The organism is Pseudomonas sp. Tun-23181, from assembly GCF_057415455.1.
Genome location: NZ_CM171630.1, coordinates 2,356,088 through 2,468,083, shown reverse-complemented (window position 1 = coordinate 2,468,083; position 111,996 = coordinate 2,356,088). Strand labels below are relative to the sequence as shown.

At 65.7% G+C, this 111,996-nt stretch carries 99 protein-coding genes, 1 tRNA gene and 2 pseudogenes (2 of these 102 only partly in view); 52 read left to right on the top strand and 50 right to left on the bottom strand.

Features of this window, described 5'->3' with window-relative positions:
- The 6 genes in view from ACDI39_RS11805 to ACDI39_RS11780 are tightly spaced (at most 59 nt apart) and all read left to right on the top strand, a layout consistent with a single transcriptional unit that may run on beyond the window.
- Positions 1 to 46 carry the 3' end of an acyl-CoA dehydrogenase family protein gene (locus ACDI39_RS11805; RefSeq protein WP_225788003.1) on the top strand. 842 nt of this gene lie to the left of the window's left edge, so 46 of the gene's 888 nt are visible here — the last part of the coding sequence; its start codon lies beyond the left edge, outside the window; it ends in the stop codon at positions 44 to 46.
- Positions 47 to 97: 51 nt separating this feature from the next.
- On the top strand, positions 98 to 1,177 hold the full coding sequence (locus ACDI39_RS11800; protein WP_253099617.1) for a serine hydrolase domain-containing protein: 1,080 nt from the start codon (positions 98 to 100) through the stop codon (positions 1,175 to 1,177).
- Entirely contained in the window at positions 1,174 to 1,473 is a 300-nt protein-coding gene (locus ACDI39_RS11795; RefSeq protein WP_225788004.1) for an amidase, read from the top strand. Before ACDI39_RS11800 ends, ACDI39_RS11795 begins: the two co-directional genes overlap by 4 nt.
- 44 nt (positions 1,474 to 1,517) lie before the next feature.
- Positions 1,518 to 2,099, top strand: a complete 582-nt coding sequence (locus ACDI39_RS11790; protein ID WP_225788005.1) for a YceI family protein — start codon at positions 1,518 to 1,520, stop codon at positions 2,097 to 2,099.
- 1 nt (position 2,100) lies between these two features.
- On the top strand, positions 2,101 to 3,258 hold the full coding sequence (locus ACDI39_RS11785; RefSeq protein ID WP_225788006.1) for a phospholipase D-like domain-containing protein: 1,158 nt from the start codon (positions 2,101 to 2,103) through the stop codon (positions 3,256 to 3,258).
- A gap of 59 nt (positions 3,259 to 3,317) precedes the next feature.
- Positions 3,318 to 3,896 carry a DJ-1/PfpI family protein gene (locus tag ACDI39_RS11780; protein WP_225788007.1) on the top strand — a complete coding sequence of 193 codons (579 nt, stop codon included), beginning with the start codon at positions 3,318 to 3,320 and terminating at the stop codon, positions 3,894 to 3,896.
- Between the two features lie 86 nt (positions 3,897 to 3,982).
- On the opposite strand, the gene ACDI39_RS11775 is transcribed toward ACDI39_RS11780, so the two are convergent.
- Positions 3,983 to 4,381 carry a nuclear transport factor 2 family protein gene (locus ACDI39_RS11775; protein ID WP_225788008.1) on the bottom strand — a complete coding sequence of 133 codons (399 nt, stop codon included), beginning with the start codon at positions 4,379 to 4,381 and terminating at the stop codon, positions 3,983 to 3,985.
- A 115-nt stretch (positions 4,382 to 4,496) separates the two neighbouring features.
- Between ACDI39_RS11775 and ACDI39_RS11770 the strand changes: the two genes are divergently transcribed.
- Positions 4,497 to 5,087, top strand: a complete 591-nt coding sequence (locus ACDI39_RS11770) for a GNAT family acetyltransferase (RefSeq protein WP_225788009.1) — start codon at positions 4,497 to 4,499, stop codon at positions 5,085 to 5,087.
- Positions 5,084 to 5,956, top strand: a complete 873-nt coding sequence (locus ACDI39_RS11765; RefSeq protein WP_253080358.1) for a carbon-nitrogen hydrolase family protein — start codon at positions 5,084 to 5,086, stop codon at positions 5,954 to 5,956. Before ACDI39_RS11770 ends, ACDI39_RS11765 begins: the two co-directional genes overlap by 4 nt.
- Before the next feature lie 78 nt (positions 5,957 to 6,034).
- On the opposite strand, the gene ACDI39_RS11760 is transcribed toward ACDI39_RS11765, so the two are convergent.
- Positions 6,035 to 7,558 (bottom strand): fumarate hydratase, encoded by a 1,524-nt coding sequence (locus ACDI39_RS11760; RefSeq protein ID WP_225788011.1) that lies wholly within the window; start codon positions 7,556 to 7,558, stop codon positions 6,035 to 6,037.
- Between the two features lie 252 nt (positions 7,559 to 7,810).
- Between ACDI39_RS11760 and ACDI39_RS11755 the strand changes: the two genes are divergently transcribed.
- The gene (locus tag ACDI39_RS11755; RefSeq protein ID WP_225788012.1) at positions 7,811 to 8,743 is read left to right on the top strand and encodes an iron-sulfur-binding ferredoxin reductase; all 933 of its coding nucleotides are present in this window, start codon (positions 7,811 to 7,813) and stop codon (positions 8,741 to 8,743) included.
- Positions 8,744 to 8,891: 148 nt separating this feature from the next.
- Here the strand turns inward: ACDI39_RS11755 and pyk are convergent, their stop codons facing one another.
- Complete coding sequence (gene pyk, locus ACDI39_RS11750) at positions 8,892 to 10,343, bottom strand: pyruvate kinase (RefSeq protein WP_486538723.1); 1,452 nt, start codon at positions 10,341 to 10,343, stop codon at positions 8,892 to 8,894.
- Between the two features lie 224 nt (positions 10,344 to 10,567).
- Here pyk and ACDI39_RS11745 point away from each other — a divergent pair, with 224 nt between their 5' ends.
- The 3 genes from ACDI39_RS11745 (at position 10,568) to sbcB (ending at position 12,904) form a co-directional block, all read left to right on the top strand.
- Entirely contained in the window at positions 10,568 to 10,954 is a 387-nt protein-coding gene (locus ACDI39_RS11745) for a tetratricopeptide repeat protein (protein ID WP_225788014.1), read from the top strand.
- Positions 10,955 to 11,067: 113 nt separating this feature from the next.
- Positions 11,068 to 11,427 (top strand): PilZ domain-containing protein, encoded by a 360-nt coding sequence (locus tag ACDI39_RS11740; RefSeq protein ID WP_225788015.1) that lies wholly within the window; start codon positions 11,068 to 11,070, stop codon positions 11,425 to 11,427.
- A 46-nt stretch (positions 11,428 to 11,473) separates the two neighbouring features.
- Positions 11,474 to 12,904: an exodeoxyribonuclease I gene (gene sbcB / locus ACDI39_RS11735; RefSeq protein ID WP_225788016.1), complete on the top strand. Its 1,431-nt coding sequence runs from the start codon at positions 11,474 to 11,476 to the stop codon at positions 12,902 to 12,904.
- Positions 12,905 to 12,979: 75 nt separating this feature from the next.
- Here the strand turns inward: sbcB and mvaT are convergent, their stop codons facing one another.
- Positions 12,980 to 13,357 (bottom strand): histone-like nucleoid-structuring protein MvaT, encoded by a 378-nt coding sequence (gene mvaT, locus ACDI39_RS11730; RefSeq protein WP_225788017.1) that lies wholly within the window; start codon positions 13,355 to 13,357, stop codon positions 12,980 to 12,982.
- A gap of 301 nt (positions 13,358 to 13,658) precedes the next feature.
- Here mvaT and purU point away from each other — a divergent pair, with 301 nt between their 5' ends.
- Positions 13,659 to 14,510: a formyltetrahydrofolate deformylase gene (gene purU / locus ACDI39_RS11725; protein WP_225788018.1), complete on the top strand. Its 852-nt coding sequence runs from the start codon at positions 13,659 to 13,661 to the stop codon at positions 14,508 to 14,510.
- A 179-nt stretch (positions 14,511 to 14,689) separates the two neighbouring features.
- On the opposite strand, the gene gpgF is transcribed toward purU, so the two are convergent.
- The 5 genes and pseudogenes from gpgF to ACDI39_RS11700 form a co-directional block, all read right to left on the bottom strand.
- On the bottom strand, positions 14,690 to 15,682 hold the full coding sequence (gene gpgF / locus ACDI39_RS11720; protein ID WP_225788019.1) for a glucosaminyl phosphatidylglycerol flippase: 993 nt from the start codon (positions 15,680 to 15,682) through the stop codon (positions 14,690 to 14,692).
- On the bottom strand, positions 15,679 to 16,440 hold the full coding sequence (gene gpgD, locus ACDI39_RS11715; protein WP_225788020.1) for an N-acetylglucosaminyl phosphatidylglycerol deacetylase: 762 nt from the start codon (positions 16,438 to 16,440) through the stop codon (positions 15,679 to 15,681). Before gpgD ends, gpgF begins: the two co-directional genes overlap by 4 nt.
- On the bottom strand, positions 16,433 to 17,554 hold the full coding sequence (gpgS, locus tag ACDI39_RS11710) for an N-acetylglucosaminyl phosphatidylglycerol synthase (RefSeq protein ID WP_253091127.1): 1,122 nt from the start codon (positions 17,552 to 17,554) through the stop codon (positions 16,433 to 16,435). The genes gpgD and gpgS overlap by 8 nt, the downstream gene beginning before the upstream one ends.
- A gap of 177 nt (positions 17,555 to 17,731) precedes the next feature.
- Entirely contained in the window at positions 17,732 to 18,496 is a 765-nt protein-coding gene (locus tag ACDI39_RS11705; protein WP_410046035.1) for a methyl-accepting chemotaxis protein, read from the bottom strand.
- Between the two features lie 141 nt (positions 18,497 to 18,637).
- Positions 18,638 to 19,462 (bottom strand): annotated as a pseudogene (locus tag ACDI39_RS11700) (cache domain-containing protein); the annotation flags it as partial.
- A 312-nt stretch (positions 19,463 to 19,774) separates the two neighbouring features.
- Between ACDI39_RS11700 and ACDI39_RS11695 the strand changes: the two are divergent.
- A complete protein-coding gene (locus ACDI39_RS11695; RefSeq protein WP_486538718.1) occupies positions 19,775 to 21,250 on the top strand; it encodes a helicase HerA-like domain-containing protein in 1,476 nt (491 codons plus the stop codon).
- Between the two features lie 118 nt (positions 21,251 to 21,368).
- Here the strand turns inward: ACDI39_RS11695 and ACDI39_RS11690 are convergent, their stop codons facing one another.
- Both ACDI39_RS11690 and ACDI39_RS11685 read right to left on the bottom strand, forming a co-directional pair.
- Entirely contained in the window at positions 21,369 to 22,841 is a 1,473-nt protein-coding gene (locus ACDI39_RS11690) for an inorganic phosphate transporter (protein WP_225788024.1), read from the bottom strand.
- 345 nt (positions 22,842 to 23,186) lie between these two features.
- The gene (locus tag ACDI39_RS11685; RefSeq protein ID WP_225788025.1) at positions 23,187 to 23,387 is read right to left on the bottom strand and encodes a hypothetical protein; all 201 of its coding nucleotides are present in this window, start codon (positions 23,385 to 23,387) and stop codon (positions 23,187 to 23,189) included.
- 563 nt (positions 23,388 to 23,950) lie between these two features.
- Here ACDI39_RS11685 and pcaR point away from each other — a divergent pair.
- From pcaR to pcaC, 9 genes are all read left to right on the top strand, one after another.
- On the top strand, positions 23,951 to 24,826 hold the full coding sequence (gene pcaR, locus ACDI39_RS11680) for a pca regulon transcriptional regulator PcaR (protein WP_486538715.1): 876 nt from the start codon (positions 23,951 to 23,953) through the stop codon (positions 24,824 to 24,826).
- A 343-nt stretch (positions 24,827 to 25,169) separates the two neighbouring features.
- On the top strand, positions 25,170 to 26,516 hold the full coding sequence (gene pcaK / locus ACDI39_RS11675; protein ID WP_225788027.1) for a 4-hydroxybenzoate transporter PcaK: 1,347 nt from the start codon (positions 25,170 to 25,172) through the stop codon (positions 26,514 to 26,516).
- Positions 26,517 to 26,697: 181 nt separating this feature from the next.
- Positions 26,698 to 27,558, top strand: a complete 861-nt coding sequence (locus ACDI39_RS11670) for a CoA transferase subunit A (RefSeq protein WP_225788028.1) — start codon at positions 26,698 to 26,700, stop codon at positions 27,556 to 27,558.
- On the top strand, positions 27,555 to 28,334 hold the full coding sequence (locus tag ACDI39_RS11665; RefSeq protein ID WP_253080366.1) for a CoA-transferase subunit beta: 780 nt from the start codon (positions 27,555 to 27,557) through the stop codon (positions 28,332 to 28,334). The genes ACDI39_RS11670 and ACDI39_RS11665 overlap by 4 nt, the downstream gene beginning before the upstream one ends.
- On the top strand, positions 28,331 to 29,536 hold the full coding sequence (gene pcaF, locus ACDI39_RS11660; RefSeq protein ID WP_225788186.1) for a 3-oxoadipyl-CoA thiolase: 1,206 nt from the start codon (positions 28,331 to 28,333) through the stop codon (positions 29,534 to 29,536). The genes ACDI39_RS11665 and pcaF overlap by 4 nt, the downstream gene beginning before the upstream one ends.
- A gap of 163 nt (positions 29,537 to 29,699) precedes the next feature.
- A complete protein-coding gene (locus ACDI39_RS11655; RefSeq protein ID WP_225788030.1) occupies positions 29,700 to 30,989 on the top strand; it encodes an MFS family transporter in 1,290 nt (429 codons plus the stop codon).
- A gap of 9 nt (positions 30,990 to 30,998) precedes the next feature.
- A complete protein-coding gene (locus tag ACDI39_RS11650) occupies positions 30,999 to 32,351 on the top strand; it encodes a 3-carboxy-cis,cis-muconate cycloisomerase (protein ID WP_225788031.1) in 1,353 nt (450 codons plus the stop codon).
- Positions 32,352 to 32,362: 11 nt separating this feature from the next.
- Positions 32,363 to 33,154 carry a 3-oxoadipate enol-lactonase gene (gene pcaD, locus ACDI39_RS11645; protein ID WP_225788032.1) on the top strand — a complete coding sequence of 264 codons (792 nt, stop codon included), beginning with the start codon at positions 32,363 to 32,365 and terminating at the stop codon, positions 33,152 to 33,154.
- Positions 33,155 to 33,164: 10 nt separating this feature from the next.
- Positions 33,165 to 33,557 carry a 4-carboxymuconolactone decarboxylase gene (gene pcaC, locus ACDI39_RS11640; protein ID WP_225788033.1) on the top strand — a complete coding sequence of 131 codons (393 nt, stop codon included), beginning with the start codon at positions 33,165 to 33,167 and terminating at the stop codon, positions 33,555 to 33,557.
- A 33-nt stretch (positions 33,558 to 33,590) separates the two neighbouring features.
- Here pcaC and ACDI39_RS11635 read toward each other — a convergent pair whose 3' ends face one another.
- From ACDI39_RS11635 to ACDI39_RS11610, 6 genes are all read right to left on the bottom strand, one after another.
- A complete protein-coding gene (locus ACDI39_RS11635; RefSeq protein WP_225788034.1) occupies positions 33,591 to 34,115 on the bottom strand; it encodes an Mpo1 family 2-hydroxy fatty acid dioxygenase in 525 nt (174 codons plus the stop codon).
- Positions 34,116 to 34,219: 104 nt separating this feature from the next.
- Positions 34,220 to 35,188, bottom strand: a complete 969-nt coding sequence (locus tag ACDI39_RS11630) for a LysR family transcriptional regulator (RefSeq protein ID WP_225788035.1) — start codon at positions 35,186 to 35,188, stop codon at positions 34,220 to 34,222.
- A 207-nt stretch (positions 35,189 to 35,395) separates the two neighbouring features.
- On the bottom strand, positions 35,396 to 36,649 hold the full coding sequence (locus ACDI39_RS11625) for an OprD family porin (protein WP_225788036.1): 1,254 nt from the start codon (positions 36,647 to 36,649) through the stop codon (positions 35,396 to 35,398).
- 291 nt (positions 36,650 to 36,940) lie between these two features.
- Positions 36,941 to 38,395 (bottom strand): AdeC/AdeK/OprM family multidrug efflux complex outer membrane factor, encoded by a 1,455-nt coding sequence (locus ACDI39_RS11620; RefSeq protein WP_253080370.1) that lies wholly within the window; start codon positions 38,393 to 38,395, stop codon positions 36,941 to 36,943.
- On the bottom strand, positions 38,392 to 41,544 hold the full coding sequence (gene ttgB, locus ACDI39_RS11615; RefSeq protein WP_225788038.1) for a multidrug efflux RND transporter permease subunit TtgB: 3,153 nt from the start codon (positions 41,542 to 41,544) through the stop codon (positions 38,392 to 38,394). Before ttgB ends, ACDI39_RS11620 begins: the two co-directional genes overlap by 4 nt.
- A 3-nt stretch (positions 41,545 to 41,547) precedes the next feature.
- Positions 41,548 to 42,702: an efflux RND transporter periplasmic adaptor subunit gene (locus ACDI39_RS11610; RefSeq protein ID WP_225788039.1), complete on the bottom strand. Its 1,155-nt coding sequence runs from the start codon at positions 42,700 to 42,702 to the stop codon at positions 41,548 to 41,550.
- A gap of 256 nt (positions 42,703 to 42,958) precedes the next feature.
- Between ACDI39_RS11610 and ACDI39_RS11605 the strand changes: the two genes are divergently transcribed.
- Complete coding sequence (locus ACDI39_RS11605; protein ID WP_225788040.1) at positions 42,959 to 43,591, top strand: TetR family transcriptional regulator; 633 nt, start codon at positions 42,959 to 42,961, stop codon at positions 43,589 to 43,591.
- Positions 43,592 to 43,673: 82 nt separating this feature from the next.
- Here ACDI39_RS11605 and ACDI39_RS11600 read toward each other — a convergent pair whose 3' ends face one another.
- On the bottom strand, positions 43,674 to 45,125 hold the full coding sequence (locus ACDI39_RS11600; protein ID WP_225788041.1) for an MDR family MFS transporter: 1,452 nt from the start codon (positions 45,123 to 45,125) through the stop codon (positions 43,674 to 43,676).
- A 397-nt stretch (positions 45,126 to 45,522) separates the two neighbouring features.
- Here ACDI39_RS11600 and ACDI39_RS11595 point away from each other — a divergent pair, with 397 nt between their 5' ends.
- Positions 45,523 to 46,392 carry an isocitrate lyase/PEP mutase family protein gene (locus ACDI39_RS11595; RefSeq protein WP_253080371.1) on the top strand — a complete coding sequence of 290 codons (870 nt, stop codon included), beginning with the start codon at positions 45,523 to 45,525 and terminating at the stop codon, positions 46,390 to 46,392.
- Between the two features lie 19 nt (positions 46,393 to 46,411).
- On the opposite strand, the gene ACDI39_RS11590 is transcribed toward ACDI39_RS11595, so the two are convergent.
- Together ACDI39_RS11590 and ACDI39_RS11585 are read right to left on the bottom strand one after the other, a co-directional pair.
- Positions 46,412 to 46,585 (bottom strand): hypothetical protein, encoded by a 174-nt coding sequence (locus ACDI39_RS11590; protein WP_225788043.1) that lies wholly within the window; start codon positions 46,583 to 46,585, stop codon positions 46,412 to 46,414.
- A 58-nt stretch (positions 46,586 to 46,643) separates the two neighbouring features.
- A complete protein-coding gene (locus ACDI39_RS11585) occupies positions 46,644 to 47,519 on the bottom strand; it encodes a LysR substrate-binding domain-containing protein (protein WP_225788044.1) in 876 nt (291 codons plus the stop codon).
- Between the two features lie 113 nt (positions 47,520 to 47,632).
- Between ACDI39_RS11585 and ACDI39_RS11580 the strand changes: the two genes are divergently transcribed.
- Positions 47,633 to 49,270, top strand: a complete 1,638-nt coding sequence (locus ACDI39_RS11580) for a 5-guanidino-2-oxopentanoate decarboxylase (protein ID WP_486538707.1) — start codon at positions 47,633 to 47,635, stop codon at positions 49,268 to 49,270.
- A gap of 65 nt (positions 49,271 to 49,335) precedes the next feature.
- Here ACDI39_RS11580 and ACDI39_RS11575 read toward each other — a convergent pair whose 3' ends face one another.
- Positions 49,336 to 50,256 carry an AraC family transcriptional regulator gene (locus ACDI39_RS11575; protein WP_253080372.1) on the bottom strand — a complete coding sequence of 307 codons (921 nt, stop codon included), beginning with the start codon at positions 50,254 to 50,256 and terminating at the stop codon, positions 49,336 to 49,338.
- Between the two features lie 201 nt (positions 50,257 to 50,457).
- Here ACDI39_RS11575 and ACDI39_RS11570 point away from each other — a divergent pair, with 201 nt between their 5' ends.
- Positions 50,458 to 50,751 carry a putative quinol monooxygenase gene (locus ACDI39_RS11570; RefSeq protein ID WP_225788047.1) on the top strand — a complete coding sequence of 98 codons (294 nt, stop codon included), beginning with the start codon at positions 50,458 to 50,460 and terminating at the stop codon, positions 50,749 to 50,751.
- An 89-nt stretch (positions 50,752 to 50,840) separates the two neighbouring features.
- Positions 50,841 to 51,074, top strand: a complete 234-nt coding sequence (locus tag ACDI39_RS11565; protein ID WP_225788048.1) for a hypothetical protein — start codon at positions 50,841 to 50,843, stop codon at positions 51,072 to 51,074.
- Here the strand turns inward: ACDI39_RS11565 and ACDI39_RS11560 are convergent, their stop codons facing one another.
- The 7 genes from ACDI39_RS11560 to bglX all read right to left on the bottom strand — a co-directional run bounded on the left by ACDI39_RS11560 (position 51,075) and on the right by bglX (position 60,750).
- Positions 51,075 to 51,680, bottom strand: coding sequence for a flavin reductase family protein (locus ACDI39_RS11560; RefSeq protein WP_225788049.1), 606 nt, complete (start codon positions 51,678 to 51,680; stop codon positions 51,075 to 51,077).
- A gap of 119 nt (positions 51,681 to 51,799) precedes the next feature.
- Positions 51,800 to 52,126, bottom strand: coding sequence for a hypothetical protein (locus tag ACDI39_RS11555; protein WP_225788050.1), 327 nt, complete (start codon positions 52,124 to 52,126; stop codon positions 51,800 to 51,802).
- Between the two features lie 251 nt (positions 52,127 to 52,377).
- Entirely contained in the window at positions 52,378 to 53,523 is a 1,146-nt protein-coding gene (locus ACDI39_RS11550) for a Fic family protein (RefSeq protein WP_225788051.1), read from the bottom strand.
- A gap of 148 nt (positions 53,524 to 53,671) precedes the next feature.
- On the bottom strand, positions 53,672 to 54,991 hold the full coding sequence (locus tag ACDI39_RS11545) for an MFS transporter (protein ID WP_225788052.1): 1,320 nt from the start codon (positions 54,989 to 54,991) through the stop codon (positions 53,672 to 53,674).
- Positions 54,992 to 55,280: 289 nt separating this feature from the next.
- Positions 55,281 to 56,615, bottom strand: coding sequence for a sigma-54-dependent transcriptional regulator (locus ACDI39_RS11540; protein ID WP_486538703.1), 1,335 nt, complete (start codon positions 56,613 to 56,615; stop codon positions 55,281 to 55,283).
- Positions 56,609 to 58,366: a sensor histidine kinase gene (locus tag ACDI39_RS11535; RefSeq protein WP_225788054.1), complete on the bottom strand. Its 1,758-nt coding sequence runs from the start codon at positions 58,364 to 58,366 to the stop codon at positions 56,609 to 56,611. The genes ACDI39_RS11540 and ACDI39_RS11535 overlap by 7 nt, the downstream gene beginning before the upstream one ends.
- Before the next feature lie 92 nt (positions 58,367 to 58,458).
- Entirely contained in the window at positions 58,459 to 60,750 is a 2,292-nt protein-coding gene (gene bglX / locus ACDI39_RS11530) for a beta-glucosidase BglX (RefSeq protein WP_486538701.1), read from the bottom strand.
- A 222-nt stretch (positions 60,751 to 60,972) separates the two neighbouring features.
- Here bglX and ACDI39_RS11525 point away from each other — a divergent pair, with 222 nt between their 5' ends.
- Both ACDI39_RS11525 and ACDI39_RS11520 read left to right on the top strand, forming a co-directional pair.
- A complete protein-coding gene (locus tag ACDI39_RS11525) occupies positions 60,973 to 61,590 on the top strand; it encodes a TPM domain-containing protein (RefSeq protein WP_225788056.1) in 618 nt (205 codons plus the stop codon).
- Between the two features lie 124 nt (positions 61,591 to 61,714).
- Entirely contained in the window at positions 61,715 to 62,935 is a 1,221-nt protein-coding gene (locus ACDI39_RS11520; RefSeq protein WP_225788057.1) for a class I SAM-dependent methyltransferase, read from the top strand.
- 188 nt (positions 62,936 to 63,123) lie between these two features.
- On the opposite strand, the gene ACDI39_RS11515 is transcribed toward ACDI39_RS11520, so the two are convergent.
- Positions 63,124 to 64,140 carry a DUF4917 family protein gene (locus ACDI39_RS11515; RefSeq protein WP_486538698.1) on the bottom strand — a complete coding sequence of 339 codons (1,017 nt, stop codon included), beginning with the start codon at positions 64,138 to 64,140 and terminating at the stop codon, positions 63,124 to 63,126.
- 168 nt (positions 64,141 to 64,308) lie between these two features.
- Between ACDI39_RS11515 and ACDI39_RS11510 the strand changes: the two genes are divergently transcribed.
- From ACDI39_RS11510 to ACDI39_RS11495, 4 genes are all read left to right on the top strand, one after another.
- Positions 64,309 to 64,848, top strand: a complete 540-nt coding sequence (locus ACDI39_RS11510) for an RNA polymerase sigma factor (protein ID WP_225788059.1) — start codon at positions 64,309 to 64,311, stop codon at positions 64,846 to 64,848.
- Positions 64,841 to 65,803 (top strand): FecR family protein, encoded by a 963-nt coding sequence (locus ACDI39_RS11505; protein ID WP_225788060.1) that lies wholly within the window; start codon positions 64,841 to 64,843, stop codon positions 65,801 to 65,803. The genes ACDI39_RS11510 and ACDI39_RS11505 overlap by 8 nt, the downstream gene beginning before the upstream one ends.
- Before the next feature lie 81 nt (positions 65,804 to 65,884).
- Positions 65,885 to 68,266: a TonB-dependent receptor gene (locus ACDI39_RS11500; RefSeq protein ID WP_253091133.1), complete on the top strand. Its 2,382-nt coding sequence runs from the start codon at positions 65,885 to 65,887 to the stop codon at positions 68,264 to 68,266.
- A 43-nt stretch (positions 68,267 to 68,309) separates the two neighbouring features.
- The gene (locus ACDI39_RS11495; protein WP_225788062.1) at positions 68,310 to 69,887 is read left to right on the top strand and encodes an alpha/beta hydrolase; all 1,578 of its coding nucleotides are present in this window, start codon (positions 68,310 to 68,312) and stop codon (positions 69,885 to 69,887) included.
- Positions 69,888 to 69,913: 26 nt separating this feature from the next.
- On the opposite strand, the gene ACDI39_RS11490 is transcribed toward ACDI39_RS11495, so the two are convergent.
- From ACDI39_RS11490 to ACDI39_RS11470, 5 genes and pseudogenes are all read right to left on the bottom strand, one after another.
- Entirely contained in the window at positions 69,914 to 71,614 is a 1,701-nt protein-coding gene (locus ACDI39_RS11490; RefSeq protein ID WP_225788063.1) for a SulP family inorganic anion transporter, read from the bottom strand.
- Between the two features lie 205 nt (positions 71,615 to 71,819).
- Positions 71,820 to 71,893, bottom strand: a tRNA-Gly gene (locus ACDI39_RS11485).
- A 114-nt stretch (positions 71,894 to 72,007) separates the two neighbouring features.
- Positions 72,008 to 72,892, bottom strand: coding sequence for an alpha/beta fold hydrolase (locus ACDI39_RS11480; RefSeq protein ID WP_225788064.1), 885 nt, complete (start codon positions 72,890 to 72,892; stop codon positions 72,008 to 72,010).
- Between the two features lie 395 nt (positions 72,893 to 73,287).
- A pseudogene (locus ACDI39_RS11475) lies at positions 73,288 to 73,977 on the bottom strand (pseudouridine synthase); the annotation flags it as partial.
- Between the two features lie 29 nt (positions 73,978 to 74,006).
- Positions 74,007 to 74,216, bottom strand: a complete 210-nt coding sequence (locus ACDI39_RS11470; RefSeq protein ID WP_225788066.1) for a cysteine-rich CWC family protein — start codon at positions 74,214 to 74,216, stop codon at positions 74,007 to 74,009.
- A 217-nt stretch (positions 74,217 to 74,433) separates the two neighbouring features.
- On the opposite strand from ACDI39_RS11470, the gene ACDI39_RS11465 reads away from it, so the two are divergent.
- Positions 74,434 to 74,871 carry a hypothetical protein gene (locus ACDI39_RS11465; RefSeq protein WP_225788067.1) on the top strand — a complete coding sequence of 146 codons (438 nt, stop codon included), beginning with the start codon at positions 74,434 to 74,436 and terminating at the stop codon, positions 74,869 to 74,871.
- Between the two features lie 99 nt (positions 74,872 to 74,970).
- On the opposite strand, the gene ACDI39_RS11460 is transcribed toward ACDI39_RS11465, so the two are convergent.
- The gene (locus ACDI39_RS11460; RefSeq protein WP_225788068.1) at positions 74,971 to 76,077 is read right to left on the bottom strand and encodes an enoyl-CoA hydratase/isomerase family protein; all 1,107 of its coding nucleotides are present in this window, start codon (positions 76,075 to 76,077) and stop codon (positions 74,971 to 74,973) included.
- Positions 76,078 to 76,203: 126 nt separating this feature from the next.
- On the opposite strand from ACDI39_RS11460, the gene ung reads away from it, so the two are divergent.
- Positions 76,204 to 76,896 carry a uracil-DNA glycosylase gene (ung, locus tag ACDI39_RS11455; RefSeq protein WP_253091137.1) on the top strand — a complete coding sequence of 231 codons (693 nt, stop codon included), beginning with the start codon at positions 76,204 to 76,206 and terminating at the stop codon, positions 76,894 to 76,896.
- A 78-nt stretch (positions 76,897 to 76,974) separates the two neighbouring features.
- Here ung and ACDI39_RS11450 read toward each other — a convergent pair whose 3' ends face one another.
- From ACDI39_RS11450 to ACDI39_RS11430, 5 genes are all read right to left on the bottom strand, one after another.
- Positions 76,975 to 78,000 (bottom strand): AbrB family transcriptional regulator, encoded by a 1,026-nt coding sequence (locus tag ACDI39_RS11450; protein WP_225788070.1) that lies wholly within the window; start codon positions 77,998 to 78,000, stop codon positions 76,975 to 76,977.
- On the bottom strand, positions 77,993 to 79,507 hold the full coding sequence (locus tag ACDI39_RS11445) for a tripartite tricarboxylate transporter permease (RefSeq protein ID WP_253099614.1): 1,515 nt from the start codon (positions 79,505 to 79,507) through the stop codon (positions 77,993 to 77,995). The genes ACDI39_RS11450 and ACDI39_RS11445 overlap by 8 nt, the downstream gene beginning before the upstream one ends.
- 3 nt (positions 79,508 to 79,510) lie before the next feature.
- Positions 79,511 to 79,969, bottom strand: a complete 459-nt coding sequence (locus ACDI39_RS11440) for a tripartite tricarboxylate transporter TctB family protein (protein ID WP_225788072.1) — start codon at positions 79,967 to 79,969, stop codon at positions 79,511 to 79,513.
- A 237-nt stretch (positions 79,970 to 80,206) separates the two neighbouring features.
- The gene (locus ACDI39_RS11435; RefSeq protein WP_253080387.1) at positions 80,207 to 81,187 is read right to left on the bottom strand and encodes a Bug family tripartite tricarboxylate transporter substrate binding protein; all 981 of its coding nucleotides are present in this window, start codon (positions 81,185 to 81,187) and stop codon (positions 80,207 to 80,209) included.
- Positions 81,188 to 81,221: 34 nt separating this feature from the next.
- On the bottom strand, positions 81,222 to 82,511 hold the full coding sequence (locus tag ACDI39_RS11430; protein ID WP_225788074.1) for an OprD family porin: 1,290 nt from the start codon (positions 82,509 to 82,511) through the stop codon (positions 81,222 to 81,224).
- A 201-nt stretch (positions 82,512 to 82,712) separates the two neighbouring features.
- On the opposite strand from ACDI39_RS11430, the gene ACDI39_RS11425 reads away from it, so the two are divergent.
- A complete protein-coding gene (locus ACDI39_RS11425; protein WP_225788075.1) occupies positions 82,713 to 83,384 on the top strand; it encodes a response regulator in 672 nt (223 codons plus the stop codon).
- Positions 83,377 to 84,756: a sensor histidine kinase gene (locus tag ACDI39_RS11420; RefSeq protein WP_253080388.1), complete on the top strand. Its 1,380-nt coding sequence runs from the start codon at positions 83,377 to 83,379 to the stop codon at positions 84,754 to 84,756. Before ACDI39_RS11425 ends, ACDI39_RS11420 begins: the two co-directional genes overlap by 8 nt.
- A 36-nt stretch (positions 84,757 to 84,792) precedes the next feature.
- Here ACDI39_RS11420 and ACDI39_RS11415 read toward each other — a convergent pair whose 3' ends face one another.
- Together ACDI39_RS11415 and ygfZ are read right to left on the bottom strand one after the other, a co-directional pair.
- Positions 84,793 to 85,599, bottom strand: coding sequence for an HDOD domain-containing protein (locus ACDI39_RS11415; protein WP_253080389.1), 807 nt, complete (start codon positions 85,597 to 85,599; stop codon positions 84,793 to 84,795).
- Between the two features lie 55 nt (positions 85,600 to 85,654).
- Positions 85,655 to 86,596 (bottom strand): CAF17-like 4Fe-4S cluster assembly/insertion protein YgfZ, encoded by a 942-nt coding sequence (ygfZ, locus tag ACDI39_RS11410; RefSeq protein ID WP_225788078.1) that lies wholly within the window; start codon positions 86,594 to 86,596, stop codon positions 85,655 to 85,657.
- Between the two features lie 133 nt (positions 86,597 to 86,729).
- On the opposite strand from ygfZ, the gene ACDI39_RS11405 reads away from it, so the two are divergent.
- A complete protein-coding gene (locus ACDI39_RS11405; RefSeq protein ID WP_225788079.1) occupies positions 86,730 to 86,984 on the top strand; it encodes an FAD assembly factor SdhE in 255 nt (84 codons plus the stop codon).
- Positions 86,968 to 87,426, top strand: a complete 459-nt coding sequence (locus tag ACDI39_RS11400) for a protein YgfX (RefSeq protein WP_225788080.1) — start codon at positions 86,968 to 86,970, stop codon at positions 87,424 to 87,426. The genes ACDI39_RS11405 and ACDI39_RS11400 overlap by 17 nt, the downstream gene beginning before the upstream one ends.
- Before the next feature lie 210 nt (positions 87,427 to 87,636).
- Here ACDI39_RS11400 and nadB read toward each other — a convergent pair whose 3' ends face one another.
- Entirely contained in the window at positions 87,637 to 89,241 is a 1,605-nt protein-coding gene (gene nadB, locus ACDI39_RS11395) for an L-aspartate oxidase (RefSeq protein WP_253081792.1), read from the bottom strand.
- Positions 89,242 to 89,676: 435 nt separating this feature from the next.
- Here nadB and rpoE point away from each other — a divergent pair, with 435 nt between their 5' ends.
- From rpoE to pdxJ, 10 genes are all read left to right on the top strand, one after another.
- Positions 89,677 to 90,258: an RNA polymerase sigma factor RpoE/AlgU gene (rpoE, locus tag ACDI39_RS11390; RefSeq protein ID WP_003252049.1), complete on the top strand. Its 582-nt coding sequence runs from the start codon at positions 89,677 to 89,679 to the stop codon at positions 90,256 to 90,258.
- Between the two features lie 31 nt (positions 90,259 to 90,289).
- Entirely contained in the window at positions 90,290 to 90,880 is a 591-nt protein-coding gene (locus ACDI39_RS11385; protein ID WP_225788082.1) for a sigma-E factor negative regulatory protein, read from the top strand.
- A 12-nt stretch (positions 90,881 to 90,892) separates the two neighbouring features.
- Positions 90,893 to 91,858 (top strand): MucB/RseB C-terminal domain-containing protein, encoded by a 966-nt coding sequence (locus tag ACDI39_RS11380; protein WP_225788083.1) that lies wholly within the window; start codon positions 90,893 to 90,895, stop codon positions 91,856 to 91,858.
- A gap of 201 nt (positions 91,859 to 92,059) precedes the next feature.
- Positions 92,060 to 93,460: a DegQ family serine endoprotease gene (locus ACDI39_RS11375; protein WP_486538983.1), complete on the top strand. Its 1,401-nt coding sequence runs from the start codon at positions 92,060 to 92,062 to the stop codon at positions 93,458 to 93,460.
- 455 nt (positions 93,461 to 93,915) lie between these two features.
- Complete coding sequence (lepA, locus tag ACDI39_RS11370; protein WP_225788085.1) at positions 93,916 to 95,715, top strand: translation elongation factor 4; 1,800 nt, start codon at positions 93,916 to 93,918, stop codon at positions 95,713 to 95,715.
- 5 nt (positions 95,716 to 95,720) lie between these two features.
- Positions 95,721 to 96,575 carry a signal peptidase I gene (gene lepB, locus ACDI39_RS11365; RefSeq protein ID WP_225788086.1) on the top strand — a complete coding sequence of 285 codons (855 nt, stop codon included), beginning with the start codon at positions 95,721 to 95,723 and terminating at the stop codon, positions 96,573 to 96,575.
- Positions 96,576 to 96,738: 163 nt separating this feature from the next.
- A complete protein-coding gene (gene rnc, locus ACDI39_RS11360) occupies positions 96,739 to 97,428 on the top strand; it encodes a ribonuclease III (protein WP_225788087.1) in 690 nt (229 codons plus the stop codon).
- The gene (gene era / locus ACDI39_RS11355) at positions 97,421 to 98,323 is read left to right on the top strand and encodes a GTPase Era (protein WP_225788088.1); all 903 of its coding nucleotides are present in this window, start codon (positions 97,421 to 97,423) and stop codon (positions 98,321 to 98,323) included. Before rnc ends, era begins: the two co-directional genes overlap by 8 nt.
- 51 nt (positions 98,324 to 98,374) lie before the next feature.
- Positions 98,375 to 99,058, top strand: a complete 684-nt coding sequence (gene recO / locus ACDI39_RS11350; RefSeq protein WP_486538686.1) for a DNA repair protein RecO — start codon at positions 98,375 to 98,377, stop codon at positions 99,056 to 99,058.
- Between the two features lie 61 nt (positions 99,059 to 99,119).
- Positions 99,120 to 99,845, top strand: a complete 726-nt coding sequence (gene pdxJ / locus ACDI39_RS11345) for a pyridoxine 5'-phosphate synthase (RefSeq protein WP_262923725.1) — start codon at positions 99,120 to 99,122, stop codon at positions 99,843 to 99,845.
- Between the two features lie 38 nt (positions 99,846 to 99,883).
- Here the strand turns inward: pdxJ and cmoB are convergent, their stop codons facing one another.
- The 7 genes from cmoB to ACDI39_RS11310 form a co-directional block, all read right to left on the bottom strand.
- Positions 99,884 to 100,840 carry a tRNA 5-methoxyuridine(34)/uridine 5-oxyacetic acid(34) synthase CmoB gene (gene cmoB, locus ACDI39_RS11340; protein ID WP_225788091.1) on the bottom strand — a complete coding sequence of 319 codons (957 nt, stop codon included), beginning with the start codon at positions 100,838 to 100,840 and terminating at the stop codon, positions 99,884 to 99,886.
- Complete coding sequence (gene cmoA / locus ACDI39_RS11335) at positions 100,837 to 101,580, bottom strand: carboxy-S-adenosyl-L-methionine synthase CmoA (protein ID WP_225788092.1); 744 nt, start codon at positions 101,578 to 101,580, stop codon at positions 100,837 to 100,839. The genes cmoB and cmoA overlap by 4 nt, the downstream gene beginning before the upstream one ends.
- An 89-nt stretch (positions 101,581 to 101,669) precedes the next feature.
- The gene (locus tag ACDI39_RS11330) at positions 101,670 to 102,062 is read right to left on the bottom strand and encodes a protease inhibitor I42 family protein (protein WP_225788093.1); all 393 of its coding nucleotides are present in this window, start codon (positions 102,060 to 102,062) and stop codon (positions 101,670 to 101,672) included.
- A 119-nt stretch (positions 102,063 to 102,181) separates the two neighbouring features.
- On the bottom strand, positions 102,182 to 104,602 hold the full coding sequence (gene lon / locus ACDI39_RS11325) for an endopeptidase La (protein WP_225788094.1): 2,421 nt from the start codon (positions 104,600 to 104,602) through the stop codon (positions 102,182 to 102,184).
- 143 nt (positions 104,603 to 104,745) lie between these two features.
- On the bottom strand, positions 104,746 to 107,157 hold the full coding sequence (locus ACDI39_RS11320) for a glucose/quinate/shikimate family membrane-bound PQQ-dependent dehydrogenase (RefSeq protein ID WP_253091437.1): 2,412 nt from the start codon (positions 107,155 to 107,157) through the stop codon (positions 104,746 to 104,748).
- A gap of 30 nt (positions 107,158 to 107,187) precedes the next feature.
- Positions 107,188 to 108,534 carry a carbohydrate porin gene (locus tag ACDI39_RS11315; protein WP_410045344.1) on the bottom strand — a complete coding sequence of 449 codons (1,347 nt, stop codon included), beginning with the start codon at positions 108,532 to 108,534 and terminating at the stop codon, positions 107,188 to 107,190.
- Positions 108,535 to 108,849: 315 nt separating this feature from the next.
- Positions 108,850 to 110,904: a TonB-dependent receptor gene (locus ACDI39_RS11310; protein WP_225788097.1), complete on the bottom strand. Its 2,055-nt coding sequence runs from the start codon at positions 110,902 to 110,904 to the stop codon at positions 108,850 to 108,852.
- 320 nt (positions 110,905 to 111,224) lie between these two features.
- Between ACDI39_RS11310 and ACDI39_RS11305 the strand changes: the two genes are divergently transcribed.
- A complete protein-coding gene (locus tag ACDI39_RS11305; protein ID WP_225788098.1) occupies positions 111,225 to 111,446 on the top strand; it encodes a VF530 family protein in 222 nt (73 codons plus the stop codon).
- Positions 111,447 to 111,996 carry the 5' portion of a Pr6Pr family membrane protein gene (locus ACDI39_RS11300; RefSeq protein WP_253081254.1) on the top strand. 101 nt of this gene lie beyond the right edge of the window, so the window shows 550 of its 651 coding nt (coding positions 1–550); its start codon is at positions 111,447 to 111,449; the stop codon falls past the right edge of the window. It begins immediately after the preceding gene.

Below are 111,996 nucleotides of genomic sequence, written 5' to 3'. Positions count from 1 at the left end.
CGACAAGCGCCTGGAAAAGGCCTGGGCCGCCGCTGGATTGTCATGAAACCCTGGCAGGCTCGCCCGATCCGCGACGAGAGGGCCGGCCATGGGTACGCTGAAGGGGCTGTTGGGCATCCTGGGGATGGTCGCCATGCCGGCCTGGGCCGAGGCATGGCCGGACCCGGACTGGCACACCGAGCCCAATGCGCTCGACTGGCAGGCCGTCGACGCCTATGCCTTCCCGGCGCGCCATGCGACCGAGCGCACGGGTGTGCGCAGCGACGCGCTGCTGATCATTCGCGATGGGCGCATCCTGCATGAGCGCTACGCCGCGCCAAGCGGTGTCGATACCCCGCACCTGACCTGGTCGATCAGCAAGAGCGTGCTGGCCACTCTGCTCGGCGTGGCCCAGGGCGAAGGGCGCTTCGCCCTCGAGGACCCGGCGGCCCGTTACTACCCGCCACTGCAAGCCCACCCGCGCTTGCGCCTGGTCGACTTGCTGCACTGGACCAGCGGCCTGGCCTGGCAGGAGGATTACGAATACGCGCCGCTCAAGTCCTCGGTGGTGGCCATGCTCTATACCCGTGGCCGCGCCGACATGGCCGCTTTTGCCGCTGCGATGCCCGCCGACGCGACGCCGGGCGCACGCTTTCTCTATTCCAGCGGCGACAGCAACCTGCTGGCCGCCGCCCTGCGGGGCATGCTCGAGCCTGGGCAATACGAGGACTACCCCTGGCAGGCGCTGTTCACGCCGCTGGGCATCGACAGTGCCGTCTGGGAGCGCGATGGCGCCGGCACCTACGTGGGGTCTTCCTACCTCTACCTGAGCGCCCGCGACCTGGCCAGGATCGGCCTGCTGATGCTGCGCGAGGGGCGCTGGCGCGATCGCCAGCTACTGCCGGCGGGTTGGGTGGCGTTCAACCGACGCCTGTTCGAGCACGCCGAGGCAGCCCCCGGCGAGGCCAACCCCGGCGGCCACTGGTGGCTCAACCAGCCGTTGCCGGGCCACTCTGCACCCTGGCCGGACGCACCGCTGGATACCTATGCGGCGCTTGGGCATTGGGGCCAGGCGCTCTACCTGCTGCCTTCGCAGAAGCTGGTGATCGTCCGTTACGGCGACGACCGTGATGGCAGCTACCGGCACAACGAGCTGCTCAAGCGGGTGCTGACTGCCCTGGCTGCGGAGGGCGCATGAAGCACCTGGTGTGGCTGGTGCCGATGTCGTTGCTGCTGGTCTGGGCCTGGCATGAGCGCCAGGCGTTGGCGGACTTCCCGGGGATTCTTTCGGCCTATTCGGCCAAGGAGTACTGCTCGTGCCGGTTCGTCATGGGCTTCGACGCGGCGTATTGCCAGGGCTACGTGAAGCAGTACCTGCCGTTGGGCCGGCTGGAGGAAGACCCTGCGCGGCGACGGGTGTTCGCCGAGGGCCTGGGGCGCAGTAGCGTGGCCGCCTGGCAGGGGGCGCGCGCGGGCTGCCGCTTGCTGCCATGAAGAGGGGCGGGTAAGGTTGACGGCCTTGTTTCAAAGGACTTCACATGTTCAAGTTGCTCCGTCTCCTGCCCGCCCTCCTGTTGGCCCTGTGCTTGCCCGCCCACGCCAATTGGCACCTGGACGGCGAGTCATCGCGCCTGTCCTTCGTCACCAGCAAGAACGGCGATACCGCCGAGGTGCATCGCTTCCTGGTGTTGCACGGCAAGGTCGACCGCAAGGGCCTGGCGCAACTGCGCATCGAGATGGACTCGGTCAGTGGCGGCGTTCCGCTGCGTGACGAACGCATGCGCAACGAGCTGTTCGAGGTCGCCCGTTTCCCGGAGGCCCAGGTGCAGGCGCAGATCGACCTGGGGCCGATCAATGACCTTGCCAACGGCGCCCAGGTGGAGCTGCGCCTGCCGGTGACCGTGACCCTGCATGGCGAGTCGCGCAGCTACAACGTCCTGTTGCTGGCCACTCGACTGGACGAGCGGCGCTTCCAGGTGGTGACCCTGGAGCCGCTGCTGCTGCGCGCCGAGGACTTCGGCCTGATGCCGGGCCTGGCGACCTTGCGCAAGCTCGCCGGGCTTTCTTCCATCAGCCCATCGGTACCGGTGAGTGCGGTGCTGATCTTCGCCGCTCGCTGACATGTCGGGGCCGGTCTTCCCTTGGCGGGGTGGCAACCAGTTCGAGCTGTTGATCGACGGCCCCAGGTTCTTTCCGCGCATGCTCATGGCGATCGTGCGTGCTGAATTCCAGGTCGACCTGGAGCTCTATCTCGTGGAAGCCGGCGCCTGCGCCGAGGCGGTGGTCGAGGCCCTCGAGCAGGCCGCTGGCCGGGGTGTGCGGGTGCGCTGCCTGTTCGACGACTACGGTGCGCTGGCCTTCCCCTCGGCCCTGCGCCAGCGCCTGCAGACGGCGGGTGTCGAGCTGCGGCTGTACAACCGCCTGCGCTGGCTGCGAGGGTTGCGCAACTTCTATCGCGACCATCGCAAGCTGCTGCTGGTGGACGAGCGCTGGGCCGTGGTCGGCGGCACCGGTGTCACCGACGCGTTCTGGAAGCCGGGGGACGAAACCAGCGAGTGGCATGAGGTGATGGTGCAGATGCAGGGGCCGATCGTGACTGACTGGCAACTGTTGTTCGATCGCCAGTGGCACGCCAACAACCGGCGCACCGCCTGGCGCCCACCGGAAGGCTTCGGGTTGCCGCGCTTGCCTCGCGTACCGGCCCAGGGGCAGGGCCTGGGCCGGGTGGCCTATGCCGATGCCCGTCAGCACCGAGACATCCTGCATGCGCTGGTACGGGCCCTGAACAGTGGCCAGCGTCGCATCTGGCTGGCCACGCCGTACTTCCTGCCGACCTTCAGCGTGCGCCGCTCCTTGCGCCGGGCTGCACAGAAGGGCATCGATGTGCGCCTGCTGCTCACCGGCCCGCGCACCGATCATCCGGCGATACGCTACGCCGGTCATCGCTACTATCCGCGGTTGCTGCGCGCCGGCGTGCGGATCTTCGAGTACCAGCCCTGCTTCCTGCACCTGAAGATGGTGCTGGTGGACGACTGGGTCAGCGTCGGTTCGTGCAATTTCGACCACTGGAACCTGCGTTTCAACCTCGAGGCCAATGTCGAGGCCATCGACCCACCGTTGACCGCCGCCGTGGCGGCCAGTTTCGAGCGCGACTTCGCCCTGAGCCAGGAGGTCGACCTGGCGCGCTGGCAGGCCCGGCCGCTCTGGTGGCGGGTGCAGCAGCGGCTGTGGGGATTGCTCGATCGCCTGGTGGTCAACCTGCTGGATCGCCGCGACTAAGACGGCGAAGCGGACTATCGTGCAGGGATTGTTCTCATGCTACGGAAGGAGTGGCGGCGATGACGGCGAAGAAGATTCTCATGCTGGTGGGCGACTACGTCGAGGACTACGAGGTGATGGTGCCCTTCCAGGCCTTGAAGATGGTCGGCCACACGGTGCACGCGGTGTGCCCGGAGAAACTGGCGGGGCAGACCGTGCGCACGGCGATCCACGATTTCGAAGGTGACCAGACCTACAGCGAGAAGCCAGGGCACGCTTTCGCCCTGAACCAGGACTTCGTGCAGGTGCGGGCCGAGGGCTATGACGCGCTGCTGATCCCAGGGGGCCGGGCGCCTGAGTACCTGCGCCTGGATGAGCGGGTGCTGGGTTTGGTCAAGGCCTTCGACCAGGCCGGCAAGCCCATCGCTGCGGTGTGCCATGGGGCCCAGTTGCTGGCGGCGGCCGGTGTGCTGGATGGGCGCGAGTGCAGTGCGTATCCGGCGTGTGCGCCCGAGGTGAGGTTGGCGGGAGGGCGATATGTGGACATCGCCATGGACCAGGCGCACGTGGACGGGAACCTGGTGACCGCACCGGCCTGGCCAGCGCATCCGGCGTGGTTGGCGGCATTTCTCAAATTGCTCGGGACGCGGATTGCCTGACGTAGAGGAGGGGGCCATTCGCATCATCCGAGGTTTACCCGGGCTTGTGCGAAGCGCCCCCAAAACTGTACTGCCAACCCCAGCCCTCAGCCCACCTGCTCGACCCAGTCATTGAGGTTGTAGTAGTTGGTCACCCGGGCGATCTTCCCGCAATGGATGTAGAAGAACGCCCCAGCCGGCAGCACGTAGGTCTGCCCATTGGCCGGTGGCAGCCCTTCGTCATCGGCCAGGTACTCTCCGTGCACGGTGAACTCGGCGGCCGCGCGGCTGCCGTCGGCGTTCTGCATCACCACGATGTCGGCCAGGCGTTCCCGGTAGCAGCGGTTCATCTTGTCCATGAAGGCTGCGAAGGCCGCCTTGCCCATCTGCCGCTCGCCCTGGTTGATGTCATGGATCACGTCCTCGCTGAGCAGGGCGAGGAAGGCCGGCATGTCCCCGGCATTGAAGGCGGCGTAGTAGGCGTTGACGAGCTCGGTAGCGGTCATGGCAATGTTCCTGTCGTGTACGGGAAAGGGAATGGCGTGGAACGGATGATAGGGTTTCCCCTCAAGCCCGGCTTAGCCGAGCGCGTCATCCACATCGACAAAACGACCGCTACGCATGGAAATCCGCCTGTTGCACGGCGCTGCCATCGCGCCTTACATCGATGACCTCGCTCGCCTGCGCCTGACGGTGTTCCGCGAGTTCCCCTACCTCTACGACGGCTCGCCGGAATACGAGGCCGACTACCTGTCCACCTATGCCCGTTCCGGGCGCAGCCTGGTGGTGCTGGCCCTGGACGGCGGCAAGGTGGTCGGCGCCTCGACCGGCCTGCCCCTGGTCGACGAGACGCTCGAGTTCCAGCAGCCGTTCCTGGCCCAGGGCCGGGACCCGGCGAGCGTCTACTACTTCGGCGAGTCGGTGTTGCTGCCGGCCTACCGGGGCCAGGGCCTGGGCGTGCGCTTCTTCATCGAGCGCGAATCCTACGCCCACAAGCTCGCTGAATTCGACTACTGCGCCTTCTGCGCTGTCGAGCGCCCGGCCGGCCATCCCCGGCGCCCACTGGACTACAAGCCGTTGCATGGCTTCTGGCGCAACCGTGGCTTCCTGCACGATCCGTCGCTGCGCACCACCTATGCCTGGCGCGACCTCGACGAGCAGACCGAATCGGCCAAGATCATGTCCTTCTGGCTCAAGGAACTGCCGGTATGATCCGCCTCGCGGCGTGCCAGTACGCCATCGAACTGTACGAGAGCTGGGACGCCTATGCCGAGCACTTGCACGGCTTGTGCGCCGAGGCGGTCGAGGCTGGTGGGCAGTTGCTGCTATTGCCTGAATATGCCGGCCTGGTGCTCAGCGGCCAGTTGCCGGTACAACAGCGCAGCGACCTGAAGGCGTCGATCGCCGGCATCCAGCCGCTGGTCGCGCCGTGGTTGGCGCTGTGCGAAAGCCTTGCCCGTCGCTGGGGCATCTACCTGCAGCCTGGCAGCGTGCCCGTGCTCGACGCCGATGGCCGTTACCGCAACCGTGCCTGGCTGTTCGGTCCGGACGGGGTGCTGGGCCATCAGGACAAACTGATCATGACCCGCTTCGAACGGGAGCAGTGGGGGATCGCCGCAGGCGAAGGGCTCAAGGTGTTCGACACGGCCCTGGGGCGCCTGGGCATCCTGATCTGCTATGACAACGAGTTCCCCCTGCTGGCCCGGCGCCTGGCCGAAGGCGGTGCGGACCTGATCCTCACCCCCAGTTGCACCGACACCGAGGCGGGGTATCACCGCGTGCGTATCGGCGCCCAGGCGCGCGCCCTGGAGAACCAGATCGCCGTGTTGCAGAGCCCTACGGTGGGCATGGCGCCTTGGTCGCCGGCGCTGGATGAGAACATCGGGCGGGCAGGGCTGTTCGTGCCGCCGGACCATGGTATGCCGGCCAATGGCGTGATCGCCGAGAGCGCCGAATTGTGCCCTGGCGGTAGCCGTTGGTTGGTCTGTGAGGTGGATCTGGAGGAGGTGCGACGGGTACGGCGGGAAGGGCAGGTGTTCACCCGGCGGGACTGGCCGGAGCAGTTCGAGCGGGTTCTGTAGGGCTGGGTTGGCCGCTGCGCGGGTCTGGCAGAGCCTTGAAGCTTGGGGCTGCAAGGCAGCCCCAAACGGTCGGGCGTTTTACTTCACTTCGACCGCCAGGCTCTCGGCGATCTTGCTCTGCCACAGGGCAGGGCCGGTGATGTGCACCGACTCACCGTTGCTGTCCACCGCGACGGTGACCGGCATGTCCTTGACCTCGAACTCGTAGATCGCCTCCATGCCCAGCTCGGCGAACGCCAGGACCTGGGACTTGCGGATCGCCTGGGCTACCAGGTAGGCGGCGCCGCCGACGGCCATCAGGTACACGGCCTTGTTGTCCTTGATCGCCTCGATGGCGGTCGGGCCACGCTCGGACTTGCCGATCATGCCCAGCAGGCCGGTCTGCTCGAGGATCTGGCGGGTGAACTTGTCCATGCGGGTGGCGGTGGTCGGGCCGGCAGGACCTACCACTTCGTCACCGACCGGATCGACCGGGCCTACGTAGTAGATGAAACGGCCCTTGAGGTCCACCGGCAACGCTTCGCCACGGTTGAGCATCTCGACCATGCGCTTGTGCGCGGCGTCGCGGCCGGTGAGCATCTTGCCGTTGAGCAGCAGGGTCTCGCCCGGCTTCCAGCTGGCGACTTCTTCCGGGGTGATGCTGTCGAGGTCGACGCGGCGGGCGCTCGGGCCGGCTTCCCAGACGATTTCCGGGTAGGCGTCCAGCGACGGCGCTTCCAGCTCGGCCGGGCCCGTGCCGTCGAGCACGAAGTGGGCGTGGCGGGTGGCGGCGCAGTTGGGGATCATGCACACCGGCAGGGAGGCGGCATGGGTCGGGTAGTCCATGATCTTGACGTCGAGCACGGTGGTCAGGCCGCCCAGGCCCTGGGCGCCGATGCCCAGCTGGTTGACCTTCTCGAACAGCTCCAGGCGCAGTTCCTCGATGCGGTTCTGCGGGCCGCGGGCCTTGAGTTCATGGATGTCGATGGACTCCATCAGGACTTCCTTGGCCATCACCGCGGCCTTCTCGGCGGTACCGCCGATGCCGATGCCCAGCATGCCAGGCGGGCACCAGCCGGCGCCCATGGTCGGGACGGTCTTCAGGACCCAGTCGACGATCGAGTCGGACGGGTTGAGCATGGCCATCTTCGACTTGTTCTCCGAGCCGCCGCCCTTGGCGGCGACGTCGACCTCGACCTTGTCGCCGGGGACGATGGAGTAGTGGATCACCGCCGGAGTGTTGTCCTTGGTGTTCTTGCGGGCACCGGCCGGGTCGGCCAGGATCGAGGCGCGCAGGACGTTCTCAGGCAGGTTGTAGGCGCGGCGCACACCCTCGTTGATCATGTCGTCGACGCTCATGGTGGCGCCGTCCCAGCGTACGTCCATGCCCACGCGGACGAACACGGTGACGATGCCGGTGTCCTGGCAGATCGGGCGGTGGCCGGTGGCGCACATGCGCGAGTTGATCAGGATCTGGGCGATGGAGTCGCGCGCGGCGGGCGACTCTTCACGCAGGTAGGCTTCGTGCATCGCCTGGATGAAATCGACGGGGTGGTAGTACGAGATGAATTGCAGGGCGTCGGCAACGCTCTGAATCAGGTCGTCTTGCTTGATCACGGTCATGCAGCGCGCTCCTCTTAAAGACGGGAACATTCATAAAGGCTTTCCGACACCGCCGACCTGCGCGTCGAAATGCCTTGCAAGGCGCGCCGGCAGGCTGGCCGACGCAAAAGGGCGCGGCAGTATAGCGCGCATCCGCCCCCGGCACACCTGCGTGTGGTCTGGACCAAGGTCGGCAACCGACGGGCACCCTTTTTGCTGATTTACCCGCGAAGCCCTAGAGTGGGCGATGTGATTCGTGGAGACATACCGACCATGCCTGAACTCTGCGTCGGCGAGCGCTGCTGGACAGTGCCGGCCGCCAGCAACCTGCTCGATGCCCTCAATGCCGCAGGTTGTGGCGTGCCCTACAGCTGCCGCGCCGGCAGTTGCCATGCCTGCCTGGTGCGTTGCCTGGAGGGGCAGCCCGAGGACGCCATGCCCGAGGCGCTGGGCCTTGCGCAGCGCGAGCAGGGCTGGCGCCTGGCCTGCCAGTGCCGGGTGAGCGCCGACTTGCGGGTGGCGGTGTTCGATCCGTCGAGCGATGGCTTGCCTGCGCGCGTCTGCGCCCTGGCGTGGTTCGGCGACGTGCTGCGCTTGCGCCTTAGGCCCGAGCGGCCATTGCGCTACCAGGCAGGGCAGCACCTGGTGCTGTGGCTGGACGGCGTGGCGCGGCCGTATTCACTGGCGAGCCTGCCGGGGGAAGATGACTTCCTGGAGTTCCACCTGGATTGCCGGCGCCCTGGCGCCTTCTGCGACAAGGCCAGGCGGCTGGCCGAGGGCGATGAGCTGCGCCTGGGCGAGCTGCGGGGCGGCGCCTTGCACTACGACCCGGACTGGCAGGAGCGACCCTTGTGGCTGCTGGCCGCGGGAACAGGGCTTGCGCCGTTGTGGGGCATCCTGCGGGAAGCGTTGCGCCAGGGGCACCAGGGTGGGATCCGGGTGCTGCATGTGACCCATGACCGCGCCGGACAGTACCTGGCCGGGCCGTTGGCGGACCTGGCCGATCGATATCCCAGGGTGAGTGTCGAGTGGGGGTTGGCCGATCAGTTGGAGCAAGCGCTGGCGGGGTTGCGCCTGTCATCGCGGCAGACGGTGGCGCTGGCGTGCGGGGCGCCGGGGAGTGTCGAGCGCTTCGCACGGCGGCTGTTCATTGCCGGGTTGCCGAGGAACCAGCTGTTTGCCGATGTGTTTCTCGAGCATGCCTGAGGGCTTGTGGGGCTCCTTTCGCGGGCAAGCCCGCTCCCACAGGGGCCGAGTCGATCACGAATGATGCGGTTGGCAGGGCCATGTGGGAGCGGGCTTGCCCGCGAAGGGGCGCGAAACGGCCCCAGGATTACGGCGTTGGAGAATCGACTCAGATCAGCGGATCACCCACATGCAGGATCTTCATGCCATTGGTCCCGCCGATGGTGTGGTAGCTGTCGCCCTTGGTCAGGATCACCCAGTCACCCTGTTGCACCAGGCCGCGCTTGAGCAGTTCGTCGACCGCGGCCTGGCTGACTTTCTCCGGCGGCAGCGAGGCGGGGTCGAAGGCGATCGGGTAGACGCCACGGAACAGCGAGGTACGGGCCTGGGTGCCGCAGTGCGGCGACATGGCGAAGATCGGCACGTGCGAGCGCAGGCGCGACATGATCAGCGGGGTGTAGCCACTTTCGGTGAGGGCGATGATCGCCTTGACGCCGGGGAAGTGGTTGGCGGTGTACATCGCCGCCAGGGCGATGCTTTCGTCGCAGCGCTCGAAGGTGGTATGCAGGCGATGGCTGGACTTCTGGCTGGTCGGGTGCTTCTCGGCGCCCTGGCAGATACGCGCCATGGCCTGGACCGCTTCGATCGGGTAGGCGCCGGCGGCGCTCTCGGCCGACAGCATCACCGCGTCGGTGTTGTCCAGCACGGCGTTGGCCACGTCGGACACTTCGGCACGGGTCGGCATCGGGTTCTGGATCATCGACTCCATCATCTGGGTCGCGACGATCACCGCCTTGTTGTTGCGGCGGGCGTGCTGGATGATCTTCTTCTGGATGGCGATCAGCTCGGCGTCGCCGATTTCCACGCCCAGGTCGCCACGGGCGACCATCACGGCGTCGGAGGCGGCGATCAGGCCATCGAGGGTCTCGTCGTCGGCCACGGCTTCGGCGCGCTCGATCTTGGCCACCAGCCAGGCGGTGCCGCCGGCTTCGTCGCGCAGCTTGCGGGCGTATTCCATGTCGCTGGCGTCACGCGGGAAGGACACGGCCAGGTAGTCCAGGTCCATTTCCGCCGCCAGCTTGATGTCGGCCTTGTCCTTGTCGGTCAGGGCCGGGGCGGTCAGGCCGCCACCCTTGCGGTTGATGCCCTTGTGGTCGGACAGCGGGCCACCGACGATCACCACGCAGTGCAGGGCATCGGCAGTGGCGGTCTCGACACGCATGACCACGCGGCCGTCATCGAGCAGCAGTTCGTCGCCGACGCCGCAGTCCTTGACCAGGTCGGGGTAGTCGATGCCGACGATGTCCTGGGTGCCTTCGGTCAGCGGGTGGGCGGTGGAGAAGGTGAACGTGTCGCCGATCTTCAGTTCGATGCGCTTGTTGCTGAACTTGGCGATGCGGATCTTCGGACCCTGCAGGTCGCCCAGCAGCGCGACGTGACGCCCGTGCTTGGCGGCGATGTCGCGGATCAGGCGGGCGCGGGCCTTGTGCTCGTCCGGGGTGCCGTGGGAGAAGTTCAGGCGTGCCACGTCCAGGCCAGCGAGGATCAGTTGTTCGATCACTTCCGGCGAGTTGCTGGCGGGGCCGAGGGTGGCGACGATTTTGGTACGGCGGATGGTCATGCACAGACTCCTATAGTGAAGCGCAGCGAAAGGCTACCCCGGAATCTCGCTGTAGTCATTGTTCCATTGCACTACCTGGCAGCGCTTGGGCTTGGCGGTTGAACGGAGGCTCCAAGCTGCAAGCCTCTAGCTGATTCGCGCCGCATAACCGCTTGCAGCTTGCCGCTTGAAGCTGAAGAAATGCCAAACCAAGCCGATACACTGCGTAATAAAGGAGATCCCCCATGCGAGCCCTGATCGTTTTGGCCGTGGCGGCCAGTGTCGTCGGTTGCACCCGTTGGTCGATGGACCATCATCTGAACAATGCCTACCGTGCCTACGACCGCGGCGATTGCCAGCGGGTGATGCTGGAGCTGTCGCAGGTCGACCGTACCAGCCGTGCCCGGCCGTTCATTCACCCGGAAGTCTCGCTGCTGCGGGGCCAGTGCCTGGAGCGCCAGAAACTCTACGTCGATGCGGCGCAGACCTACCAGTACCTGATCCAGCGCTACCCGCAGAACGAGTACGCCTACCGCGCCCGGGCGCGGCTGCAGACACTCGAGCAACTCGGTCACTATCGGCCTGGCGAGGCGGCGGTGGCGACGCCGGTCACCCGTGCACCTTGGCGCTAACACCAAGGTGTTGTTGATTTCATGGAATTGGACAGGCGCCCTGGGCTAATCTGTCAGGCAGATGTAACGATCACCGCCAGTACCTTGTCTTCCTGGCATCAGGTACGGACAGCATGTTTATCGAACGCCATATAGAACGTCACCAGTTGCCTTGTGTCCTCAAGGTGTACAACCGATTCACCGACCAGCAGATCGGCTACCTCGGCAATGCCTCGGAGGACGGGTTGATGCTGATCAGCCAGTTGCCGGTGCTGGTCGGGCCGGATTTCGAGCTGCAGTTGCGCCTGCCGCTGGCAGGCGGCGGGTGGCAATACGTCAACCTGACTGCCAGTTGCCTATGGTGTCGCGAGGACCAGACGCCGGGGCACTACGATTCAGGCTTCATGCTGTTGCAGGCACCCCGCGAGTACGAGGAGTTCGTGCGTTCCTTGCGCAGCTACTTCAGTTTCCGGCCCATGAACGCTTCCGCCTGAGGCTGTCTCCGGTAGACTCTGGTCGACCTTGTTACAGGACGACCCCGTGAGCACCAGCATCTTCTGGCACGATTACGAAACCACCGGTATCGATCCGCGCCGCGACCGGCCCCTGCAGGTCGCAGGCGTGCGCACTGACCTCGAACTCAACGAAATCGAGGCACCGATCAGCCTTTATTGCCGGCCCAGCGACGATATCCTGCCGCACCCGGCGGCTTGCCTGGTGACCGGCATCACCCCCGAGCAACTGGCAGGCAACGGGCTGTGCGAAGCCGAGTTCATGACAAAAGTGCATGAGCAACTGGCGCGCCCCGGAACCTGTGGCGCGGGTTACAACACCCTGCGCTTCGACGATGAAGTCACCCGCTACAGCCTTTACCGCAACTTCTTCGATCCCTATGCCCGCGAATGGCAGGGTGGCAACAGCCGCTGGGACCTGATCGACGTGGTGCGCACCGCCTATGCCTTGCGCCCGGAAGGGATCGTCTGGCCGCAGCAGGATGGTCGTACCAGCCTGCGCCTGGAGCTGCTCAGCCAGGCCAACGGCATCGACCATGGCCAGGCCCACGAGGCACTTTCCGACGTGCGGGCGACCATCGCCCTGGCCCGCTTGATCCGCCAGCAGCAGCCTCGGTTGTACGACTGGTTGTTCCAGTTGCGCAGCAAGCACAAAGTGATGGAACAGGTACGCCTGCTGCAGCCGCTGGTACATGTTTCGGGGCGTTTTTCAGCAGAGCGTAACTATCTTGGCGTGGTGCTGCCGCTGGCCTGGCATCCGCGTAATCGCAATGCACTGATTGTGTGCGACCTGCACCTGGAAACACTGCCGTTATTGCAGGAAAGCGCAGAAACATTACGTCAGCGTTTGTACACGCGCCGCGATGAATTATCCGAGGGACAACTACCTGTACCTTTGAAGTTGGTGCAGGTCAATCGTTGCCCGGTGCTCGCGCCGTTGTCGGTATTACGCCCTGCTGACCAGCAGCGTTTGGGCCTGGATATGGCACTGCTGCAACGCCGTGGCGAACAACTGGCCAATCAACAAAACGTTTGGCAGGAAAAACTGGCGCACATTTACAACGCTGATGATTTCACCCCCAGCGAGGATCCGGAACAACAACTGTACGACGGGTTTATCGGCGATCGGGACCGGCGCCTGTGCGAACAAGTCCGTCGCCTGGAGCCTGCACAATTGGGCCAGGGGCACTGGATGTTCGATGATCCGCGGCTGCCGGAGCTGTTGTTCCGTTATCGCGCACGAAACTTCGCCGAGACCTTGAATACCGAGGAACGACAACGGTGGCAATCATTCTGCCAGCAACGCTTGAGCGATCCGTGCCTGGGGGCGCCGAATACCGTCGGTGACTTCGAACAGGCCTGGCAGAGCAGTTGGGCCACGGCGGACGAGGCCGGGCGGCGGGTGCTGGAGGCCTGGCAGGCGCATCTCCGGCAGTTGAAGGTGCAGTATCAGTTATAGAATGCGTGCCCCATGAAAAACGCCGGCAATGTGCCGGCGTTTTTCATGGGGGTATAAAAGGACAATACCCGGGGATCAGTCCAGCAGGGTGGCCCAGCTTTCGACCTCGTCGCTGCCCCACTTGGCTTTCCACTCTTTCAGCGTCTTGTGGTTGCCGCCCTTGGTTTCGATCACTTCACCATTGTGCGGGTTCTTGTATTGCTTGACCTTGCGAGCACGCTTGGTGCCGGTGGTTTTTACGGCACCACGTGGCGCCTTGCTCAGTTTGGAATCGGGATCGAGCAGGGCGATCACGTCGCGCAGGGACTTGGAATATTCGCCCATCAGTGCGCGCAGTTTGCCTTCGAACTCCAGCTCTTTCTTCAGCTTGTCATCTTGCGACAGGTTGGCCAGGCGGGCCTGAAGTTCCTTGATGGCTTCTTCGGTAGCGCGGTACTCGTTGATCAGGGACATGGAGTGTTCCTTAATGCGTGTTCAGGGAGACAGACAGTAGGGGGCAATAATAGACAGGCGATACTCTCAAGTAAACAATTAAAATAGCAATAAACTGTTAATTGTCCGACGACAACGTATCTGTTTGGTTAAGAAAAATTTACATATGCGGTGATGAAATCGTCGTTTTCCTACGGACGCCGTGCATTCTCACCATCGACTCAAGCCGCTCGGCATTCGCTGCGGTTGTGCCGATCATTACTGCGTTTTTCCTGGCAGGCCGCTAGAATATGCGCCTTTGCGAAGTTCTGGAGTCTCATTCATGCGCACCTATCGACTGGTGATTGCCTGCCCCGACCGTGTCGGTATCGTGGCGAAAGTCAGTAATTTCCTGGCCTTGTACAATGGCTGGATCAACGAAGCCAGCCACCACTCCGACGAGCAGAGCGGCTGGTTCTTCATGCGCCATGAGATCCGCGCCGAATCCCTGCCGTTCGATATCGAGGCCTTCCGCGAGGCCTTCGCGCCGATCGCCGAAGAGTTCTCCATGACCTGGCGGATCACCGATTCGGCACAGAAGAAGCGCGTGGTGTTGATGGCTAGCCGCGAATCCCACTGCCTGGCCGACCTGTTGCACCGCTGGCACACCGACGAGCTGGACTGCGAGATCCCGTGCGTGATCTCCAACCACGACGACTTGCGCAGCATGGTCGAGTGGCATGGCATCCCGTTCTTCCATGTCCCGGTCGATCCGAAGGACAAGGCGCCAGCGTTCGCCGAAGTGTCGCGTCTGGTCGAGGCGCATGCGGCTGATGTCGTGGTGTTGGCGCGCTACATGCAGATCCTGCCGCCGCAGCTGTGCCAGGCCTATGCCGAGAAGGTGATCAACATCCACCACAGCTTCCTGCCGTCCTTCGTCGGCGCCAAGCCCTATCACCAGGCCGCCCTGCGTGGGGTCAAGCTGATCGGCGCGACCTGCCACTACGTCACCGAGGAGCTGGATGCCGGGCCGATCATCGAGCAGGACGTGGTCCGTGTCAGCCATGCCGACAGCATCGAGGACATGGTGCGTTTCGGTCGTGACGTGGAGAAGATGGTCCTGGCCCGTGGCCTGCGCTATCACCTGGAAGACCGCGTGCTGGTACACGGCAACAAGACCGTGGTGTTCGACTGAGCCTTGGGGCTGCAAAGCGCCCCCTGACGAGTATTGGATAATGGTCGACCCACGCGACAGGGCGGCAGCCGAGACACCGCCGACGTTGGGCGAGGGCTGCCTGGCCCGCTTCGATCTCGACGCCCTGGGCGACGATGCCGGCACCGATTTCGCCGGTGCCGCCGAACTCTGGCGCCAGCTCAATCTGCCTGGCGACGCCAGCGCTCCAGCAGTGGACGCGCCAGCAGGCAGACGAACACCGGCCCACCGGCGATCAGGTAGAAGTAATAGGTGACGGCGCGCCAGATCAGGATCGCCGCCGCCGCCGTCGAACTGCCCACCAGCGGCGCCAGCAGGCTCGCCGAGGTCAGCTCGGCGGCCCCGGCGCCACCAGGCAGCAGGCTGAACTGGCCGGCGCTGAGCGACAGCATCTGCACCAGGAAGCTCGGTATCCACGACAGCTCTACGCCCAACCCCCTCAACACCAGGTACAGCACGCTGTAGCGCAGGCTCCAGTGCGCGCAGGTCAGGGTGAACACCAGGGCCAGGGTGCGCTTGGGCAGACGCCAGGTGTCGGCCAGGGCATGGCTGAAATGCAGCAGCTTGCGCGCCCAGCGCCGCCGCCGCAGGCGTGACATGCCCAGCCGGCGCAGTAGGCGGCCGTTGAGGCGCATCACCCGGCGCCGGTAGCGCAGCAGCCCGAGCACCCCAGCCAGCACCACGCACAGCAGCGACGCGCTGCCGAGCAGCATGCTTTCCTGGCTGTGCCCCAGGCTGTGGAACAGGGCGTAGCCGGCGATCGCCAGCATGGCGCAAAAGAAGAACACCAGGTCGTTCAACTGGTCCATGGCGAAGACCGCGCCGCTGCGCGCCGGGCCGATGCGTTCGCGGGCCAGCAGGGCCATGAGGGTGAGGGGCCCGCCGCTACCGCCTGGGGTGGTGCAGATGGCGAACTCGGTGGCCATGACTACACCCAGGCTGCGCACTCGCCCGAGCCGCGTACCTTGCTGGCCGAGCAGCAGGCGCAGACGCAGGGCGTTGATGACCCAGCACAGCAAGATCATGCCCAGCAGCATCAGCATCAGGCCGGGGGCGAAGGTTTTCAGCCGGGGCAGCAGGTCGCTGCCACCGAGCAGGGCCGGGACCAGCACCGCCAACAGCAGTGCCAGGCCCAGCCAGCCCAGGCGGTTCATGCCCTGGCCTGGCGGTCCAGCCAGGCGGACTTGGTCAGTGGCTCGCGGCCTTGCGCCCGTAGCGCCAGCAGGGTGTGCAGCCAGTAGTCGCGGGACGCGCGATGACGCATGTCCACCGGGTGCAGGCCCAGGCGCAGGGTGCTGGCCTGGCGCCAGCGCCGGCATTGCCAGTCGCAGAGCATCCTCGACAAGCCGCGGCGCCAGGGGCTGCGGGCACTCCACACCAGGCCCGGCGCCTCGATGGCAGTGAATGTCGGCAGGCGGTACAGGTGCTGCGGTGTGCTGGTATAGCGCAAGGGCAGGCGGCGCAGGGCCTGGCGTGTGCCTTCGCTCATCAGCCAGGCGGGCGCGACGAAGCCTGCCACCGGCCAACCCTGGCGGCCGAACAGCGCCAGGCCGGCCTCCAGGCGCTGCAAGGCCTCGCCTTCGTCGAGTCCGTAGAATTCACCTTCATGGGTGTAGATCCGGCGCATGAAGTACTCCCCGGGGCTGCGTGGCGGCGGGCCGTCGTCGGCATGGTAGTAGCCATGCAGGGCCAGTTCGTCGCCTTGTGCCAGGCGGCGTTCGAGCAGGCGGCAGAAGGTCGGCGAGCGGCCCAGGGCGTTGCGGTGGTGGAAGTCCGGGACCACCAGCCAGGTCATGGGCACATTGCCGAGGGCGTCGATGGCTTGGACGAAGGGCTGGTAGTCGGGCCAGGTCTCAGGCGCGACGTCGTGCAGCACCAGCATCAGGCTGCGTGGCGAGGTGGCCTCAGGCATGGGCGCGGACCTGCGGCAGGTGGCCAAGGACCGCCTGGTAGTGCTCCAGCAGGCCGTTGACCACGGTGTCCCAGGAGTAGTGCTGCTCCACGTGGCGGCGGGCCTGGGCGCCGAGCTGGCGCACGCCGGCCTCGAAGGTCTCGCGCACGGCCTGCGCCATGGCCTGGCCGTCGTTGGGGCGGCACAGCCGGCCGCACTGCTCGTTGACGATCTCGCCGAAGGCGCCGGCGCGCACGGCCACCACGGGCGTGGCGCTGGCCATGGCTTCGAGGATCACCAGGCCGAAGGTCTCCTGGTCGCCGGCATGCACCAGCAGATCGGCGCTGGCGAACAGCCGCGCGACCTCCTCGGGCGGGCAGAACGCGTCGATCACGCTGACGTTGTCCGGCACATTGGTTGGCATGTTCGAGCCCGCCAGCAGCAGGTGGTAGTGGCGCCCCAGGTGGCGCATGCAGTCGAGCAGCACCGGCAGGTTCTTCTCTCGCGAGCCGCGGCCGGCGAACACCAGCAGGCGGGTGGTGTCGGGAATGCCCAGTTCGGTACGCAGGTGTGGGTCGCGATGCTCGGGGTTGAAGGTGGCCAGGTCGACGCCCAGGCGTTGCACGTGCACATCCCTGACCCCCAGCCGGCGCAGCTTGTCGGCCATCACCTGGCTCGGTGCCAGGACCCGGTCGAAATTGCCGTACAGCTTGCTGACGTAGGCCTCGACATTGGGCGTGAACCAGTTGCCCATGCGGTTGCTGACCAGCAGCGGCAGGTCGGAATGGTAGAAACCGATCACCGGCACGTCGAGCTTGCGCCGTGCTTCCAGGGCCGCCCAGGCGGTGAGGTAGGGGTCGCCCACTTCGATCAGGTCGGGCTGCAGGCGGCGCAGCACGTTGCACCAGGGGGCCAGGCGTACCGGGAAGCGGTAGCCGTTGCCAAAAGGCAGGGGAGGCGCCGGCACCTGGTAGATGCCATCGGCGTGGCTGGCGCTGGGGCCGGGGATCAAGAGGCTGTGGCGGACGCCGGTCTTGGCGTCGAGTCGGCGGTGTTTGGCATCAAGATAGGTACGTACGCCGCCGCTGGCCGGGGCGTAGAACATGGTGATGTCAGCGATGTGCACGATCAGCATCCCTCCGGGATCGTCTTCGGGTCTGTCATCCGGCCGCTATGGGCCGGCGATGACGCGCCTAAAGGTTGACCTTCCTGAAGGATAGTTTGTTCGATCGGGGACGGCTGTGAGCAGCAAGCTTCAAGCGGCAAGAAAAAGCAGGAGTGTGCACACCCCTGCTTTTGCTTTTGCTTGCCGCTAGATCCTGAAGCTGCCGACCAGGTGCTTGAGGCGGGTGGCCTGCTGTTCGAGGTCGGCGCAGGCGCGCAGGGTGGCCTGCAGGTTCTCGACGCCTTCCTGGTTGAGCATGTTGATCTCGTTGATATCCATGTTGATCGAGTCGACCACGGCGGTCTGCTCCTCGGTGGCGGTGGCCACCGACTGGTTCATGCCGTCGATCTCGCCGATGCGCTGGGTCACGCTGCCCAGGCGCTCGCCGGCCTGGTTGGCGATCGCCATGCTGTCGTGGCTGTGGCGCTGGCTCTGGTCCATGGTCTCGACCGACTCGCGGGCACCGACCTGCAGCTCCTCGATCATGCTCTGCACCTGCTGCGCCGACTCCTGGGTGCGGTGGGCGAGGTTGCGCACCTCGTCGGCGACCACGGCGAAACCACGGCCGGCCTCGCCGGCACGTGCCGCCTCGATCGCCGCATTGAGCGCCAGCAGGTTGGTCTGCTGGGAAATGCTGGTGATCACCTCGAGGATCTGGCCGATATTCACCGTCTTGTTGTTGAGCGTCTCGATGTGGGCGCTGGAGGTGACGATCAGGTCCGACAGGCGGTTCATCGCTTCGATGTTGCGTTCCACCACCTGCTGGCCTTCCTCGGCCAGCAGGCGCGCCGAGGTGGCGTGTTGCGAGGCCTGGGCGGCGTTGCCGGCGATCTCCTGGGCCGCGGCGCCCAGCTCGTTGATGGCCGCGGCGACGCTGTTGGTGCGGTTGGACTGCTCGTCGGAATTGGCCATCGACGAGTTGGAGGCGCTGATCACCCGCAGGGCCACTTCGTTGACCTGCTCGGTGGCCGAGGACACTTCGCGGATCGAGCTGTGGATGCGTTCGACGAAGCGGTTGAAGGCACTGCCGAGGATGCCGAACTCGTCATGCTGGTGGATCTGCAGGCGCTTGGTCAGGTCGCCTTCGCCTTGGGCGATGTCTTCCATGGCCCGGGTCATGGCGTGCAGCGGTTGCATCAATACACGGATCAGCAGGCCGAGCAGGGCGATGATGATGACCACCGCGACCAGGGTAGCGATCACCGCCGAGGTGCGGAAGCTGCTGAGCATGGAGAAGGCCTTGTCCTTGTCCACCGACAGGCCGATGTACCAGTTGGCCGAAGGCAGGCCTTTGATCGGGGTGAAGGTCAGCAGGCGGTCCTGGCCGTCGGAGCGGACCTCGGTCAGGTCGTTGGAGAGTTTCGGCGTGTTCTGCGGGAACAGGTCCGACAGCGATTTCATCACCAGCGCCTTGTCCGGGTGGACCAGGATCTTGCCTTGGTCGTTGACCAGGAAGGCGTAGCCCATGCCGCCGAAGTCCAGCGAGTTGATGATCTCCACCAGGCCATCGAGGGTCAGGTCGCCGCCAACCACGCCGACGCTGCTGGACACCTTGCTGAGGATGCCGATGACCATCTTGTTGGTGGTCAGGTCGATGTAGGGTTCGGTGAGGATCGCGCCGCTGGCGTTCATGCCGTCCTTGTACCAGGGGCGTACGCGCGGGTCGTAGCCGTCGGGCATCGGCGCGTCGGGACGCACGCTGAAGCCGCCGTCGACCTTGCCCAGGTAGACCGTGAGGAAGCTTGAGATCAGGGCATTCTGGCCCATCAGGGTTTCGGCGTTGGCGGGATCCTGGGCAATGTTCTGGGCCAGGTTCTCCACCAGCTTGATACGGCCTTCGAACAGGTTGCGGATGTTGGTCGAGGTGGACTCGCCCATTTCAGCCAGATAGTTCTCCAGGTCCTCGCGAATCGCATTACGCTGGAGGTAATCGTTGTAAAGGGTGAACAGGCTGAACGCGAGTATCACGATCAGCGAGGCCGCCAAGAGGATCTTGTGGCTGAAGCGAAGGCTTTTGTTCATGGCGTATCGGGTCCGCTAAGGTTTTATCGGGTCGTTCGCACGAAGGCAGCTTGGAAAACAGTGCAACAATCACCGGGGTCCTTTTCGGGTTGTTCCTGTCTTTCAGGGGGAAATCACGATGGGATATCGGCCGATAGGCGGCAAAGCTTGAGGAGAGGTAGAAAGAAGATGTCAGATTCTTCGCAAATAGTTGTAGGAGCAGGCCCGGACGGCCAGCCTGTGGGCCAGCCCATGCGCCTGGCCAACCGCCATGGCCTGGTGGCCGGTGCCACCGGTACAGGCAAGACGGTGACCCTGCAGCACCTGGCCGAGATCTTCAGCGATGCAGGTGTGGCGGTGTTCGCCGCCGACGTCAAGGGTGACCTGTGTGGCCTCGGTGCCGCCGGCACGCCACAGGGCAAGGTGGCCGAGCGCATCGCCGGGATGCCCTGGCTGGCGCATCGCCCGCAGGCTTATCCGGTCACCTTGTGGGATATCGCCGGCGAGTCCGGCCATCCGTTGCGCACCACGCTCAGCGAAATGGGCCCGCTGTTACTGGGCAATTTGCTCGAGTTGAGCGACAGCCAGCAGGCCGCGCTGTATGCCGCCTTCAAGGTGGCCGACCGCGAGGGCCTGCTGTTGCTGGACCTGAAGGACCTCAAGGCCTTGCTGGCGCACCTGAAGGACAACCCCCAATTGCTGGGCGAAGACAGCGCACTGATGACCAGCGCTTCCACCCAGGCCTTGCTGCGCCGCTTGGCGACCCTGGAGCAGCAGGGCGCCGAGGCGCTGTTCGGCGAGCCGGCCCTACAACTGGAAGACCTGTTGCGTCCGGACAGCGACGGCCGTGGGCGCATCCACCTGCTCGATGCCAGCCGCCTGGTGCACGAGGCGCCGAAGGTGTATGCCACGTTCCTGCTGTGGTTGCTGGCGGAGCTGTTCGAACAGTTGCCCGAGCGGGGCGATGCCGACAAGCCGGTGCTGGCGCTGTTCTTCGACGAGGCGCACCTGCTGTTCAACGACACCCCCAAGGCATTGCAAGACCGCCTCGAGCAGGTCGTGCGGCTGATTCGTTCCAAGGGGGTAGGCGTGTACTTCGTCACCCAGTCGCCGGGCGACCTGCCGGATGCGGTATTGGCGCAGTTGGGCTTGCGCATCCAGCATGGCCTGCGCGCCTTCACCGCCAAGGAGCAGAAGTCGCTCCGGGCCGTGGCCGATGGTTTCCGCCCCAATCCGGCGTTCGATACCTTGAGCGTGTTGACCGAACTCGGTATCGGCGAGGCGCTGGTGGGCACCTTGCAGGACAAGGGAACGCCGGAACAGGTCCAGCGGGTACTGGTGGCGCCGCCGCAGTCGCGGATCGGGCCATTGAGCGCGGCCGAACGCAGTGCCTTGGTCGCCGCCTCGCCGTTGGCCGGGCGTTACGACAAGCCGATCGATCGCGAGTCGGCTTATGAAATGCTCATGGCACGCAAGGGCGAACCGGTGGAGCCGGTGCCGCAGCCCAAGGCTGACGAGGACAGTTTCGCCGACAAGGCGGGAGAGTTTTTGCAAAGCGCGGTGGGGCAGGCGATCAAGTCGGCGGTGCGGCAGGCGGCCAACCAGCTGGGCAGGCAATTGGTGCGGGGGCTGATGGGGTCGCTGCTGGGGGGCAAACGACGTTGAGCTAACCCCCCATCGCCGGCTTGCCGGCGATGGGGCGCGAAGCCGCCCCAAATGACAATTGAAAGTCTTAACTGACCGGCATTGCCCTTGGGGCGCCTTTCCTGCGCCAGCGATCGGTTCAGCTGATCGACTTCGACGCCAGCCAGAACAAGCCCGCGGCCAGGCCCATGGAGGCCGGCAGGGTCAGTACCCAGGCCAGCAGGATGGTCTTCACCGTGCCGCCTTGCAGGCCGCTCTTGTTGGCCACCATGGTACCGGCCACGCCCGAGGACAGTACGTGGGTGGTCGATACCGGCAGGCTGAACACGTTGGCCATGCCGATGGCGCAAGCGGCGGTGATCTGTGCCGACATGCCCTGGGCATAGGTCATGCCCTGCTTGCCGATCTTCTCGCCGACGGTCAGTACCACGCGCTTCCAACCCACCATGGTACCCAGGCCCAGCGCCAGGGCGACGGCCACGATCACCCAGAACGGGGCATATTCGGTGGTGGCGGTCAGGTCCTTGCGCAGCTTGTCCAGGTCGGCCTTTTCACGGGCATCCAGGCCAGGCAGCTTGCCGACCTTCTTCGCCGTGTCGTCCAGGCAGAGCAGGTAGCGACGTACCTCGACACGCTTCTCCGCGCTCAGGGCACGGTAGTCGGTCACGCCTGCCAGCGACGATTGCAGGGCGGCAATGGTCGGCTCGGTCTGCTGCGGGTTGCAGCTGAACTGCTCCGGCAGGTCGCTCGGGATGGCCTTGCCCAGTGCCAGGTACTCGCCCAGGGTGGCGGCATTGCGCTGGTAGAACTGGCTCAGGTGCAAGGTGGCATCGCGGGTACGCTCGATCTGGTAGGTGGTGCTGTTCAGGTCGAGGACGAATTTCGCCGGGACGATACCGATCAGCACCAGCATGATCAGGCCGATACCTTTCTGGCCGTCGTTGGAGCCATGCACGAAGCTCACGCCCATGGCCGAGATCACCAGCACCAGGCGGTTCCAGAAGGGCGGGTGCTTCTTGTCGTCGAGCTTGCGGCGCTGCTCCGGGGTCTTGTGCATTTTCGACAGCGGGCGCCACCACTTCAGGCCGATCAGCACCAGGGCCGCCACGGCGAAGCCGGCCATGGGCGAGACCACCAGCGACAGGGCGATGTCGATCGCCTTCTGCCAGTTGACGCCGTCGCCCAGCGGGATCTCGTTGATCAGGGCGTTGGCCAGGCCCACGCCGAGGATCGAGCCGATCAGGGTATGGGAGCTGGACGCGGGGATGCCGAAATACCAGGTGCCCAGGTTCCAGGTGATGGCCGCGGCCAGCAAGGAGAAGACCATGGCCAGGCCGTGCCCGGTGTTCACATTGATCAGCAGCTCGACCGGTAGCAGGTGGACGATGGCATAGGCCACCCCGACACCGCCCAGCAGAACCCCGAGAAAGTTGAACACGCCGGAGAAGAATACGGCCAGGTGTGGTGGCATGGCTTTGGTATAGATGACGGTAGCTACCGCGTTGGCGGTGTCATGAAAGCCATTGATGAACTCGAATGCGAGCACGAAGGTCAGGGCGAGCAGCAGGCTCACCAGTACCCAGGCATCCAATCCGCTGAATAAATCGATCATGAAGGTTTTCTGGCGGTCTTAGGGGGGCGCGATTATGCCAGAAAACCTTGGCAATCGATGCACCTGCGACTGACCGATGGCGTCTTCGAAGCAGAGGGCGAAGTGGGCGAGGTGGGGCGCCAACAAAGGTTAGCGGCGCTTAATATGCTTGAAAGTCGTTGAAAATCATCGAAAAAGTGAAAACTTGGCGAGCTGGCAAAAAATCAAACGGCCGTATGAAATTTGTGTAATTCCATTTCATCCATGGCGTTACGGTAAAGATCGGCCCGCACCAGAGGCAGGAGGCCGCTGGTGCCGAGGCCCAGTGCGAGCTGGCCACTACAGGCCACTGGAACGGGAGGGGGCTCAGGACTGCTCGCTGCGCAGTTCCTTTTCCATTTTTTCCAGTTCCTGGGCAAAGACCTGATCCTGGACGGTGGCGCGCTTGCGCCACGGTTTGCGTTCCGGTTCCGGTTGCGCGGCATAGGTGGTGACTTCGCCACCGTAGACTTCTTGGTAACGTTCAGCCTGGCGCTCGAGTTCCGCGCGCAGTTCTTCTTTCGTCACAGTAATACCCGACTCTGTTGAAGTTTTTGCCCTGGCCACGTCATGCGAAGTTACGCATGCGGCTGCGTCGCCAGAGCGAACAGGCTGTTGCAGCGACAGTATCCATGCGGTGCATGGCTCGTAAAATGGAAATAGGCCTTGAGCCTTGCACCTGGCTTGCTGGCGGTAACTCGATGGGGCGACGGGGTGGGCCGCGCCGAATGATCGGACCGGGCCAGCGGGTTCGATTATAGCAATCGGCAAGTCAATGGCTACCGTTCTTTATCGATAACGGGCAAACAGTTGGAAGTTGCTCTTGTGACCGTCGGCATGTTCCGTTTCTGCCTCATGAAGTTGGAGGCGCAGGTCTGCCGAAAGTTCGTTCGAAATAGAAGGGGAATGAAAAACGGCCTCGCGGGTAGCGAGGCCGTGCCTGGGGACTTCTACGGTGGGTACCTGACCAGTCTCTCCAAAGAAGCCACATGTGGCAGGAGAAAGGTATAAGCAAAAGTGTCGGCGGTCAATTGCGATTATCGGCCGTTGGTTCGATAATCGCACGAACGACGGATTTTTTGAGGTTAGCCATGAGCGAAGACACCCAGGCCACGGATCGCGAAAACCAGGAACCTGCGCGCCCCACCGCCCCCGCGTTGGCCCCGCCGATCGTGGCGTCGCCGGCCAAGCGTATCCAGGCGTTCACTGGCGACCCGGACTTCATGACCTCCCTGGCCCGGGGCCTGGCGGTCATCCAGGCGTTCCAGGAGCGCAAGCGCCACCTGACCATCGCCCAGATCAGCCATCGCACCGAGATCCCCCGGGCGGCGGTACGTCGGTGCCTGCATACATTGATCAAGCTGGGCTATGCCACCACTGACGGGCGGACCTACTCGCTGTTGCCCAAGGTGCTGACCCTCGGCCACGCCTACCTGTCGTCCACGCCCCTGGCGGTGTCTGCGCAGCCGTACCTGGACCGTATCAGCGATCAATTGCACGAAGCGGCCAACATGGCGACCCTCGAGGGGGACGACATTCTCTACATTGCCCGTTCGGCCACGGTGGAGCGGTTGATCTCGGTCGATTTGTCGGTGGGGGGGCGCCTGCCGGCCTACTGCACGTCCATGGGACGGATCCTGCTGGCCGCGCTGGACGACGCCAGCCTGCGGGAATACCTGGAGCGTGCCGACCTCAAGGCCCGTACCAGCCGCACCCTGCATGACACCGACTCGCTGTTCGCCTGCATCCAGCAGGTACGCGCCCAGGGCTGGTGCGTGGTCGATCAGGAACTGGAGCAGGGCTTGCGTTCGATCGCCGTACCGATCTACGACGCCTCGGGGCAGGTGCTGGCTGCGCTCAATGTCAGCACCCACGTCGGCCGGGTCAGCCGCAGTGAACTGGAGCAGCGCTTCCTGCCGATCCTGTTGGCGGCTAGCCGCGACCTGTGCCATCAGCTTTTTGGTTGATAGGCAGTGTTGAAGCATCTGGGGCTGCAGAGCAGCCCCATGGGTAACGCATTTCGAACAGATCCCCGTGTTTCCTGTTCGATAAACGCACAGTCTCGCCTCCAGCGAATTGCGCAGGCCCCAGGCGCTGATTAATGTCTCTCGCAGCGGTCGGCCCTGCCGACCGGACAATAACAACACCCGAGGCGCATCCATGACCACTGCCCCCTCGCTGCCGCGGCCGCACCCGCTTGCAGCATGGCCATCTTCCGGCTGATCGCCAGCCGTTCCACGTCCCATCGCCGTTCCCTGCGCCGTTCTCGCGTGCAGTGGCCTGCCTGCGCCCATTTTCCGGACAAGAACAATGAACAACCCGCAAACCGCTGTCGGAAATTGCCTCGACGTCCAGTCGTTCATCAACGGCCAGCCACTGTCCCGCTACCAGTGGCGGGTAGTGATCCTGTGTTTCCTGATCGTTTTCCTCGATGGCCTGGACACCGCTGCCATGGGCTTCATCGCCCCGGCCCTGTCCCAGGAATGGGGGATCGACCGCGCCAGCCTGGGCCCGGTGATGAGCGCCGCGCTGATCGGCATGGTATTCGGCGCCCTGGGTTCCGGGCCGTTGGCCGACCGCTTCGGGCGCAAGGGCGTGCTGGTGGGGGCGGTACTGGTTTTCGGCGGCTTCAGCCTGGCCTCGGCCTACGCCAGCAATGTCGACCAACTGCTGGTGCTGCGCTTCCTGACCGGCCTGGGGCTGGGCGCCGGCATGCCCAATGCCACCACGCTGCTGTCCGAATACACCCCTGAGCGGCTCAAGTCGCTGCTGGTGACCAGCATGTTCTGCGGTTTCAACCTGGGGATGGCCGGTGGGGGCTTCATTTCCGCCAAGCTGATCCCAGCCTATGGGTGGCACAGCCTGCTGGTGATCGGTGGCGTGCTGCCGTTGCTGCTGGCCCTGGTGCTGATGGCCTGGCTGCCGGAGTCGGCGCGCTTTTTGGTGGTACGCAACCGGGGCAATGACCGGGTACGCAAGACCCTGGCGCCTATCGCGCCAGGCGTGGTGGCCCAGGCTGCCAGTTTCAGCGTGCCGGAGCAGAAGGTGGTGGCGGCGCGCAATGTCTTTGCGGTGATCTTCTCCGGTAGCTATGGCCTGGGCACCGTGCTGCTGTGGTTGACCTACTTCATGGGCCTGGTGATCGTCTACCTGCTGACCAGCTGGCTGCCGACCCTGATGCGCGACAGCGGCGCCAGCCTGGAGCAGGCGGCGTTCATCGGGGCGCTGTTCCAGTTCGGCGGGGTACTCAGCGCGGTGGCGGTGGGCTGGGCCATGGACCGCTTCGACCCGCACAAGGTCATCGGCATCTTCTACTTGCTGGCCGGGGTGTTCGCCTACGCGGTGGGGCAGAGCCTGGGCAACATCACCTTGCTTGCCACCCTGGTGCTGATCGCCGGTATGTGCGTGAACGGTGCGCAATCGGCCATGCCATCGCTGGCGGCGCGGTTCTACCCGACCCAAGGGCGAGCCACCGGGGTGTCCTGGATGCTCGGCATTGGCCGTTTCGGCGCGATCCTGGGGGCTTGGAGCGGTGCGACGCTGCTGGGGTTGGGGTGGAATTTCGAGCAGGTGCTGACGGCGCTGCTGGTACCGGCGGCGCTGGCGACGGTGGGGGTGATCGTGAAAGGGAGGGTGAGTCACGCTGACGCGACCTGATTTCAGGGGCATCAGCCATCAGCTATCCGCGCCCTACGGGCTTCTGTCGATCGCGCGAATACTAAATAGTAGAGCAACAAATTGTTCGATAATCGAACTAAAGTGCGATTATCGGATTGTAAGCGACCCGCCAGCCTCCTTAATCTGAGCTCAACGTAGCACCCTGACCAGGAGTCTCCACATGGCTGCAATCCTCCCGCTTCACGACGCCGTGAAGCAATTCATCCAGGATGGCGATACCGTCGCCCTCGAAGGCTTCACCCACCTGATCCCGACCGCCGCCGGCCACGAGATCATTCGCCAGGGCAAGCGGGAGTTGACCCTGGTGCGCATGACCCCGGACCTGATCTACGACCAGCTGATCGGTGCCGGTTGCGCCCGCAAGTTGATCTTCTCCTGGGGCGGCAACCCAGGTGTCGGCTCGCTGCACCGCCTGCGCGATGCGGTGGAGAAACACTGGCCCCACGCGATCGAGATCGAGGAGCACAGTCACGCCGACCTGGCCAACGCCTACGTCGCCGGTGCCTCGGGCCTGCCGTTCGCAGTGCTGCGCGCCTACGCCGGCTCCGACCTGCCGAAGGTCAACCCCCTGATCAAGAGCGTCACCTGCCCGTTCACTGGCGAAGTGCTCGCCGCCGTGCCGTCGGTACGGCCAGACGTCACCGTGATCCACGCGCAGAAGGCCGACCGCAAGGGCAACGTGCTGCTGTGGGGCATCCTGGGCGTGCAGAAGGAAGCTGCTCTTGCAGCCAAGCGCTGCATCGTCACCGTCGAGGAGATCGTCGACGACCTGCAGGCGCCGATGAACGCCTGCGTCCTGCCGACCTGGGCGATCAGCGCGGTCTGCCTGGTGCCCGGTGGCGCCCATCCGTCCTACGCCCATGGCTACTACGAGCGCGACAACCGCTTCTACCAGGCCTGGGACCCGATCGCCCGCAACCGTGAGTCGTTCACCGCCTGGATCGATACCTACATCCGTGGCACCGCCGACTTCAACGAATTCAAGGCCAAGCTGGCCAGCACCGCGGAGGCTGCGCAATGAGCTATTCCACTTCCGAAATGATGACCGTCGCCGCTGCCCGTCGCCTGCGCAACGGCGCTGTCTGCTTCGTCGGCATCGGCCTGCCGTCCAAGGCCGCCAACCTGGCGCGCCTGACCTCGTCGCCGGATGTGGTGCTGATCTACGAATCCGGCCCGATCGGTGCCAAGCCCAGTGTGCTGCCGCTGTCCATCGGCGATGGCGAGCTGGCCGAGACCGCCGACACCGTGGTACCCACCGGCGAGATCTTCCGCTACTGGCTGCAGGGCGGGCGTATCGATGTCGGTTTCCTCGGCGCGGCCCAGGTCGACCGCTTCGGCAACATCAACACCACGGTGGTCGGTGACTACCACGCACCGAAGACCCGCCTGCCGGGCGCCGGCGGTGCGCCGGAGATCGCCGGTTCCGCCAAGCAGGTGCTGATCATCCTCAAGCAGTCGCAGCGGGCCTTCGTCGACAAGCTGGACTTCATCACCTCGGTCGGCCACGGCGAGGGCGGCGATTCGCGCAAGCGCCTGGGCCTGCCGGGTGACGGCCCGGTCGGCATCATCACCGACCTGTGCATCATGGAGCCGGAAGCCGGTACCCACGAGTTCGTGGTCACTTCGATCCACCCGGGTGTGACCCGCGAGCAGATCGTCGCCGCCACCGGCTGGCCGATCCGTTTCGCCGAGAACGTGCAGACCACCGCCGAACCTTCCGAGGTCGAGCTGTCGGCCCTGCGTGACCTGGAAGCCCGTACCGCCGCCGCCCACGGCCAGAAGGCAGGAGAAGCCTGATGCGCGACGTCTTCATCTGCGATGCCATTCGCACCCCCATCGGCCGCTTCGGCGGCGCCCTGGCCGGCGTGCGCGCCGACGACCTGGCCGCAGTGCCGCTCAAGGCGCTGGTCGAACGCAACCCGCAGGTCGATTGGTCGCAGCTCGACGAAGTATTCCTCGGCTGCGCCAACCAGGCCGGCGAGGACAACCGCAACGTGGCACGCATGGCCCTGCTGCTGGCCGGGCTGCCGCAGAGCGTCCCGGGCGTGACCCTCAATCGTTTGTGCGCCTCGGGCATGGATGCCGTCGGCACCGCCTTTCGCGCCATCGCCAGCGGCGAGATGGAGCTGGCCATCGCGGGCGGCGTCGAGTCGATGTCGCGGGCGCCGTTCGTCATGGGCAAGGCCGAGAATGCCTGGTCGCGCAACATGAAGCTCGAGGACACCACCATCGGCTGGCGCTTCGTCAACCCACTGATGAAGGCCCAGTACGGCGTGGATGCCATGCCCGAGACCGCCGACAACGTGGCCGATGACTACCAGGTGTCCCGTGCCGACCAGGACGCCTTCGCCCTGCGCAGCCAGCAGAAGGCCGCCGCGGCCCAGGCGGCAGGCTTCTTCGCCGAAGAGATCGTCCCGGTGCGTATCGTCCACCGCAAGGGCGAGACCGTCGTCGAGCAGGACGAGCACCTGCGCCCGGAAACCACCCTGGAAGCCCTGGCCAGGCTCAAGCCGGTCAACGGCCCGGACAAGACCGTCACCGCCGGCAATGCCTCGGGTGTCAACGACGGTGCCGCCGCGCTGATCCTGGCCTGCGCCGAGGCGGTGAAACAGCATGGGCTGACCCCGCGCGCGCGCGTGCTGGGCATGGCCAGTGGTGGCGTGGCGCCTCGGGTGATGGGCATCGGCCCGGTGCCGGCGGTGCGCAAGCTGACCGAGCGTCTTGGCCTGGCGGTGTCGGACTTCGATGTCATCGAACTCAACGAAGCCTTCGCCAGCCAGGGCCTGGCGGTGCTGCGCGAGCTGGGCGTGGCGGACGACGCGCCGCAGGTCAACCCCAATGGCGGCGCCATCGCCCTCGGCCACCCGCTGGGCATGAGCGGCGCCCGGCTGGTGCTGACGGCGCTGCATCAACTGGAGAAGAGCGGCGGGCGCAAGGGCCTGGCGACCATGTGCGTGGGCGTTGGCCAAGGGCTGGCGCTGGCCATCGAGCGGGTCTGACCGCGTGGTGTCGGGCCCGCTCCGATACCTGTCTGGGAGCTGCAAGGCAGCCCCCAGATTCAGCGCTCTGCCAGGCCCCACGGGTACTGCCTAGGTGATAGCGGAACGAGAGTGTTACTAAGTGTGTCTAGACTAGGCAGTGACCCTCCAGGAGTGAAACGCCATGACCTCAGCCTATTACACCGGCGAAGAGCGCAGTAAGCGGATCTTCGCCATCGTCGGTGCCTCTTCGGGCAACCTGGTGGAATGGTTCGACTTCTATGTCTACGCCTTCTGCGCGATCTACTTCGCCCCGGCCTTCTTCCCCTCCGACGACCCCACCGTGCAACTGCTCAATACCGCCGGCGTGTTCGCCGCCGGGTTCCTGATGCGGCCCATCGGTGGCTGGATCTTCGGCCGCCTGGCCGACCGCCACGGGCGCAAGAATTCGTTGATGATCTCGGTGCTGATGATGTGCGCCGGTTCGCTGCTCATCGCTTGCCTGCCGACCTATGCCAGCATCGGTACCTGGGCGCCGGCCCTGCTGCTGTTCGCGCGGCTGGTGCAGGGGCTGTCGGTGGGGGGCGAGTATGGCACCACCGCGACCTACATGAGCGAGGTGGCCTTGCGCGGGCAGCGCGGTTTCTTCGCCTCGTTCCAGTACGTGACCCTGATCGGTGGCCAGTTGCTGGCGGTGCTGGTGGTGGTGATCCTGCAGCAAATGCTCAGCGAGGACGAACTGCGTGCCTGGGGTTGGCGCATTCCCTTCGTGGTCGGCGCCGTCGCCGCGCTGATCTCGCTGATGCTGCGCCGTTCGCTGAAGGAAACCAGCAGCGCCGAAACCCGACAGGACAAGGACGCCGGGTCCATCGGCGGGCTGTTTCGCAACCACGCCGCGGCCTTCGTCACGGTGCTCGGCTACACGGCCGGTGGTTCGCTGATCTTCTACACCTTCACCACCTACATGCAGAAGTACCTGGTCAATACGGCCGGCATGCATGCCAAGAATGCCAGCTTCGTGATGACCGGTGCGCTGTTCCTGTACATGTGCATGCAGCCCTTCTTCGGCATGCTCTCCGACCGTATCGGCCGGCGTAATTCCATGCTGCTGTTCGGCGCCCTGGGTACGTTGTTCACCGTGCCGCTGCTGATGGCGCTGAAGACCGTGACCAGCCCGATCATGGCCTTCGTGCTGGTGACCCTGGCGTTGTGCATCGTCAGTTTCTATACCTCCATCAGCGGCCTGGTGAAGGCCGAGATGTTCCCGCCGCAGGTGCGTGCCCTGGGAGTGGGGCTGGCTTATGCCGTGGCCAACGCAGTGTTCGGCGGCTCGGCCGAATATGTGGCCCTGGGCTTGAAAACCCTGGGCATGGAGAACACCTTCTACTGGTACGTGACGGCCATGATGGCCGTGGCCTTCCTGTTCAGCCTGCGCCTGCCGAAGCAGGCGGCGTACCTGCACCACGATCATTGAGGACGCTTCATGAGCAACCAGCTGTTCGACGCCTACTTCACCGCGCCGGCCATGCGCGAGATCTTCTCCGACCGTGGCCGCCTGCAGGGCATGCTCGACTTCGAGGCAGCCCTGGCCCGCGCCGAAGCGGCCGTCGGGCTGGTGCCGCACAGCGCGGTGGCGGCCATCGAGGCCGCCTGCCAGGCGGAGCGCTACGACCCTCGTGCCCTGGCCGAGGCCATCGCCATCGCCGGCAACTCGGCGATCCCGCTGGTCAAGGCGTTGGGCAAGGTGGTCGCCAGTGGCGTGCCCGAGGCCGAGCGCTACGTGCACCTGGGGGCCACCAGCCAGGACGCCATGGACACGGGGCTGGTCCTGCAACTGCGTAACGCCCTGGCATTGATCGAAGCGGACCTGGCCAGGCTGGCCGACAGCCTGGCCCGCCAGGCCCTGCAGCACGCCGACACGCCGTTGGTGGGGCGCACCTGGTTGCAGCATGCCACGCCAGTGACCCTGGGCATGAAGCTGGCCGGCATGCTGGGGGCGGTGACCCGTCATCGCCAACGCCTGCAGGCGCTGCGCCCGCGCTTGCTGTGCCTGCAGTTCGGCGGTGCTTCCGGCACGCTCGCGGCATTGGGCAGCAAGGCCTTGCCGGTGGCCGAGGCATTGGCCGGGCAACTGGCGCTGGCCCTGCCCGAGCAGCCCTGGCACACCCAGCGTGACCGCCTGGTGGAGTTCGCCACGGTGCTGGGGATGGTCGCCGGCAGCCTGGGCAAGTTCGGCCGTGACGTCAGCCTCTTGATGCAGACCGAGGCGGGGGAGCTGTTCGAGCCGGCGGCACCGGGCAAGGGCGGTTCCTCGACCATGCCGCACAAGCGCAACCCGGTGGGGGCGGCGGTGCTGATCGGTGCCGCCACCCGTGTGCCGGGCCTCGTCGCCACCTTGCTGACGGCCATGCCCCAGGAGCACGAGCGCAGCCTGGGCCTGTGGCATGCCGAGTGGGAAACCCTGCCGGAAATCTGCTGCCTGGTCTCTGGCGCCCTGCACCAGGCCCAGTCGATCGTCGAGGGCATGGAGGTGGATGCCGCGCGCATGCGCCGCAACCTCGACCTTACCCAGGGCCTGGTGCTGGCCGAGGCGGTTAGCATCGTCCTGGCCCAACGCCTGGGGCGCGACCATGCCCATCACTTGCTGGAACAATGCTGCCAGCGTGCCGTGGCCGAACAGCGCCACCTGCGCGCCGTGCTCGGCGACGATGCGCAGGTCACTGCGCAGTTGTCTGCCGAAGCGCTCGACCGTTTGCTCGACCCTGCCCATTACCTCGGCCAGGCCCGCGTCTGGGTGGCACGCGCCGTGGCTGAACACCAACGTTTCACTGCCTGAAGGAGACCGCTGTGGCGCATTTGCAACTGGCCGATGGCGTACTGCATTACCAACTCGACGGCCCGGCGCATGCCCCGGTGCTGGTGTTGTCCAACTCGCTGGGGACCGACCTGCACATGTGGGATACCCAGATCCCGGCCTGGAGCGAGCATTTTCGCGTGTTGCGCTACGACACCCGTGGCCATGGCGGTTCGCTGGTGACCGAGGGGCCGTACAGCATCGAGCAACTGGGGCGCGACGTGTTGGCCCTGCTCGATGCTCTGGACATCCACAAGGCGCATTTCGTCGGGCTGTCGATGGGCGGGCTGATCGGCCAGTGGCTGGGCATCAACGCCAGCAGCCGCCTGCTGAGCCTGACCCTGTGCAATACCGCCGCGAGGATCGCCAACGACGAGGTGTGGAACACCCGTATCGACACCGTGCTCAAGGGCGGGCGCCAGGCCATGGTCGACCTGCGCGATGCCTCCATCGCCCGTTGGTTCACGCCCGGTTTCGCCCAGGCCGAGCCGGAGCAGGCCCAGCGCATCTGCCACATGCTGGCGCAGACCGCCCCCGAAGGCTACGCGGCCAACTGCGCCGCGGTGCGTGATGCCGACTATCGCGAGCAACTGAACCGTATCCAGGTACCGACCTTGGTCGTTGCCGGTACCGAGGACGTGGTCACCACGCCAGAGCATGGCCGTTTCATGCAGGCGGGGATCCTCGGCGCCGAGTATGCCGAGTTCCCGGCCGCGCACCTGTCCAACGTCGAGATCGGCGCGCCGTTCAGCCGCCGTGTGCTCGACTTCCTGCTGGCTCGCTGAGGATCGCGGCATGGACGAGAAACAACGCTACGAAGCCGGCATGCAGGTGCGCCGTGCCGTGCTTGGCGATGCCCACGTGGACCGCAGCCTGGAGAAGCTCAACGACTTCAACGGCGAGTTCCAGGAGATGATCACCCGCCACGCCTGGGGCGATATCTGGACCCGCCCGGGCCTGGCGCGGCATACCCGCAGCCTGATCACCATCGCCATGCTGATCGGCATGAACCGCAACGAGGAACTCAAGTTGCACCTGCGTGCCGCGGCCAACAATGGCGTGACCCGGGACGAGATCAAGGAAGTGATCATGCAGAGCGCGATCTACTGCGGGATACCGGCGGCCAACGCGACCTTCCACCTGGCCGAGTCGGTGTGGGATGAGCTAGGGGTCGAATCGCGGGCCTGATCCAGGATCCAGGGGGCTGCCTTGCAGCCCCAGTCACACGGCGGCTTTCTTCTGACGCACCGCCACCGGCCCGGCATTGGCCTCCACGGCCCGCTTGAGTGCCGGGCACAATCCCAGCATGAACGCCAACTCCGCCACCACGAACAGCGGCCCGATGATCAGCCCGCTGACATCGTCGACGAACGCCGGCTTGCGACCTTCGTAATAGTGCCCGACGAACTGGATGATCCAGCCCACCACGAACGCGCCCAGCCCGGCGCTTAGCCACAGCCCGGTAGCCTGCACCGCCAGCGCCTGCCCGGCCCACAGGCACAGCCCTAGCAGCGCGCCCATGACCAGCCCGAAGCGCAGGTCCAGGCGCAGGTAGAACCATACCGACGCCGCGGCCACCAGCAATGCCGGGGAGAGCCAGACACCGGCCAGTGCCCAGCCGGGCCGTGACAGGAGGATCGTCACCGCCAGCACGATCAGCGGGATGCCGACGAAATGGGTGGCGATGTTGCGTGGGTCGCGGTGATAGGCCGCGTATTGGCTCAGGTGATCGACGAGGCTTTTCATTGTCGTTCCTCCTTGGCGCCCTGGCAGGAGCGCGACGAATCGTTATGCATGAGCATAGCGCGAGGCCTGGCCTCCCGGAACCGTGCGGCGTTGATGCGCAGGCATCAGCGCGGCGAATGATCGTGGCGCGGCTGCCGGTTGCCCTGGCGAGCGGAACTGCCTGTCGAGGAAGACTGGGTGTCGAGCTGGAGCAGGGTCTCGATCATCGCACGTGCCGCCGGCGACAGGCGATAGCCGCTGCGGCTGACCACCCCGCAGCGCACGCTCAATACCTCCAGCCCCGGTGGCAGGTTGCGCCAGTGCAGGCGCACCAGGCGCCCAGTGGCCAGGTCTTCGGCCACCGCCTCCTCGCTGGCGCTGCCGATGGCATCGCTGGCCAGCACCACGCTGCGCAGCACCGCCAGGTGCTCGGTCTGCAGGTGCGGGGTGAAGTCGTTACGCCCGCTGAGGTTGGCCAGGCGCTTGCGCACGCCAGGCACGAGCAGGGCGCTGGCCAGCGGGTAAGCGAACAGGTCGTTGGTCGACAGGCTGTCCTTGGCCAGCAGTGGGTGCCCAGGGCGGCAGAAAAACAGGCCGGGGCGGGGCGTGAGCGGTTCGGTGTGGAAGTTCGGGTCGGCCTCGAACGGGCGGATGTCGTCGACGAAGAACTCGATCTGCTCGCGGCGCAGGGCCTGGCCCAGGCGTTCGGCGTTGTCCACCAGCAGCGCGGTGCGGATCCCGGGATGCGCCGCGATGAAGTGCTGCAGGGCCTCGGGCACCAGGCGCACGGCCAGGGCCGGGCCGCTGCCGAAGTGCAGCTCGCCGGCGTCGAGCTTGGTCATCTGCAGCACCTCGTTGCTCAACTGCGCTGCGCCCTGCACCAGGCGCCGGGCGTGCTGCAGGACCACCTGGCCTTCGGGCGTGGGCTGCAGGTTCTTGCTGCCACGGTCCACCAGTGCGCAACCCAGCACCTGCTCCAGGCCCTGGATGGCGCGGCTGAAGGCCGGCTGGGTGATGCCCATGGCATCGGCGGCACGGACGAAGCTGCGGTATTCGGTGAGGGCAATGAAGTAGCGCAGCTGGCGGAGGTCCATGGTGAGGCTCTACGGCGGGTGGTCAGGGTTCGTTTTTAGCCTTGGCTTTATATAGCGTCAACATATTGGTTGGCTGTTTATTATTCGTTTTTGTTATTTTCATAGAAACCCGTTCGCGGGCAAGCCCCACAGGGCCTTGCAGGCATACCCTCGATGCTGGTCAGCCAAGCGGATTGGGGCTGCAAAGCAGCCCTGATTGCTCCGATATCACAACAGCCCAAGCGGATAGCTGACGATCAGCCGGTTCTCGTCGAAGGCGTTGCTGCTGAAGTCGCGTCGCATGGTGGAGTTGCGCCATTTCAGCGACAGGTCCTTGAAGGGGCCGGCCTGTATGACGTAGGCCAGTTCCGTCTCCCGTGCCCATTCCTTGCCGTCGCTGATGCCGCCGATGTGTACGTTGTCGCCCTTGATGTAGCGATTCATCAAGGTCAGGCCGGGGAGACCGAGGGTGACGAAGTTGAAATCGTGGCGCAGCTGCCAAGAGCGTTCCTTGGCATTGTCGAAGCTCGAGTTGTAGCTGTCGTTGGCCAGGGTGCCGCCGCTGGTGCCGTTGACCCGCAGCCAGGCGTCATCGCCGCTGACCTTCTGCAAGCCCAGGTACAGGGTGTGCCCGCCATGGCGGGCCGAGAGCATGGCCGAGGCGGTACGGTTGTCCAGCGCACCGGCGCGTTCGGCGCCGTCTTCGCTGCCGATGAAGTAGCCGAGGTTGGCGCCCAGGGTCCAGTCACCCAGGGGCTGGCTGTGCACCAGGTTGATGTATTGCTGGCGGTAGATGTCCTTGAGCCGGGCGTCCCACAGGCCGACCAGGGTGCGCTTGTCGTTGAACGTGTACTCGCCGCCGGCGAAGTCGAAGCGGTCGGAGGTGAAGGCGGCGCGACCGTTGAGCGACATGTCTTCCATGCTGGCATCGTTGCGCGGGCTGTTGCCACGGAACTGGCCGGCGTACAGGGTCAGGCCGTCGATTTCCCGGGACGTGAGTTGGCCGCCACGGAAGGTCTGCGGCAGTGAGCGGCCGTCATCGGCACGCAGGATCGGCAGCACCGGCATCCACTCGCCGATCTTCAGTTCGGTCTGCGACAGCTTGGCCTTGAAGGCAACGCCCAGGCGGCCGAAATCGTCGGCCGGGCGGCCGTCGTCATGCACCGGCAGCAGATGGGTGCCGGCGGTGCCCCTGCCGCCATCGAGCTTGACCGAGTACAGCCCCAGCACATCGACACCGAAGCCGAGGGTGCCCTGGGTGAAGCCGGAGCGGGCGTCGAGGATGAAGCTCTGGGTCCATTCCTCGGCCTTGCCCTGGGGATTGGCCGGGTCGACGAAGTTGCGGTTGAGGTAGAAATTGCGCAGGTTGAGCGTCGCCGTGGCGTCTTCCAGGAAACCGCTTTCGGCGGCCAGGGCGGGCAGGGCGCAGGAGATAGCCAATAGGCCGGGCAACAACTGGCGTGCGGGTTGCAAAGTGCTCATCGGTGGTGGATCTCTTGTTTTTATCTGGGCGAGCCGGTGCACTGCGGTGCGGGTCGCAGGTTCGGCGCTGGTTCTTGATGAACTTGTGCAACGTTGCCTGGGCGATGGTGCGGGGCGGGGAGGGGCGAGGCAATTCGTTGCAAGCGGAAAGGGGCGATTATCGAACGAAATGTTCGGGCTGGTTAATTTTCGCCGTTCCCCTTGGCCCTATCGTCGGCAAAGCAGCTCCAAGGTGTCATTTGACACAAAAAAGCCCACCGCAAGGGTGGGCTCGATGTCGCTGCTGGACGATCAGCCTTTGGGTGTATCCACCGAGGCCTGCTGGTTGGCCTGGCCGGTGCGCTCGTACCAGCCGCCGCCGAGGGCCTTGTACAGGTTGACCTCGCTGACCAGTTGCGAGAGCCGGTCGCTGATCAGCGCCTGCTGGGCGCTGAACAGGTTGCGCTGGGCGTCGAGGAAGGTCAGGTTGCTGTCGATGCCGATGCGGTAGCGGCGCTCGGCCAGGCGGTAGTAGTCCTGGTTGGCCGATACCAGGTCGCGCTGCGCCTGCAGCTGCTCCTCGAAGGTCTTGCGTGCGGCCAGGCCATCGGAGACTTCCTGGAAGGCGGTCTGGATGGTCTTTTCGTACTTGGCGACGTTGATGTCCTTCTGGATCTTCGAGTAGTCCAGGCTCGCCTTCAGGCTGCCGGCGGTGAAGATCGGCAGGTTGATCTGCGGCTGGAACAGCCAGGTGCCGGAGCCGCCCTTGAACAGCCCGTCCATGTCCGGGCTCAGGGTGCCGGCATTGGCGGTCAGGCTGATGCTCGGGAAGAACGCCGCGCGGGCCGCGCCGATATTGGCGTTGGCCGCCTTGAGCAGATGCTCGGCTTCCTGGATGTCCGGGCGGCGCTGCAGCAGGTCCGACGGCAGGCCGGCGGGGATCTTGGCCAGTTGGTCGGCGTCGAGCTTGAGCGGGGCCGGCAGGTCGGCCGGCACGCCGGTGCCCAGCAGCACGGTCAGGCTGTTGAGGTCCTGGGCGACCAGGCGTTGGTACTGCGACAGCTTGACCCGCGCGCCTTCCACGGCGGTGCGTGCCTGGCTCAGGTCGAGCGCGGAGGCCACGCCGACCTCGTTGCTGCGGCGGGTCAGGTTGTAGCTTTCCTCGTAGGTCTTGAGGGTTTCCTCGGTCAGCTTGAGCAGGGCCTGGTCGGCCTGCCAGGTGTAGTAGGCGTTGGCCACGCTGGCCACCAGGCTGATCTGCGTGGAGCGGCGTGCCTGCTCGCTGGACAGGTAGGTTTCCAGGGCCTGCTGGGTCAGGCTGCGCACCCGGCCGAACAGGTCCAGCTCATAGGCGCTGACGCCGAGGGTGGCCGAATACTGGCTGGTGATGCCCGATTCGCCAGTCTGCGACATGTTCGCCGGAACCCGCTGGCGGCTGCCGCTGCCATTGGCCGAGACCGCCGGGAACAGGTCGGCCCGCTGGATGCGGTACTGCGCCCGGTAGGCGTCGATGTTCAGCGCCGCGACACGCAGGTCGCGGTTGTTCACCAGGGCGGTCTGGATCAGCTGCTGCAGCGCCGGGTCGTGGAAGAACTGGCGCCAGCCCTGTTCGGCGGCGGCCACCTCGGCCGACTCGGTCGGCGAGTACGCAGGGCCTTGCGGCCACTGCGCGGCCACCGGCGATTCCGGGGCCTGGTAGTCGGGGATCAGCGAGCAACCGCCGAGGATGAAGGCGGTTACCGCCAGGGACAGCAAGGACTTGGTCATTGCCCAGCCTCATAACGTGGAGTTTCAGGGGTGGCGTCGGCCTCCGGCTTCTTGCTGCCGAACAGCGACGACACGGCGACGAAGAACAGCGGTACCCAGAAGATGGCCAGCACGGTCGCACTGGTCATGCCGCCGATCACCCCGGTGCCGATGGCGTGCTGGCTGCCCGAGCCCGCGCCGCTGGCGATGGTCAACGGTACCACGCCGAGGATGAACGCCAGCGAGGTCATGATGATCGGGCGCAGACGCATGCGGCAGGCCTCGATGGTCGCGTCGTACAGGCTGTTGCCCTGCTCGTGCAGCTCCTTGGCGAACTCGACGATCAGGATCGCGTTCTTCGCCGCCAGGCCAATGGTGGTCAGCAGGCCGACCAGGAAGTACACGTCGTTGGACAGCCCGCGCATGCTGGTGGCGATCAGCGCACCGATGATACCCAGGGGCACCACCAGGACCACGGCGATCGGGATCGACCAGCTTTCGTACAGCGCTGCCAGGCAGAGGAACACGAACAGGACCGAGAGGGCGAACAGCGCCGGCATCTGCGAGCCGGAGAGTTTTTCCTCGTAGGACATGCCGGTCCAGGAGTAGCCGATGCCCGAGGGCAGTTCGCCCGCGATGCGCTCGACCTCGGCCATGGCCTCACCGGTACTGTAGCCTGGGGCCGGGGCACCGAGGATCTCGACCGCCTCGACGCCGTTGTAGCGCGACAGCTTCGGCGAGCCGTAGGTCCATTGGCCGCTGGCGAAGGCCGAGAACGGCACCATCTCGCCATTGCCGTTGCGCACGTACCACTTCTGCAGGTCTTCCGGGCTCATCCGGGCGCTCGACTCGCCCTGGATGTACACCTTCTTGACCCGGCCGCGGTCGATGAAGTCGTTGACGTAGCTGCCGCCGAGGGCGATCGACAGGGTGTTGTTGATGTCGGCGATGGTCACGCCCAAGGCACTGGCGCGCTCGTCGTCGACGGTCAGCAGGTACTGCGGCTCGTCGTTCAGGCCGTTGGGGCGTACCGCGGTGAGGATCTTGCTCTGCGCGGCCTTGGCGAGGAACTCGTTGCGCGCTTCCATGAGCTTCTCGTGGCCGACGCCGGCGCGGTCCTGGAGGAACACGTCGAAGCCGGTGGCGTTACCCAGTTCGAGTACCGCCGGCGGGGCGAAGGCGAACACCATCGCATCGCGGAAGCTGAAGAAGTGCTGTTGGGCGCGGGTGGCCAGGTTGAACACGCTGTTTTCCGCCGAGCGCTCGTCCCAGGGCTTGAGCATGATGAACGCCATGCCCGAGCTCTGGCCACGGCCGGCGAAGTTGAAGCCGGTCACGGTGAACACCGACGACACGGTGTCGGCTTCGTCCGTGAGCAGGTATTCACGCATCTGGTCGACCACCACCTGGGTACGTTCGGCGCTGGAGCCGGCCGGGGTCTGTACCTGGGCGAACAGTACGCCCTGGTCTTCTTCCGGGAGGAACGCGGTGGGGATGCGCATGAACAACCAGATCATGCCGACGACGATCAGCGCATAGGCCAGCAGGAACGGCACCTTGTTGCGCAGGATGGTGCCCACGCTGCGTTCGTAGCCGCGCACGCTGCGGTCGAAGTTGCGGTTGAACCAGCCGAAGAAGCCGCGCTTGGCCACATGGTGCTCGCCCTTGGGGATGGCCTTGAGCATGGTGGCGCACAGCGCCGGGGTGAAGATCAGCGCCACCAGCACCGACAGGCCCATGGCCGAGACGATGGTGATGGAGAACTGCCGGTAGATCACGCCGGTGGAGCCGCCGAAGAACGCCATCGGCAGCAGTACCGCCGAGAGCACCAGGGCGATACCGACCAGCGCACCCTGTATCTGCCCCATGGAGCGCTTGGTCGCCTCCTTCGGCGGCAGGCCTTCCTCGGCCATCACCCGCTCGACGTTCTCCACCACGACGATGGCGTCGTCCACCAGCAGGCCGATGGCCAGGATCATGGCGAACATGGTCAGGGTGTTGATGTTGAAGCCGGCCGCGGCAAGGATGCCGAAGGTGCCCAGCAATACCACCGGTACGGTCATGGTGGTGATGATGGTGGCGCGGAAGTTCTGCAGGAACAGGTACATCACCAGGAACACCAGCACCACGGCCTCGACCAGGGTGTGGATCACGCCGCTGATCGATTCGGTGACCACTGGGGTGGTGTCGTACGGGAACACGGCCTTCACCCCTGGCGGGAAGAAGGGCTCGAGGTCGCTGATGGTCTGGCGCAGCGCCTTGGCGGTTTCCAGGGCGTTGGCGCCGGTGGCCAGCTTGACCGCCAGGCCCGACGCCGGCATGCCGTTGTACTGGGCGCTGATGGCGTAGTTCTCGCCACCCAGGCCGACCTTGGCGACATCGCCCAGGCGCACCTGGGAGCCGTCGCGGTTGACCTTGAGCAGGATCTTCTCGAACTGCTCGGCGGTCTGCAGGCGGGTCTTGCCGATGATGGTGGCGTTGAGCTGGGTACCCGGCATGGCCGGCAGGCCGCCGAGCTGGCCGGAGGACACCTGCACGTTCTGCGCGGCGACGGCGGTGCGCACGTCCACCGGGGTCAGCTGGTACTTGTTCAGCTTGGCCGGGTCGAGCCAGATACGCATGGCGTACTGGGCACCGAACACCTGGAAGTCACCCACGCCGGCGGTCCGCGAGATCGGGTCCTGCATGTTGGAGACGATGTAGTTGGCCAGGTCGTCCTTGGTCATGCTGCCGTCTTCGGACACCAGGCCGATCACCAGCAGGAAGTTCTTCACTGCCTTGGTCACGCGGATACCTTGCTGCTGCACTTCCTGCGGCAGCAGTGGGGTGGCCAGGTTCAGCTTGTTCTGTACCTGGACCTGCGCGGTGTCGGGGTTGGTACCCTGCTCGAAGGTGGCGGTGATGGTCATGCTGCCGTCGGAGTTGCTCTCCGAGGACACATAACGCAAGTTGTCGATACCGTTGAGCTGCTGCTCGATCACCTGCACCACGGTGTCCTGCACGGTCTGCGCCGAGGCGCCCGGGTAGGTCACGGCGATGGCGATGGCCGGCGGCGCGATGTTGGGATACTGGCTGATCGGCAGGCGCAGGATCGACAACGCGCCCACCAGCATGATCACCAATGCGATCACCCAGGCGAAGATCGGGCGATCGATAAAGAACTTCGACATGTCTTACTCCCCTTTGCCGCCTGCGCTTGCCGCATTGGCCTGGGCTGGATTGACCGCTTTCTTGACGTTGGTGGCCTCGCTGACCTTGACCTCGACGCCCGGGCGGACGAACTGCAGGCCTTCGGTGATCAGGCGGTCGCCCGGGTTGAGGCCTTCCTCGATGAGCCAGTCGTTACCCAGGGTGCGGTTGGCCTTGAGGTTACGCAGCTCGACCTTGTTCTCCTGGTTGACCACCAGCGCGGTCGGGTTGCCCTTGAGGTCCCGGGTCACGCCCTGCTGCGGGGCCAGGATGGCGTTGGCGTTGACCCCAGCCTGCAGGCGGGCATGCACGAACATGCCGGGCAGCAGGGTGTGCTCGGGGTTGGGGAAGATCGCCCGCAGGGTCACTGAGCCGGTGGTCTCGTCGACCGCGACTTCGGAGAACTCCAGGCGGCCTTCCTGGCCGAACAGGCTGCCGTCTTCCAGCACCAGCTGGACCTTGGCGGCATTCTCGCCGGCCTTCTGCAACTGGCCGCTTTCCAGGTCGCGGCGCAGCTTGAGCAGCTCGGCGGTGGACTGGGTGACGTCGACGTAGATCGGGTCGAGCTGCTGGATGGTGGCCATGGCGTTGCTCTGGCCGTTGTTCACCAGCGCGCCTTCGGTGACCGACGAGCGACCGATGCGGCCGCTGATCGGGGCCAGGACCTTGGTGTAGCGCAGGTCGATCTGGGCGCTCTTGAGCGAGGCTTCAGCCTGCAATCGTTTGGCATTGGCGTCGTCGTATTCCTGCTTGGAGACAGCCTGCTCGTCGATCAGCTGCTTGTAGCGCTCGGCCAGCGAGCGGGTGGCTTGCAGGTTGGCCTGGGCATTGGCCAGGTTGGCTTCGTAGATGGCCGGGTCGATCTGGTACAGCTGTTGGCCGGCCTTGACGTCGCTGCCTTCCTTGAACAGGCGCTTGAGAATGATGCCGTTGACCTGTGGACGAACCTCGGCGACCCGGTAGGCGCTGGTGCGTCCCGGCAGTTCGCTGGTCAGGGTGTAGGCCTGTGGCTGGAGGGTAACGACGCCGACCAGAGGAGCCTGCGCCGCGGGCGCTGCTTCTTCTTTGTTACAGCCACTTAGCAAGGTTGCCAGGGCGACGGCGGAAACCAGGGCGGTGACGGCTGGCTTGAATTGCATGAGGATCCTCGGGTCGCTAGAGCTGGGAGACGCTCAAGAATAGTGGAAGTGTCCTATCGGAAAAATACTTATCCAGTGGATAAATAGCTTACTAACGAATATACTTACATTCATGCTTGTTTGTAAATACCGCAGAGGGGTGTGAATCCCCCCGCGGACTGGACACATACACCGGGTGAGGCCCTGAAAGAGGCGACCCCGGCCTGATGACCGCACGCCATGCGAGCGTGCGGGCCGTGATAGAGGTTGAGCTGCCATGGTCCGTCGAACCAAAGAGGAAGCCCAGGAAACCCGCGCCCAGATCATCGAGGCGGCGGAAAAGGCCTTCTACAAGCGCGGGGTTGCGCGAACCACCCTGGCCGACATCGCCGAGCTGGCGGGCGTGACCCGCGGGGCGATCTACTGGCATTTCAGCAACAAGGCCGACCTGATCCAGGCATTGCTCGACAGCCTGCACGAGACCCATGACCACCTGGCCCGCGCCAGCGAGAGCGAGGACGAGGTCGACCCGCTCGGCTGCATGCGCACGCTGTTGCTGCAGGTGCTCAACGAGCTGGCGCTCGACGCGCGCACCCGGCGTATCAATGAAATCCTGCATCACAAGTGCGAGTTCACCGACGACATGTGTGAAATCCGCCAGCAGCGCCAGGGAGCGGTCCTGGATTGCCATGAGGGCATCACCCTGGCCATGACCAATGCCGTGCGCCGCGAGCAATTGCCCGCCGACCTGGACGTGCAACGTGCGGCCATCGCCCTGTTCGCCTATGTCGATGGCTTGATCGGGCGTTGGTTGCTGTTGCCGGACAGCTTCGACCTGTTGGGCGATGCTGAAAAATGGGTCGACACGGGGCTGGATATGCTGCGCTTGAGTCCCTCTCTGCGCAAATGACACTTTGTGAAGGATTGTGATGAAGTGTTTCCCCTCTGTATTAAGGGGAGGTTAATGCGGCGCCCGAGCGGCCCCAGCATCCTCAATGCCCCCGCAGTTGGCGGTCGGGCATCGCCAGTGCAGCCCCCAGCCCGATCAGCGATACCCCGGCGCTGGCCAGCAGCAGATGACGAAACGTCTCCAGCAACCGTGCCTGGGTCACCGGGTCCGCTTCACCCGCCTTCAGGCTGCCCAGCAGCGGATTGCCCAACAACTCGAAACCACCCTGGTGCAGCAGCGCCAGCAGCAGGCTGGACATGCACGCCACCCCCATGGCACCGCCGAGGGAGCGGAACAAGTTGGTGGTGCTGGTGGAAACGCCGATGTCCTTCATCTCGACCGCGCTCTGCGCGCCCACCAGCGAGGTGGGGAACTGCAGGCCGCAGGCGATGCCGGCCAGCGACATGAATACGGCGCTGAGCACGCCCGCTTGCGGCGGCGTCAGGGCCATGGCGGCGATGGCCACGGGCATCAGCACGGCGCCGGCGAGGATCTGCGGCCGGTAGCGGCCGGTGAGGCTGGTCATGCGCCCACCACAGAAGGCGCCCAAGGGCAGGCCCATGGCCAGCGGCAGCAGGTGTAGGGCGGCGCTGTCGGCGCCGGCGCCGGTGATGCCCTGGTAGCGCAGGGGCATGAGCATGGTCAGGGCGATCGACTGGAAGCTGGCGAAGAACACCGTGCACCAGCACAGGACCGCCGCGCGGTTGCCGAACAGTTGCAGGGGCAGGAGCGGCTCGGCGCAGCGCCGCTCATGCCCGACGAACAGCAGCAGCCCCAGCAGGGCCGTGGCGAACAGCGCCAGTACCGGTGGCGCCAGCCAGGCATGGCCCTGGCCGACCAGGGTGATGCCCAGCAGCAGGCTGCCCAGCCCGAGGATCAGCAGCAGCGCGCCGAGATAGTCCACCTGCGCGTCGCGCCGTTGGCCGGGCATGTTGCCCAGGGCACGGTGGATCGCCCATAGGGCGAACAGGCCCAGCGGCAGGTTGATCCAGAACACCCAGCGCCATGACAGGTATTCGGTCAGCCAGCCGCCGAGCACCGGCCCGGCCACGCTGGCCAGGGCGTACATGCTGCTGAAGTAGCCCTGGTAGCGACCGCGTTCCCGAGGCGGGACGAAGTCGCCGATGATCGCCTGGCTCACCGACACCATGCCGCCGGCCCCGATGCCCTGGACCACCCGTGCCAGCACCAGTTGCTGCATGTCCTGGGCCAGGGCGCAGGCTACCGAGGCCAGGGTGAACACGGCGGTGCCGGTGAGGATCATGCGTCGGCGTCCGTAGAGGTCGCCGAGCTTGCCATAGATCGGCACGGCCACGGTCATGGCCACCATGTAGCCGGAGATGACCCAGGCCAGCAGGCCGACATCGTTGAACTGCGCGCAGATCGCGGGCATGGACACGGCGACGATGGTCTGGTCCAGGGCGCCGAGGAAGATCGCCAGCATCAGGGCGGTGAGGACGCTGCGCAGCACGGCAGGGGGGAGGGCGGCGGTCACGGGCATACCTTGTCGGGGAATGGGGTGTATCAGGGCGGTTCGAGTCGTGGTATCTCATCAGGGTCGCTTCGCGCCCCCTGAATAGCTCACCTCGCTATCGCGCCAACCGCCGGATTGTAACCTGAGTTAGGTAGCTTCCTATGTACTACGTGCATCCCCTATGCAAGATCGGCATTGGCGCATTCATCCAGTGCTGCATGGCTGCGTGATATCGTGACCTGGCCGCAGTCGCTGAAATCCGCGGTCTGCACCAGCATGGTGCAACGCATTGCCGCAGGATTTCCCAGCGCTGTTTCCCACACCTTCTATTCCTCTGCCTGCATGTCGAGCATGACCGCCCAGATGGCGACGGTTGGAACAGGTCAGGTTCAATTTTCACCTTACAAGCGGAGTGATCATGTCCAAGGCTTCCCACCACGATCTGCGTTTTGCCTTCCGCGAACTGCTGGCTTCAGGTTCGTGCTTTCACACCGCGTCGGTGTTCGACCCCATGTCGGCCCGCATCGCCGCCGACCTGGGCTTCGAGGTCGGCATCCTCGGTGGTTCGGTGGCCTCGCTGCAGGTGCTGGCCGCGCCCGATTTCGCCCTGATCACCCTGAGCGAGTTCGTCGAGCAGGCCACTCGCATCGGCCGAGTGGCCCAGTTGCCGGTGATCGCCGATGCCGACCACGGCTACGGCAACGCCCTCAACGTGATGCGCACGGTGATCGAGCTGGAGCGCGCCGGTGTGGCCGCGCTGACCATCGAGGATACCCTGCTGCCGGCGCAGTTCGGCCGCAAGTCCACCGACCTGATCCCGGTGGAGGAAGGGGTCGGCAAGATCCGCGCGGCCCTCGAGGCGCGGGTCGACTCGGCGCTGTCGATCATCGCCCGGACCAACGCCGGCGTGCTGAGCACCGAGGAAATCATCGTCCGCACCCAGAGCTACCAGAAGGCCGGGGCCGATGGTATCTGCATGGTGGGTGTGAGGGATTTCGACCATCTGGAGCAGATCGCCGAGCACCTGACGGTGCCGCTGATGCTGGTCAGCTACGGCAACCCGAACCTGCGTGACGACGAGCGCCTGGCGCGCCTGGGCGTGCGGGTGGTGGTCGACGGCCATGCCGCCTACTTCGCCGCGATCAAGGCCACCTACGACTGCCTGCGTCTGCAACGCGGGCAGCAGAACAAGTCCGAGAGCCTCAGCGCCACCGAGCTGTCGCATACCTACACCCAGCCCGAGGACTACATTCGCTGGGCCAAGGAGTACATGAGCGTCGAGGAGTGATCGGCGCGGTGCAGTCGGTTCAGCGCACGGCGCTCAAGGTCGCGGTGTGCGGCACGCAATGCTCCTGGGCGCAGCTTGCCGCGGCGTTGGGTTGGTTGCGCAGCAATTCGACTCGCCAGCAGGCCGAACCATAGAGCCCCGCGACGGCGATCACGATGAGGGCAAGGGTCCAGCGTCTGGATCTGATGCTCATGGTGCGTACCTCCTGTTGCTGCAACAGGTGATACCTACAAGCATAGGTCAACCTGGGATCACTGCCTGGCGCGATCCTCGAGCCAATCCATCAGCTCGACCAGCCCCGGCGGCAGCGGCTTGGCAGGGCAGACCAGGTAGTAGCCCTTGCCGGTTGCCACCTTCAGCCCGAAAGGCATGCACAGCCGGCCGCTGAGCAGGTCGTCGCCAATCAGCGCCCAGTCGCCGATCGCCACGCCGGTACCCTGGGCAGCCATGGCCATCGCCATGTCCAGGGTCTGGAAATGCTGCCTGGGCCCCTGCGGCTCGAACGCCGCTCCCGCCGCCTGTAGCCACAGCCGCCAGTCATGCTCGTCCGACGAGGGGTGCAGCAGCATGTGCCGGGACAGGTCCTCCAGGCACGCCAACGACGCGGCGCCCTGCAGCAACGACGGGGCGCAGACCGGCGTCAGTTGCTCGTCGAATAGCTTGCGCACCTGCAGGCCCGGGCTCGGTGGCCCGCCATAGACTACGGCGGCATCGAAGCCTTCGCGGCGCAGGTCCACGCCGTGCTGCACGGTGGTGGTCAGCTCCACCGGCACGTCCGGGCGCAGGGCCTGCCATTCCATCAGCCGTGGCAGCAGCCAGCGCATCACGCAGGTGGGCGCCTTGAGCTGCAGGACGGCGCTGCGCCCGCCGACTTCGCGCACGCCCTGCTCGATGAGGGCGAACACCTGCTGCACCCGGGGCAACCAGTCCTGGCCCTCGCGGGTCAGTGCCAGGCCACGGGCCTGGCGCTGGAACAGGGCATAGCCCAGGTGTTCCTCGAGCCCGGCGATCTGCCGGCTGACCGCGCCCTGGGTGATGTGCAGCTGCTGCGCCGCGCGAGTGAAATTGCAATGTTGGGCGGTGACCAGAAAGGTGTGCAGGGCCGGTAGAGGAGGCAGACGTTTCATTGCGCTGAGCCATGATCACAAGACATGACTAGTATGTGTTTTTTTGCATTGTGGCGATAGCCATGCCTTGGTTCCATGGTCACTGATCTCAACAAGAATCAGGTAAAAGACAGATGGCAACCTGTGGCGAAGTACTGGTCGAACTCCTCGAAGGCTATGGCGTGGAGCATGTCTTCGGCATTCCTGGCGTGCATACCGTGGAGCTGTATCGCGGCCTGGCGGGATCGTCGATCCGGCACATCACCCCACGCCACGAGCAGGGGGCCGGGTTCATGGCCGACGGCTATGCGCGCACCCGTGGCAAGCCGGGGGTGTGTTTCATCATCACCGGCCCTGGCATGACCAACATCACCACGGCCATGGGCCAAGCCTATGCCGACTCGATCCCGATGCTGGTGATTTCCAGCGTGCAGGCCCGCGACCAACTCGGCGGCGGTCGCGGCAAGTTGCACGAGCTGCCCAGCCAGGCAGGGTTGGTCGCCGGTGTGGCGGCGTTCTCCCATACCTTGATGAGTGCCGACGACCTGCCCCAGGTGCTGGCCCGTGCCTTTGCCGTGTTCGACGGTGCCCGGCCAAGGCCGGTGCATATCGAGATCCCCCTGGATGTGCTGGTCGAGCCGGCCGGCCACCTGCTGCCGGGTCGCCCCGTGCGCACCGGCCGGGCGGGCGCGGCGCCACGGGGTGTGGCGCTCATGGCCGAACGCCTGGCCTCGGCGCGGCGGCCGTTGATCCTCGCCGGTGGCGGCGCCCTGGCGGCGGGCACGGCCCTGGCCCGCCTGGCGGAGCACTTGCAGGCACCGGTGGCCCTGACCATCAATGCCAAGGGCTTGCTGCCGTCCGGGCATCCGTTGCAGATCGGTTCGACCCAGTCGCTGCCGGCCACTCGCGCGCTGGTCGCCGAGGCCGACGTGGTGCTGGCCATCGGCACCGAGCTTGCCGAGACCGACTACGACGTGACCTTCAAAGGCGGCTTCGAGATTCCCGGCAGCCTGCTGCGCATAGACATCGACCCGGACCAGACCGTGCGCAACTACCTGCCGGAGCTGGCGCTGGTGGCAGATGCCGAGCAGGCGGCCGAGGCCTTGCTCGATGCCTTGCAGACTCAGATGCAACCGGTGCGTGACCCCGCCTGGGGCGCCGTGCGTGCCGCTCGCCTGCGCCAGGACTTGTCGACCACTTGGGACCCGCCGACCCTGAGCCAGACACGCCTGCTCACCAGCGTGCTGGAAACCCTGCCCGACGCCATCCTGGTGGGCGACTCGACCCAGCCGGTGTACACCGGCAACCTGACCTTGGACATGGACCAGCCACGGCGCTGGTTCAACGCCTCGACCGGCTACGGCACCCTTGGCTACGCCCTGCCGGCGGCCATGGGCGCCTGGCTCGGCAGCGGCGGGCAGGTGGACGAGCGTTCACCGGCCATCTGCCTGATCGGCGATGGCGGCTTGCAGTTCACCCTGCCTGAACTGGCCAGCGCGGTGGAGGCCCAGGTGCCGTTGATCGTGCTGCTGTGGAACAACCAGGGTTACGAGGAAATCAAGAAATACATGGTCAACCGGGCCATCGAACCGGTGGGCGTGGACATCCATACGCCGGACTTCATCGGTGTCGCCCGGGCCCTGGGCGCCGCGGCGCAGCAGGTGGAGGACGTGGCCCAGTTGCAGGCCGCGCTGCGCCAGGCCGTGGAGCGCCAGGGGCCGACCTTGATCCAGGTCGACCAAGCCCAGTGGCAGGCGGCGGTGGGGGGCTGACAGGTACGGCGAAGCGGCTGCATCGGGGCCGCTGCGCGCCCCATCATGGCAGCGCAACCCGGCCTTCAATCGGCAGCGGTACGCAGCCGCGCCACGTCACGGATCGGCGGTGCGCCATACAGCCTGCTGTACTCCCGGCTGAACTGAGACGGGCTTTCGTAGCCCACCCGGTACCCCGCCACCGCGGCTTCGAGCCCCTCATTGAGCATCAACCGCCGCGCTTCCTGCAGGCGCAACTGCTTCTGGTACTGCAGGGGGCTCATCGAGGTCACTGCCTTGAACCGATGGTGCAAGGTCGAGGTACTGAGGTTGACCTCGCGCGCCAGATCTTCGATGCGCAGCGGTCGCTGGAAGTGCTGGTTGAGCCAGGCGATGGCCTGGCTGACCCGGTGGGTCTGGCTGTTGGCCAGGGCGATCTCGTACAGGCGGTAGCCCTGTGGCCCGCGTAGCAGGCGATAGAGGATTTCCCGGCGGATCAGTGGCGCCAGCATGGGGATGTCCCGGGGGGCGTCGAGCAGGCGCACCAGACGTAGCAAGGCATCGAGCAACTGCGGATCGGTCTTTTCCACATACAGGCCACGGCCAGAAGGAAGGTTGGGCACCAGCATCGGCCCGCTTTCGGCGATCAGTTGGCTGATCTGTGCCGGGTCGATGTCCAGGCGCAGGCCCAGGCTGGGCGTCTCGGGGCTGGCGTCCAGGCGCACCCGGCTGATCGGCAGGGTTACCGACACCACCATGTAGTGCAATGGGTCGTAGGTGTATTGCTCGTCGCCCAGGAACAGGCTCTTGCTGCCCTGGGCCAGGACACACAGGGCAGGTTGCGCCAGGCTCGGCACCGAACGCACGTTTTCCCGGTAGGCCACCAGGTACAGGTCGTCGACCGCCGAGGCCGTGCCGTAGGGCTCGCCGGCATGGCGCAGGATCAGGTCGGCCAGCTCCTGGCGTTGTAGCTCCAGGGACGGGGCGGGGGGCGTGGGCGTGGTCATGGCGGGTTTCCTCTACTGACCGACGCAGGATAGGTTCGGGCAAGGGTGGGCGCTAGTCGAAAGCTGCTCCTCGCTTGCCTGATCCTGCACGGTTGCAGGATCAGGCAAGCGACCGGCAGTAATGGCCTAACGGCGCGCGCGGGCGAGGGCCTAACCTTGCCAGCCTGGCCTTTCCGTCCGTCTGCTTCAAGGAGAACGTTCATGACCCAGCCTCAACCGGTCACTCACCTGGCTTTCATCCGGGCCAGCAGCGGTCGTTCGGCGGAGTTGGGCGCGCGCCTGCGTGACCTGCTCGAACCCTCGTTGCAGACGCCCGGCTGCCTGAGTTTCACCGTGCAGCGCTCCCAGGCCGATACGGACCTCTGGCTGCTCAGTGGCAGCTGGCGCGACCAGCAGGCCATGAGCGGCTACTTCGCCTCGCCGACCCTGGACCTGTTCGGCGAGCTGGTGCAGGCGCAGGTGGTCGCGAGCCTCGACCTGCATACCTTTGCATGATGCCTGGGCCCGAATAGGCAGCACCGATTGTGCCCGGCACTCGCCAGGTTAGAATGCCGCCCTTCGATCAACACGTGGATACAGGCACGATGGCACGTAGAGAATTCCCCCGCTTCGAAGCGGTTTCGGCAATGGTTCCGGCAGAGGGCGGCGGCTACCACGCCGCGATCGCCGTGAAGGCCCTGGGCATGGGCGGCGCGCCGCGTTTCCACAAGGTGCTGGACGGGCAACTGTTCAAGACGGCGATGGCCGCCGACGAAGCCGCCTGCGCCGAGCTCGGGCGCCTGCAAGGCGTCAGCGAAGACGGCGAGCTGGTCTGGTGATCAGGCCCGTGGCCGGGGCATCTTGAAGCAGTTGCCCAGCTCGAAGTAATCCGCAGGCCCGCCGCCGCGCAGGATGGGCTCGGCGGCGGCAGTGTCGTAGATGCCGTCCTTGAGCAGGTGCTCGGCGATATGCACGGCCACCACTTCGCCAAGGATCAGCCAACTGGGCACCAGCGCCTGGTCGGCGCGCTGGAGCTGGACGATCTGGCTCACCTTGCACTCGAAGGCCACCGGGCTTTCCCCCACGCGCGGTACCCCGACGATGCGCGATGCCGTGGGCGTCAGTTCGCTCAACTGGAATTCATCCACCTCGGCCGCCACCGCCACGCAGCTCTGGTTCATCTGCTCGGCCAGCGGGCGGGTGGCCAGGTTCCAGACGAATTCACCGGTCTGTTCGATGTTGTTCAGGCTGTCTTTGCGGCCGATGCTGCAGAAACCGATGATCGGCGGCACGTAGTTGAAGGCGTTGAAAAAACTGTAGGGCGCCAGGTTCAGGCGACCTTCGCGGTCCTGGGTGGAGATCCAGCCGATGGGCCGGGGGCCGACGATGGCGTTGAACGGGTCATGAGGCAGGCCGTGGCCTTTGGCGGGTTCGTAGTAGTACATCTGCGCAGGGCCTGTGGCCCTTCCTCTTGGCGGGACGAGGCGCCTAGTGTGCCAAGGCTGGGCCCGGCTGGAAACGATCAAGCCCGGCCGAAGCCGGGCTGGGCGCTCGCATCGCGGGATCAGCCGATGCGGTGGGCGTGGGTGCGGTCGAAGCCGTCTTCGGCGAAGCGTTGTGCGCCAGTGCGGTCGAAGCCATCTTCGGCGAAGCGTTGTGCGCCAGTGCGGTCGAAGCCATCTTCGGCGAAGCGTTGTGCGCCAGTGCGGTCGAAGCCATCTTCAGCGAAGCGTTGTGCGCCGGTACGGTCGAAACCATCTTCTGCATAAGTCGCCGATTGGGTCTGGACGGCGGTGAAGTTGTGGGCGTTGGTACGGTCGAAGCCGTCTTCGGCGAAGGCGCCGGTCGCCAGTACCGACAGGGCCAGGGTCAGGATCAGTTTGTTTTTCATGGTCGTTGCTCCAGTGGAATCGATGGGTTGCTCTGCTCTATGGGTTTCATGTTACGCCGGTTAATTAGATTAAAAAGCGCAAAAAGTAGCGCTAATAAATCTACTTTTTCGATTTGTTTGATGTGCAGATACCTGCGAAGCATCACGTCAGGTGTCCCTTTCCGGGAGCGGCGAAAGACACTTCGCCACCCTTCGAAGGATGCCTCTGCTGAATTAATTCGGGGTTAAGTGCGAAGGGTCAGGTTGAAGTTCTATCGTTCAACCTGATCATCAACGGGCGTATTGACCCGGTAGCGGGTACTGCGACCACCGCCCGGCAGGCGAACCAGGCAGCCCTTGTCGAGCAGGTCGGTGAGATGGCGAGTGGCGGTGGCCTTGGACACCTTGGCCACCGCTTGATACTGACTGGCGTTGATACCCGCCTCGAAGCCGCGTTGGCCGCCATCGAGCAATCGGTTGAGCACCTTCACCTGCTCGGGCAGCAGCCCATCACTGCGGTGCGCATGCCAGAAGCGCGCCTTGGCCAACACCCGGTCGATCCGCACCAGCGCCTGCTCCAGGCTGCGCAGCAAGGTCGTCAAGAACCAGGCTAGCCAGCGTGTAATGTCCAGGTCGCCTTTCTGGCTGCTTTCCAGCACCGCGTAATAGCCTGACCGATCCTCGAGGATGCTGGCGGACATCGCATGGAAACGGATGGCCTGTCGTTCGCCCTGGGCCAGGGCCAGGTCAGTGAGGGCGCGGGTCAGGCGACCATTGCCATCATCGAACGGATGCAGGGTCACGAACCAGAAGTGGGCGATGCCGGCGCGTAGGAACGGGTCCAACTGCGTGAAGTGGCGACTGTCCTCGAACCATTCGAGAAACGCCTGGAGCTGCTCTTGCAGCCCGGCTCGCGGGGGCGCTTCGAAATGTACACTGGGTTTGTCGAGGCGGCCGGAAACCACCTGCATGGGCGCCTCGTCCCGCAGTTGGCCGACGAGGATGGGTTTACCCAGGGCCTCGTCGCTTGCCGGGAACAACCATCGATGCCAGGTGAACAGGCGTTGCAGGGTCAAGGGCTGGTCATATCCCTGCGTCGCGTCCAGCATCAGTTCGGCAAGCCCCTCGCTGCGGGCTGTAGTCGAACCATGCCCCTCGAGACCCAGGCGACGGGCCAGGGAGGAACGCACGGAGCCGACATTGAGCTGCTCGCCCTCGATGGCGGAGGACGTAATGATGTTCTGCAGCAAGGTATCCAGGATATTGTGGCTTTCGCTGAGTTCGTCCACGGCACCGATCCTGCCCAGCAAACGTCCCTGCGTTTCGACACAGCTTCGCAGCAGCGTGGCAAGCTGCTCTGTATCCCAGCGCAAATGAGGCCAGGCTGGCCGCTGCCAGATCCACATTGGATCGCTCATGGTTTCCCCTTGTTGTGCCATGAGCCCAATAGTAGCCCTATTCGGCTCATTTGGTGAGCCGAATAGGGGGGTTATTCGGCTCACGATAGCCATGAAAAAGGGGCGCCCCGTCAGACGGAGCGCCCCTTTTGCAGGCTTGCAAGCAGGATCAGTCAGTGGTGATCCGCGAGTGCTTGCGGGTGTCCTTCATGGTGGCATACACCAGCAGCGAGCAAGCGATGCAGCCGGTGACGTACCAGTAGAAGCCGGTTTCCATGCCTGCGCTCTTGAACCACAGGGCCACGTACTCGGCGGTGCCGCCGAAGATCGACACGGTCAGGGCGTAGGGCAGGCCCACGCCCAGGGCGCGGATCTCGGTGGGGAACAGCTCGGCCTTGACCACCGCGTTGATCGAGGTGTAGCCGCTGACGATGATCAGCGCCGCCATGATCAGGAAGAAGGCGCCCCACCAGGTCTGCACGGTGTGCAGGGTGCTGAGGATCGGCACGGTGAACAGGGTACCGAGCACGCCGAAGGCGATCAGGATCGGGCGGCGGCCGATCTTGTCGGAGAGGCTGCCGATCACCGGTTGCAGGCACATGAACAGGAACAGCGTGGCCGCCGAGATGGTGGTCGAGTCGCTGATGCTCATGCCCACGGTGTTGACCAGGTACTTCTGCATGTAGGTGGTGTAGGTGTAGAACGCCAGGGTGCCGCCCATGGTCAGGCCGACCACGGTCATCAGCTCCTTGGGATGGCGCAGCAGGGTGCGCATCAGGCTTTCCTTGGCCTTCTCCTTCTTGGTGAAGGAGGCGGTTTCTTCCATGCCACGGCGCAGGTACAGGGCGACCACCGCGCACAGCGCGCCGATCACGAAGGGCACGCGCCAGCCCCAGGCGTACAACTGCTCGGTGGTGAGCGTCTGTTGCAGGATGATCAGCACCGCCAGGGCGATGAGCTGGCCGGAGATCAGGGTCACGTACTGGAAGCTGGAGAAGAAGCCACGGCGGTCCTTGGTGGCCATCTCGCTGAGGTAGGTCGCCGAGGTGCCGTATTCACCGCCCACCGATAGGCCCTGCATCAGGCGCGCCAGCACCAGCAGGACCGGCGCGGCGACGCCGATGCTTTCGTAGCCCGGGGTCAGGGCGATGATCAAGGAGCCTGCGCACATCAGCAGTACCGAGGCCATCAGCGCGGCCTTGCGGCCCTTGCGGTCGGCGTACAGGCCCATCAGCCAGCCACCGATCGGGCGCATGAGGAAGCCCACGGCGAAGATCGCGGCGGTATTGAGCAGTTGGGCGGTGGTGTCGCCAGCCGGGAAGAAGGCCTTGGCGAAGTACAGCGAGAATGCGGCGTAGACGTACCAGTCGTACCATTCGACCATGTTGCCGATGGATCCGCTGAAGATCGACTTGAGACGGCTGGAGGTGGTTTTTTCCGCGGCGGGCGCGAGGGCCGCCCCGGCGGGCAGGGTGGTGGCGTTATCCATCAGGGATACCTTCTCGTTGTTTTTGTGGAGCGCGCCGTGGCGCGGCTTGCCGGGACAAGTGCAGAAGGTGTGCCAAATGGATGCAGGGTGATCCAAATGAGGGCGCCGCGTGCCCTGTCGTGGGCCGGTCAGCCCCCACGCAAGCCCTGTAAACCGCACTTCTTGAGGTATACGGCACCCCCTCACGGGGGGCGGGGTTGCCCGCGATGGGCTGCAACGCCGCCCCTACGAAAGCGGCTGAATGAGCGGATTTCCGCTTATCGAAAAGCGCGAGCGAGCAAGAATCCGCTCATTCGCGCTCGAGGAAATCCTCGCGTACCAACCCGTGCCGCTGCATCTTCTCGTTCAGCGTGCGCCGTGGCAGTTGCAGGGTTTCCATGACCGCCTTGATCTCGCCCTTGTGCTGGCGCAGTGCAGCACGCAGGCACTGGGCCTCGAACGCTTCCATCTGTTCGGCGAGGGAATGGCTCGCGCTGGTTGCTTCCAGGCCCGGCGAGTCCAGGCCCAGGGCGTGGCGTTCGGCGGCATTGGCCAGTTCGCGCACGTTGCCCGGCCAGTCGTGGGCCAGCAGCTGCGCCAGTTGCGCACCGGCCAGCGGTGGTGCAGCGCGGCCCAGGCGCTCGGCGGCCGCGCGGGCGAAGTGCTCGAACAGCAACGGGATGTCCTCGCGCCGCTCGCGCAAGGGTGCCAGGCGCAGTTCGGCGACATTCAGGCGGTAGGCCAGGTCTTCGCGGAAGCGTCCGGCACGGGCTTCTTCGAGCAGGTCGGGCTTGGTCGCGGCGATGATCCGCAGGTCTACGCTGATGCTCTGGTTGGCCCCCAGGCGCTCGAGTTTCTGCTCTTGGATCACGCGCAGCAGCTTGGCCTGTTGGGCCAGGGGCATGCTCTCGATCTCGTCGAGGAACACCGTGCCGCCATTGGCGTATTCCAGCTTGCCGATGCGCTTGCCCTGGGCGCCGGTGAAGGCGCCGCTCTCATGACCGAACAGCTCGGCCTCGAACAGCGACTCGGGGATCGCCGCACAGTTGAGGGCGACGAAGGGTTTGTCGGCGCGTGGCCCGAAGTCGTGCAGGCAGCGGGCGACACGCTCCTTGCCGCTGCCGGTCTCGCCACGGATCAGCACGTTGACCGGCAGGTTCGCCAGGTCCAGGACCTGCCGGCGCAATTGCTGCAGGCCCTGGGACATGCCCAGCAGGGTGCTTTCCAGGCGTGCCTTGAGGTCGGCCTGCTGGTGCAGGCGGCGGTTCTCCAGCACCAGTTGGCGTTTTTCCAGGGCCCGGCGCAGGCTGCCGAGCAGGGTCTGCGGCGTGAAGGGTTTTTCCAGGAAGTCATAGGCGCCGCTGCGCATGGCCTCCACCGCCATGGGCACGTCGCCGTGGCCGGTGAGCAGGATCACCGGCAGGTCGGGGTCCTGGCCCTGCAGCCGCTCGAGCAGTTGCAGGCCATCCATGCCCGGCATGCGCACGTCGCTGACGATCACCCCGGGGTAGTGGGGCGGCAATTGCGCCAGGCAATCCTCGGCACGGGCGAACAGTTGCACGCTGAAGCCCGACAGGCTCAGCCACTGTTCCACCGCGGTGCGGATACTGGCTTCATCGTCGACGACGATCACCGAATTCAACATACAGGCTCCAGGTCACGTGGCAGGGTAAGGCTCAGGCGGGCGCCGCCGGGCAGGTTCTCGGCCTGCAGTTGGCCGCCGGCCTCGTGGACGATGCCGTAGGAGATCGCCAGGCCCAGGCCGAGCCCTTCGCCCACCGGCTTGGTGGTGAAGAAGGGGTCGAAGACCTTGGCCAGGTCGGCCTCGGGGATGCCGCCACCGGAGTCGAGCACGCTCAGGCGCCAGTGGCCGTCATCGGCCTCGATACGGATCTCCAGGCGTTTGTAGCGCTTGTCGGCCATGGCATCGAGGGCGTTGCGCAACAGGTTGATCAGCACCTGCTCGAGGCGGATGGCATCGCCGCGTACCCAGGCCGGGCGTGCCAGGTACAGGGCCACTTCGACGCCTTCGCCGCGGATACGCGCCTCCAGCAGGTGCAGGGCCTGGTCGACCACGGTGGCCAGGTCCAGGCGCTCGCGCAGGCCGCCGGGACTGTTGCGGGCGAAGGTCTTGAGGTGGCCGGTCAGCGCGGCCATGCGCGTGAGCATCTGCTCCAGCGGCTCCAGGGCCTGGCGTGCCTCTTCGTGGCGGCCGTGGTCGAGCAGCAGGCGCAGGGTTTCCAGTTGCATGCGTTGGGTGGTCAGCGGCTGGTTGATCTCATGGGCCAGTGCCGCCGACATCTGCCCCAGGGCCGCCAGCTTGGCCGACTGCACCAACCCTTCCTGGGCGGTGCGCAGTTCGCGGGTGCGTTCCTCGACCAGACGCTTGAGCTCGTCGCGGCTGCGCTGGCGCAGGCGAGCCAGGCGCAGGCGCTGGCTGGCGAACAGGGCGGCGAACACCAGGCTCAGCCATACCGCGGCGGCGGCCAGGGCGGCGTTGCGGCCATCCTTGCTGACCTGCGGCTTGCGCAGCAGGTGCAAGGTCCAGCCCTCGGTTTCCAGCGGCAGGCTCTCCCACAGGTATTCTCCGGTGCCCTCGGGGCCTTGCACGCGGGTGAGGTGGCTGTTGTCGCCGAAGCGGGTCAGCACCTGGTGCTGCAGCGGCACCAGTGGCTGCTTGTCGTACTGGCGGGTCGCGGCCAGCTCGGCACGATCGGCGCTGGAGATCGGCAGCAGTTCGCGGTAGCGCCAGCCGTCCTGGTTGGCGATGAAGATGATGCCGCGGGCGTCGCTGACCAGCAGGATGTCGCTGCCCTGGCGCCATTCGCGCTCCAGCTCGGGAAACTCCAGCTTGACCACCATGGCGCCGAGGAAGCGCCCCTGTTCGTCGTGCACCGCGCTGGACAGGAAGTACCCCGGCACGCCACTGGTCACGCCGACGGCGTAGAAACTGCCGCTGCCCTGGCTGCGGGTCTGCTTGAAGTAGGGGCGAAAGCCGTAGTTGGAGCCGACGTAGCTGGTCGGCAGGCGCCAGTTGCTGGCGGCCACGGCCAGGCCGGTGCGGTCGAGCAGTTCCAGGGTGGAGGAGTTGGCGGCGCCGTTGATGCGTTCGAGCTTGCGGTTCAGGGCGTCCTGGCGCTGTTCGGTGAGTGGGCCGCGCAGGGCGTCGATCAATTCCGGGTCCAGGGCCAGCACGGCGGGCAGGGCGCGGTAGCGCTCGATCAGCGTATGCAGGGAGTTGGCGTACAGGGTCAACTGCTGGCTGGCCCGACGGGCGTCGGTCTCCATCGCCTGGCGCTTGGCCTGGTGCATGGCCCAGCCGGCGCTGAGCGCGGTACCGAGGAGGATCAGCAGGACGATCAGGGTCAGGCGCAGGGCTCGAAAAGAAAAAAGCATGAGGCGGATCCTTGGCCTGTGCGGGTGTGTGTTCTGGGGGCCAGTGTCGACCCCTTCGCGGGCGTGCCTGCGAAGAGGCCGAGCAGACCGACCTACAGCAGCTCGAAGCTCTGTTGCTGCACCGCCTGGGAGTCCAGGCCGACCTGGACATTGAACTGCCCGGGCTCGGCGACCCGTTGCAGTTGGCTATTGTAGAACCTAAGGTCCTGCTCGCCGATGCGGAAGGTCAAGGTCCGCGACTCGCCTGCCTTGAGCATCAGCTTCTGGAAGTTCTTCAGCTCCTTGACCGGGCGGCTCATGGACGCAGTGACATCCTGCAGGTACAGCTGCACCACGGTCTCGCCGTCGCGCTTGCCGGTGTTCTTCACCGTGACCTTGGCTTGCAGGCTGGCGCCGCGCTCGAGTGTCTTGTGCGAGAGCGTCAGGTTCGACAACTCGAAGGTGCTGTAGCTCAGGCCATAGCCGAACGGGTACAGCGGCCCATTGGGCTCCTCGAAGTACTGCGAGGTGTAGTTGCCCGGCTTGCCCGGCGTGTAGGGGCGGCCGATACGCAGGTGGTTGTAGTGCATCGGGATCTGCCCGACCGAGCGCGGGAAGGTGATCGCCAGCTTGCCGGACGGGTTGTAGTCGCCGAACAGAACGTCGGCGATGGCATTGCCGCCCTCGGTGCCGCTGAACCAGGTCTCGAGGATGGCATCGGCCTGTTCGCGCTCCCACGCGATCGACAGCGGCCGGCCATTCATCAGCACCAGCACCAGTGGCTTGCCGGTGGTCTTGAGGGCCTTGATCAGCTCACGCTGTACGGCAGGGATCTGCAGGCTGGTGCGGCTCGACGACTCGTGGGACATGCCGCGTGACTCGCCAACCACGGCCACCACCACGTCGGACTGCCGTGCCGCCTTGACCGCTTCGTCGATCAGTACCGCGGCCGGGCGCGGGTCGTCGACGATCTCCGGAGCATCGAAGTTGAGGAAGTTCAGGTAATCGACGATTGCCTTGTCGCCGGTGACGTTGGAGCCTTTGGCGTAGAGCAGGGTCGCCTTGTCGCCCAGGGCGCGACGCAGGCCTTCGCGCACGGTGACCGAGTGTTCCGGGCGGCCAGCGGCGGCCCAACTGCCCATCATGTCGATCGGCGCGTCGGCCAGCGGGCCGACCAGGGCGATGGTGCCGGTCTTCTTCAGTGGCAGGGTCTGGTTGCGGTTCTCCAGCAGCACCAGGCTGCGTCGTGCCACGTCGCGCGCGGTGTCGCGGTGCAGGCGGTCGTCGCTGTAGTAGTCCTTGAGGTCGTTCTCGGCCTTGCCAATGCGCAGGTACGGGTCCTTGAACAGGCCCATGTCGTACTTGGCGCCGAGGACTTCACGCACGGCCTGGTCCAGCTCGGCCTGGGTCACTTCACCTGACTCGAGCAGGCCCGGCAGTTCTTCGCCATAGAGGGTATCGTTCATGCTCATGTCGATGCCGGCCTTGATCGCCAGCTTCGCCGCCTCGCGGCCATCCTGGGCGACACCATGGCGGATCAGCTCCTGGATCGCGCCATGGTCGCTGATGGTCACGCCCTTGAAGCCCCATTCCTTGCGCAGCAGGTCGTTCATCAGCCAGGTATTGGCGGTGGCGGGCACGCCGTTGATCGAGTTGAGCGCGACCATCACGCCACCGGCACCCGCGTCGAGCGCGGCGCGGTAGGGCGGCAGGTAGTCGTTGTACATCTTCGGCAGGCTCATATCGACCGTGTTGTAGTCGCGCCCACCCTCCACCGCGCCATACAGGGCGAAATGCTTGACGATGGTCATGACGCTGTCGGGATTGGCCGGGCTCTTGCCCTGGAACGACTCGACCATCACCTTGGCGATCCGCGAGGTGAGGTAGGTGTCCTCGCCGAAGCCTTCGCTGGTGCGGCCCCAGCGCGGGTCGCGGGCGATATCGACCATGGGCGCGAAGGTCATGTCCAAGGCGTCGGCGGCGGCTTCGATGGCTGCGGTGCGGCCGACCTTGGCGATGGCATGCATGTCCCAGGTCGCGGCCAGGCCCAGGCCAATCGGGAAGAGGGTACGTTCACCGTGGATCGTGTCGTAGGCGAAGAACATCGGAATCTTCAGGCGGCTGCGCATGGCGGCATCCTGCATCGGCCGGTTCTCCGGGGCGGTGAGCGAGTTGAAGGTGCCACCGATGCGACCGGCGGCGATTTCCTCGCGGATCTTTTCGCGGGGCATTTCCGGGCCGATGCTGATCAGGCGCAACTGGCCGATCTTCTCCTCGACGGTCATTTGCTGGATCAAGTGGTCGATGAAGGCCTGCTTGTTTTGCAGGGGCGGTGCGGCGGTGGCGGCCAGGGCCGCCTGACTGGCAAGGCCCATGGCCAGGCCCAGCAAAGACAGTTTCATCATGGGTTCCGTTGTCGTGGCCTGTGCCGTATCCGGGGGATGCGTGCGGTCGGAGTTTTTCAGGCGGCTATCGAAGTTGTACAGTTCGCCGGGCTTGTTTTAGCCGATCGGCCCTGCATGATCCAGTGCGGCGGCGGATTATGCCTTATATGGCGCGCGTCATGAGATACACTCCCGCCGGCTGGATGCCGGGACAACTATAAGAACGATCGAGAGACCGAAGGCATGACTGACCTCAACGAATACGAGCAGCGGCTGATCGCCGAGGCCATCGCCCGGGCCGAACGGCGCACCGACGCGGAACTGGTGACGGTGCTGGCGCGTCGCGCCGACGACTACGCCTACTTGCCGTTGCTCTGGGCCGCGCTGCTGGCCCTGGCATTGCCCGGCCTGCTGCATGTGGCCCTGGGCTGGCCCGGTATCCGCGGCCTGCTGGTGGCCCAGGTGCTGCTGTTCATCGCCCTGTGCCTGCTGCTGCGCAACCCGCGCCTGGCCAGCCTCCTGGTGCCGCGCGTGCTGCGCCATCGGCGCGCCTCGGGGCTGGCGCGCCAGCAGTTCCTCGAACTGAACCTGCAACGCACCGCCGGTGCCACCGGGGTGCTGATCTTCGTCAGCGAGGCCGAGCACCACGTGGAGATCCTCGTCGACGAAGGCATCGCCCGGCACCTGCCGGAGCAGGCCCGGGCCGACATCGTGGCGCGCTTCACCGAGCAGGTGCGTCAGGGCCAGACCCTGCAGGGCTTCGTCGAGTGCATCGAGGCCTGTGGCGAGCTGCTCAGCGAGCATGTGCCGCCGACCCATGCGTGCAACGAACTGCCCAACCGCCTGGTGATCCTCGACTGAACCGCTTCTCCCCTGTGGGAGCAGGAGGGCTTCCATCGAGAAAACCTTCGCGCTGGCCGGGCATCGACGTAGAATGCCCGCCATTGCGCGTTGCGCTCCCCGCATACCGAGGCACCCATTTCCCATGTCCGCCAACCCTTCCGCTCCCACCGCGCCGGATGCGCGTGCCCAGTTCCTGAGCCTGCTGGCCGACGCCCTGGACGACGGCACCCTGGCCAGGCTGGTGCTGGCCCGCCATGTCGGTGACGACCCGACCCTGCAGCGGATCATCGCCAAGCCTGTGGTGGTCAAGGGCCAGCCCTGCCTGTCGCTGGTCTATCGCCACCAGACCCGCGACATCACCCGCAACCTGCCGCTGGAGCAGGCCAAGGCGCTGGTCGCCGAACTGCTGCCGCAGAGCTTTCGCAATGCCCACCTGTTCACCCGCGAGGGTGAGGTGCAACTGGGCTTCAGCAAGAAGGGCAAGCCGCAGCTCCTGCACCATGGCACGCAACCCCCGCGCGAAGCGCAGCCGGCGGCCGGGCACGACCGGGAGAAGAAGCGCTACCTGGCGTTGTCGCGGCCGTTCCTGCGTGACCTGGGCGTGACCGATGCCCAGGGCGCGTTGATCCCGTCCATGTCGCGCAAGTGGAAGCAGATCAACAAGTTCATCGAGGTCTTCGACCATGCCCTGGCCAGCGCGCCACTGGCGGCAGGCCAGCCGCTGCGGGTGGCCGACTTCGGTTCGGGCAAGGGCTACCTGACCTTCGCCATGCATGACTACCTGCGTAACAGCCTGGCGCGTGACGCCCAGGTCACCGGTGTCGAGCTGCGCCAGGACATGGTCGACCTGTGCAACGCCGCCGCCGCGCGCCTGCAGCATCCAGGGCTGGAGTTCCAGTGCGGCGACGTGCGCAGCGTGGTGCCCGAGGCCATCGAGGTGATGATCGCCCTGCATGCCTGCGACATCGCCACCGACTACGCCATCCATACCGGTATCCGCTGCAAGGCCGCGATCATCATGTGCTCGCCCTGCTGCCACAAGCAGATCCGCCCGCAGTTGCACAGCCCCGGCCTGCTCCAGCCGATGCTGCAGTACGGCCTGCACCTGGGGCAGCAGGCCGAGATGCTCACCGACAGCCTGCGCGCGCTGTACCTGGAGGCCTGTGGCTACGAGACCAAGGTGTTCGAGTTCATCTCGTTGGAGCACACCAACAAGAACAAGATGATCCTCGCGGTGAAGCGCCGGCAGGCGGCGGACAACACCGCGCTGCTCGAGAAGATCGGCCAGCTCAAGGCGTTCTATGGCGTCAAGGAGCATTGCCTGGAGACATTGCTGCGGGCTGATGGGTTGATTCCGGCTTGAAGCTTCTGCGCTGCCACGCTTCGTAAAGCCCTGCTCTAGGGAATGGTCCTGAGGTCATGTAGGGCCATTCCCACCCGAGCATGTGACGTCAGGAGCTGCTGCGGATCTGACACGTGTCGCCAGCTTGGTTTGTCAACGCAGCACCAGCCGTCCCGTGCTCTGACAGGGCAGTTTTGCCCCCGGTCTGCTCATCGGCGCCGGGCATGCTCGGCAGGCACCGCGATCGCCAACGCGGGGTTACCCAGCGGATGGCTGCTGGCATCGAAGAAATGCAGTGCGATCTGCGGCGTATCAGCGAAGCGTTGAGCGAAATGCTGTTTCTGGTTGATCACCGACGCCTCGCTCAACGGCCGGATGGCAATCGACAGGTGTTTCGGCCGGGCCTGGCGGATGGCGTCGAGCAGGTGCTGGTCGCTGGCGTCCAGGTGCTGGCCGAACAGGCACAGGCCCTGGTTTTCGCCGGCCAGTTGGCCCAACCCCCAGGACAGATAGTCCGACGCGCGGATGGCGCGCAGTTTTTCCTCGCTGCGGCTCTCGTTGACGAACAGCGGCACCTCGCCAGGAATGTTCACGGCAAAGCCATCGAGCAGTTCGCCGCCTTCGGCGCTGCGTTGGCGGGTGCTGCCGTCGGGCAGCTTGAGCAGGTGCAGGCCGCCGTGCAGGTGAACGATGCGGGTGCCTTCGGTGGCGGTACGGCGCACGTCGAAGAAACCCTGCTCGTCGAACAGCGTGGCGAAGCCCTCCGGCGCCTGCCCTACGGCCCAGGGCAGCAGCAGGTCGTAGTTGCTGGTATAGACGTTGCGATAGCCGCGCAGGGCCTGGTTGATCGTCGCCAGGATGGCGCCTGACACCTGCGCCCAGGGCAGGTGCACGACGCGCATGGCGTGGATCAGCGCTTCCTTGATCGAGTAGTAGCGGTTGAGCGGGGCGGTGGAGTTGATGGCCAGCGCGGCGTTGGCCCGCACCGTGGTGTTCAGGGTGCTGAGCACCGGCTCGAACAGCTCCGTGCCGAGGGCCTTGAACAAGGCCTGGTCGCTGACCCCCAGCGCCTTGTGCCGGACCCGCTGCGCCTCCTCGAACAGCGAGAAGTAGCCGAACGGCTTCCACAGTGCGCGGCTGGCGCCGTTGCCCAGCAGCAGGGCATCGCAGGGGTGGCGGTCGTTCAGGTCCGCCCAGGCGGGCAGGTGGGCGTCGAGAGCAGGCATCGCAGGTCCGTTGGGTAGGGCGAAGAACGTGGCGACTTTAGCATGTCGTGGATCTCGCGTGGCTGGCCACTGAAGTGGCGCACAAGACCGATAGGCTGGCGACGGCTGGAAGACATGTGTGAGAATGATAGGAATTCCTATTAACGACCCTGCCCACTCCTACGCGCAATGACATCCTTCACCACGCCCTGGGCCGGCGCCGCGCCGGCCTTCCAGGCGGTCGTCGACGACCTGCTCGCCCACTACAGCGACCTGCGCCGCTACCTGTGCGCCCGCCTGCGCAACCCTGACGATGCCGCCGACATCGCCCAGTCCAGCTTCGCCCAGGCCTACGCCCATGCCCTCAATGCGCCGGTGATCAATGCCCGCGCGCTGTTGTTCCAGGCCGCGCGCAACCTGTGCATCGACCAGTACCGCCGGCGCAGCACCGAACTGGCAGCGCTGGAGGACTGGTTGGCCCGCGCCGATGCGCTCAGCCCCAGTGTCGAGGAGATCATGATCGCCCGCGAGCAGTTGCAGCAGCTGATCGCCCGCATCGAGCGCATGCCGCGCCTGCGCCGCGAAGTCTTCGTCCGTGTGCGTCTGCATGGGCAGAGCCACCGCGAGGTGTGCCAGGCGCTGGGCCTGTCGGCCAAGTCGGTGGAGCTGCATATTGCCCGCGCGGTGTTCGACCTGTCCGAACTGCGCCTGGCCGTGCGTCATGGTTGAGTCGGTGTCACCGCGCAAGGTGCAGCAGGCGCTGATGTATCTGGCGGCCTTGCACGGCGATGACCCGGAGCGGGTGCGCCAGGTCGGTGGCCAGGTGCAGCGCTGGCGCGGCAGGAGCGACGAGCACGAACGCGCCTGGCAGGAGGCCGAACAGCGCTGGCAGATGGTTCATCGCCTGGCACCACAGCTGCGGGGGGCGGTGCAGCCGCAGCCCTACGACCCGGCCCGTCGGCGCTTGCTGCGCCAGGGGAGTGCCCTGGCCGTGGTGCTGGCGGCCGGTGGCTGGCTGGGGTGGATGTTCAAGCGTACCTCACCCTTCCAGCACGACCTGCAGACCGCCCACGCCGAAGCGCCGCGCGCCGTCGCGCTGCCTGACGGCAGCCAGTTGCTGGCGGCTGCCGAGACCAACCTGCGGGTGCGCTTCGACCATGGCCAGCGCCAGGTGCTGTTGTTGCACGGCAATGTGTTCTTCGACGTCGCCCACGAGATGTGGCGGCCGTTTCTGGTCAGCACCCGCCTGGGCTGGGTAGAGGTGCTCGGCACCGCCTTCAGCGTCAGCGACCGTGGCGGTCGGGTGCAGGTGGCAGTTGCCCGGGGGCGGGTCCAGGTGCGCGACCTGCAAGGCGGCGAGCAGATTCTGGTGGCCGGTGAGCGTCTCTGCCTGGACGAGCAGGGCCGGCTGGGTCCGCTGCGCTCCGGCGGTCGCTTCGGCCCCGAGCTGGGCCACTGGCAGCGCGGCTGGTGGTCGTTCACCGACCAGGCGCTGGCGGATGTCATCGGCGAACTCAATGCCTACCTGGCGCAGCCGCTCCGGGTCGATCCTGGCGCGGCAGGGTTGCGCCTGACCGGTAGCTTCCCCAGCGACCGACCCGAGGTGCTGCTCGAAGCACTGCCACGGATCCTCCCGGTACGCCTGGTGGAGGAGGGCGGTCGACGCCTGGTGCAGCGACGTTGAAACAGGCCGGCAGATTTTTTGAGGGGTAACGCGAAGGTGCTGCGTCATCACAGGTGAATCCACCTTCTGCAAGGACCGATCATGTCGCTTTACCCCACCCGCTTCCCCGGCACCCTGCGCCGTTTGGCCCTGGCCTGCGCCTTGGGTGGCGCGGGCCTGGCGCCCGCCGTCGCGCTGGCCGACAGCCAGCCGCTGGCGCTGGACCTGCCAAGCCAGTCCCTGGAGGCCACCGTGCATGCCCTGGCCCATGAGTCAGGTGTGGCCATCGCGGCCGACAGCCGTGTGCTCGCCGGCCGCAGCGCACCGGCCCTGCGGGGGCGCTACACGGTGTTGCAAGCCTTGCAGCAGTTGCTGCAGGGCAGTGACCTGGTGGCGGTCGAGGAAAACGGTGTGGTGATCCTGCGCAGCAGCAGCGAGGCGGGCGCCCTGACCCTCGGGGCGACCACGGTCAACGCCAGCGGCTTCGCCAGTGACCTGCCCGACGCCTACAGCGGCGGCCAGGTCGCCCGCGGTGCGCGGGTTGGCCTGTTGGGCAACCGCGACATCATGGACACGCCGTTCAACATCACCGCGTATACCGCGCAGGCCATCGAGAACCAGCAGAGCGGCACGGTCGGCGCGGTGTTGCGCAACGATCCGTCGATCCGCTTCAGCACTGGCGAAGGCCATGCCTACGAGAACTTCATGATCCGCGGTTACTCCCTGGACTCCACTGAGCTTGCGGTGAACGGCCTGTACGGCCTGGCGCCGGATGGCCATGTGCCGACCGAGTTCCTCGAGCGGGTCGAGGTGCTCAAGGGGCCGGGGGCACTGCTTTCCGGCATGGCGCCCAATGGCGGTGTGGGCGGCGTGATCAACCTGGTGCCCAAGCGCGCTGGCGATGCGCCGCTGACGCGCCTGACCACCAGCTACGTGTCCGATGGTTTCGTCGCCGAGCACATCGACCTGAGCCGGCGCTTCGCCGACGGTCGCTTCGGCATCCGCTTCAACGGCGTCTACGGTAGCGGCGACACCGGTGTGGACCAGCAATCCAAGGATCGCACCCTCGCGTCCCTGGCGCTCGATTATCGGGGCGACGACTTCAAGCTCGAGCTCGATGCCTACGAGACCCATGAGAAACTCGACAACGGCAGCCCGATGATGGCCGGCTTCAGCAAGCTGGGCCAGGTGACCAAGGCCCCCAAGCCCGACACCAACATCCTCGAAGGCATCCATGCCAAGCAGATCAGTAAAGCCGTGGTGCTGCACGGTGAATATGAGCTGGACGAGCACTGGACCGCCTTCGCCAGCGTCGGTGGCGCGCGGACCCGCTACGACGGCTTTCTCAACGGTACCCGGGTCATCGTCACCAAGGCCGACGGCACGGCCACTGGCGAAACCTACAACCAGGCCGGCTACACCCACAGCCTGTCCACCGAGGCTGGCCTGCGCGGCAACTTCATGACCGGTGACGTGAGCCACCAACTGGTGCTCAGTGCCACCCTGCTGCACCAGGACATCGGCCGTGCGCCGACCGTCACCGGGCCGAAGTACACCACCAGCATCTACCACCCGGGCAAGGCGGTGATCGCCGGCGACCATGGCAGCAGCGACAAGACCGGCGACAACACCTTGTCCAGCTTCGCCCTGGCCGACACCCTGGGTTTCGTCGATGACCGCGTGCTGCTGACCCTGGGGGTACGGGCCCAGCGGGTACGCCAGAAAATGAGCAACCCCGCCTACGACGAGCGCAAGCTGACCCCGGCCCTGGGGATCGTGGTCAAGCCCTGGGATGCGCCGTTATCGCTGTATGCCAACTACATCGAAGGGCTGACCCAGGGCGGCATGGTCACTGACCTCAAGGCGGCCAACTATGGCGAGCAGTTCGCACCGTACGTGGCCAGGCAGATGGAAACCGGCGTGAAGTGGGACCTGGGCGATTTCAGTCATACCCTGGCGGTGTTCCAGATCGAGAAGCCGAGCATGATCAAGGACGGCGGGGCCGACGAGTACCGCTACACCGACGATGGCGAGCAGCGCAACCGCGGCGTGGAATGGAACATGTTCGGCGAGGTCGTGCCCGGCGTACGTCTGCTCGGTGGCGTGACCTATACCCGTGCCAGGCTGACCAAGACCGCCAACGGCCAGCTCGACGGCAATACCGCCCGTGGCGTGCCGCAGTGGTCGGCCAACCTTGGCGCCGAGTGGGACCTGCCGTGGGTAGAGGGCCTGACCCTGACCGCCCTGGGCATCCACAGCAGTTCCCAGTACCTGGACGACGAGAACACGCTGAAGATCCCCCAGTGGACTCGCTATGACCTGGGCGCACGCTATGCCACCAAGGTGTTGAGCAAGGACGTGACCCTGCGTGCCAGCCTGGAAAACGTCGAGAACCGCGCCTATTGGGCCGGGGTGTTCAACCCTGGCTACGCCACGGTGAGCGAGCCGCGAACCCTGAAACTCTCCGCCAGTGTCGACTTCTGAGGTGAACATGCATCGATTCGCGTGCTGTGGGTGTGCGGTGCTCATGGCCGCCGCTTGTGCGGGTGGGGCCCAGGCCGCGCCGGACCAAGGGCTGCGGGTAGGCCAGGTCGTCAGCGGCCGGGCCCTCGAGGCCTCCCAGTCCGTCTGGCCACTGTCGCTCAAGGCCGGGGACCTGGTTCGTGGCTGGGTCGATGGCGATGTCAGCCTGCGCTTGCTCGATGAGCGCGGGCAATCGCTGCGCCTGCTGCTCGATGGCCTCGACCAGCCCCGCGAGTTCCTGTTCGTCGCCGGGCGCGACGGCCGTTTCGGCCTGCGCGCCGAGCCCCTGCCGATCCGCCCGGGGGCCCACTTCAGCTTGCGCCTGGAGCAGGTGCTGGCGGCCAGCGAGCAGCGCCGTGCTCCGGTGCCGCTGGCCAGCCCGACCCTGCGCGAGCTGGCCGGGCAACTCGCTAACGGTGGCGACACGGCAGCGTTCTGGCAGGCGCGTGCCGAACAGGGCACGCCCTTGGTCGAGGCGGTTCCCGGCAAGCCCGGGCAGCGCCTGGTCACCTTCCTCTGGCGCGGTGCCAGGGACAACGTGCGTATGTTCGGCGCCCCGAGTGGCAGCCACGAGGCGTTGCAGCGCCTGGGCGAAAGCGATGTCTGGTACCGCAGTTTCGAGGTACCCGCCGCTACGCGGCTGAGCTACCAGATGGCCCCGGATGTACCCCCCTCGGACGACCGCCGGGTGATCCTCGCCAGCACGCGCCGCGACCCGCTCAACCCCAACACCTTCGCCGACGCCAGCGGTGACCCCTGGTTGTCACGTTCCCGCCTGGAGCTGCCCGACGCTGCGCCGCAGCCGTGGAGTGCCGAGCGGCCGGGCGTGGCCCGTGGCAGCGTCGAGCGCAAGCGCCTGGCCAGCCGGTCGCTGGGCAACGAGCGTGACATCTACCTGTACCGCCCGGCTGGCTGGCGCCTGGGCCAGGCCGACCAAGGCCTGCTGGTGCTGTTCGACGCCCACGCCTACACCCGCCAGGTACCGACCCCGACGATCCTCGACAACCTGATCGCCGAAGGTCGGATACCGCCCACGGCGGCGATCATCATCGCCAATCCCAGTGACCTCAGCCGTCAACAGGAACTGCCGCCCAACCCAGCCTTCGCGCGCTTCATGGCCGAGGAACTGATGCCCTGGGCGCATCGGCAAGGGATCTCGGCGCAGGCCTCGCACACCGTGGTCGCCGGCTCCAGCTACGGCGGCCTGGCCGCAGCTTACATGGGGCTCAGGCATCCGGAGCTGTTCGGTAACGTGCTGAGCCTGTCGGGTTCCTACTGGTGGGCCAGGGAGGGCGAGGAGCCTGGCTGGCTGACCCGCGAGTACGTCAAGGTGCCCCGCCTGCCGCTGCGTTTCTACCTGCAGGCCGGGCTGTTCGAAGGGCCCAGGATCCTCGACAGCAATCGCCACCTGCGTGATGTGCTGCTGGCCAAGGGGTATGAGGTCGAGCAAGTCGAATATCCGGCGGGGCACGACTACCTGCAATGGCGGGGGAGCCTGCCGTGCGGGTTGGTCAGCCTGCTCGGCAAAGGGACGCAAACCGTAGCCGAGGCGTGCAGGTATCCTCAAGGCATCGATCCTTGAAACAGGCATGCCAGCGGTAAGCGGCGTCACTCCTCCCGTACGGCTTGCCGCTGCCTGTTGCGCCACACCCGGTACGCCCGGATCCCCGCCCGCACCGAGCCGAACAGTAGTTTGTCCTCCATCTCCCGCGCCATCCCCGAGCGCACCAGCATGCGCAGGAAGGGGCCACGGGCGCGGGCGATGCTGAAGTGGATGCCCTGGGCGGCGAGGGTATCGCGTACTTCGCGCAGGGCGGCGATGCCGCTGACGTCGATGCGGGTCACCGCCTCGGCGTCGAACAGTACGGCCTGGGGCTTGCTCTCCTGCTGCACGGCGTCGAGCAGGCGCATCTTGAAGTAGTCGGCGTTGAAGAACAGGATCGCGTCGTCGAAGCGGTACACCACCAGGCCTGGGACGGTGCGGGCGTCGGGGTGGTGGCGGATGTCGACCTGGCCTTCGATACCGGGCGCCCAGCCGAGCACGGCGTCGGTGGGCTGGTAGATGCTGTACAGCAGGCGCAGGATCGCCAGGGTCACGGCGAAGATGATGCCCGGCAACACGCCCAGGCCGAGCACGCCCACGGTGGTCAGCAGGCACAGGCAGAACTCGAAGCGGCTGAGCCTGTAGATCTTGCCCAGGGACTTCACATCGATCAGCCCCCAGCCGGCCATCAGCAGCACGGCGCCCAGGGCGGCCTGGGGAATCCAGGCCATGGGCGCGGTGAAGAACAGCAGGATCAAGGCGATCACCAGCGCGGCGATGATGCCCACCAATTGGCTCTTGCCGCCGACCATGTCGTTGACCGCGGTCCGCGAATCGGCGCCGCTGATGGCGAAGCCCTGGGAGATCCCGGCGGCCAGGTTGCTGACGCCAAGGGCGACGAACTCATGGTTGGCGTTGAGCGCGTAGCCGTGGCGGGCGGCGAAGCTGCGGGCGGTGAGCATGGCGCTGCAGAAGCTCACCGTGGCGATACCCAGGGCATCGCGCAGCAGGCTCTTGGTTTCCGCCAGGTTGCTCTGCGGCCAGGCCAGCTCCGGGATACCCGCCGGCACCGGGCCGAGGATGGCCACGCCGAAACGGTCCAGGCCGAACAGCCCCGCCAGCAGGGTGAACAGCGCCACCGTCAGTAGCGCCGCGGGCAGGCGCGGATAACGGCGCGGCAGCCAGATCAGCAGGCCTAGGCCGGCCAGGCCGATGGCCAGGGTCAGCCAGTGGATCTCACCCAGACGCTGGAGGAAGTCGAGCAAGCTGAGGATGAAACCGTCGCCTTCGATCCTGAACCCCACCACCTTGCTCAATTGCCCGGCGATCAGGCTCAGGCCGATGCCGTTGAGGTAGCCGATCAGGATCGGCCGCGAGAAGAAACTGGCGATGAACCCGGCCCGGGCCACCCCGGCGGCGATCAGCATCAGCCCCACCAGCACGGTGACGATCACCGCCAGCTCGGCGGTGCGCTGCGTATCGCCCATGGCCAGCGGCGCCACGGCGCCGGCGATCATGGCGCAGGTCGCCGCGTCCGGGCCGACCATCAATTGCCGCGAACTGCCGATCAGGGCGTAGACCATCATCGGCAGCACGCAGGCATACAGCCCGTATTGTGGCGGCAGACCGACGATCTGGGCATAGGCGATGGCGATGGGAATCTGGATCGCGGCCACGGACAGGCCTGCCTGCAGGTCGGCATGGAACCACTCGCGGCGGTAGTGGAGGAGGTTGGCCAGGCCGGGTAGCCAGCGGGAGAGAAACATGCGCAGTCCTTTCGAAATGTTTCGCAGTGCTTCGAGCATATGCGCCCGAAGCCGTTTCGCTTGCAAGTGGAATCCAGAGGGCATTCAAGCCGATCGGCGAAGAGATGGCCAGAGGCCATATAACGAAAGGAGGGCACGAAAAAAGGAGCAGAAGCTCCTTTTGACAGGCGATGACGCTGCTGGAACGTCATGCGGGAAAGCGATATGGAGCGGGTGATGGGAATCGAACCCACGCTAGCAGCTTGGGAAGCTGCAGTTCTGCCATTGAACTACACCCGCTTCGGAGCCCGACTTTTTACCAGAACCCTCGCGCCATGAGAAGCCCGAGTTGTAAAAAGACCTGTCGACGCCCCGTAGCCTGCGGGTGCTGGAGGCTACGGGACGCCGAGACGGTCAGATGGCCAATGCATGCTGCCCCTGTACGTACGGGTGGCGTTGACGGGGCGCACGCACGGTTGGCTTGAGGAAGCCGAGCATGGCGGTGCGGGTATCTTCACAGGCGCTCTTGTGCTCCATGTCGAGGAAGTGGCCGGCGTCGCGGATCACGCTGAAGTGGCTTTGCTGCACATGCTGGCCGAACTGCCGGGCATCCTCGACGGTGGTGTACTCGTCACGCTCGCCATTGATGAACAGCACCGGGATGTCGATGTTGTGCGCGGCCTTCAGTGCCCGCTGCAGGTCATGCTGCAGCACCTGGTTGATGTGGAAGTGCATCTGCGCGTACTCGTGGCTGTCGAGGCTGCTGACGTGGCGGTAGTTGAAGCGCTTGAACAGCGACGGCAGGTACTTGCCGATGGTGTCGTTGACCAGGTTGCCCACCTGGTAGCGGTCGCAGGCGGCCAGGTACTGGCAACCGCGCTCCAGGTAGTCGCGCATGGGTTCGTTGATCACCGGCGAAAACGAACTGACGATGGCCTTGCGTACCCGTCGCGGCTGGTACGCAAGGGCCAGCAGTGCGCAGGCGCCGCCCCAGGAAAAGGACATCACGTGGTCGGCCTGGAAGTGCTCGATCAGCTCGAGGAGGATATGCGCCTCGGTCTCCTTGGTGATCAGCCGTTCCTGGCGGTTGTGCGGCTTGGACTTGCCAGCGTAGGGCTGGTCGTACAGCACGACATTGAACTGCGGGTGCAGGCTGCGCACCGTCTGGGCAAAGGAGGCCGTGGTGGCCAGGGAGCCGTTGATCAGGATGATCGTCTTCTCGGCGGCTTCGGCGCGATGGAACTCCGTGTAAACCCGGTACTGACCTTGGATATCAAGCACAGCGATTTCTGGCCTCATGTCATCGACTCCTGGCGCAAAAAGGGTATTCGCGTCACCTAGGGTGCACGTTCTTCATGACAGGTAGGCATACGCCTCGAAGAGAAACCGGAGCCCTTGTGTCGATCCTTGGCACGCGTGTCGACGGTATTGTTTTAGGTGGGCAATCTGCCGTGCCCCAGGGCATCGAGGCCCCGGGTGGCCGGCAAAAAGGTGTCTTGGACTGCGGTTGTGACCGATAAGTCACATGCAGACCGACGAGTTAGGATTCAAGCAGCAGGGGCGGGATCCTGCAAGTGCCGTTCGGGGAATCCTGCGGGGAAAACCGCTGGGCGGTCGTTTGGGGAATGCCGGTCAATCCAGGGGCCTTGTAGTCCGAGGGCTGCAGCAGCCCCATCCCCATCCCCATCCGTTCGGACCGAAGCGATCTCCTGCTCGGTGAGTTCGCGGAACTCACCCGGCGCCAGGGCAGGGTCGAGCTGGATAGGCCCCATGCATTCGCGGTGCAGCCCGACCACCTTGTTCTGGAAGTGGCCGAACATGCGCTTGACCTGGTGATAACGCCCCTCGACGATCGCCAGGCGTGCCTGGCGCGGCCCGAGGATGTCCAGCCGGGCGGGCTGGGTGGTGAGGTTTTCGAAGGCGAAGTAGAAGCCTTCGTGGAACTTGGCGACATAGTGCTCGCCGATCTCGTCCTCGGTCTGGACGTGGTAGACCTTGGGCAGCTTGGTACCAGGCTGGGTCAGGCGGCGCGACCATTGTCCGTCGTTGGTCAGGATCATCAGCCCGGTGGTGTTGTAGTCCAGGCGCCCGGCGATGTGCAGGTCGCCGCGCAGCCCAGCGGGCAGCAGGTCGAGCACCGTGCGGTGCCGTGGGTCCTGGGTCGCGCTGACGTAACCGGCGGGCTTGTGCAGCATTAGGTAGCGCGCCGGGTGGCCGGCCTGGAGCACTTGGCCGTCCACCTCGATGCGGTCGAACGCACGGACCTCATGACGGGGGTCGCTCACCACCGCATCGCCCACGCGGACACGCCGCTGGACCAGCAGCAGGCGGACCTGCTGGCGGTTGTAGCAGGGGTGGTTGGCGAGGAAACGGTCTAGGCGCATGGCGGCAGGTCGGGAGAAAAGAGCGCAGTCTAGCGCCGCGTTGCTTCGGCGTGCTCGCTGAGCGACGCGCAGCGAGGGCACAGGCAGGCCTTGTCGCGCAGTTCGGCGGGCACGGCCTGGAGCGCGGCTGGGTCGATGGTCACCGCGAAGCACCAGCAGTTCTGCGTGGCGCTACGAGGGTCGGCCAGGCTGCACTGGTTGAGGGCGCCACAGGCGGGGCAGTGCTGTTGGTCATTCATGTTGCGATCATCGGGCTGGTACATCTTGCGCCGGAGTATATCCGAAGGGGAGGGAGGAGGCGGCGTCGCTTGGGCGGGACGGACAAGCTGTTTCAAGTTATTGCAAAAATGGCACTGTACCTGGGCGCGACGGTCTTATTCGATGTCGATGAACGCTTATCCGTCGACGCTCGCCAGCGCCGCTGGGTCGGGCACTCCAGCGGTCCAGGAGGCCGCCATGTACCGTCGAATGCTGCTGATCGCCCTGCTGGGCCTGTTGACCACCGCCTGCGCACCCTACCATGGGGGCGGGGGGTATTACCGCACGGACTACTACACCAGCGATCGCTATGCTTATCCGGGCCATTACCGCTACGACCGCTATTACGTCGCGCCGCAACCGCGCTACTACTACCAGCCCGCGCCACGTTACTACCGGCCGGCGCCCGCACCGCACTACAAGCCCTATCCACCGCCTGTCGTGAAGCAATGGCACGGTAACCCGCGTCATGACTACGGCAACCGCCATCGCTACGATTACGGCAGGGATCGGGACCGGCATGATTACCGCAACGACAACCGGCGCTACCAGAACGAGCGCTGGCACTCCAATGGCCGGGGCGAAGACAAGCGCCGACCTGATGGCCGGCAGGGGGACCGTAACTGGCGGCGTTGAGGCCAATGCCCGGCAGTCAGGTAGCGGCCTACCTGGATGTCAAAAACCACGGAATCCCCACAGGCCATGGCGTGCCGCCATGGCCTGGAGGAAACTTGCTCACCCTAGGTCGGCCAACGGATGCCGCCCCTCCCACACCTTGGCGAAATGCGCCTCGACCACCGCGGCCGGGACCTGGGCGATGTCCGGCCAGTGCCAGCGCGGCTGGTTGTCCTTGTCCAGCAGGCGCGCACGCACGCCTTCGCTGAACTCTGGATGACGGCAGCAGTTCAGGCTCATGGTGTATTCCATCTGGAACACCTGGGCCAGGGACAGGTAGCGCGCCCGGCGGATCTGCTCCCATACCAGGTGCGCCGTCAGCGGGCAGCCCTCGTGCAGCCGCTGCCCGGCCTCGGCCAGCAGCGGGTCGGCATGCTGGCTCAAGCCGCACAGGGCGCGCCAGGCCGCCACCGGGTCGGCCACATCGAGCAAGGCATCGATCTGCTCCCGGCGCGGGAGCCACTGGGCCTCGGGCAATTCGGCGCAGGCCCGATGCTGCTCGGCCTTGAGCAGGCTGTTCAGTTGCAGGACGGTCTGCTCCTGCCAGTTCAGTTGCAGCAGTTCCTCGATCAACGCCTCCTGCTGGTATTCGCCGAGCAAGCGGTCGGCCAGGCCCAGGTCGAGGGCATCACGGGCATTGATCGGCGCGCCGGTCAGGCCGAGGAACAGGCCGAGCTTGCCCGGCAGGCGGGCGAGGAACCAACTGGCGCCGACATCCGGGTACAGGCCGATGCTGATCTCCGGCATGGCCAGCCGGCTGCTGGGGGTGACGATACGCACGCCGGCTCCCTGCAACAGGCCCATGCCGCCGCCCAGCACGTGGCCATGCCCCCAGCACAGCAGGGGCTTGGGGTAGGTGTGCAGGCGGTAGTCGAGCCGGTATTCGGCGGCGAAGAAGGTCGCGGCCAGCGCAGGCACGCTGCCAGGATGGTCACGGCAGGCATTGACCAGCGCTCGCACATCGCCGCCGGCGCAGAACGCCCTGGGGCCATTGCCGCGCACCAGTACGCAGACGATGCCAGGGTCGCTGGCCCAGGCCCGCAGGTGCTCGTCGAGAACCTCGATCATTGGCAGGCTCAGGGCATTGAGCGTCTTGGGCGCGTCCAGTGTGGCGATGCCGATGCGCGCGCCTTCGGCACCGGTGAGTACTTCGCAATGAATGGACATGGGCTACCTCACGCAAGTCATCGCACAAGTATGGTTCGCCAGTGGGATCGTGCCCGTCGTCGGTCGGATCGATTGACAAGGCCGGACGGCTTACCTAGTGTCGCGCCATTGTTTACGGATGGCCCCATGACTGACGACGATCGCATCAAACTCGAACCCAGCTGGAAAGCCGCGCTGCGCGCCGAGTTCGACCAGCCTTACATGAAGCAGCTGCGTGAGTTCCTGCGCCAGGAATACGCTGCCGGCAAGGAGATCTACCCGCCGGGGCCGCTGATCTTCAATGCCCTGAATTCCACGCCACTGGACAAGGTGAAGGTGGTCATCCTCGGCCAGGACCCCTACCACGGCCCAGGCCAGGCCCATGGCCTGTGCTTCTCGGTGCAGCCGGGCGTGCCCACGCCGCCGTCGCTGGTGAACATCTACAAGGAACTGCAGCGCGACCTCAACCTGCCCATCCCCAACCATGGCTATCTGCAGAGCTGGGCCGACCAGGGCGTGTTGTTGCTCAACACCACCATGACCGTGCAGCGCGGCAATGCTGCCTCGCACGCCAACGCCGGCTGGCAGCCGTTCACCGACCGCATCATCCAGGTGGTCAGCGAGCAGTGCGAGAACGTGGTGTTCCTGCTGTGGGGGGCCCATGCCCAGAGCAAGCAGAAGCTGATCGATGGCACCAAGCACCTGGTGCTCAAGTCGGTGCACCCGTCGCCGCTGTCGGCCTATCGCGGGTTCTTCGGTTGCGGGCATTTCAGCCGGGCCAACGGCTTCCTCGAACAGCGCGGGCTGGCGCCGATCGACTGGGCGTTGCCGCCGCTCTGATCCTGGATCCAGGGGGCTTTGTCAGTTGGGGCACGAAGCGCCCCAAATGGCATTGGGCAAGCCCGCCGGCCTGGCGAATCAGCCGTCGTTCCAGCGCCGGAACAACGGCTCGGCGAGAAACAGCACGAACAACAAGCGCATCACCTGCAGCGCCGTCACCAGTGGCACCGACAACTGCAAGGTCTCCGCCGTCAGGCTCATCTCGGCAATGCCGCCGGGCATCATGCCCAGGGTCAGCGAGCGCAGGTCCAGGTGGGTCAGCAGGCTCAAGGCCCAGGCCGCCGCAGCGGCGATGAGCATGCTCAGCGCCGTGGCCAGCAGGGTGCGGCCGAGGAAGGACGGTGCGCGGCGGAAGAAGGCACGGTTGAAGTGGCAGGCCAGGCCGCTGCCGATCAGCCATTGGCCGACCTGGCTGGCGCCCGGCGGCAGGGCGATCTGCAGGTTGCCCGCCAGGCTCGCGCAGGCGGCCACCAGCAGTGGACCGAACAGCCAGGGGTTGGGCTGGCGCAGGCGTTGCCAGCCCAGTGCGGCCAGTACCCCGAGCGGCGCGATCAGTGCCAGCCACCCCCAACTGACGCTGGCGGAATGGTTCAGCGGCATGCCATCGCCGAGCAAGAACTTGAACAGCGCCGGCACGCACAACACTACCGCCAGCACCCGCAGGCTCTGGGCCGCGGCCACCTGGCTGAGCACCGCGCCGTTGCGCGCGCCAAGGTTGACCATCTCTCCCGAGCCGCCCGGCATGCTGGCGAAGAACGCCGTGGCACGGTCTTCGCCGGTGCGTCGTAGCAGCCATACGCCGATCACCGCCGACAGGGTGGTGAACAGCGCACCGAAGAAGATCAGGGCGAAGTGCCCGGCCACCTGCTCGATCACCGCTGGGGTGAAGTGCAGGCCAATGCCGATGCCGATGATCCACTGGCCGCATTTGCGGCCATTGGGGATTTCCGTCAACTGCCAGGGCGTCAGGCAGCGCACCAGGATGATCGCCAGCAGCGAGCCGACCATCCACGGCAAGGGCCAGCCGACCTTGCTGGCGAGAAACCCGCCAGCAAGGCCGACCAGCCCGGTGGCCCAGAACAGCGGCAACGACCGGTCAGGCATCGGCCATGGCCCGGCGTTGCAGGCTGCGCTTGCGCCAGATGCGCAGCAGCGGCAGGGTCAGCATGAAGACGGTCAGTACCCATACCACCAGGCTGATCGGGCTCGACCAGAGGATGCCCAGCTCGCCGTTGGAGATCGACAGGGCACGGCGCAGGTTCTGCTCCATCAGGCCGCCGAGGATGAAGCCGAGCAGGATCGGCGACAGCGGGAAGTCCAGCTTGCGCAAGATGTAGCCCATGATGCCGATGCCGACCATCAGGAACAGGTCGAAGGTGGTGGCATGCACGGCATATACGCCGATCGCGGTGATGATCGCGATCACTGGCACCAGCGCCCAGTTCGGTACCGCGAGGATGCGGGTGAAGATGCGGATCATCGGGATGTTCAGGATCACCAGCATGATGTTGGCGATGAACAGCGAGGCGATCAGGCCCCAGACGATGTCTGGCTGCTGTTCGAACAGCAGCGGGCCCGGGGTGATGTTGTACAGGGTCAGCGCGCCGATCATCACCGCGGTGGTGCCCGAGCCCGGTACGCCGAGGGTCAGCATCGGCACCAGGGCGCCGCAGCAGGAGGCGCCGATGGCGGTTTCCGGGGCGGCCAGGCCGCGTGCATCGCCCTTGCCGAACTTGCCCTCGGCACCGGCGATGCGCTTCTCGGTCATGTAGGCCACGGCACTGGCCAGGGTCGCACCGGCGCCGGGCAGCACGCCCATGATGAAGCCCAGCAGGCCGCAGCGGATGTTGACGACGAACACCGAGGCCGCTTCCTTGAGGTTGAACAGCATGCGCCCGGTGGCCTTGACCGCCGCGTGGCCATGGTGGGTCTTTTCCAGCAGCAGGAGGATCTCGCTGATCGAGAACAGGCCCAGTACCAGCACGACGAACTGGATACCGTCGGCCAGGTGCACGCTGTCGCCGGTGAAGCGGTACACGCCGCTGTTGGCATCGATGCCGACGCTGGAGAGGAACAGGCCGATCAGCGCGGCGATGAAGGTCTTGAGTGGCTTGTCGCCGGCCATGCCGCCAAGACAGACGATGGCGAACACCATCAGCACGAAGTATTCCGCCGGGCCGAAGGCGATCGCCCATTTGGCCAGCAGCGGGGCGAACAGCACCATGCCGCAGGTGGCGATGAAGGCGCCGATGAACGAACTCCAGGCCGACAGCGACAGGGCCACGCCAGCCAGGCCCTGGCGGGCCATGGGGTAGCCGTCGAGGGTGGTCATCACGGTGGAGGCTTCACCGGGGATGTTCAGCAGGATCGAGCTGATCCGACCGCCATACTCGCAGCCCAGGTACACCGCGGCCAGCAGGATCAGCGCCGACTCTGGGGGCAGGCCCAGGGCGAAGGCGATGGGGATCAGCAGGGCGACGCCGTTGATCGGGCCCAGGCCCGGCAGCAGGCCGACCACGGTGCCGATCAGGGTGCCGATCAGGGCGGTGATCAGGTTGTACGGGCTCAGGGCGACGCCGAAGCCCTGGCCCAGGTAGCTCAAGGTATCCATGTGTCAGTTCTCCAGTACGTCCAGCAGGCCAAGGGGCAGGGGCACGTCCATCACGTGGTCGAACAGCCAGTAGAGCAGTGCGCTCATGGCCGCGACCACGATGACGCTGGACAACCAGCGCCCGCCGTACAGCCGGGCCATCGGCACGCCGACGAGGATGGCGCTGAGGATGAAACCCAGGGACTCGAAGGTGCTGGCGAAGACGATCAACAGGCCGACACAGGTCGTGATCTTGATCAGGGTGGGGCGGTCCAGCTCTGGCTCGTCGTCCTTGCGCACGATGGGCGTAGGACGAAAGGCAAGGTAGAGCAGCGCCACGCCCATCAGGCCGAGCATCAGCAGCGGGTAGGCGCGGGGGCCCACCGGTTCGTAGGAAAACGCGGCCTGGTAAGGCCAGGCCATCACGGCCAGGGCGGCGCACACCGCCAGCAGGGCCAGGGCGAAGATGCGTTGCAGGATCATCGAAGAATCCTCGGTAGTCTCGACTGTGGGCGCGGCCTGGTGTCGCGAAAGGCCGCCCCCGCATGGCTCTAGTGTCCTGTCTTGGAAATACGTTCTCTTTTGGCGAGTGGCTTGGGTGTTCGGCCAAGGCGCCGCGACGAGTCATAGCAGGGCTATGGCGAGGAGTGGCAACGCCGGCCGGGCGCCCAAGACGCCGCCAAAAGCGAACAGCTTATTTCCGAGACAGGACACTAACTGTTACTGGATCAGCCCGAATTCCCGGGCCAGCGCCTTGTAGTCGGCAACCTGTTTCTTCACGTAGCCGTCGAGTTCTTCGCCGGTCATGGCGAACGGGAACAGCTCGCGCTGGTCGCGCAGCTTGGCGAAGTCCTCCGAGGCCAGCAGCTTGTCGAACGAGGCTTTCCACCAGGTGTAGTCCTCGTCGCTGACCTTCGGCCCCAGGTAGAAGCCGCGCACCACCGGCCAGACGATGTCGTAGCCCTGCTCCTTGGCGGTGGGGATGTCCTTCATCTCAGGCTCGTCCAGGCGGTTTTCGGAGAACACCGCCAGGATGCGCATGTCGCCGCTCTGGATGTGCGGCATGGAGTCGGAGATGTCGGTGGAGCCGACCTGGATGTGCCCGCCGAGCAGCGCAGTGGCGATCTCGCCGCCGCCTTCCAGGGCTACGTAGCGCAGGTCACGCGGGTCGATGCCGGCGGCCTTGGCGATCAGTGCGGTCTGCATCCAGTCCTGGCTGCCGACGGTGCCGCCGGAGCCGATCACCACCTTGCCCGGGTCCTTCTTCAGCGCTGCGACCAGGTCGTCGAGGTTCTTGTAGGGTGAGTCCTTCTTCACCGCGATGGCGCCGTAGCTGGTGCCGACCGCCGCCAGCCACTTCACGGCGTTCTCGTCGAAGCGGCCGAACTTGCCCTGGGCCAGGTTGAGCAGCGAGCCGCTGGACCAGGCCACCAGGGTCCCGCCATCGGCCGGACGCTGCGCGACAACGGCGTTGTAGGCCACCGCGCCGACGCCGCCGGGCATGTAGGTCACGCGCATGGGCTTGCTGAGGATCTTCTCGTTGACCAGGGCGCTCTGCACCAGCTTGCAGGTCAGGTCGAAGCCGCCGCCGGGCGAGGCGGGGGCGATGCATTCTGGGCGTTTCGGCTCGGCGGCCAGGGCGTTGCCGGCCAGCAGCAGGCAGCCGGTGGCGAGGACGAGGCGGCGCAGTGAAAAGGTCATCGTCTATCTCCGTGAGGCATTGTTGTTGTAGGGATTACCACAGGGCCACGCTGTAGCTCACCAGCAGCCGCACTTCGTCGGCGTCGCGGGCAAAATTCGAGCGGAAGGTGGCATTACGCAGGCGCACGGCGACGTCCTTCAACGGGCCGCTTTGTACCACGTACTTGAACTCGGTGTTGCGCTCCCACTCCTTGCCCTCGCTGCCGTCGGCACGGCTGACGTTGTCGCCGCTGATGTAGCGGGTCATGAAGGTCAGGCCGGGGATACCGAGGGCGGCGAAGTTGTAGTCGTAGCGCAGCTGCCAGGAGCGCTCGTCGGCGCCGGCGAAGTCGTTGATCTGGACGAAGTTGACCAGGTACGGGTCGGCGCCATCGACGTAGGGGAAGGCGCTGTCGCCGGACAGGTGCTGGTAGGCGGCGCTGAGCTTGTGCCCGTCCAGGGCATAGCTGAGCATGCCATTGACGGTGGTGTTGTCGATGCTGCCGGCCTTGGCCTGCCCCTGGTCGTCGCTGACCGCCAGGCGCAGGTCGGCGCCGAAGGTGCCCGGGCCCCAGGGCTGGGTGGCGACCATGCCGAGGAAGTGCTGGCGGTAGATATCGTCGAGCTGGGCGAAGTGGTAGCTGCCGGTGATGCGGTCGGTGAACTGGTAGTCCAGGCCGGCGAGGTCGTAGTGGTCGGCGGAGAAGGTACCGCCGAAGCGGCCGTTCTTGTTGTTGAGGGCGATGTCTTCCCAGTTGGTGTCGTTGCGGTCCTTGGCCTTTTCCAGGCGGCCGCCGGTGAAGGTCAGGTCCTTGATCTCCTGCGAGGTGACCAGGCCGCCTTCGAAGGTCTGCGGCAGGATGCGGCCATCGTTGGGCTGCAGGGTCGGCAGTTCCGGGATCAGCGTGCCGATCTTCAGCTCGGTCTTGGAAACCTTGACCTTGCCGGTCAGGCCGAGCTTGGAGTATTCGTCGGCCGCCTTGCCATCGTCATGGGTCGGCAGCAGGCCGCTGTCGGTGCGGTCGGGGCTGGAATCGAGCTTGATGCCGAGCATGCCCAGCGCATCCAGGCCGAACCCCACGGTGCCTTCGGTATAGCCGGACTCGAAGTTGAGCATGAACCCCTGGGCCCACTCGTCGCGCTTGGATTGCTGCGCGCTGGTGCCGTCGCGGAAGTCGCGGTTGAAATACATGTTGCGGGTTTCGAAGGTGGCCGTGCTGTCTTCGAAGAAGGCGGCCTGGCTCATCGGGGCGACACCGGCGAGCGCGAGGGCGCTGGCGAGGGTGCAGGGACGTGCGGACAGGGAACGGATAGGCGCGAACGCCCGGGGCTGCGTGGACAGCATCGTCGGAAACTCCGTTTATTGTTCTTATTTCGGTGCACCTTGCTGGTGCTTTCTTGCGGCGCATGGGGCGACCGTGGTGCGATGCTAGGGAATGAACCTTTCGCTAACCTTTCAGCGTGAAAGGTTTGCCACAAGGGCTTCACAGGCCCCTCGACAGCGGTACACTCCGCGCCAACGCCCCACCCGAGCCGGGAGAATCCGATGCGTGTGTTGCTGGTCGAAGACCACCTGCCACTGGCCGAAAGCGTGGCCCAGGCCCTCAAGAGCCAGGGCCTGACCGTGGATGTGCTGCACGATGGCGTGGCCGCCGACCTGGCCCTGGCCAGCGAGGACTATGCCGTGGCCGTGCTCGATGTCGGCCTGCCGCGCATGGACGGGTTCGAGGTGCTGGCGCGCCTGCGTGGGCGGGGCAAGACCTTGCCGGTGCTGATGCTGACTGCGCGCAGCGACGTCAAGGACCGGGTCCATGGCCTGAACCTGGGCGCCGACGACTACCTGGCCAAGCCCTTCGAGCTGACCGAGCTGGAGGCGCGGGTCAAGGCCCTGCTGCGTCGCAGCGTGCTCGGTGGCGAGCGCCAGCAACGCTGCGGCCCGCTGGTCTACGACCTGGACACCCGGCGCTTCACCCTGCAGGACGAGGCCCTGACCCTGACCCAGCGCGAGCAGAGCGTGCTCGAGGCGCTGATCGCCCGCCCTGGGCGGGTGATGAGCAAGGAGCAACTGGCCGCCCAGGTGTTCGGCCTGGACGAGGAGGCCAGCCCCGATGCCATCGAGATCTACATCCACCGCCTGCGCAAGAAACTCGACGGCCACCCGGTGGCCATCGTTACCTTCAGGGGGCTCGGCTACCTGCTCGAGCACCGCGATGCGTGACGACGGCAGCCTGCGCTGGCGCCTGCTGGGCAACCTGGCCCTGCTGCTGGTGGTGTTGATGCTGGCCAGTGGCTTGAGTGCCTACTGGAACGGCCGCGAGGCCGCCGACACCGCCTACGACCGCACCTTGCTGGCGTCGGCGCGGACCATCGCCGCCGGCCTGTCGCAGCGCGACGGTACCCTCAGCGCCGACGTGCCCTACGTGGCCCTGGATACCTTCGCCTACGACAGCGCCGGGCGCATCTACTACCAGGTGCTGGATATCCACCAGCGGCTGATCTCCGGCTACGAGAACTTGCCAGCGCCCCCGCCGGGCACGCCACGTACCGACGACTACCCGGCCCTGGCACGCTTCTACGACGCCACCTACCTGGGCCAGGACGTGCGCGTGGTCAGCCTGCTCAAGGCGGTCAGCGAGCCGAACATGAATGGCATGGCCGAGATCCGCGTGGCCGAGACGGAGGAAGCACGGGTGCGCATGGCCCGTGGCCTGATGGCCGATACCTTGCTGCGCCTGGGCATGCTGGCCCTGGCCGCGCTGGTGGTGGTGTGGTTCGCCGTCAGCGCCGCGCTGCGTCCGCTGGAGCGGCTGCGCACGGCGGTGGAAGAGCGCCAGCCCGACGACCTGCGCGCCCTGCCGGTGGTGCAGGTGCAGCGCGAACTCGGCCCCCTGGTGCGGGCCTTGAACCACTTCACCGAACGCTTGCGTGGCCAGTTCGAGCGCCAGGCCCAGTTCATCGCCGATGCCGCCCATGAGCTGCGCACCCCCCTGGCGGCGCTCAAGGCACGGGTCGAGCTGGGCTTGCGCTCGCACGAGCCGGAGCAATGGCGGCAGACCCTGGAGGCTGCTGCCCAGGGCACCGATCGGCTGACCCATCTGGCCAACCAGCTGCTGTCGCTGGCGCGGGTGGAAAACGGTGCGCGGGCGATCGCCGAAGGCGGTGCGCAGCGCCTGGACCTCAGCCAGCTGGCCCGTGAACTGGGCCTGGCCATGGCGCCGCTGGCCCATGCCCGGGGCGTGGCCCTGGCCCTGGAGGCGCAGGCGCCGGTGTGGCTCAAGGGCGAGCCGACCTTGCTCAACGAACTGCTCAGCAACCTGGTGGACAATGCCCTGGCCCATACGCCGGTCGGCGGCAACGTGATCCTGCGGGTACTGGCGCCGGCCATCCTCGAAGTGGAGGACGACGGGCCGGGGATTCCCGAGGAGGAGCGCGAGCGGGTGTTCGAGCGTTTCTACCGGCGTAGCGCCCAGGGCACTGGGCTGGGGTTGGCGATCGTCGGCGAGATCTGCCGGGCGCACCTGGCGCAGATCAGCCTGCACGATGGCGAGCAGGGTGGGTTGCGGGTGCGGGTCAGCTTCATCGCCGATTGAGCGCTGGGGGCCGCGCCCCGGATCAGCGCGTTACCCTCAGCGCAACATGCTGCGCGCGTCGAGCAGGTCCATGACATCCAGCTCGGTACCCTGGGGCAGGCCGAGGTGGTGGTAGGCGGGCAGGGCGGCCAGCGGGCGGCTGCGGGTCCGCTGGCTGATGCAGCGGGCGACCTGCACGATGTCGATGTAGTCGATCTTGTCGGTACGCCGGTCCAGGTCCTGGACCTGACTGGGCAGGTTGGCCAACTGCTCGGGAAACTCCCAGGCACTGAGGATCTTGTCACCCAGCACCGGATGGATCTGCTCGATCACGTAGTGCAGGCACACTGGATCGGAGAGCAGCTCGTTGTGTTCCTCGGCATAGATCAGCACCGGCAATGCGCCGATCTGGTGGACCAGGCCACCGAGGGTTGCCTGGTCGGGCTTGAGCTGGGTATGGCGGCGGCACAGTTCATAGCTGATGCCTGCAACTTCCAGGCTGTTGGCCCAGATATCCCGTAGTTTTTGTTCCACAGCCGGTGAGCGGGCATGGAAGATCTGCTCGATCACCAGGCCGATCGCCAGGTTGCAGCTGTAGTTGATACCCAGGCGGGTGATGGCGGTGTGCAGGTCGGTGACCTCCACCGTGGCCCGCAGCAGGGGGCTGTTGACCACCTTGATCAGGCGTGCCGACAGCGCGGCGTCGCGGCCGATCACCCTGCTCAGGGCGGCGACGCTGATCTCGCTGTTCTCGGCGGCCTCGCGGATGCTCAGGGCAACCTCCGGCAAGGTCGGCAACACCAGGTCGTCGTTGTCGATGGCAGCGAGCAATTGCGCTTGGACCATCTCGGCCAGCTTGTTCATGGGGTTCTCTACCGCAGTGGTGGTGCGGCCCCGCCGGTACGGCGGGGCAGGCTGGTCAGCGCTGGATTTCCCGGTCGCGGTCCAGTTCGTAGGGCAGGCTCAGCAGCTCCAGGCGCGGGCCTTCGAGGCTGCCCAGGTGCAGGTTGTCATCCTCCACCGCTTCGGCGCTGAGCACCGCGAGCAATTCGCAGCCCTGGCCACTGCTGGCCGCGATGACCACTTCGCCGACCGACGAGCCGTGGGTCGGCGAGAAGATCGCGGTGCCAGGGGCCGGCACCTCGGCCTGGTCCAGGGCCAGGCGATACTGGCGGCGCTTGAGCTTGCCCAGGTACTGCATGCGCGCGACGATTTCCTGGCCGGTGTAGCAGCCTTTCTTGAAGCTCACGCCGCCGACGGCCTGCAGGTTGATCATCTGTGGGATGAACAGCTCGCGGGTCGGGCCCATGACTTGGCCGATACCGGCGCGCACCTGGCCCAGCAGCCAGTCGTCGAGGCTGCCTTGCGCCAGGCTGGCGGCCAGTTTCGCGCGCACGTCGCCGGCCTGCGGGGCGGGCACCCAGAGCTCCACACGGCCTGCGCTGACGTTGATGGCGATCAGGTCGTCATGGCGTACGGTGGCGCCAGCCTCGCCGGGTACGGCCAGGCCCAGGGCCTGCAGGGCGGCCTCGCCGTGTTGCAGGCCGAAGCGGGCCCAGGCGCTGCTTTCGTCGGTGAGGGTGGCCTTGGAGAACACCGCGTATTTCTTCAGGTCGGCCAATTGCGGTTCGAGCAGTTCGCTGGCCATGGCCAGCAGGTAGCCGTTGCCTTCCGGCAGGATGCGGAAGCTCGATTGCATGCGGCCCTTGACCATGCAACGGGCGCCGAGGCTGGCGTGTTCCTGGCTGAGGTAGTTGATGTTGCAGGTCAGCTGGCCTTGCAGGAACTTGCCGGCATCGGAGCCGCGGACAGCGAGGATGCCCTCGTGGGACAGGGGACAGAAGAAAGCGGAATCGGCCATGGGTCATCGCGGTTGCTGGAGACTGGCGGCCATCATAGAACGCCGGTAACAAAATAGGTAGGTGACTAGACCAACGCCTTGTGCCGCGGTGTTCGCGGCACGGTATACTGGCCGGCCATTCGAGGAGGGCCCCATGGTCGAACAAACTGAACTCAACCGGCTTTTCTGGCACAGCCGCCGTGGCATGCTGGAACTGGACGTACTGCTGGTGCCATTCACCCAGGAGGTCTACCCCAGCCTGAGCGAAGCAGACCGCGAGCTGTACCGTCGCCTGCTGACCTGCGAGGACCAGGACCTGTTCGGCTGGTTCATGGAGCGCAACGAGTCCGAGGACCCTGAGTTGCAGCGCATGGTCCGCATCATCCTGGACCGTGTCCAGCCCAAGTGAGCATTTCGAGTGCCGTTGGCAGGGCTCGCGCCTGCTGCTGACGGCCTACCTGGCCTGCCAGGTGCTGGCGTTCGCGGCCCTTGGCCTGGGGGCGCAGCCCTGGTGGGTGACCCTGCCCCTGGCGGTCGCCTGCGTTGCCCACGCCTGCTGGGCCATTCCCCGCCGTATCCTGCTGACGCATCCTGAGGCGATCACCGGCCTGCGCCGTGACCCGTCGGGCTGGCGGCTGTTCAGTCGCGCCCGGGGCTGGCAGCCGGTGCGCCTGTGCCGCGACAGCGTGGCGCTGCCTGGGCTGGTGGTGTTGCGGTACGTGCGCCCGGGGCGGCGCTTCGGGGAGGCCCAGTGCATTCCCAAGGATGCACTGGGCCGGGATATGCATCGGCGCTTGCGTGTGCGCTTGAAGTTCAGCCGCCGCCGGTGGTCGGTAGTGGGCTCTCTGTAGGGCAGGGTAAGCCCCTAATGCTGTTCACTTAAGCCATTGGGGCCGCCTTGCGGCCCTTCGCGGGCAAGCCCGCTCCCACAAGTACGCTGCAAGCCTCAAGGAATGCACGATCCTGTGGGAGCGGGCTTGCCCGCCGAAGGGCTGCAAGGCAGCCCCAATCGATGTCACATCAGACTAAGCCCCTCGTTTAGACCCATCGCCGCGACGACCTCAGAGCGGGTTCAGGATGGTATCCCGCGCCTCGGGCAGCATGCCTGGGTAGTCGAGGGTGTAGTGCAGCCCGCGGCTTTCCTTGCGCTGCATGGCCGAGCGGATCATCAGTTCCGCCACCTGGGCCAGGTTGCGCAACTCGATCAGGTCGCGGCTGACCTTGTAGTTGCTGTAGAACTCGTCGATCTCGTCCAGCAGCAGGCGCACCCGGTGCTCGGCACGCTGCAGGCGCTTGCTGGTGCGCACGATGCCCACGTAGTCCCACATGAATCGCCGCAGTTCGTCCCAGTTGTGCGCGATGATCACGTCCTCGTCCGAGTCGGTGACCTGGCTTGCGTCCCAGCAGGGCAGGGCGGCGGGCATGCCCACCTGGTCCAGGTGCGCCGCGATGTCGGCGGCGGCGGCGCGGCCATAGACGAAGCACTCCAGCAGCGAATTGCTGGCCATGCGGTTGGCGCCATGCAAGCCGGTGAAGCTGGTTTCGCCGATGGCGTACAGGCCTGGCACGTCGGTGTGGCCGCGATCGTCGACCATCACACCGCCGCAGGTGTAGTGGGCGGCCGGGACCACCGGGATCGGTTGTCGGGTGATGTCGATGCCGAAGGCCAGGCAGCGCTCGTAGACGGTGGGGAAGTGGCTCTTGATGAAATCGGCCGGCTTGTGGGTGATGTCCAGGTATACGCAGTCCACGCCCAGGCGCTTCATCTCATGGTCGATGGCCCGGGCCACGATGTCGCGGGGTGCCAGCTCCTCGCGCGGATCGAAGCGCGGCATGAAGCGCTCGCCGTTGGGCAGGCGCAGCAGGGCGCCCTCGCCGCGCAGGGCCTCGGTGATCAGGAAGCTCTTGGCCTGCGGGTGGTAGAGGCAGGTGGGATGGAACTGGTTGAATTCGAGGTTGGCCACCCGGCAGCCGGCGCGCCAGGCCATGGCGATACCGTCGCCGCAGGCACCGTCGGGGTTGCTGGTGTAGAGGTAGACCTTGGCCGCGCCACCAGTGGCCAGCACGGTGAAGCGCGCGCCGAAGGTGTCGACTTCGCCGCTGTTGCGGTCCAGCACGTAGGCGCCCAGGCAGCGCTCGCCGGGCAGGCCCAGGCGGCGTTCGGTGATCAGGTCGACCGCCACGCGCTGTTCCAGCAGCTCGATGTTCGGCCGTTGCCGGGCCTGGGCCAGCAGGGTGGTGAAGATCGCCGCACCGGTGGCGTCGGCGGCATGGATGATGCGTCGGTGGCTGTGCCCGCCCTCGCGGGTCAAGTGGAATTCGAAGCCGCCATCGTCGACGCTGTAGTGCTCGTCGCGGGTAAATGGCACGCCTTGCTCGATCAGCCACTGGATGGCCTCGCGGCTGTGCTCGACAGTAAAGCGCACGGCGTCTTCATGGCACAGGCCGCCACCGGCGTTGAGCGTGTCCTCGACATGGGATTGCACGGTGTCGGTATCGTCGAGCACAGCCGCGACGCCGCCCTGGGCCCAGAAGGTCGAACCGTTGGCCAGGTCGCCCTTGCTCAGCACGGCGATGCGCAGATGGCTGGGAAGGTTCAGTGCCAGGCTGAGGCCGGCGGCGCCGCTGCCGATCACCAGGACATCATGTTGGAATTGTTGGCTCATGTCGGGACACTAGTATTCTTGAGTGAGGGAGCGGCACAATAGTCATGCGCAGATGGCATTGTGAAACTATCGTGAAACGTGACCGGGCTGCCTTTATAGCAGTCACAGGTGCCTGATTTCCAATGGCGTCTACGCCGTTGCGCAGATCTTCGTGGGAACTTTCCATCATCGGCGGAAATCCTAAGAAGGCTGCCCGCACGCCACAAATGCCGCGGCGACGCATGGCGGCAGCTCTATCCGGGCTGACACCTGCGTATTCGAAACCTGATTATCGACGCAGCCGGCCACGACCGCGCTGCGTCTTTCGTGCGAGCCGACCAAGGGCCGCAGGAAACTTGCTTGGAGGGGAGAACTTTTGCGCAAAGCCCGAGTCTATGGTTGCAAGCCTGAACGATGGCTGTTGCAACGCTCCTTCGAGTCCACTGAGGAGTGTTCATGCTAACCCAGGAAGAGGATCAGCAGCTTGTCGAGCGCGTGCAGCGCGGCGACAGGCGAGCGTTCGATCTGTTGGTGCTGAAGTATCAGCACAAGATTCTCGGGTTGATCGTGCGGTTCGTCCACGACACCCATGAAGCCCAGGATGTGGCTCAGGAGGCTTTCATCAAGGCCTACCGGGCGCTGGGAAATTTTCGCGGTGACAGCGCGTTCTATACCTGGCTGTACCGCATCGCCATCAACACGGCGAAGAACTACCTGGTGTCCCGTGGAAGACGGCCGCCAGACAGCGATGTGAGCTCCGAGGATGCGGAGTTTTACGACGGCGATCATGGTCTCAAGGATCTCGAGTCCCCAGAGCGCTCGTTGTTGCGGGATGAAATCGAAGGCACTGTCCATCGCACCATCCAGCAACTGCCTGAGGACCTGCGTACGGCCTTGACCCTGCGTGAGTTCGACGGACTGAGTTACGAAGACATTGCCAGTGTCATGCAATGTCCGGTGGGTACCGTGCGCTCTCGAATCTTCCGCGCTCGGGAGGCCATAGACAAAGCCCTGCAGCCTCTATTGCAGGAAACCTGAGACAGCGGCGACAGCCAAGAGAGGAACCGCCATGAGTCGTGAAGCTTTGCAGGAATCGCTGTCCGCGGTGATGGATAACGAAGCGGACGAACTTGAACTGCGTCGGGTGTTGAACGCCGTCGACGATCCTGAAACCCGTGCCACCTGGTCGCGCTACCAGATCGCCCGTGCAGCCATGCACAAGGAACTGCTGCTGCCGAAACTGGACATCGCCTCGGCGGTTTCCGCGGCGCTGGCCGACGAAGCCGTGCCGGCGAAGGTCAAGCAGGGCCCGTGGCGCACCATCGGTCGCCTGGCTGTCGCCGCCTCGGTGACCGTTGCCGTGCTGGCTGGCGTACGCATGTACAACCAGGACGAGATCACCGGCGCCGAGCTCGCTGCCCAGCAGCCAGCCCAGCAGGGCCTGAGCATGCCACAGGCACAGGGCCCCGCCGTACTGGCAGGCTATAGTGAAAGCAGTGAGCAACCGACCGGGCCGATGGCCAACGGCGTGCTGCAGAACCAGGCCGGCTGGGATCAGCGTCTGCCGGGGTACCTGCGCCAGCATGCCCAGGAGTCCGCGCTCAAGGGCACCGAGACCGCTCTGCCCTATGCCCGCGCCGCCAGCCTGGAAAACCGCTAAGTAAGGAGGATCATGCGCGCGCTACCTCTCCTGTCGCTGCTGCTCGGCAGCTGCATGGCGGTGCCGGCGTTGGCGGCCAACTCCTCGCCCGAGGCGAGCGAGTGGCTGGGCAGGCTGGCACGGGCCGAGCAAGAACAGAGTTACCAGGGTTCCTTCGTCTACGAACGTAATGGCAGCTTTTCTTCCCACGATATCTGGCACCGCGTCCAGGACGGTCAGGTCAGCGAGCGGTTGTTACAGCTCGATGGCGCGGCCCAGGAAATCGTGCGCGTCGATGGCAAGGTCCAGTGCGTCAGCGGCTCCCTGGTCAGTGGCGTGGGTACCCCGCCAGACTCCGCACCGCGTGTGCTCGATCCCCTGAAACTGATGAGCTGGTACGACCTGGCCGTGGCTGGCCGGTCACGGGTCGCCGGGCGTGACGCGGTGATCGTCACGCTCAGCCCGCGGGACCAGCACCGCTACGCGTTCGAATTGCACCTGGACCGCCGGTCCGGCCTGCCCCTGCGCTCGTTGATGCTCAACGACAAGGGCCAGTTGCTCGAGCGCTTCCAGATGACCCGCCTGGACACCGACGATCAGCCGAGCGACGACGACCTGCGGGCCAGTGCAGCGTGCAAGCCGATCGAACGGATTGCCGCAACCTCCAGCGAAGCCGCTGCCGGCTGGCGTTCGGACTGGCTGCCGCCGGGCTTCGAGTTGATCAACAGCTCGGTGCGCCGCGACCCGGCACGCAACAGCACCGTCAGCAGCCTGATGTACGACGATGGCCTGGCGCGTTTCTCGGTATTCCTGGAACCGGTCAAGGACGATGCCGGGACCGATACCCGTGCCCAGTTGGGGCCGACCGTGGCCGTGTCGCGCCACCTCAACACGCCCAAGGGCAAGGTGATGGTCACCGTGGTCGGGGAGATTCCCCTGGGGACCGCCGAGCGTGTCGCGCTGTCGATGCGGGCCCAGGATGCCCAGGCAAGTCAATGACGGCGTGCTGTCCGGTAGCCTGGAAGTCACTGGGCTGAAATGAAATTAAAGCATTGTCATTTGCAATCCCTTCGTAAATTTTCTATAGGTCAGGCTTTTCGGGGTCTGGCCTTTCCTGCTTGTGCAGGGGCCTTACTTGCTAACTACGCTCGTTGTGACGGGAGCCGTATGTCAATACCACGCTTGAAATCCTATCTCTCGATGTTCGCCGCCGTGCTCATGCTCGGCCAGGTGCTCACGGCCCAGGCCGAGGAGTCCCTGCCGGACTTCACCACCCTGGTCGAGCAGGCTTCGCCGGCGGTGGTGAACATCAGCACCAAGCAGAAGCTGCCAGAGCGCCGCATCGCCGCCGGGCAGATGCCGGACCTCGAAGGCCTGCCGCCGATGTTCCGCGAGTTCTTCGAGCGCAACATGCCGCAGGTGCCGCGTTCGCCCCGTGGCGACCGCCAGCGCGAGGCGCAGTCGCTGGGCTCGGGCTTCATCATTTCCAGCGACGGCTACGTGCTGACCAACAACCACGTGGTCGCCGATGCCGACGAGATCATCGTCCGCCTGTCCGACCGCAGCGAGTTGCAGGCCAAGCTGGTCGGCACCGACCCGCGTACCGATGTGGCCTTGCTCAAGGTCGACGGCAAGAACCTGCCGACCGTCAAGCTGGGTGACTCCAGCAAGCTCAAGGTCGGCGAATGGGTGCTGGCCATCGGCTCGCCATTCGGTTTCGACCACTCGGTGACCAAGGGTATCGTCAGTGCCAAGGGCCGTACCCTGCCCAACGACACCTACGTACCGTTCATCCAGACCGACGTGGCGATCAACCCGGGCAACTCGGGTGGCCCGCTGTTCAACATGAGCGGCGAGGTGGTGGGGATCAACTCGCAGATCTTCACCCGTTCCGGCGGTTTCATGGGCCTGTCGTTCGCCATCCCGATCGACGTGGCGCTGGATGTCTCCAACCAGCTGAAGAAAGACGGCAAGGTCAGCCGCGGCTGGCTCGGCGTGGTGATCCAGGAGGTCAACAAGGACCTGGCCGAATCCTTCGGCCTGGACAAACCGGCCGGCGCCCTGGTGGCCCAGGTACTGGAAGACGGCCCGGCAGCCAAGGGCGGCCTGCAGGTGGGCGACGTGATCCTGAGCATGAACGGCCAGCCGATCATCATGTCGGCCGACCTGCCGCACCTGGTGGGTAGCCTCAAGGATGGCGACAAGGCCCGCCTGGAGATCATTCGCAACGGCAAGCGGCAGAACCTGGACGTCACCATCGGCGCGCTGCCGGAGGACGACGTGCAGATCGGCAGCGGTGGCCAGGGCGGCGCCGAGCGCAGCAGCAACCGCCTGGGGGTTTCCGTGACCGACCTGAGCGCCGAGCAGAAGAAATCCCTGGAGCTCAAGGGCGGCGTCGTCATCAAGGAGGTCCAGGATGGCCCGGCGGCGATGATCGGCCTGCGTCCGGGCGATGTCATCAGCCACCTGAACAACCAGGCGATCACCTCAGCCAAGCAGTTCACCGAGATCGCCAAGGACCTGCCGAAGAACCGTTCGGTGTCCATGCGCGTGCTGCGCCAGGGGCGCGCCAGCTTCATTACCTTCAAGCTGGCGGAATAAGCGCTGGGTGCGAGGTACGAAAAGGGCAGCTTCGGCTTAATGTCAGTCAGTTAAGCGGCGCTTTGTCATTTTTGGGGCTGCCTTGCAGCCCATCGCCGGCAAGCCGGCTCCCACAGGGACCGCGGCGACCACACATGATGCGGTTTGCACGGACAGTGTGGGAGCCGGCTTGCCGGCGATGGGGCGCGAAGCGGCCCCAAATGACAACTGAACGTCTTAACTGACCGGCATTGAGCTTCGGCTGCCCTTTTTCATGAAGGTGTCCCAGGCGCGAAGTGGCCCTGGAGGTGGCTGAGTGCCCCACCTGGCCGGCATGGAGCCGCGCCTGCTGTCAGGAGGCGTATTCGTACACATGTCGTCCGATGAGGAATCTCCCATATCCCTGCGGCTTGAGTTACAATTCACGGCTATTTTTCGGCGGGCGTCCGGCTCGCAGCCTTTTCGAGTGTTGACCCGTGAGTGATTTGAGTCATATCCGCAATTTCTCCATCATCGCCCACATCGACCATGGCAAGTCGACGCTGGCCGACCGTTTCATCCAGATGTGCGGTGGCCTGACGGCACGCGAGATGGAAGCCCAGGTCCTCGACTCCATGGATCTGGAGCGCGAGCGCGGGATCACCATCAAGGCCCACAGCGTCACGCTGCACTACAAGGCCCAGGACGGCAAGACCTACCAGCTGAACTTCATCGACACCCCCGGCCACGTCGACTTCACCTACGAGGTCAGCCGTTCGCTGGCCGCGTGCGAAGGCGCGCTGCTGGTGGTGGACGCAGGGCAGGGCGTCGAGGCCCAGTCCGTGGCCAACTGCTATACCGCCATCGAGCAGGGCCTGGAGGTCATGCCGGTGCTGAACAAGATGGACCTGCCCCAGGCCGACCCGGACCGCGTCAAGGACGAGATCGAGAAGATCATCGGCATCGACGCCACCGACGCCGTGGCCTGCAGCGCCAAGAGCGGCATGGGCGTGGACGAGGTGCTCGAACGCCTGGTACACACCATCCCCGCGCCCGAAGGCGAGATCGACGCGCCCCTGCAGGCACTGATCATCGACTCCTGGTTCGACAACTACCTGGGCGTCGTCTCCCTGGTGCGTGTACGCCACGGCCGGGTCAAGAAGGGCGACAAGATCCTGGTCAAGTCCACCGGCAAGGTGCACCTGGTCGACAGCGTCGGCGTCTTCACCCCGAAACACACCCAGACCGCCGATCTCAAGGCCGGCGAGGTGGGCTTCATCATCGCCAGCATCAAGGACATCCACGGTGCCCCGGTCGGTGATACCCTGACCCTGTCCTCGACGCCCGAGGTCGAGGTCCTGCCCGGCTTCAAGAAGATCCAGCCGCAGGTCTATGCCGGCCTGTTCCCGGTCAGTTCCGACGATTTCGAGGACTTTCGCGAAGCGCTGCAGAAGCTGACCCTGAACGACTCCTCGCTGCAATACCTGCCGGAGAGCTCCGACGCCCTGGGCTTCGGCTTCCGCTGCGGCTTCCTCGGCATGCTGCACATGGAGATCATCCAGGAGCGCCTGGAGCGCGAATACGACCTGGACCTGATCACCACCGCGCCGAGCGTGATCTACGAACTCGAGCTCAAGACCGGCGAGACCATCTACGTCGACAACCCGTCCAAACTACCGGACGTCTCGGCGGTCGCCGACTTCCGCGAGCCGATCGTCCAGGCCACCATCCTGGTACCCCAGGAGCACCTGGGCAACGTCATCACCCTGTGCATCGAGAAGCGTGGCGTTCAGCGCGACATGCAGTTCCTCGGCTCCCAGGTGCAGGTGCGCTACGACCTGCCGATGAACGAGGTGGTGCTCGACTTCTTCGACCGTCTGAAGTCCACCAGCCGCGGCTATGCCTCGCTGGATTATCATTTCGATCGCTACCAGTCGGCCAACCTGGTCAAGCTGGACGTGCTGATCAACGGCGACAAGGTAGACGCCCTGGCGCTGATCGTTCACCGCGACAATGCCCACTACAAGGGCCGTGCGTTGACGGAGAAAATGAAGGAACTGATCCCTCGGCAGATGTTCGACGTGGCGATCCAGGCAGCCATCGGCGGCCAGATCATCGCGCGCACCACTGTCAAGGCGCTCAGAAAGAACGTACTGGCCAAGTGCTATGGCGGTGACGTCAGCCGTAAGAAGAAGCTGCTGGAGAAGCAGAAGGCCGGTAAGAAACGCATGAAACAGGTGGGCAACGTGGAAATTCCACAGGAGGCCTTCCTCGCCGTGCTCAGGTTGGATAGCTAGGTCCTATGTCGCTAAATTTCCCGCTGTTGCTAGTCATCGCCGTTGCCGTCTGCGGCCTGTTGGGCTTGATCGACCTGCTGTTCCTGGCTCCGCGCCGGCGGGCGGCGGTCGCCAACTACCAGGGCAGCGTCAGCCAGCCCGAGATGGCGGTGGTCGAGCGTCTGAGCAAGGAACCGCTGCTGGTCGAGTACGGCAAGTCGTTCTTCCCGGTGCTGTTCATCGTGCTGGTGCTGCGCTCGTTCCTGGTCGAGCCGTTCCAGATCCCTTCGGGGTCGATGAAACCGACCCTGGAAGTGGGCGACTTCATCCTGGTGAACAAGTTCTCCTACGGCATTCGCCTGCCGGTGATCGACAAGAAGGTCATCGAGGTGGGTGACCCGCAGCGCGGCGACGTGATGGTGTTCCGTTACCCCAGCGACCCGAACGTCAACTACATCAAGCGCGTGGTCGGCCTGCCGGGCGATCAGGTCCGCTATACCAGCGACAAGCGCCTGTACGTCAATGGCCAGCCGGTCGCCGAGCAGCTGGTCGGCGCCGAGCCGGGTACCTTGGGCAGCGCCCAGCTGTACAAGGAGAAACTGGGCGAGGCCGAGCACCTGATCCGCAAGGAAATGAGCCGTTACCGTATGCCGCCGGACCAGCAATGGACCGTGCCGGCCGGTCACTACTTCATGATGGGCGACAACCGCGACAACTCCAACGACAGCCGCTACTGGGACGATCCGAACATTCCGAAGGAACTGCACGGCATGGTTCCGGATCGGAACATCGTCGGCAAGGCCTTCGCGGTGTGGATGAGCTGGCCGGAGCCCAAGCTCAGCCACTTCCCCAACCTGTCGCGGGTCGGCCTGATCCATTGATACCAACGGCGCTGTCCTGATAGACAGCGCCGAATGCTTTTCTGACATAGGCTGTGTTCTCAGGGATCGGGAGATTCCACCGCCCCGGGGTGGTGGGCCACAGCCAAACAGTCTTTCAGGATGTTGATTTGAACAACGCGTTGAACAACCCACGGGTGGCCCCATGAGTGCTTCCCTTGCCCGCCTGGAGCGCAAGCTCGGCTATACCTTCAAGAACCAGGAGCAGATGCTCCTGGCCCTGACCCATCGCAGCTATGCCGGGCGCAACAACGAGCGCCTGGAGTTCCTGGGCGATGCGATCCTCAACTTCGTGGTCGGCGAGGCGCTGTTCGAGCGCTTTCCGCAGGCCCGCGAAGGCCAGTTGTCGCGCCTGCGCGCGCGCCTGGTCAAGGGCGAGACGCTGGCCCGCCTGGCCCGCGGCTTCGACCTGGGCGAGTACCTGCGCCTGGGGTCTGGCGAGCTCAAGAGCGGCGGCTTTCGCCGTGAGTCGATCCTCGCCGACGCCCTCGAGGCGCTGATCGGGGCGATCTACCTGGACGCCGACATGGCGACCGCCCGCGAACGCATCCTGGCCTGGCTGGCTGGCGAGTTCGACGGCTTGACCCTGGTCGACACCAACAAGGACCCCAAGACCCGCCTGCAGGAGTTCCTGCAGTCGCGTGCCTGCGAGCTGCCGCGCTATGAAGTGGTGGACATCCAGGGCGAACCTCACTGCCGGACCTTCTTCGTCGAGTGCGAAGTGGTGCTGCTGAACAACAAGAGCCGCGGCCAGGGCGTGAGCCGGCGTATCGCCGAGCAGGTCGCCGCCGCCGCTGCACTGATCGCCCTGGGCGTGGAGAATGGCAATGACTGATAGCAACCCGACCCGCTGCGGCTACGTGGCCATCGTCGGCCGCCCCAACGTGGGCAAGTCGACCCTGCTCAACCACATCCTCGGCCAGAAGCTGGCGATCACCTCGCGCAAGCCGCAGACCACCCGTCACACCATGCTCGGCATCAAGACCGAAGGCGACGTGCAGGCGATCTACGTCGACACGCCCGGCATGCACAAGGCCAACGACAAGGCCCTGAACCGCTACATGAACCGCACCGCCTCGGCCGCCCTGAAGGACGTGGACGTGGTGATCTTCGTGGTCGACCGCACCCGCTGGACCGACGAGGACCAACTGGTGCTCGAGCGCGTGCAGTATGTCAAGGGCCCGGTGATCCTGGCGGTCAACAAGACCGACCGCATGGACGAGAAGGCCGAGCTGATCCCGCACCTGCAATGGCTCCAGGAGCAACTGCCGAACGCCGAGATCGTGCCGATCTCCGCCCAGCAGGGGCACAACCTGCAGGCGCTGGAAGAACTGATCGGCCAGCACCTGCCGGAGAACGAGCATTTCTTCCCGGAAGACCAGATCACCGACCGCAGCAGCCGCTTTCTCGCCGCCGAGCTGGTACGCGAGAAGATCATGCGTCAGCTCGGCGCGGAGCTGCCGTACCAGATCACCGTGGAGATCGAGGAGTTCAAGCAGCAGGGCCATGTGCTGCACATCCATGCGCTGATCCTGGTCGAGCGTGACGGGCAGAAGAAGATCATCATCGGCGACAAGGGCGAGCGCATCAAACGCATCGGCTCCGACGCGCGCAAGGACATGGAGCTGCTGTTCGACGCCAAGGTCATGCTCAACCTCTGGGTCAAGGTCAAGGGCGGCTGGTCCGACGACGAGCGCGCCCTGCGCTCGCTGGGCTACGGCGACCTGTAATCTCCGGCGGCCCGGCGCTTCACGGGCCGCCCACCCTCCGGGCCCTTCCCCATGGAACAACCAGTCGGCCAATCGGCTTACGTGCTGCACAGCCGCGCCTACCGGGAAACCAGCGCGCTGGTGGATTTCCTCACGCCCCAGGGGCGCGTGCGCGCGGTGCTGCGCCGGGCCCGGGGCAAGGGCGGCAGCCTGGTGCGGCCGTTCGTGCCGTTGGAGGTAGAACTGCGCGGGCGTGGCGAGCTGAAGAACGTCGGCCGCCTGGACAGCGTCGGCGTGGCCGCCTGGCTGCATGGCGACGCGCTGTTCAGCGGGCTCTACCTCAACGAGCTGCTGATGCGCCTGCTGCCGGCGGAAGTGGCCCATCCGCTGTTGTTCGAGCATTACACCTTGACCCTCCAGGCCCTGGCCGCCGGCCGGCCGCTGGAGCCGTTGCTGCGCGCCTTCGAATGGCGCCTGCTGGATGAGCTGGGCTATGCCTTCGCCCTGGACCGCGACATCAACGACGATCCGGTCCAGGCCGACGGCCTGTATCGTCTGCAGGTGGATGCCGGGCTGGAGCGGGTGTACCTGGTCCAGCCTGGGCTGTTCAACGGTGCCGAGCTGCTGGCCCTGGCCGAGGCCGACTGGGATGCACCGGGTGCCTTGCTGGCGGCCAAGCGCCTGATGCGCCAGGCCCTGGCCGTGCACCTGGGGCCCAAGCCACTGGTCAGCCGGGAACTGTTTCGCAAGCGCTGAGCACGTCGTATGCTGTGAGGCCCGATTTTCAGGAGAGCCTTTCGTGACTCACAGCAACCGCATGCTTCTCGGCGTCAACATCGACCACGTGGCGACGCTCCGCCAGGCCAGGGGCACGCGTTACCCGGATCCGGTCAAGGCCGCGCTGGACGCCGAGGAAGCGGGCGCCGACGGCATCACCGTGCACCTGCGCGAAGACCGCCGGCACATCCAGGAGCGCGACGTGCTGCTGCTCAAGGACGTGCTGCAGACCCGCATGAACTTCGAGATGGGCGTCACCGAAGAGATGATGGCCTTCGCCGAGAAGATCCGTCCGGCGCATATCTGCCTGGTCCCCGAGACGCGCCAGGAACTGACCACCGAAGGTGGCCTTGACGTCGCCGGCCAGGAAGCGCGGATCAAGGCGGCGGTGGAGCGCCTGGCGCGTACCGGTGCGGAGGTTTCGCTGTTCATCGATGCCGACGAACGGCAGATCGAAGCCTCTCGTCGGGTCGGTGCCCCGGCCATCGAACTGCATACCGGGCGCTATGCCGATGCTCAGTCGCCGACCGAGGTGGCCGAGGAACTCAAGCGTATCGTCGACGGTGTTGCCTTCGGCGTTGGCCAGGGCCTGATCGTCAACGCAGGCCATGGTCTGCATTACCACAACGTCGAGGCGGTGGCGGCGATCAAGGGCATCAATGAGCTGAACATCGGCCATGCGCTGGTGGCGCATGCGTTGTTCGTCGGTTTCAAGGCGGCGGTGGCCGAGATGAAGGCCTTGATCGTCGCGGCCAGCGCGCGCTGACCCAGGTGGGGCCGCCTTGCGGCCCTTTCGCGAATGGCTTACTTGCGCGCCAGCAGCGTCGCCCGACGCGGGGCTGGCAGGCCTTCGATGGTCAGGCTGTGGTCGTGCGGGTCGAGGAAGTCGCCGAGCGACTGGTAGCGCATCCACTCGGTGCTGCGCTGCTCCTGCACGCTGGTGACGCTCAGGTCGACACAGCGCACGTCACGGAACCCGGCCCGGCGCAGCCAGCGCTCCAGCGCCGGTACCGACGGCAGGAACCAGACGTTGCGCATCTGTGCGTAGCGGTCCTCGGGCACCAGCACCTGGTGTTCGTCGCCCTCGATCACCAGGGTTTCCAACACCAGCTCGCCCTCCTTGACCAGGCAGTCCTTGAGCGCCAGCAGGTGCTCGATGGGCGAGCGCCGATGGTAGAACACGCCCATGGAAAAGACCGTGTCGAAACCTTCCAGGTTGGCGGGTAGGTCTTCCAGGGCGAACGGCAGGTGCCAGGCCGGCAGGTCGGGCAGGTATTTCTGCACGGCCTGGAACTGGCAGAAGAACAGCCAGTTGGGGTCGACGCCGATGACCATGTCGGCCCCGGCGCCGAGCATGCGCCACTGGTAGTAGCCATTGCCGCAGCCCACGTCGAGCACGCGTTTGCCCTTGAGGTCCAGGTGCGGGGAGACTCGCGACCATTTCCAGTCCGAGCGCCATTCGGTGTCCACGTGCACGCCGAACAGGTCGAACGGCCCCTTGCGCCAGGGCGAGAGCCCCATCAGTGCCTGGTGTAGCACGGCGCGGGTAGCGTCGTCGCACGCACAGTCCAGGCGCAGGCCGTCGGCCAGGTCGATTTCGCTCGCCTGTAAATCAGGCAGGGCCTCCAGGGCGCCACGCCAGCGGTCGAGATCGCCATGGCCTTTTTCCAGCTTGGCTTCCAGTTGTGCCTGCAGGCCTTGGGACCAGGTGGCGAGAGGCGTACCCGCCAGGCGGCGGACGAGAGGGGACAGATCGATCATGGCAGGGCAATCAGCGAGGCGAAGTTGAGGCATTGGAACCAGGGCACGACCTTGGAGAAGCCGGCGTCGCGCAGGCGTTGCTTGTGGCTCTCCAGGCTGTCGGGCTTCATCACGTTCTCGATGGCGCTGCGCTTCTGGGCGATTTCCAGTTCGCTGTAGCCATTGGCACGCTTGAAGTCCAGGTGCAGTTCGTTGAGCAGCGCCTGTTCCTGGTCATCCTCGAACCGCAGTTTCTCGGAGAGGATCAGCGCACCGCCGGGCAGCAGGGCCTGGTGGATGCGGCCAAGCAGTGCCAGGCGTTGCTCCGGGGCGATGAACTGCAGGGTGAAATTCATCGCCACCACCGAGGCCGGTTCGAACGGCAGGGCGAGGATGTCGGCTTCCAGCACCTGCACCGGCAGCAGTTCCTGGAACATCGAGTCCTGGGCGGTGAGGTACTGGCGGCAGCGCTCGACCATGGCGACGGAGTTGTCCACCGCGATCACCCGGCAGCCGTCGGTACGTACATGGCGGCGCAGGGCCTGGGTCACCGCGCCGAGCGAGGCGCCCAGGTCATAGAGGGCCGTGTGCGGCTGGGCGAAGCGGGCCGCCAGCACGCCAAGGTTCTCGACGATGGTCGGGTAACCGGGCACCGAGCGCTTGATCATGTCCGGGAACACCCGCACCACATCCTCGTTGAAGACGAAGTCGGGCACCTGCTCCAAGGGCTGGGCGAATAGGCGGTCGGGTTCTTTGCTCACGGTGGATCCAGGCGGCTGGCAAACTAGAGGGCCGGCATTCTAGCCAAACCGCGGCAAGCTTGCATGGTTGGCTGACCGGCGCCGTGTGCTCATTGCACCCGGATCGTGCAGTCGAAGGTCTGCACGGGGCGGACTTCCGGTGCCCAAGGTTGCTGGTAGACCAGGATCAGGTGGCCCTCGCCGGCGGCCTGGGCCTGGAAGCGCCAGGTGGAAACACCGGCGCTGCCGACGATGCCGGCCTCTTCAGGGGCGCTGTAGACCTCGGGGCCGAGGCTGCGCAGTATGTTCGCAGCGGGGTCTTGCAGCAGCCAGCGATAGCCGGTGGAGGGATTGCTGGGCAGGGTCAGGGTCAGCGTCTGGCCGACCTGCAGGTGCCTGGGGCATTCGCTCTCGGCGTCCAGGTCGACATTCTGGCGTGGCTGCTGGGCGCAGGCGGCGAGCAGGGCGAGGCTCAGGGGAACGAGCAGGCGAAGGACGGTCATGTTGGCTCCGGAGGCTGGCGATGGCCTGAGGATACCGAAGGTGTCGGATCAATGTGTAGCCTGTGCCGGCCCATTCGCCTCGAACCGCTGCGAATGGGCCGCACTGCGGCCGCCGGCCTTCAGAACAGCACTTTCGCCACATCGGCGAAGCGCTTGGCGAAGTGCACCGTCAACCCGTCGCGCAGGTAGTCCGGCAACTCCTCGAAATCCCCCCGGTTGGCTTCCGGCAGGATCAACTCGAAGATCTTCTGGCGCCTTGCGGCGATCACTTTCTCGCGCACTCCGCCAATGGGCAGGACCTGGCCGGTGAGGGTCAGCTCGCCGGTCATGGCCACGCCTTTCTTCGGCGACTGGTCGCGGGCCAGGGACAGCAGGGCGCTGGCCATGGTGATGCCGGCGCTGGGGCCGTCCTTGGGCGTGGCGCCCTCCGGCACGTGCAGGTGGATGAAGGCCTCGTTGAAGAAACCAGGGTCGCCCCCGTACTGCTTGAGGTTGGCACTGACATAGCTGTAGGCGATCTCAGCGGACTCCTTCATCACATCACCCAGCTTGCCGGTCAGCTTGAAACCACGGTTGAGGGTATGGATACGCGTGGCCTCGATCGGCAAGGTGGCGCCGCCCATGCTGGTCCAGGCAAGGCCGGTGATCACGCCCTTGCCGGCCAGCACCTGTTCGCTGCGGAACACCGGCATGCCCAGCGCCGGCTCCAGGTCCTTGGGGCCGATCCTGAGCTTGGCGTCCGGGTCTTCCAGCAGCTTGACCACGGCCTTGCGCACCAGCTTGCCCAGTTGTTTCTCCAACTGGCGCACACCGGCTTCGCGGGCATAGCCTTCGATCACCAGGCGCAGGGCGCTGTCGCTGATGCCCAGGCTGCTCTTGGCCACGCCGGCCTTGGCCAACTGCTTGGGCCACAGGTGGCGCTTGGCGATGGCCAGTTTTTCCTCGGTGATATAGCCAGACAGGCGGATCACCTCCATGCGGTCGAGCAGGGGGCCGGGGATCGAGTCCAGGGTGTTGGCGGTACACACGAACAGCACCTTGGAGAGGTCCAGGCGCAGGTCCAGGTAATGGTCGAGGAAGTCGACGTTCTGCTCCGGGTCCAGGGTTTCCAGCAGCGCCGAGGCTGGGTCGCCCTGGTAGCTCTGGCCCATCTTGTCGATCTCGTCGAGCATGATCACCGGGTTCATCACCTCGACCTCCTTGAGCGCCTGCACCAGCTTGCCTGGCTGGGCGCCGATGTAGGTGCGCCGGTGGCCCTTGATCTCGGCTTCATCGCGCATGCCGCCGACGCTGAAGCGGTAGAACGGCCGGCCGAGGGATTCGGCGATCGACTTGCCGATGCTGGTCTTGCCGACCCCGGGCGGGCCGACCAACAGGACGATCGAGCCGCTGATCTCGCCCTTCCAGGCGCCCACGGCGAGGAATTCGAGGATGCGTTCCTTGATGTCGTCCAGCCCTGCATGGTGCTGGTCGAGGACCTTGCGGGCGTGCTTGAGGTCGAGCTTGTCCGCACCGTACACGCCCCAGGGCAGGGCGGTGGCCCATTCCAGGTAGTTGCGGGTAACGGCGTATTCCGGCGAACCGGTCTCGAGGATCGCCAGCTTGCTCATTTCCTCGTCGATGCGCTTTTTCGCCGACTCGGGCAGGGTCTTGCCCTCCAGGCGTTGCTGGAACTGCTCCAGGTCGGCGCTGCGGTCGTCCTTGGTCAGGCCCAGTTCCTGCTGGATGACCTTGAGCTGCTCCTTGAGGAAGAATTCGCGCTGGTGCTCGCCGATCTGCCGGTTGACCTCGGCGGAGATCTCGTTCTGCAGGCGCGCGACCTCGACCTCCTTGCGCAGCATCGGCAGGACCTTTTCCATGCGCTTGAGCATCGGCACGCAGTCGAGCACTTCCTGCAGTTGGGCGCCGGTGGCGGAGGTGAGTGCCGCGGCGAAGTCGGTCAGCGGCGACGGGTCGTTGGGGCTGAAGCGGTTGAGGTAGTTCTTCAGCTCCTCGCTGTACAGCGGGTTCAGCGGCAGCAGCTCCTTGATCGCGTTGATCAGGGCCATGCCGTAGGCCTTGACCTCGTCGGTCGGCTCGGCCGGCTGGCGGGGGTAGTCGACCTCTACCAGGTAGGGTGGACGATGGTGCTTGAGCCAGGTACGGATGCGTACCCGGGTCAGGCCCTGGGCGACGAACTGCAGCTTGCCGTTCTCGCGGCTGGCGTGGTGGACCTTGACCAGGGTGCCGTACTGCGGCAGGGCCGAGGTATCGAAATGGCGATGGTCTTCTGGCGGGGTGTCCATGAAGAACAGGGCCAGGGAGTGGTGGGGCGTCTTGGCCACCAGGTCGAGGGTTTCCGCCCAGGGCTCTTCATTGACGATCACCGGCAGCACCTGGGCCGGGAAGAACGGGCGGTTGTGGATCGGGATCACATAGACCTTGTCCGGCAGTTGCTGGCCGGGCAGGGCGAGGTGGTGGCCGGTGGTGGCCTTGGCTTCGAGATGCTCGACTTCGCTGTGTTCGTCGGGATGTTCCGGGAAATCCTGCTGGTCGCTCATGGGGCACCTGCGTGAATGGCTATGGTGCTTAGATGGGGCGGGGGAGGACGGGTTTCAACCCGTCCCAGGGGCAAGGCGCTTCACTTCAAGCTGCAAGAAGAAGCAGATCGTGCATGCTCCACTTTCTTCTTGCAGCTTGCAGCTTACTCGGCGAGCTTGTAGGCGATGATGTAGTCGCCCATCTTCGTGCCCAGCGAGCCGTGGCCTCCGGCGGTGACCAGCACGTACTGCTTGCCATCCTTGCCGGTGTAGGTCATCGGCGTGGCCTGGCCGCCTGCCGGCAGGCGGGCTTTCCACAGCTCCTTGCCGTTGTTCACGTCATAGGCACGCAGGTACTGGTCCAGGGTGCCGCTGAGGAAGCCCACGCCGCCGGCGGTGACGATCGAGCCGCCCATGCTCGGCACACCTACCGGCAGGCCGATCGGCACCGGGGTGCTGTCGCGGGTGGTGCCGTTCTTGCGCTTCCACACCACCTTGTTGGTGAACAGGTCGATGGCTGCCACGTAGCCCCAGGCCGGTGCCTGGCAAGGTACGCCCAGCGGCGACATGAACGGGTGCATGATCACCGCGTAGGGTGCGCCGGTGTTCGGTTGCACGCCGCTGGTCTCGCTCTCGCGCTTGCTGCCGGCGGCGACTTTCTCGCGAGGTACCATCTTCGACACGAAGGCCATGTAGTTCGGGGTGGTGAACAGCAGTTGGCGCACCGGATCGACCGATACGCTGCCCCAGTTGAACACGCCGACGTTGCCCGGGTAGACCAGGGTGCCCTGCTCGGAGGGCGGGGTGTACTGGCCTTCGTAGCGCAGCTCGCGGAACTGGATGCGGCAGAGCATCTGGTCGAACGGCGTGGCGCCCCACATGGCCTGTTCGGTCAGCTCAGGGCCGAGCAGGTTGAGGTCGGAGCGGGCCTGGGTCGGCGCGGTACGGTCGCCCTTGACGGCACCTTGCGGCACCGGGATCTCGCGGATCGGCACGATCGGCGTGCCGTCGCGGCGATCGAGCACGTACAGGCTGCCCTGCTTGGTCGGCACGATGACCGCTGGCTTGATGCCGTCGTCGGTCTTCAGGTGGACCAGGGTCGGCTGGCTGCCCACGTCCATGTCCCACAGGTCGTGGTGGGTGAACTGGTAGTTCCAGCGCACCTTGCCGCTGGCCAGGTCCAGGGCGACGATGCCGGCGCTGTACTTCTCGGCGCCTGGGGTGCGGTCGGCGCCCCACTGGTCCGGGGTCTGGTTGCCCAGGGGCAGGTAGATCATGCCAAGGTCTTCGTCGACGCTGGCGATCGACCACATGTTGGCCGAGTTGCGGCTGTACATCTGGCCGGCGGCCAGGGGCTTGGTGTCGTCCGGGTTGTTGCTGTCCCAGTTCCACACCAGGCGGCCGTCGTGCACGTCGTAGGCGCGGATCACCCCGGACGGCTCGTTGGTCGACTCGTTGTCGGTGACGTGGCCGCCGATGATCACCAGGTCACGGGTGATCGCCGCGGGCGAGGTGGAGTAGTAGCCGCCGGCGGTGAACGGGCCGATGCCGGTGGTCAGGTCGATCACGCCCTGGTTGGCGAAGCCTTCGCAGACCTTGCCGGTGTCGGCGTTGATGGCGATCAGGCGGGCATCGGCGGTAGGCAGGTAGAGCCGGCGCGGGCAGGCCTGGGCGACTGCCAGGCCCGCGTCGGAGATCTTCGGCGCCGGGCTGCCGTCGCGGCTGACGTAGCGGTTCTCGTCATAGTAGGAGACGCCACGGCAGGTCATGTGGGCGAAGCCCTTGAAGGTGCCCACTGGGCTTTTGATCTGCGGGTCGTAGCGCCAGATCTCGGCACCGGTGTCCGGGTCCAGGGCCAGCAGCCTGCTGTGGGCGGTGCAGGCATAGAGCATGCCGTTGACCTTCAGCGGGGTGTTCTGGTTGGTCAGCTCCACCGGGTCGTTTTCGGTCGGCAGGTCGCCGGTGCGGATGCGCCAGGCTTCCTCCAGGCGGTAGACGTTCTGTGGGGTGATCTGGCGCAGCGGCGAGTAGCGATCGCCATGCTCGGTACGGCCGTAGGCCTGCCATTCGCCGTCGGGCATCGCCGGGGCGGCGCTGGCCATTTCGCTGCTGTCACGGCCCAGTTCGCCATGGATCTCGCCCGGGTGGGTGAACTGGCTGGCCACGGCGGTAGCACCGGAGGCGACGACCGCAAGGCTCAGCACGGCGGTGTTGACCTTGGAGGAAGGGCCCACCAGCGAGCGACGCGCCCAGGGCAGCAGCAGGAGCACGCCGATGGCGAACCAGATGGCCAGGCGCGGCACCAGTTGCCACCAGTCCAGGCCCACTTCCCACAGGGCCCAGAGCGTGCTGCCCAGCAGCACCAGGCCGTACAGGCCCAGGGCGATGCGGCGCATGGCCAGCAGTAGGATGCCGGACAGGGCGAAGCCGATACCGGCGATCAGGTAGTACAGGGAACCTCCCAACTGGCTCAGCTTGATGCCGCCGGCCAGCAGGGCCAGGCCCATCAGCAACAGCAGCACGCCCAGAAGGCGCGGTAGCCAGCGGGTTCCATTCTTGGCACCGTCAGTGCTCATCGTATGTTCTCCGTAGGTCGAAGGGTGGGTTTAGAAACTGCTCTGGATCTTCAGGCCGCCGATCAGGGCGGCGTCGACCTGCGACACACCGCCCGGATGGCGGATGTACTGCAGGTTGGGGCGTACGGTGAGCCAGTCGGCCAGGTGGATGCCGTAGTAGAGCTCGGCGCTGTACTCGGTGTCCTGGACGGGCAGGTAGCCTGGGTTGTCGTAGTCGTCGAGGCCCGCAGCCTGGTTGATGAGGCGCGCGTTCTTGCGGTAGGCGGGATTGACGTGCACGCGAGCGAGGGCGAAACCGATGTCGTCCTTGGCGCGGGCATCGAAGGGCCCTTTGTACACCACACCTGCCTGAACATAGTTGTCGATGGCATTGGTCTTCTTGTCGTGCAACGTGGCATTGGCGAACAGGCTCAGGCCACGCGACTGGTCAGAGGCCAGGGACGTCAACTGCTGCTGGCCGCCGAGCCAGAAGCCGTGCTTGCTGGACCTGCTGCGGTAGGCTTGGCCACTGAGGGCCGCGGCCTGGCCGTTGTCGTCCCGGTAAACATCTTGTGCCTTGGCATTACTGTAGTAGTAGCCGGCGCGATATTCCCCTTTCAGGCCATTGACCCGTGGGCTCCAGACCAGTTCGACCGGCATCACGGCGCCTTGCGTGCCGCTGCCGCTGAGCTTGAAGCCGTTGCCGGACTCGAGGTTGGAGGGATTCTGTTCGAAGAGGCCGACCTGGGCATAGAGGTCGTCGCGCAGGTTGTAGCGCACGCGCAGGGCCCACTGGCTGACCGGCCAGTTGTACCAGATGTCGCCGACCCAGTTGCCCACCTGGGAGCCGCAGAACGCCAGGTTCTGGAAGTCGCAGGGGAAGCTGTTGAAGTCCTCGCCTTCGCCGAAGCGGCCGAATTTCACGTCCAGGGCGCCGTCGAGGTACTTCTGCTTGATCCACAGTTGGGTCAGCCGCCAGGTCTGGCCACGGCCCCAGACTTCCTGGGCCGAGGTGAAGCCACCGACCCGTGGGTCGTTGATCCGGTCATTGCTGATGTTCTGGCCATGGCGCTCGGTGATCGTCAGTTGGAACTCGGCGTCGTGCCAGCCGAGGATCTTCTCCAGGTCCAGGTGGCTGGCGAAGGTGAACTGGTCGCTGTAGCGCGCGGTGCGGTCATGGTCGTAGCCACCCTGCAGGTTGCTGCCCATCTCGCCGGTATAGCCAAGGGTGAAGTCGTAGCCTTTTTCCAGCAGTTCGCTGCGGGTGCCGCCCCAGTCGCCGAGCATCCATGGCGAGTCGCTGGCGAACATTTCACTGGCGCCGACGAGGGGTGACAGGCTGCCGAGCAGGGTGGCAAGGGCAAGGCCCGGGTATCGGGATCGAGGCAGTTGGAGCATGAGATAGCGCTATCTTTTGATTATTGAAAAAACGGCGAACGCATCGAAGAGACGGGCCCGTCGATGAGATTGCGTGCAAGGTTCGTGGGTGAAGCGTTTCAGCGTGTGGCGAGGAGGATATAGGGGAAGTTGTAAGAAAAAAAGACAAAATGTCGCAGGGGATTGTTGTCGCTGGGGTAACAGTCGGGCGCGTCGGGGGCTGCTTCGCAGCCTATCCGGCAAGCTGCGCACACAGGGACCGCGCCGTTCTTGAGGTCGGCGCCGGACCTGAGAGCCGGCTTGCCGGCGAATGGGGCGCACAGCGCCCCCTTGCGATCAGAAGGACGTACGCAACCCCACCTGGACGCTACGCCCCGGCGCCGGGGCGATATCCCGCAGGATCGAGCTGGCGTAGCGCACGGTCTGGTCGGTCAGGTTCTCGCCCCGCACGAACGCCAGCCACTGGCTCTGGCCGATGTCGAAGCGATAACCGAGGCTGGCACCGAGGGTGGTGTAGCCATCGGTGCTGGTCTCGTTCGACGGCTTGCGGTGCTGGGAGGCGGCATGCTGGACGTCGACGCGCGCCTGCCAGCGATCGCGCTCCCAGAGCAGGGCACTGTTCAGGCGCAACGGCGCGATGCGCGGCAGCGGCTCGCCGCTGTCGAGGTTCTTGGCCCGGGTGTAATCGCCAGACAGCTCCAGGGCGAAGCTGCCATAGCGGTTCTCGGCCAGTTGCCAGCGGTCCTGGGCCTCGATGCCGTAGAAGCGAGCGCGCACGCCCTGGTACAGGTACTCGGGAATGTCGCCGTGCTCATGTTCGTGGTCATGGTCGTGATCGTCGTCATGATCGTGATCGTGATCGTGACCTTCGCGCAGGTTGCCGCTGCCGATCAGGCCGATGTAGTTGCGAAAGTGGCTGTAGAACACTCCGACGCTGCCCTTGTGGGTGCCATTGTCGAAGCGCAGTGCCAGGTCGCCGGAGATGGCCTTTTCCTTATTCAGGCCTGGGTCGCCCACTTCGTAGGCGCCGGTGGCCACGTGTGCGCCGTTGGCGTACAGCTCATAGAAGGTCGGTGCGCGTTCGGTGTAGGCGAGGCTGGCGGCCAGCGACCAGACCGGGTCGAACTGGTACACCGCGCCGGACGACAGGCTGGCGGCGGTGAAACTGCTGGCGTCGTCGGCGCCGATGAAGTGCTCGTTGCCCTTGGCGTCCGGGTCGACCCGGGTGTGTTCCAGGCGCGCACCCAGGCTCAGGTTCAGGCGTTCGCTGGCCTGCCACTGTTCGAGCATGAACAGCGCCAGGCTGTCGGTGTCGGTGTGCGGGACGAAGGCTTCCTCACCCAGGGCGGAGAACTCGTTGCGGCTGACCTGGGCGCCGATCACGCCCTCGACCGGGCCGAGTGGCTGGTGGCGCGCTTCGATGCGGGCTTCGTAGCCCTTGTTCTTGAAGGTGGTATGCACTTCGCCGCTTTCGATCTCGCGGTGTTCGTAGTCGGTGTAGCCGGCATCGACCTTGACCGAGCTGAACGGGCCTTGCAGGTCGCGCAGCTCCGAGGCGAAGCCGTAGTGGTCCTGCTGCATGTCCAGGCGTACGCCGGGCTCGGCCACCGAGCCATAGTTGCTGTCGTAGCGGCTGTAGGACAGGCCGGCATAGCCGTGGTCCCAGTGGTAGGCCCCCCCGAGCGCACCGCCGTCCTGGCGTCCGTCGCTGTTCTCCAGGCGGTGGCGGCTGCCCGGTTCGTCGGCATCGCGGACCTTGGCGCTGCGGGCGTAGCCTGGGATGCGCAGGTCGTTGAACTGGCGGCTATTGGCATCCAGGTGCAGGGCGAAGGCGCCGTTGCCGGCTTCCAGCTTGCCGGCGCTGCTGCGGGTGGTGTCGGCGCCGCCATAGCGCAGTTCGCCGGCACCGTGGATGCCGTCGATGGGCGAGTCGGGAATGCGGTTGTCGAAGGTATTGACCACGCCACCGATGGCATTGCCGCCGTAGAGCAGGGCGGCCGGGCCCCGGACGATTTCGATGCGCTCGACATTGACCGGGTCCAGGGGCACGGCATGGTCATAGGACAGGGACGAGGCGTCCAGGGCGCCCACGCCGTTGCGCAGGATGCGGATACGGTCGCCGTCCAGGCCACGGATCACCGGGCGGCTGGCGCCGGGCCCGAACCAGGTGGAGGCGACACCGGGCTGTTTGTTGAGGGTTTCGCCGAGGCTGCCCTGCTGCTGTTGCAGCAGGTCGTCGCCTTCGAGGACGGTGCTCGGCGTGGCCAGTTGGCGGCTGCCCAGCGGGTTGGCGGTGATCACCTGGGGTTCCAGTTCCACCGCCTGGCTGGGCGTCGAGGCCAGCCAGAGCGCGACGGCGAGTGGGGAGAGACGCAAGGGCATGTGAAGCATGGGGCTGTGACGTTCCTTGGCAGAATAGTTGTGATGTTACAATATAACATCACTATTTCAGCACAAGGGTATGGCCTCTGGCCAGGGGTTTTGTGTCGTCGATGCCGGCCCCTTCGCGGGCAAGCCGCGCCCAGGGTCTTGGGCGAACCGCATCATCATGGGGTGATCGACTCGAACCCTGTGGGCGCCGGCTTGCCGGCGATGGACCGCAAAATGGCAACCGGCAGCTGCCGGACCCATCTGCCTGGAACCGCTCCGCCAGCCCCACCGGCCGCTAGACTCGTGTAAGGTGCGCATCTTTTCACCGCTGGAGCACTGGCATGAGCACGGCCCAACACAACGCACTGCACGGCAAGACGCTGGAGCAGATCCTCACCGAGCTGGTGGCCCACTACCAGTGGCAGGGCCTGGCCGAGCGCATCGACATCCGCTGTTTCAAGAGCAACCCGAGCATCAAGTCGAGCCTGACCTTCCTGCGCAAGACACCCTGGGCCCGAGAGCGGGTCGAGCAGCTCTACGTGAAGCTGCAGCGGGCCGGCTGAATGCCGCGTCATCCCTGGCTGGTCCTGGCCGCGCTGCTTGGCTGGAGCGGCCTGGCGATACAGGTCTGGCTGGTGCTGCTGGCGCGTTGGCAGGAGCAGGCCAGCCTGGTCGGCGGCCTGATCAATGTGTTCGGCTATTTCACGGTATTGACCAATACCCTGGTGGCCACGGTGCTGAGCTACCGGGCCTTTGGCAGGGCGTCGCGGGCGAGGGGGATCTTTCTTTCACCCATGGTGAGTTCGGGGATTGCCACGAGCATCGTCCTGGTCGCCGTGGCCTACAACCTGTTGCTGCGGCACCTTTGGCAGCCGCAGGGGTGGCAATGGCTGGCGGATGCACTGCTGCACGACGTGATGCCGTTGGTGTTCGTCCTGTACTGGTGGCTCGAGGTACCCAAGGGCAGTCTGCGGCTCTGGCACTTGCCGGCCTGGAGTCTGTACCCGGCGCTGTACTTCGCCTTTGCCCTGTGGCGTGGGCACGAGATCGGGGTGTATGCCTATCCGTTCATCGATGTGGCCAGCCTGGGGTACGGGCAGGTGATGCTCAATG

What these genes read in the sequence shown, in the direction of transcription:
- ACDI39_RS11795 (WP_225788004.1), top strand. Translation starts at nt 1,174, where the DNA reads ATGAAGCACCTGGTGTGGCTGGTGCCGATGTCGTTGCTGCTGGTCTGG.
- ACDI39_RS11790 (WP_225788005.1), top strand. Translation starts at nt 1,518, where the DNA reads ATGTTCAAGTTGCTCCGTCTCCTGCCCGCCCTCCTGTTGGCCCTGTGC.
- ACDI39_RS11785 (WP_225788006.1), top strand. Translation starts at nt 2,101, where the DNA reads ATGTCGGGGCCGGTCTTCCCTTGGCGGGGTGGCAACCAGTTCGAGCTG.
- ACDI39_RS11780 (WP_225788007.1), top strand. Translation starts at nt 3,318, where the DNA reads ATGACGGCGAAGAAGATTCTCATGCTGGTGGGCGACTACGTCGAGGAC.
- ACDI39_RS11775 (WP_225788008.1), bottom strand. Translation starts at nt 4,381, where the DNA reads ATGACCGCTACCGAGCTCGTCAACGCCTACTACGCCGCCTTCAATGCC.
- ACDI39_RS11770 (WP_225788009.1), top strand. Translation starts at nt 4,497, where the DNA reads ATGGAAATCCGCCTGTTGCACGGCGCTGCCATCGCGCCTTACATCGAT.
- ACDI39_RS11765 (WP_253080358.1), top strand. Translation starts at nt 5,084, where the DNA reads ATGATCCGCCTCGCGGCGTGCCAGTACGCCATCGAACTGTACGAGAGC.
- ACDI39_RS11760 (WP_225788011.1), bottom strand. Translation starts at nt 7,558, where the DNA reads ATGACCGTGATCAAGCAAGACGACCTGATTCAGAGCGTTGCCGACGCC.
- ACDI39_RS11755 (WP_225788012.1), top strand. Translation starts at nt 7,811, where the DNA reads ATGCCTGAACTCTGCGTCGGCGAGCGCTGCTGGACAGTGCCGGCCGCC.
- pyk (WP_486538723.1), bottom strand. Translation starts at nt 10,343, where the DNA reads ATGACCATCCGCCGTACCAAAATCGTCGCCACCCTCGGCCCCGCCAGC.
- ACDI39_RS11745 (WP_225788014.1), top strand. Translation starts at nt 10,568, where the DNA reads ATGCGAGCCCTGATCGTTTTGGCCGTGGCGGCCAGTGTCGTCGGTTGC.
- ACDI39_RS11740 (WP_225788015.1), top strand. Translation starts at nt 11,068, where the DNA reads ATGTTTATCGAACGCCATATAGAACGTCACCAGTTGCCTTGTGTCCTC.
- mvaT (WP_225788017.1), bottom strand. Translation starts at nt 13,357, where the DNA reads ATGTCCCTGATCAACGAGTACCGCGCTACCGAAGAAGCCATCAAGGAA.
- purU (WP_225788018.1), top strand. Translation starts at nt 13,659, where the DNA reads ATGCGCACCTATCGACTGGTGATTGCCTGCCCCGACCGTGTCGGTATC.
- gpgF (WP_225788019.1), bottom strand. Translation starts at nt 15,682, where the DNA reads ATGAACCGCCTGGGCTGGCTGGGCCTGGCACTGCTGTTGGCGGTGCTG.
- gpgD (WP_225788020.1), bottom strand. Translation starts at nt 16,440, where the DNA reads ATGCCTGAGGCCACCTCGCCACGCAGCCTGATGCTGGTGCTGCACGAC.
- gpgS (WP_253091127.1), bottom strand. Translation starts at nt 17,554, where the DNA reads ATGCTGATCGTGCACATCGCTGACATCACCATGTTCTACGCCCCGGCC.
- ACDI39_RS11705 (WP_410046035.1), bottom strand. Translation starts at nt 18,496, where the DNA reads ATGGCCAATTCCGACGAGCAGTCCAACCGCACCAACAGCGTCGCCGCG.
- ACDI39_RS11695 (WP_486538718.1), top strand. Translation starts at nt 19,775, where the DNA reads ATGTCAGATTCTTCGCAAATAGTTGTAGGAGCAGGCCCGGACGGCCAG.
- ACDI39_RS11690 (WP_225788024.1), bottom strand. Translation starts at nt 22,841, where the DNA reads ATGATCGATTTATTCAGCGGATTGGATGCCTGGGTACTGGTGAGCCTG.
- pcaR (WP_486538715.1), top strand. Translation starts at nt 23,951, where the DNA reads ATGAGCGAAGACACCCAGGCCACGGATCGCGAAAACCAGGAACCTGCG.
- pcaK (WP_225788027.1), top strand. Translation starts at nt 25,170, where the DNA reads ATGAACAACCCGCAAACCGCTGTCGGAAATTGCCTCGACGTCCAGTCG.
- ACDI39_RS11670 (WP_225788028.1), top strand. Translation starts at nt 26,698, where the DNA reads ATGGCTGCAATCCTCCCGCTTCACGACGCCGTGAAGCAATTCATCCAG.
- ACDI39_RS11665 (WP_253080366.1), top strand. Translation starts at nt 27,555, where the DNA reads ATGAGCTATTCCACTTCCGAAATGATGACCGTCGCCGCTGCCCGTCGC.
- ACDI39_RS11655 (WP_225788030.1), top strand. Translation starts at nt 29,700, where the DNA reads ATGACCTCAGCCTATTACACCGGCGAAGAGCGCAGTAAGCGGATCTTC.
- ACDI39_RS11650 (WP_225788031.1), top strand. Translation starts at nt 30,999, where the DNA reads ATGAGCAACCAGCTGTTCGACGCCTACTTCACCGCGCCGGCCATGCGC.
- pcaC (WP_225788033.1), top strand. Translation starts at nt 33,165, where the DNA reads ATGGACGAGAAACAACGCTACGAAGCCGGCATGCAGGTGCGCCGTGCC.
- ACDI39_RS11635 (WP_225788034.1), bottom strand. Translation starts at nt 34,115, where the DNA reads ATGAAAAGCCTCGTCGATCACCTGAGCCAATACGCGGCCTATCACCGC.
- ACDI39_RS11630 (WP_225788035.1), bottom strand. Translation starts at nt 35,188, where the DNA reads ATGGACCTCCGCCAGCTGCGCTACTTCATTGCCCTCACCGAATACCGC.
- ACDI39_RS11625 (WP_225788036.1), bottom strand. Translation starts at nt 36,649, where the DNA reads ATGAGCACTTTGCAACCCGCACGCCAGTTGTTGCCCGGCCTATTGGCT.
- ACDI39_RS11620 (WP_253080370.1), bottom strand. Translation starts at nt 38,395, where the DNA reads ATGACCAAGTCCTTGCTGTCCCTGGCGGTAACCGCCTTCATCCTCGGC.
- ttgB (WP_225788038.1), bottom strand. Translation starts at nt 41,544, where the DNA reads ATGTCGAAGTTCTTTATCGATCGCCCGATCTTCGCCTGGGTGATCGCA.
- ACDI39_RS11610 (WP_225788039.1), bottom strand. Translation starts at nt 42,702, where the DNA reads ATGCAATTCAAGCCAGCCGTCACCGCCCTGGTTTCCGCCGTCGCCCTG.
- ACDI39_RS11605 (WP_225788040.1), top strand. Translation starts at nt 42,959, where the DNA reads ATGGTCCGTCGAACCAAAGAGGAAGCCCAGGAAACCCGCGCCCAGATC.
- ACDI39_RS11595 (WP_253080371.1), top strand. Translation starts at nt 45,523, where the DNA reads ATGTCCAAGGCTTCCCACCACGATCTGCGTTTTGCCTTCCGCGAACTG.
- ACDI39_RS11590 (WP_225788043.1), bottom strand. Translation starts at nt 46,585, where the DNA reads ATGAGCATCAGATCCAGACGCTGGACCCTTGCCCTCATCGTGATCGCC.
- ACDI39_RS11585 (WP_225788044.1), bottom strand. Translation starts at nt 47,519, where the DNA reads ATGAAACGTCTGCCTCCTCTACCGGCCCTGCACACCTTTCTGGTCACC.
- ACDI39_RS11580 (WP_486538707.1), top strand. Translation starts at nt 47,633, where the DNA reads ATGGCAACCTGTGGCGAAGTACTGGTCGAACTCCTCGAAGGCTATGGC.
- ACDI39_RS11575 (WP_253080372.1), bottom strand. Translation starts at nt 50,256, where the DNA reads ATGACCACGCCCACGCCCCCCGCCCCGTCCCTGGAGCTACAACGCCAG.
- ACDI39_RS11570 (WP_225788047.1), top strand. Translation starts at nt 50,458, where the DNA reads ATGACCCAGCCTCAACCGGTCACTCACCTGGCTTTCATCCGGGCCAGC.
- ACDI39_RS11565 (WP_225788048.1), top strand. Translation starts at nt 50,841, where the DNA reads ATGGCACGTAGAGAATTCCCCCGCTTCGAAGCGGTTTCGGCAATGGTT.
- ACDI39_RS11560 (WP_225788049.1), bottom strand. Translation starts at nt 51,680, where the DNA reads ATGTACTACTACGAACCCGCCAAAGGCCACGGCCTGCCTCATGACCCG.
- ACDI39_RS11555 (WP_225788050.1), bottom strand. Translation starts at nt 52,126, where the DNA reads ATGAAAAACAAACTGATCCTGACCCTGGCCCTGTCGGTACTGGCGACC.
- ACDI39_RS11550 (WP_225788051.1), bottom strand. Translation starts at nt 53,523, where the DNA reads ATGAGCGATCCAATGTGGATCTGGCAGCGGCCAGCCTGGCCTCATTTG.
- ACDI39_RS11545 (WP_225788052.1), bottom strand. Translation starts at nt 54,991, where the DNA reads ATGGATAACGCCACCACCCTGCCCGCCGGGGCGGCCCTCGCGCCCGCC.
- ACDI39_RS11540 (WP_486538703.1), bottom strand. Translation starts at nt 56,615, where the DNA reads ATGTTGAATTCGGTGATCGTCGTCGACGATGAAGCCAGTATCCGCACC.
- ACDI39_RS11535 (WP_225788054.1), bottom strand. Translation starts at nt 58,366, where the DNA reads ATGCTTTTTTCTTTTCGAGCCCTGCGCCTGACCCTGATCGTCCTGCTG.
- bglX (WP_486538701.1), bottom strand. Translation starts at nt 60,750, where the DNA reads ATGATGAAACTGTCTTTGCTGGGCCTGGCCATGGGCCTTGCCAGTCAG.
- ACDI39_RS11525 (WP_225788056.1), top strand. Translation starts at nt 60,973, where the DNA reads ATGACTGACCTCAACGAATACGAGCAGCGGCTGATCGCCGAGGCCATC.
- ACDI39_RS11520 (WP_225788057.1), top strand. Translation starts at nt 61,715, where the DNA reads ATGTCCGCCAACCCTTCCGCTCCCACCGCGCCGGATGCGCGTGCCCAG.
- ACDI39_RS11515 (WP_486538698.1), bottom strand. Translation starts at nt 64,140, where the DNA reads ATGCCTGCTCTCGACGCCCACCTGCCCGCCTGGGCGGACCTGAACGAC.
- ACDI39_RS11510 (WP_225788059.1), top strand. Translation starts at nt 64,309, where the DNA reads ATGACATCCTTCACCACGCCCTGGGCCGGCGCCGCGCCGGCCTTCCAG.
- ACDI39_RS11505 (WP_225788060.1), top strand. Translation starts at nt 64,841, where the DNA reads ATGGTTGAGTCGGTGTCACCGCGCAAGGTGCAGCAGGCGCTGATGTAT.
- ACDI39_RS11500 (WP_253091133.1), top strand. Translation starts at nt 65,885, where the DNA reads ATGTCGCTTTACCCCACCCGCTTCCCCGGCACCCTGCGCCGTTTGGCC.
- ACDI39_RS11495 (WP_225788062.1), top strand. Translation starts at nt 68,310, where the DNA reads ATGGCCGCCGCTTGTGCGGGTGGGGCCCAGGCCGCGCCGGACCAAGGG.
- ACDI39_RS11490 (WP_225788063.1), bottom strand. Translation starts at nt 71,614, where the DNA reads ATGTTTCTCTCCCGCTGGCTACCCGGCCTGGCCAACCTCCTCCACTAC.
- ACDI39_RS11480 (WP_225788064.1), bottom strand. Translation starts at nt 72,892, where the DNA reads ATGAGGCCAGAAATCGCTGTGCTTGATATCCAAGGTCAGTACCGGGTT.
- ACDI39_RS11470 (WP_225788066.1), bottom strand. Translation starts at nt 74,216, where the DNA reads ATGAATGACCAACAGCACTGCCCCGCCTGTGGCGCCCTCAACCAGTGC.
- ACDI39_RS11465 (WP_225788067.1), top strand. Translation starts at nt 74,434, where the DNA reads ATGTACCGTCGAATGCTGCTGATCGCCCTGCTGGGCCTGTTGACCACC.
- ACDI39_RS11460 (WP_225788068.1), bottom strand. Translation starts at nt 76,077, where the DNA reads ATGTCCATTCATTGCGAAGTACTCACCGGTGCCGAAGGCGCGCGCATC.
- ung (WP_253091137.1), top strand. Translation starts at nt 76,204, where the DNA reads ATGACTGACGACGATCGCATCAAACTCGAACCCAGCTGGAAAGCCGCG.
- ACDI39_RS11450 (WP_225788070.1), bottom strand. Translation starts at nt 78,000, where the DNA reads ATGCCTGACCGGTCGTTGCCGCTGTTCTGGGCCACCGGGCTGGTCGGC.
- ACDI39_RS11445 (WP_253099614.1), bottom strand. Translation starts at nt 79,507, where the DNA reads ATGGATACCTTGAGCTACCTGGGCCAGGGCTTCGGCGTCGCCCTGAGC.
- ACDI39_RS11440 (WP_225788072.1), bottom strand. Translation starts at nt 79,969, where the DNA reads ATGATCCTGCAACGCATCTTCGCCCTGGCCCTGCTGGCGGTGTGCGCC.
- ACDI39_RS11435 (WP_253080387.1), bottom strand. Translation starts at nt 81,187, where the DNA reads ATGACCTTTTCACTGCGCCGCCTCGTCCTCGCCACCGGCTGCCTGCTG.
- ACDI39_RS11430 (WP_225788074.1), bottom strand. Translation starts at nt 82,511, where the DNA reads ATGCTGTCCACGCAGCCCCGGGCGTTCGCGCCTATCCGTTCCCTGTCC.
- ACDI39_RS11425 (WP_225788075.1), top strand. Translation starts at nt 82,713, where the DNA reads ATGCGTGTGTTGCTGGTCGAAGACCACCTGCCACTGGCCGAAAGCGTG.
- ACDI39_RS11420 (WP_253080388.1), top strand. Translation starts at nt 83,377, where the DNA reads ATGCGTGACGACGGCAGCCTGCGCTGGCGCCTGCTGGGCAACCTGGCC.
- ACDI39_RS11415 (WP_253080389.1), bottom strand. Translation starts at nt 85,599, where the DNA reads ATGAACAAGCTGGCCGAGATGGTCCAAGCGCAATTGCTCGCTGCCATC.
- ygfZ (WP_225788078.1), bottom strand. Translation starts at nt 86,596, where the DNA reads ATGGCCGATTCCGCTTTCTTCTGTCCCCTGTCCCACGAGGGCATCCTC.
- ACDI39_RS11405 (WP_225788079.1), top strand. Translation starts at nt 86,730, where the DNA reads ATGGTCGAACAAACTGAACTCAACCGGCTTTTCTGGCACAGCCGCCGT.
- nadB (WP_253081792.1), bottom strand. Translation starts at nt 89,241, where the DNA reads ATGAGCCAACAATTCCAACATGATGTCCTGGTGATCGGCAGCGGCGCC.
- rpoE (WP_003252049.1), top strand. Translation starts at nt 89,677, where the DNA reads ATGCTAACCCAGGAAGAGGATCAGCAGCTTGTCGAGCGCGTGCAGCGC.
- ACDI39_RS11385 (WP_225788082.1), top strand. Translation starts at nt 90,290, where the DNA reads ATGAGTCGTGAAGCTTTGCAGGAATCGCTGTCCGCGGTGATGGATAAC.
- ACDI39_RS11380 (WP_225788083.1), top strand. Translation starts at nt 90,893, where the DNA reads ATGCGCGCGCTACCTCTCCTGTCGCTGCTGCTCGGCAGCTGCATGGCG.
- ACDI39_RS11375 (WP_486538983.1), top strand. Translation starts at nt 92,060, where the DNA reads ATGTTCGCCGCCGTGCTCATGCTCGGCCAGGTGCTCACGGCCCAGGCC.
- lepB (WP_225788086.1), top strand. Translation starts at nt 95,721, where the DNA reads ATGTCGCTAAATTTCCCGCTGTTGCTAGTCATCGCCGTTGCCGTCTGC.
- rnc (WP_225788087.1), top strand. Translation starts at nt 96,739, where the DNA reads ATGAGTGCTTCCCTTGCCCGCCTGGAGCGCAAGCTCGGCTATACCTTC.
- era (WP_225788088.1), top strand. Translation starts at nt 97,421, where the DNA reads ATGACTGATAGCAACCCGACCCGCTGCGGCTACGTGGCCATCGTCGGC.
- recO (WP_486538686.1), top strand. Translation starts at nt 98,375, where the DNA reads ATGGAACAACCAGTCGGCCAATCGGCTTACGTGCTGCACAGCCGCGCC.
- pdxJ (WP_262923725.1), top strand. Translation starts at nt 99,120, where the DNA reads ATGCTTCTCGGCGTCAACATCGACCACGTGGCGACGCTCCGCCAGGCC.
- cmoB (WP_225788091.1), bottom strand. Translation starts at nt 100,840, where the DNA reads ATGATCGATCTGTCCCCTCTCGTCCGCCGCCTGGCGGGTACGCCTCTC.
- ACDI39_RS11330 (WP_225788093.1), bottom strand. Translation starts at nt 102,062, where the DNA reads ATGACCGTCCTTCGCCTGCTCGTTCCCCTGAGCCTCGCCCTGCTCGCC.
- lon (WP_225788094.1), bottom strand. Translation starts at nt 104,602, where the DNA reads ATGAGCGACCAGCAGGATTTCCCGGAACATCCCGACGAACACAGCGAA.
- ACDI39_RS11320 (WP_253091437.1), bottom strand. Translation starts at nt 107,157, where the DNA reads ATGAGCACTGACGGTGCCAAGAATGGAACCCGCTGGCTACCGCGCCTT.
- ACDI39_RS11315 (WP_410045344.1), bottom strand. Translation starts at nt 108,534, where the DNA reads ATGCTCCAACTGCCTCGATCCCGATACCCGGGCCTTGCCCTTGCCACC.
- ACDI39_RS11310 (WP_225788097.1), bottom strand. Translation starts at nt 110,904, where the DNA reads ATGCTTCACATGCCCTTGCGTCTCTCCCCACTCGCCGTCGCGCTCTGG.
- ACDI39_RS11305 (WP_225788098.1), top strand. Translation starts at nt 111,225, where the DNA reads ATGAGCACGGCCCAACACAACGCACTGCACGGCAAGACGCTGGAGCAG.